97 protein-coding genes and 5 pseudogenes (2 of these 102 running past the window's edge) are annotated in these 112,368 nt (G+C 71.2%); 59 read left to right on the top strand and 43 right to left on the bottom strand.

Going from position 1 to position 112,368, the window contains the following annotated elements; translation table 11 throughout:
• The 3 genes from aceE to RKD20_RS32065 all read left to right on the top strand — a co-directional run.
• Positions 1 to 2,698 carry the 3' portion of a pyruvate dehydrogenase (acetyl-transferring), homodimeric type gene (aceE, locus tag RKD20_RS32075; RefSeq protein ID WP_424880750.1) on the top strand. It extends 5 nt beyond the left edge of the window, so only the last 2,698 of its 2,703 coding nucleotides appear in the window; the start codon falls outside the window, past its left edge; the stop codon is at positions 2,696 to 2,698.
• An 84-nt stretch (positions 2,699 to 2,782) separates the two neighbouring features.
• Positions 2,783 to 3,757, top strand: coding sequence for a helix-turn-helix transcriptional regulator (locus tag RKD20_RS32070; RefSeq protein ID WP_424880749.1), 975 nt, complete (start codon positions 2,783 to 2,785; stop codon positions 3,755 to 3,757).
• Between the two features lie 56 nt (positions 3,758 to 3,813).
• The gene (locus RKD20_RS32065; protein WP_424883373.1) at positions 3,814 to 4,332 is read left to right on the top strand and encodes a DUF4240 domain-containing protein; all 519 of its coding nucleotides are present in this window, start codon (positions 3,814 to 3,816) and stop codon (positions 4,330 to 4,332) included.
• Positions 4,333 to 4,356: 24 nt separating this feature from the next.
• Here the strand turns inward: RKD20_RS32065 and RKD20_RS32060 are convergent, their stop codons facing one another.
• Positions 4,357 to 4,590 (bottom strand): hypothetical protein, encoded by a 234-nt coding sequence (locus RKD20_RS32060; RefSeq protein ID WP_424880748.1) that lies wholly within the window; start codon positions 4,588 to 4,590, stop codon positions 4,357 to 4,359.
• A gap of 159 nt (positions 4,591 to 4,749) precedes the next feature.
• Between RKD20_RS32060 and RKD20_RS32055 the strand changes: the two are divergent.
• A pseudogene (locus RKD20_RS32055) lies at positions 4,750 to 5,876 on the top strand (lipid II:glycine glycyltransferase FemX).
• Between the two features lie 22 nt (positions 5,877 to 5,898).
• Here RKD20_RS32055 and RKD20_RS32050 read toward each other — a convergent pair.
• A complete protein-coding gene (locus tag RKD20_RS32050; RefSeq protein WP_424880747.1) occupies positions 5,899 to 6,825 on the bottom strand; it encodes a peptidoglycan recognition protein family protein in 927 nt (308 codons plus the stop codon).
• Between the two features lie 620 nt (positions 6,826 to 7,445).
• Here RKD20_RS32050 and RKD20_RS32045 point away from each other — a divergent pair.
• Positions 7,446 to 8,630 (top strand): MarP family serine protease, encoded by a 1,185-nt coding sequence (locus RKD20_RS32045; RefSeq protein ID WP_424880746.1) that lies wholly within the window; start codon positions 7,446 to 7,448, stop codon positions 8,628 to 8,630.
• Between the two features lie 181 nt (positions 8,631 to 8,811).
• Here RKD20_RS32045 and RKD20_RS32040 read toward each other — a convergent pair whose 3' ends face one another.
• Complete coding sequence (locus tag RKD20_RS32040) at positions 8,812 to 9,300, bottom strand: N-acetyltransferase family protein (protein ID WP_424880745.1); 489 nt, start codon at positions 9,298 to 9,300, stop codon at positions 8,812 to 8,814.
• 74 nt (positions 9,301 to 9,374) lie between these two features.
• Between RKD20_RS32040 and RKD20_RS32035 the strand changes: the two genes are divergently transcribed.
• A complete protein-coding gene (locus tag RKD20_RS32035; protein WP_424880744.1) occupies positions 9,375 to 10,268 on the top strand; it encodes a TIGR01777 family oxidoreductase in 894 nt (297 codons plus the stop codon).
• Positions 10,269 to 10,471: 203 nt separating this feature from the next.
• Positions 10,472 to 11,896 (top strand): NAD(P)/FAD-dependent oxidoreductase, encoded by a 1,425-nt coding sequence (locus tag RKD20_RS32030; RefSeq protein WP_424880743.1) that lies wholly within the window; start codon positions 10,472 to 10,474, stop codon positions 11,894 to 11,896.
• Positions 11,897 to 12,016: 120 nt separating this feature from the next.
• Here the strand turns inward: RKD20_RS32030 and RKD20_RS32025 are convergent, their stop codons facing one another.
• Positions 12,017 to 13,453 carry a regulator gene (locus tag RKD20_RS32025; RefSeq protein WP_424880742.1) on the bottom strand — a complete coding sequence of 479 codons (1,437 nt, stop codon included), beginning with the start codon at positions 13,451 to 13,453 and terminating at the stop codon, positions 12,017 to 12,019.
• A gap of 245 nt (positions 13,454 to 13,698) precedes the next feature.
• Here RKD20_RS32025 and lipB point away from each other — a divergent pair.
• The 4 genes and pseudogenes from lipB to RKD20_RS32005 all read left to right on the top strand — a co-directional run bounded on the left by lipB (position 13,699) and on the right by RKD20_RS32005 (position 16,779).
• Positions 13,699 to 14,500: pseudogene (lipB, locus tag RKD20_RS32020) on the top strand (lipoyl(octanoyl) transferase LipB).
• 74 nt (positions 14,501 to 14,574) lie between these two features.
• Positions 14,575 to 15,540: a lipoyl synthase gene (gene lipA / locus RKD20_RS32015; RefSeq protein ID WP_280851922.1), complete on the top strand. Its 966-nt coding sequence runs from the start codon at positions 14,575 to 14,577 to the stop codon at positions 15,538 to 15,540.
• 268 nt (positions 15,541 to 15,808) lie between these two features.
• Positions 15,809 to 16,009: a hypothetical protein gene (locus RKD20_RS32010; protein ID WP_424880741.1), complete on the top strand. Its 201-nt coding sequence runs from the start codon at positions 15,809 to 15,811 to the stop codon at positions 16,007 to 16,009.
• A 68-nt stretch (positions 16,010 to 16,077) separates the two neighbouring features.
• On the top strand, positions 16,078 to 16,779 hold the full coding sequence (locus tag RKD20_RS32005) for a DUF4191 domain-containing protein (RefSeq protein WP_020115884.1): 702 nt from the start codon (positions 16,078 to 16,080) through the stop codon (positions 16,777 to 16,779).
• 63 nt (positions 16,780 to 16,842) lie between these two features.
• Here RKD20_RS32005 and RKD20_RS32000 read toward each other — a convergent pair.
• Both RKD20_RS32000 and RKD20_RS31995 read right to left on the bottom strand, forming a co-directional pair.
• Positions 16,843 to 18,100 (bottom strand): annotated as a pseudogene (locus tag RKD20_RS32000) (lipase family protein).
• A 172-nt stretch (positions 18,101 to 18,272) separates the two neighbouring features.
• Positions 18,273 to 18,743, bottom strand: coding sequence for an RDD family protein (locus tag RKD20_RS31995; protein ID WP_424880740.1), 471 nt, complete (start codon positions 18,741 to 18,743; stop codon positions 18,273 to 18,275).
• A gap of 200 nt (positions 18,744 to 18,943) precedes the next feature.
• Here RKD20_RS31995 and glnA (RKD20_RS31990) point away from each other — a divergent pair, with 200 nt between their 5' ends.
• From glnA (RKD20_RS31990) to pspAB, 5 genes are all read left to right on the top strand, one after another.
• A complete protein-coding gene (glnA, locus tag RKD20_RS31990; RefSeq protein WP_020115886.1) occupies positions 18,944 to 20,353 on the top strand; it encodes a type I glutamate--ammonia ligase in 1,410 nt (469 codons plus the stop codon).
• A gap of 129 nt (positions 20,354 to 20,482) precedes the next feature.
• On the top strand, positions 20,483 to 20,740 hold the full coding sequence (locus tag RKD20_RS31985) for a hypothetical protein (RefSeq protein ID WP_424880739.1): 258 nt from the start codon (positions 20,483 to 20,485) through the stop codon (positions 20,738 to 20,740).
• Between the two features lie 92 nt (positions 20,741 to 20,832).
• Entirely contained in the window at positions 20,833 to 22,308 is a 1,476-nt protein-coding gene (locus RKD20_RS31980) for a hypothetical protein (RefSeq protein ID WP_424880738.1), read from the top strand.
• 121 nt (positions 22,309 to 22,429) lie between these two features.
• Positions 22,430 to 23,353: a zinc metalloprotease HtpX gene (htpX, locus tag RKD20_RS31975; RefSeq protein WP_424880737.1), complete on the top strand. Its 924-nt coding sequence runs from the start codon at positions 22,430 to 22,432 to the stop codon at positions 23,351 to 23,353.
• 2 nt (positions 23,354 to 23,355) lie between these two features.
• Positions 23,356 to 23,940, top strand: a complete 585-nt coding sequence (gene pspAB, locus RKD20_RS31970; protein WP_020115890.1) for a PspA-associated protein PspAB — start codon at positions 23,356 to 23,358, stop codon at positions 23,938 to 23,940.
• 13 nt (positions 23,941 to 23,953) lie between these two features.
• On the opposite strand, the gene RKD20_RS31965 is transcribed toward pspAB, so the two are convergent.
• Positions 23,954 to 24,253 (bottom strand): hypothetical protein, encoded by a 300-nt coding sequence (locus tag RKD20_RS31965; protein ID WP_424880736.1) that lies wholly within the window; start codon positions 24,251 to 24,253, stop codon positions 23,954 to 23,956.
• A gap of 234 nt (positions 24,254 to 24,487) precedes the next feature.
• Here RKD20_RS31965 and RKD20_RS31960 point away from each other — a divergent pair, with 234 nt between their 5' ends.
• Positions 24,488 to 26,104 (top strand): alpha/beta fold hydrolase, encoded by a 1,617-nt coding sequence (locus tag RKD20_RS31960; RefSeq protein WP_424880735.1) that lies wholly within the window; start codon positions 24,488 to 24,490, stop codon positions 26,102 to 26,104.
• Positions 26,105 to 26,185: 81 nt separating this feature from the next.
• Here the strand turns inward: RKD20_RS31960 and RKD20_RS31955 are convergent, their stop codons facing one another.
• On the bottom strand, positions 26,186 to 27,529 hold the full coding sequence (locus RKD20_RS31955; protein ID WP_424880734.1) for a DUF2252 domain-containing protein: 1,344 nt from the start codon (positions 27,527 to 27,529) through the stop codon (positions 26,186 to 26,188).
• Positions 27,530 to 27,720: 191 nt separating this feature from the next.
• Here RKD20_RS31955 and RKD20_RS31950 point away from each other — a divergent pair, with 191 nt between their 5' ends.
• The gene (locus RKD20_RS31950) at positions 27,721 to 28,914 is read left to right on the top strand and encodes a winged helix DNA-binding domain-containing protein (RefSeq protein WP_424880733.1); all 1,194 of its coding nucleotides are present in this window, start codon (positions 27,721 to 27,723) and stop codon (positions 28,912 to 28,914) included.
• 49 nt (positions 28,915 to 28,963) lie between these two features.
• Here the strand turns inward: RKD20_RS31950 and RKD20_RS31945 are convergent, their stop codons facing one another.
• Positions 28,964 to 29,278 carry a hypothetical protein gene (locus RKD20_RS31945; RefSeq protein WP_007381544.1) on the bottom strand — a complete coding sequence of 105 codons (315 nt, stop codon included), beginning with the start codon at positions 29,276 to 29,278 and terminating at the stop codon, positions 28,964 to 28,966.
• Positions 29,279 to 29,443: 165 nt separating this feature from the next.
• Here RKD20_RS31945 and RKD20_RS31940 point away from each other — a divergent pair, with 165 nt between their 5' ends.
• Together RKD20_RS31940 and RKD20_RS31935 are read left to right on the top strand one after the other, a co-directional pair.
• Entirely contained in the window at positions 29,444 to 29,806 is a 363-nt protein-coding gene (locus RKD20_RS31940) for an arsenate reductase family protein (RefSeq protein WP_424880732.1), read from the top strand.
• A 62-nt stretch (positions 29,807 to 29,868) separates the two neighbouring features.
• Positions 29,869 to 30,546 (top strand): hypothetical protein, encoded by a 678-nt coding sequence (locus RKD20_RS31935; RefSeq protein WP_424880731.1) that lies wholly within the window; start codon positions 29,869 to 29,871, stop codon positions 30,544 to 30,546.
• Positions 30,547 to 30,792: 246 nt separating this feature from the next.
• On the opposite strand, the gene RKD20_RS31930 is transcribed toward RKD20_RS31935, so the two are convergent.
• The 4 genes from RKD20_RS31930 to glnII all read right to left on the bottom strand — a co-directional run bounded on the left by RKD20_RS31930 (position 30,793) and on the right by glnII (position 33,787).
• The gene (locus tag RKD20_RS31930; RefSeq protein ID WP_424880730.1) at positions 30,793 to 31,800 is read right to left on the bottom strand and encodes an SDR family oxidoreductase; all 1,008 of its coding nucleotides are present in this window, start codon (positions 31,798 to 31,800) and stop codon (positions 30,793 to 30,795) included.
• 60 nt (positions 31,801 to 31,860) lie between these two features.
• On the bottom strand, positions 31,861 to 32,415 hold the full coding sequence (locus RKD20_RS31925) for a winged helix-turn-helix domain-containing protein (RefSeq protein WP_424880729.1): 555 nt from the start codon (positions 32,413 to 32,415) through the stop codon (positions 31,861 to 31,863).
• Between the two features lie 77 nt (positions 32,416 to 32,492).
• Positions 32,493 to 32,615, bottom strand: a complete 123-nt coding sequence (locus RKD20_RS31920) for a hypothetical protein (protein ID WP_020115901.1) — start codon at positions 32,613 to 32,615, stop codon at positions 32,493 to 32,495.
• 143 nt (positions 32,616 to 32,758) lie between these two features.
• Positions 32,759 to 33,787 (bottom strand): glutamine synthetase, encoded by a 1,029-nt coding sequence (gene glnII / locus RKD20_RS31915; RefSeq protein WP_359422128.1) that lies wholly within the window; start codon positions 33,785 to 33,787, stop codon positions 32,759 to 32,761.
• A gap of 278 nt (positions 33,788 to 34,065) precedes the next feature.
• Between glnII and RKD20_RS31910 the strand changes: the two genes are divergently transcribed.
• From RKD20_RS31910 to RKD20_RS31900, 3 genes are all read left to right on the top strand, one after another.
• The gene (locus RKD20_RS31910; protein WP_424880728.1) at positions 34,066 to 35,343 is read left to right on the top strand and encodes a sensor histidine kinase; all 1,278 of its coding nucleotides are present in this window, start codon (positions 34,066 to 34,068) and stop codon (positions 35,341 to 35,343) included.
• Positions 35,334 to 35,987, top strand: coding sequence for a response regulator (locus RKD20_RS31905; RefSeq protein ID WP_424880727.1), 654 nt, complete (start codon positions 35,334 to 35,336; stop codon positions 35,985 to 35,987). Before RKD20_RS31910 ends, RKD20_RS31905 begins: the two co-directional genes overlap by 10 nt.
• A gap of 182 nt (positions 35,988 to 36,169) precedes the next feature.
• Positions 36,170 to 37,753: a DUF1996 domain-containing protein gene (locus RKD20_RS31900; RefSeq protein ID WP_424880726.1), complete on the top strand. Its 1,584-nt coding sequence runs from the start codon at positions 36,170 to 36,172 to the stop codon at positions 37,751 to 37,753.
• Between the two features lie 59 nt (positions 37,754 to 37,812).
• On the opposite strand, the gene RKD20_RS31895 is transcribed toward RKD20_RS31900, so the two are convergent.
• Positions 37,813 to 38,250, bottom strand: a complete 438-nt coding sequence (locus RKD20_RS31895; RefSeq protein ID WP_007381552.1) for a hypothetical protein — start codon at positions 38,248 to 38,250, stop codon at positions 37,813 to 37,815.
• 93 nt (positions 38,251 to 38,343) lie between these two features.
• On the opposite strand from RKD20_RS31895, the gene RKD20_RS31890 reads away from it, so the two are divergent.
• From RKD20_RS31890 to RKD20_RS31880, 3 genes are all read left to right on the top strand, one after another.
• The gene (locus RKD20_RS31890; RefSeq protein ID WP_424880725.1) at positions 38,344 to 38,880 is read left to right on the top strand and encodes a tetratricopeptide repeat protein; all 537 of its coding nucleotides are present in this window, start codon (positions 38,344 to 38,346) and stop codon (positions 38,878 to 38,880) included.
• 196 nt (positions 38,881 to 39,076) lie between these two features.
• Entirely contained in the window at positions 39,077 to 41,002 is a 1,926-nt protein-coding gene (locus RKD20_RS31885) for a hypothetical protein (RefSeq protein ID WP_424880724.1), read from the top strand.
• 78 nt (positions 41,003 to 41,080) lie between these two features.
• Entirely contained in the window at positions 41,081 to 41,770 is a 690-nt protein-coding gene (locus tag RKD20_RS31880) for a TetR/AcrR family transcriptional regulator (protein ID WP_424880723.1), read from the top strand.
• Here the strand turns inward: RKD20_RS31880 and RKD20_RS31875 are convergent.
• From RKD20_RS31875 to pulA, 3 genes are all read right to left on the bottom strand, one after another.
• Complete coding sequence (locus RKD20_RS31875; protein ID WP_424880722.1) at positions 41,767 to 42,120, bottom strand: 5-carboxymethyl-2-hydroxymuconate Delta-isomerase; 354 nt, start codon at positions 42,118 to 42,120, stop codon at positions 41,767 to 41,769. The genes RKD20_RS31880 and RKD20_RS31875 overlap by 4 nt on opposite strands.
• Positions 42,121 to 42,148: 28 nt before the next feature.
• Entirely contained in the window at positions 42,149 to 43,768 is a 1,620-nt protein-coding gene (locus RKD20_RS31870) for a SpoIIE family protein phosphatase (RefSeq protein WP_424880721.1), read from the bottom strand.
• 73 nt (positions 43,769 to 43,841) lie between these two features.
• Entirely contained in the window at positions 43,842 to 49,241 is a 5,400-nt protein-coding gene (pulA, locus tag RKD20_RS31865) for a pullulanase-type alpha-1,6-glucosidase (RefSeq protein ID WP_424880720.1), read from the bottom strand.
• Positions 49,242 to 49,411: 170 nt separating this feature from the next.
• Between pulA and RKD20_RS31860 the strand changes: the two genes are divergently transcribed.
• Positions 49,412 to 49,780, top strand: coding sequence for a hypothetical protein (locus tag RKD20_RS31860; RefSeq protein ID WP_424880719.1), 369 nt, complete (start codon positions 49,412 to 49,414; stop codon positions 49,778 to 49,780).
• On the opposite strand, the gene RKD20_RS31855 is transcribed toward RKD20_RS31860, so the two are convergent.
• The 6 genes from RKD20_RS31855 to RKD20_RS31830 all read right to left on the bottom strand — a co-directional run bounded on the left by RKD20_RS31855 (position 49,756) and on the right by RKD20_RS31830 (position 57,180).
• Positions 49,756 to 51,144, bottom strand: a complete 1,389-nt coding sequence (locus tag RKD20_RS31855) for an alpha-amylase (RefSeq protein ID WP_424880718.1) — start codon at positions 51,142 to 51,144, stop codon at positions 49,756 to 49,758. The genes RKD20_RS31860 and RKD20_RS31855 overlap by 25 nt on opposite strands.
• A gap of 133 nt (positions 51,145 to 51,277) precedes the next feature.
• Positions 51,278 to 51,844, bottom strand: a complete 567-nt coding sequence (locus tag RKD20_RS31850) for a dihydrofolate reductase family protein (protein ID WP_424880717.1) — start codon at positions 51,842 to 51,844, stop codon at positions 51,278 to 51,280.
• A 130-nt stretch (positions 51,845 to 51,974) separates the two neighbouring features.
• On the bottom strand, positions 51,975 to 53,636 hold the full coding sequence (locus tag RKD20_RS31845; protein WP_424883372.1) for a glycoside hydrolase family 13 protein: 1,662 nt from the start codon (positions 53,634 to 53,636) through the stop codon (positions 51,975 to 51,977).
• 223 nt (positions 53,637 to 53,859) lie between these two features.
• Complete coding sequence (locus RKD20_RS31840; RefSeq protein ID WP_424880716.1) at positions 53,860 to 54,768, bottom strand: sugar ABC transporter permease; 909 nt, start codon at positions 54,766 to 54,768, stop codon at positions 53,860 to 53,862.
• 13 nt (positions 54,769 to 54,781) lie between these two features.
• The gene (locus RKD20_RS31835) at positions 54,782 to 55,786 is read right to left on the bottom strand and encodes a carbohydrate ABC transporter permease (protein WP_424880715.1); all 1,005 of its coding nucleotides are present in this window, start codon (positions 55,784 to 55,786) and stop codon (positions 54,782 to 54,784) included.
• A 125-nt stretch (positions 55,787 to 55,911) separates the two neighbouring features.
• On the bottom strand, positions 55,912 to 57,180 hold the full coding sequence (locus RKD20_RS31830; protein WP_424880714.1) for an extracellular solute-binding protein: 1,269 nt from the start codon (positions 57,178 to 57,180) through the stop codon (positions 55,912 to 55,914).
• Between the two features lie 362 nt (positions 57,181 to 57,542).
• Here RKD20_RS31830 and RKD20_RS31825 point away from each other — a divergent pair, with 362 nt between their 5' ends.
• Both RKD20_RS31825 and RKD20_RS31820 read left to right on the top strand, forming a co-directional pair.
• Positions 57,543 to 58,613: a LacI family DNA-binding transcriptional regulator gene (locus RKD20_RS31825; RefSeq protein WP_424880713.1), complete on the top strand. Its 1,071-nt coding sequence runs from the start codon at positions 57,543 to 57,545 to the stop codon at positions 58,611 to 58,613.
• Positions 58,614 to 58,708: 95 nt separating this feature from the next.
• Positions 58,709 to 59,587, top strand: coding sequence for a phosphatase PAP2 family protein (locus RKD20_RS31820; RefSeq protein WP_424880712.1), 879 nt, complete (start codon positions 58,709 to 58,711; stop codon positions 59,585 to 59,587).
• Between the two features lie 40 nt (positions 59,588 to 59,627).
• On the opposite strand, the gene RKD20_RS31815 is transcribed toward RKD20_RS31820, so the two are convergent.
• Positions 59,628 to 62,615 (bottom strand): bifunctional [glutamine synthetase] adenylyltransferase/[glutamine synthetase]-adenylyl-L-tyrosine phosphorylase, encoded by a 2,988-nt coding sequence (locus RKD20_RS31815; RefSeq protein ID WP_424880711.1) that lies wholly within the window; start codon positions 62,613 to 62,615, stop codon positions 59,628 to 59,630.
• A gap of 579 nt (positions 62,616 to 63,194) precedes the next feature.
• On the opposite strand from RKD20_RS31815, the gene RKD20_RS31810 reads away from it, so the two are divergent.
• Genes RKD20_RS31810 through RKD20_RS31800 form a run of 3 tightly spaced genes read left to right on the top strand, consistent with a single transcriptional unit; the run spans position 63,195 to position 64,778 of the window.
• Positions 63,195 to 63,704, top strand: a complete 510-nt coding sequence (locus RKD20_RS31810) for a pyridoxamine 5'-phosphate oxidase family protein (protein WP_424880710.1) — start codon at positions 63,195 to 63,197, stop codon at positions 63,702 to 63,704.
• Between the two features lie 50 nt (positions 63,705 to 63,754).
• A complete protein-coding gene (locus RKD20_RS31805; protein WP_424880709.1) occupies positions 63,755 to 64,189 on the top strand; it encodes a VOC family protein in 435 nt (144 codons plus the stop codon).
• A 22-nt stretch (positions 64,190 to 64,211) separates the two neighbouring features.
• Positions 64,212 to 64,778, top strand: a complete 567-nt coding sequence (locus tag RKD20_RS31800) for a dihydrofolate reductase family protein (RefSeq protein WP_424880708.1) — start codon at positions 64,212 to 64,214, stop codon at positions 64,776 to 64,778.
• Positions 64,779 to 64,873: 95 nt separating this feature from the next.
• On the opposite strand, the gene glnA (RKD20_RS31795) is transcribed toward RKD20_RS31800, so the two are convergent.
• Positions 64,874 to 66,235 (bottom strand): type I glutamate--ammonia ligase, encoded by a 1,362-nt coding sequence (gene glnA, locus RKD20_RS31795; RefSeq protein WP_007381571.1) that lies wholly within the window; start codon positions 66,233 to 66,235, stop codon positions 64,874 to 64,876.
• 339 nt (positions 66,236 to 66,574) lie between these two features.
• Between glnA (RKD20_RS31795) and RKD20_RS31790 the strand changes: the two genes are divergently transcribed.
• The 3 genes and pseudogenes from RKD20_RS31790 (at position 66,575) to RKD20_RS31780 (ending at position 69,939) form a co-directional block, all read left to right on the top strand.
• Positions 66,575 to 67,240 carry a DUF3105 domain-containing protein gene (locus tag RKD20_RS31790; protein ID WP_424880707.1) on the top strand — a complete coding sequence of 222 codons (666 nt, stop codon included), beginning with the start codon at positions 66,575 to 66,577 and terminating at the stop codon, positions 67,238 to 67,240.
• An 11-nt stretch (positions 67,241 to 67,251) separates the two neighbouring features.
• Positions 67,252 to 67,851 carry a DUF305 domain-containing protein gene (locus tag RKD20_RS31785; protein WP_424880706.1) on the top strand — a complete coding sequence of 200 codons (600 nt, stop codon included), beginning with the start codon at positions 67,252 to 67,254 and terminating at the stop codon, positions 67,849 to 67,851.
• A gap of 146 nt (positions 67,852 to 67,997) precedes the next feature.
• Positions 67,998 to 69,939, top strand: a pseudogene (locus RKD20_RS31780) (S53 family peptidase).
• A gap of 74 nt (positions 69,940 to 70,013) precedes the next feature.
• Here RKD20_RS31780 and RKD20_RS31775 read toward each other — a convergent pair.
• Complete coding sequence (locus RKD20_RS31775; RefSeq protein ID WP_424880705.1) at positions 70,014 to 70,415, bottom strand: hypothetical protein; 402 nt, start codon at positions 70,413 to 70,415, stop codon at positions 70,014 to 70,016.
• Positions 70,416 to 70,506: 91 nt separating this feature from the next.
• Between RKD20_RS31775 and RKD20_RS31770 the strand changes: the two genes are divergently transcribed.
• Positions 70,507 to 72,543 carry an NAD(+) synthase gene (locus RKD20_RS31770; protein WP_424880704.1) on the top strand — a complete coding sequence of 679 codons (2,037 nt, stop codon included), beginning with the start codon at positions 70,507 to 70,509 and terminating at the stop codon, positions 72,541 to 72,543.
• 83 nt (positions 72,544 to 72,626) lie between these two features.
• On the opposite strand, the gene panB is transcribed toward RKD20_RS31770, so the two are convergent.
• On the bottom strand, positions 72,627 to 73,493 hold the full coding sequence (gene panB, locus RKD20_RS31765) for a 3-methyl-2-oxobutanoate hydroxymethyltransferase (RefSeq protein WP_424880703.1): 867 nt from the start codon (positions 73,491 to 73,493) through the stop codon (positions 72,627 to 72,629).
• A 204-nt stretch (positions 73,494 to 73,697) separates the two neighbouring features.
• Between panB and RKD20_RS31760 the strand changes: the two genes are divergently transcribed.
• The 6 genes from RKD20_RS31760 (at position 73,698) to RKD20_RS31735 (ending at position 80,546) form a co-directional block, all read left to right on the top strand.
• Complete coding sequence (locus RKD20_RS31760) at positions 73,698 to 75,284, top strand: MFS transporter (protein WP_424880702.1); 1,587 nt, start codon at positions 73,698 to 73,700, stop codon at positions 75,282 to 75,284.
• A gap of 102 nt (positions 75,285 to 75,386) precedes the next feature.
• Positions 75,387 to 76,010 carry a TetR/AcrR family transcriptional regulator gene (locus RKD20_RS31755; protein ID WP_424880701.1) on the top strand — a complete coding sequence of 208 codons (624 nt, stop codon included), beginning with the start codon at positions 75,387 to 75,389 and terminating at the stop codon, positions 76,008 to 76,010.
• Positions 76,011 to 76,206: 196 nt separating this feature from the next.
• Positions 76,207 to 77,256, top strand: a complete 1,050-nt coding sequence (locus RKD20_RS31750; protein WP_424880700.1) for an endonuclease/exonuclease/phosphatase family protein — start codon at positions 76,207 to 76,209, stop codon at positions 77,254 to 77,256.
• A gap of 101 nt (positions 77,257 to 77,357) precedes the next feature.
• Positions 77,358 to 78,578, top strand: coding sequence for an MFS transporter (locus tag RKD20_RS31745; protein ID WP_424880699.1), 1,221 nt, complete (start codon positions 77,358 to 77,360; stop codon positions 78,576 to 78,578).
• Positions 78,579 to 78,708: 130 nt separating this feature from the next.
• Positions 78,709 to 79,734, top strand: a complete 1,026-nt coding sequence (locus RKD20_RS31740; protein WP_424880698.1) for an ATP-binding cassette domain-containing protein — start codon at positions 78,709 to 78,711, stop codon at positions 79,732 to 79,734.
• Complete coding sequence (locus RKD20_RS31735; protein WP_402260771.1) at positions 79,731 to 80,546, top strand: ABC transporter permease; 816 nt, start codon at positions 79,731 to 79,733, stop codon at positions 80,544 to 80,546. The genes RKD20_RS31740 and RKD20_RS31735 overlap by 4 nt, the downstream gene beginning before the upstream one ends.
• A 39-nt stretch (positions 80,547 to 80,585) precedes the next feature.
• On the opposite strand, the gene RKD20_RS31730 is transcribed toward RKD20_RS31735, so the two are convergent.
• Both RKD20_RS31730 and RKD20_RS31725 read right to left on the bottom strand, forming a co-directional pair.
• On the bottom strand, positions 80,586 to 83,951 hold the full coding sequence (locus RKD20_RS31730) for an AfsR/SARP family transcriptional regulator (RefSeq protein ID WP_424880697.1): 3,366 nt from the start codon (positions 83,949 to 83,951) through the stop codon (positions 80,586 to 80,588).
• A 623-nt stretch (positions 83,952 to 84,574) separates the two neighbouring features.
• Positions 84,575 to 85,075, bottom strand: a complete 501-nt coding sequence (locus RKD20_RS31725; protein ID WP_424880696.1) for a DUF6578 domain-containing protein — start codon at positions 85,073 to 85,075, stop codon at positions 84,575 to 84,577.
• 105 nt (positions 85,076 to 85,180) lie between these two features.
• Here RKD20_RS31725 and RKD20_RS31720 point away from each other — a divergent pair, with 105 nt between their 5' ends.
• Complete coding sequence (locus tag RKD20_RS31720) at positions 85,181 to 85,951, top strand: site-2 protease family protein (protein ID WP_424880695.1); 771 nt, start codon at positions 85,181 to 85,183, stop codon at positions 85,949 to 85,951.
• Here the strand turns inward: RKD20_RS31720 and RKD20_RS31715 are convergent.
• Positions 85,933 to 86,112: a hypothetical protein gene (locus tag RKD20_RS31715; protein ID WP_037899771.1), complete on the bottom strand. Its 180-nt coding sequence runs from the start codon at positions 86,110 to 86,112 to the stop codon at positions 85,933 to 85,935. The genes RKD20_RS31720 and RKD20_RS31715 overlap by 19 nt on opposite strands.
• Before the next feature lie 61 nt (positions 86,113 to 86,173).
• Positions 86,174 to 86,881, bottom strand: coding sequence for an NADPH-dependent F420 reductase (gene npdG / locus RKD20_RS31710; protein ID WP_424880694.1), 708 nt, complete (start codon positions 86,879 to 86,881; stop codon positions 86,174 to 86,176).
• 172 nt (positions 86,882 to 87,053) lie between these two features.
• On the opposite strand from npdG, the gene RKD20_RS31705 reads away from it, so the two are divergent.
• Entirely contained in the window at positions 87,054 to 87,656 is a 603-nt protein-coding gene (locus RKD20_RS31705) for a hypothetical protein (RefSeq protein WP_424880693.1), read from the top strand.
• Positions 87,657 to 87,708: 52 nt separating this feature from the next.
• Positions 87,709 to 89,022: an MFS transporter gene (locus tag RKD20_RS31700; protein WP_424880692.1), complete on the top strand. Its 1,314-nt coding sequence runs from the start codon at positions 87,709 to 87,711 to the stop codon at positions 89,020 to 89,022.
• On the opposite strand, the gene RKD20_RS31695 is transcribed toward RKD20_RS31700, so the two are convergent.
• Positions 89,023 to 89,250, bottom strand: a complete 228-nt coding sequence (locus RKD20_RS31695) for a hypothetical protein (RefSeq protein ID WP_424880691.1) — start codon at positions 89,248 to 89,250, stop codon at positions 89,023 to 89,025. It abuts the gene before it with no gap.
• Between the two features lie 58 nt (positions 89,251 to 89,308).
• Here RKD20_RS31695 and map point away from each other — a divergent pair, with 58 nt between their 5' ends.
• Complete coding sequence (map, locus tag RKD20_RS31690; RefSeq protein WP_020115949.1) at positions 89,309 to 90,166, top strand: type I methionyl aminopeptidase; 858 nt, start codon at positions 89,309 to 89,311, stop codon at positions 90,164 to 90,166.
• A gap of 13 nt (positions 90,167 to 90,179) precedes the next feature.
• On the opposite strand, the gene RKD20_RS31685 is transcribed toward map, so the two are convergent.
• Positions 90,180 to 90,824, bottom strand: coding sequence for a PhzF family phenazine biosynthesis protein (locus RKD20_RS31685; protein WP_424880690.1), 645 nt, complete (start codon positions 90,822 to 90,824; stop codon positions 90,180 to 90,182).
• Positions 90,825 to 91,911: 1,087 nt separating this feature from the next.
• On the opposite strand from RKD20_RS31685, the gene efeO reads away from it, so the two are divergent.
• The 4 genes from efeO to RKD20_RS31665 are packed head-to-tail and all read left to right on the top strand — an operon-like array spanning position 91,912 to position 96,164.
• A complete protein-coding gene (efeO, locus tag RKD20_RS31680; RefSeq protein WP_424880689.1) occupies positions 91,912 to 93,057 on the top strand; it encodes an iron uptake system protein EfeO in 1,146 nt (381 codons plus the stop codon).
• Positions 93,058 to 93,067: 10 nt separating this feature from the next.
• Positions 93,068 to 94,327: an iron uptake transporter deferrochelatase/peroxidase subunit gene (gene efeB, locus RKD20_RS31675; RefSeq protein ID WP_424880688.1), complete on the top strand. Its 1,260-nt coding sequence runs from the start codon at positions 93,068 to 93,070 to the stop codon at positions 94,325 to 94,327.
• 3 nt (positions 94,328 to 94,330) lie between these two features.
• On the top strand, positions 94,331 to 95,203 hold the full coding sequence (efeU, locus tag RKD20_RS31670; RefSeq protein WP_424880687.1) for an iron uptake transporter permease EfeU: 873 nt from the start codon (positions 94,331 to 94,333) through the stop codon (positions 95,201 to 95,203).
• Entirely contained in the window at positions 95,163 to 96,164 is a 1,002-nt protein-coding gene (locus RKD20_RS31665) for a hypothetical protein (RefSeq protein WP_424880686.1), read from the top strand. The genes efeU and RKD20_RS31665 overlap by 41 nt, the downstream gene beginning before the upstream one ends.
• 51 nt (positions 96,165 to 96,215) lie before the next feature.
• Here RKD20_RS31665 and RKD20_RS31660 read toward each other — a convergent pair whose 3' ends face one another.
• Both RKD20_RS31660 and RKD20_RS31655 read right to left on the bottom strand, forming a co-directional pair.
• Positions 96,216 to 96,953 carry a bifunctional DNA primase/polymerase gene (locus RKD20_RS31660; RefSeq protein ID WP_020115955.1) on the bottom strand — a complete coding sequence of 246 codons (738 nt, stop codon included), beginning with the start codon at positions 96,951 to 96,953 and terminating at the stop codon, positions 96,216 to 96,218.
• A gap of 122 nt (positions 96,954 to 97,075) precedes the next feature.
• Positions 97,076 to 97,705 (bottom strand): TetR/AcrR family transcriptional regulator, encoded by a 630-nt coding sequence (locus tag RKD20_RS31655; protein ID WP_424880685.1) that lies wholly within the window; start codon positions 97,703 to 97,705, stop codon positions 97,076 to 97,078.
• Between the two features lie 109 nt (positions 97,706 to 97,814).
• Here RKD20_RS31655 and RKD20_RS31650 point away from each other — a divergent pair, with 109 nt between their 5' ends.
• A complete protein-coding gene (locus RKD20_RS31650; protein ID WP_424880684.1) occupies positions 97,815 to 98,009 on the top strand; it encodes a DUF6243 family protein in 195 nt (64 codons plus the stop codon).
• Positions 98,010 to 98,043: 34 nt separating this feature from the next.
• On the opposite strand, the gene RKD20_RS31645 is transcribed toward RKD20_RS31650, so the two are convergent.
• The 3 genes from RKD20_RS31645 to RKD20_RS31635 all read right to left on the bottom strand — a co-directional run bounded on the left by RKD20_RS31645 (position 98,044) and on the right by RKD20_RS31635 (position 101,678).
• Positions 98,044 to 99,036 (bottom strand): small ribosomal subunit Rsm22 family protein, encoded by a 993-nt coding sequence (locus RKD20_RS31645; RefSeq protein WP_424880683.1) that lies wholly within the window; start codon positions 99,034 to 99,036, stop codon positions 98,044 to 98,046.
• A 216-nt stretch (positions 99,037 to 99,252) separates the two neighbouring features.
• The gene (locus RKD20_RS31640; protein ID WP_424880682.1) at positions 99,253 to 100,428 is read right to left on the bottom strand and encodes a serine hydrolase domain-containing protein; all 1,176 of its coding nucleotides are present in this window, start codon (positions 100,426 to 100,428) and stop codon (positions 99,253 to 99,255) included.
• Positions 100,380 to 101,678, bottom strand: a complete 1,299-nt coding sequence (locus tag RKD20_RS31635; RefSeq protein ID WP_424880681.1) for a multidrug effflux MFS transporter — start codon at positions 101,676 to 101,678, stop codon at positions 100,380 to 100,382. Before RKD20_RS31635 ends, RKD20_RS31640 begins: the two co-directional genes overlap by 49 nt.
• An 87-nt stretch (positions 101,679 to 101,765) precedes the next feature.
• Here RKD20_RS31635 and RKD20_RS31630 point away from each other — a divergent pair, with 87 nt between their 5' ends.
• From RKD20_RS31630 to RKD20_RS31615, 4 genes are all read left to right on the top strand, one after another.
• On the top strand, positions 101,766 to 102,776 hold the full coding sequence (locus RKD20_RS31630) for a Gfo/Idh/MocA family protein (protein ID WP_424880680.1): 1,011 nt from the start codon (positions 101,766 to 101,768) through the stop codon (positions 102,774 to 102,776).
• A 28-nt stretch (positions 102,777 to 102,804) separates the two neighbouring features.
• Positions 102,805 to 103,563 (top strand): SDR family oxidoreductase, encoded by a 759-nt coding sequence (locus RKD20_RS31625; protein WP_424880679.1) that lies wholly within the window; start codon positions 102,805 to 102,807, stop codon positions 103,561 to 103,563.
• Between the two features lie 344 nt (positions 103,564 to 103,907).
• A complete protein-coding gene (locus RKD20_RS31620) occupies positions 103,908 to 105,374 on the top strand; it encodes an ABC transporter permease (RefSeq protein WP_424880678.1) in 1,467 nt (488 codons plus the stop codon).
• A gap of 50 nt (positions 105,375 to 105,424) precedes the next feature.
• Positions 105,425 to 106,114, top strand: a complete 690-nt coding sequence (locus tag RKD20_RS31615) for an ABC transporter ATP-binding protein (protein WP_424880677.1) — start codon at positions 105,425 to 105,427, stop codon at positions 106,112 to 106,114.
• Between the two features lie 22 nt (positions 106,115 to 106,136).
• Here the strand turns inward: RKD20_RS31615 and RKD20_RS31610 are convergent, their stop codons facing one another.
• Both RKD20_RS31610 and RKD20_RS31605 read right to left on the bottom strand, forming a co-directional pair.
• On the bottom strand, positions 106,137 to 107,117 hold the full coding sequence (locus RKD20_RS31610) for an aldo/keto reductase (protein ID WP_424880676.1): 981 nt from the start codon (positions 107,115 to 107,117) through the stop codon (positions 106,137 to 106,139).
• Positions 107,118 to 107,185: 68 nt separating this feature from the next.
• Positions 107,186 to 107,512 carry a nuclear transport factor 2 family protein gene (locus RKD20_RS31605; protein WP_424880675.1) on the bottom strand — a complete coding sequence of 109 codons (327 nt, stop codon included), beginning with the start codon at positions 107,510 to 107,512 and terminating at the stop codon, positions 107,186 to 107,188.
• A gap of 131 nt (positions 107,513 to 107,643) precedes the next feature.
• Here RKD20_RS31605 and RKD20_RS31600 point away from each other — a divergent pair, with 131 nt between their 5' ends.
• The 3 genes from RKD20_RS31600 (at position 107,644) to RKD20_RS31590 (ending at position 109,825) form a co-directional block, all read left to right on the top strand.
• Complete coding sequence (locus RKD20_RS31600) at positions 107,644 to 108,219, top strand: DoxX family protein (RefSeq protein WP_424880674.1); 576 nt, start codon at positions 107,644 to 107,646, stop codon at positions 108,217 to 108,219.
• Positions 108,220 to 108,255: 36 nt separating this feature from the next.
• Positions 108,256 to 108,600, top strand: coding sequence for a MazG-like family protein (locus RKD20_RS31595; RefSeq protein ID WP_424880673.1), 345 nt, complete (start codon positions 108,256 to 108,258; stop codon positions 108,598 to 108,600).
• Between the two features lie 91 nt (positions 108,601 to 108,691).
• Entirely contained in the window at positions 108,692 to 109,825 is a 1,134-nt protein-coding gene (locus RKD20_RS31590; RefSeq protein ID WP_424880672.1) for a M24 family metallopeptidase, read from the top strand.
• A gap of 86 nt (positions 109,826 to 109,911) precedes the next feature.
• Here the strand turns inward: RKD20_RS31590 and RKD20_RS31585 are convergent, their stop codons facing one another.
• The 3 genes and pseudogenes from RKD20_RS31585 to RKD20_RS31575 form a co-directional block, all read right to left on the bottom strand.
• Positions 109,912 to 110,226: a hypothetical protein gene (locus RKD20_RS31585; protein WP_424880671.1), complete on the bottom strand. Its 315-nt coding sequence runs from the start codon at positions 110,224 to 110,226 to the stop codon at positions 109,912 to 109,914.
• Entirely contained in the window at positions 110,223 to 110,873 is a 651-nt protein-coding gene (locus RKD20_RS31580; protein ID WP_424883508.1) for a hypothetical protein, read from the bottom strand. Before RKD20_RS31580 ends, RKD20_RS31585 begins: the two co-directional genes overlap by 4 nt.
• Positions 110,874 to 110,979: 106 nt before the next feature.
• Positions 110,980 to 111,822: pseudogene (locus tag RKD20_RS31575) on the bottom strand (MFS transporter); the annotation flags it as partial.
• Between the two features lie 184 nt (positions 111,823 to 112,006).
• Between RKD20_RS31575 and RKD20_RS31570 the strand changes: the two are divergent.
• Positions 112,007 to 112,368 carry the 5' portion of a MarR family winged helix-turn-helix transcriptional regulator gene (locus RKD20_RS31570; RefSeq protein ID WP_424880670.1) on the top strand. 127 nt of this gene lie beyond the right edge of the window, so 362 of the gene's 489 nt are visible here — the first part of the coding sequence; the start codon lies at positions 112,007 to 112,009; its stop codon lies off the right edge, out of view.

The following is a 112,368-nucleotide window of genomic DNA, read 5'->3' as shown; positions in this document are numbered from 1 at the left end:
CGACCCCCACGCCATCCAGGCCAGCGAGCTCGACCAGCTCCCCGACCGGGACCCCGAGGAGACCGCCGAATGGCAGGCCTCCCTGGACGCGGTCGCCAAGGCGGCCGGCCCGCACCGTGCCGCGTACCTGATGCGCCGCACCCTGGAGAGGGCGGAGGGCAACGGCATCGCGCTGCCGAAGCTCCTCGAGACGGACTACGTCAACACCATCCCCACCGCCGCCGAGCCGTCCGCGCCCGGTGACGAGGAGATGGAGCGGAAGATCACCGCGTGGAACCGCTGGAACGCGGCCGCGATGGTCACCCGCGGCTCCAAATACGGCGTCGGCGGCCACATCGCCACCTTCGCCTCCGCGGCCTGGCTCTACGAGACCGGCTTCAACCACTTCTTCAAGGGCAAGGAGGCCGACGGGTCCGGCGACCAGCTCTACATCCAGGGCCACGCCTCCCCCGGCATCTACGCCCGCGCCTTCCTCGACGGCCGGCTCGACGAGTCCCAGCTGGACAACTTCCGCCGTGAGTCGGGCGGCAACGGCCTCCCGTCGTATCCGCACCCGCGCCGGCTGCCCTGGCTGTGGGAGTTCCCGACGGTGTCGATGGGCCTCGGCCCGCTCTCCGCGATCTACCAGGCGCGCTTCAACCGCTACCTGACCGCCCGCGGCATCAAGGACGTCTCGCAGTCCCACGTCTGGGCGTTCCTCGGCGACGGCGAGATGGACGAGCCGGAGTCCACGGCGGCACTCGCGCTCGCGAGCCGCGAGGGCCTCGACAACCTGACCTTCGTCATCAACTGCAACCTCCAGCGCCTCGACGGCCCGGTCCGCGCGAACTTCAAGATCGTGCAGGAGCTGGAGGCCCAGTTCCGCGGCGCCGGCTGGAACGTCGTCAAGTCGCTGTGGGGCAACGCCTGGGACGAGCTCTTCCAGCTCGACACCACGGGCGCGCTGGTACGACGGCTCCGCCAGGTACCGGACGCGCAGGTGCAGACGTACCAGACGCGCGACGCGGCCTACATCCGCCAGGACTTCTTCGGCAAGGACCCGGCGCTCGTCGAGATGGCGAAGCTGCTGTCCGACGACAAGATCCTCGAGTGCTTCCACCTCTCCCGCGGTGGCCACGAGGCGCGCAAGGTGTACGCCGCCTACAAGGCCGCCGTCGAGTTCAAGGGCGCGCCGACCGTGATCCTGGCCCAGACGGTCAAGGGCCACACCCTCGGCGAGGGCTTCGCGTCGAAGAACGCCAACCACCAGATGAAGAAGCTCTCGGTGGACGAGTTCAAGACGATGCGCGACCTGCTTGAACTGCCCATCAAGGACAGCGACTTCGTCGACGGCGTGGTGCCCTACGGCCACCCCGGCGCCGACTCCCCCGAGGTGCGCTACCTCCAGGAGCGCCGCGCGGCCCTCGGCGGCCCGGCCCCGGCCCGCCGGGTGCACCCGGTGGCCCCGCTGGCCGCGCCCGCCGAGAAGGCGTTCGCCTCCTTCGACAAGGGCTCCGGCACGCAGAACGTCGCGACGACGATGGCCTTCGTCCGCCTGATCAAGGACCTGGTCCGCGACAAGGAGACCGGCAGGCGCTGGGTGCCGATCGTCCCCGACGAGGCGCGCACCTTCGGCATGGAGTCGCTGTTCCCGTCGCTCGGGATCTACTCCCCCAAGGGCCAGACGTACGAGCCGGTCGACCGCGACCAGCTGATGTACTACAAGGAGGCCCAGAACGGCCAGATCCTCAACGAGGGGATCACCGAGGCCGGTTCGATGGCCGACTTCATCGCCGCTTCGACGTCGTACGCGACGCACGGCGAGGCGATGATCCCGTTCTACATCTTCTACTCGATGTTCGGCTGGCAGCGCACCGCCGACCAGATGTGGCAGCTCGGCGACCAGCTCGGCCGCGGCTTCCTCGTCGGCGCCACGGCGGGCCGTACGACGCTGACGGGCGAGGGCCTGCAGCACGCGGACGGTCACTCCCCGGTGATCGCTGCGACGAACCCGGCGGCGCTGACGTACGACCCGGCGTTCGCCTACGAGGTCGCCACGATCGTGCGCGACGGCATCCGCCGCATGTACGGCGAGGCGGCGCCCGGCGAGGACCCGAACGTCTTCTACTACCTGACGGTCTACAACGAGCCGCTCCCGCAGCCCGCCAAGCCGTCCGGCCCCGGCATCGACGAGGGCATCGTCAAGGGCCTGTACCGCTTCAACACGGCTGAGTCCGCGGGCCTTTCCCCGGCCGCGAACGCCCCCCGCGTCCAGCTGCTGGGCTCCGGCACGGCGATCCACTGGGTGCTGAAGGCACAGCGGATGCTGGCCGAGGAGTGGGGCGTGGCGTCCGACGTGTGGTCCGCGACGTCCTGGACGGAGCTGCGCCGTGACGCGCTGGAGGCCGACGCCGGCCTGCTGCGCGGCGAGGAGCGGGTCCCGTACGTCCGTCAGGCGCTGCACGGCGCCGAGGGCCCGGTGCTCGCGGTCTCCGACTACATGCGCCAGGTCCCCGACCAGATCGCGCAGTGGGTCGAGCAGGACTGGTCCTCGCTGGGCGCGGACGGCTTCGGCCTCTCCGACACCCGCGAGGGCGCCCGCCGCCACTTCGGCGTCGACGCCGAGTCGGTCGTGGTCGCGGCGCTCGCCCAGCTGGCCCGCCGCGGCGAGGTCAAGGCGACGGCGGTGAAGGAAGCGCGCGAGAAGTACGGGCTGTAAACGCCTGGGCTTCGAGGATTCGACGAAGGGGTACGGCTGCGGCCGTACCCCTTCGCTGTCAGTGGGCCCCGGCATCATGACCCCATGCGTGCTGCCCGGCTCATCAAGATGGTGCTGTTGCTCCAGTCCCGGCCCTCCATGACCGCCGCCGAGCTGGCGCGGGAGCTGGAGGTGTCGGAGCGGACGGTGACGCGGGACGCGCAGGCGCTGTCGGAGGCGGGGGTCCCGGTCTACGCCGACCGGGGGCGGGCCGGCGGGTACCGGCTGATCGGCGGGTACCGGACCCGGCTGACCGGACTGGCCCGGAGCGAGGCCGAGGCGCTGTTCCTGTCCGGGGTGCCGGGAGCGCTGCGCGAGATGGGGCTGGAGGACGCCGCCTCCGCCGCCCGGTTGAAGGTCTCGGCGGCCCTGCTGCCGTCCCTGCGGGACGCCTCCCGTACGTCGGCCCAGCGCTTCCACCTGGACGCGCCCAACTGGTTCACCGAGCCGAAGTCCCCCGAGCTGCTGCCGGCCGTCGCCGACGCGGTGTGGGACGACCGACGGGTCACCGCCCGCTACCGCGGCCGCGAGGGCGAGGTGGAGCGGGAGCTGGAGCCGTACGGGCTCGTGCTCAAGGCGGGCGTCTGGTACCTGTGCGCGCGTGTCCAGGACGGCGGTTCCTTCCGGGTGTACCGGATCGACCGCTTCACGGCGGTGACGGCCGGCGAGGTCCGCTTCGAGCGCGACGAGGAGTTCGACCTGCCCGGCTTCTGGGCGGAGCGCGCCGAACAGTTCGCACGCTCGATCCTGCGGGCCAAGGTCGTCGTACGGCTGTCCGGGGACGGGGTGCGACGGCTTCCGTACGTCGTCGATCCGGCCTCCGCGCGGGAGGCGCTGGCGGCCGTGGAAGCGGCTCACGAGGACGGATGGCTGACGGTGACGCTCCCCGTGGAGTCCGAGCAGGTCGCCCACGCGCAGCTGGCGGGGCTCGGTCCGGAGGTGGAAGTGCTGGCTCCGGAGAGTCTGCGGGCGCGCTTCGCCGAGGACGCGAGACGACTGGGCCGCCTGTACGGGACATAACAATCCGCCACACTCCACGTGCGCCCCACCCTTTCAGGCCCGATGCTGGACCCGTGATGGACGAGACGGAGTTCTGGGAGCTGGTGGACGCCACCCGCGAGGCCGCCGAGGGCGACCCCGAGGAGCAGGCCGACCTGCTGGTGGACCGGCTGCTCACGCTGGACCCGGAGATGGTCCTCGACTTCGCCCGTCACTTCGAGGCGCGCTTCAACCGCGCGTACACATGGGACCTGTGGGGCGCCGCGTCCATCCTGCTGGACGGGGCGAGCGACGACGCCTTCGACTTCTTCCGCTGCTGGCTGATCGGCCAGGGCCGCGAGGTGTACGAGGGCGGGGTGCACGACCCCGACTCGCTCGCCGACCTGCTGTCCGACTTCGACGAGGAGATCGACGGCGACGGCGAGGAACTGGGCTACGCGGCCGACGAGGCCTACGAGCAGCTCACCGGTACCGTCGCGCCCGACCTGGGCATCCCGCCCGCGGCCTCCGAGCCGCTGGGCGCGCCGGTCGACCTGGAGAGCGACCGGCTGCTGGCGGAGCGGTATCCCAAGTTGTGGGACCGCTTCAGGGGCTGAGTCCCCGTCACCGGCTGCCGTCTCTCAGGCCGCCGCGTTCCGGCGGCGGGTCGTGTCCGCCGGGAGGTACGCCTGCGTCTGGTCGGCCTTCACCGCGTGGTGCATCGGGGCCGCGTTGGCCTGGTCGAGCGCCGACGCGGTGCCTGCGGCCGGGCCGAGGACCACGGCGGCGACGGCGCAGACGACCGCCCAGGGGCCGCGGGCCGTCCAGGACCGTCCGCCGGGCTTCTCCGTGGTGCCCATGTGACTGCTGTTCATTTCTTCCCCACCTCCAGTCAGTGCGTGTGCATGACGATAGGGCGGCTGTTTCGGCGTGGTCCTTGAGTCGCCTACGAGGAACCTGTGAGGGCTCGGGCTCTTGACCCCCGCCGTCACTTCCGGCGTACCGTGGCCGCCCCGAACAGGAGCACCCCGCCCATGACCAGCCCGTATGTGCGCGAGATCACGCGCGAGGAACACCTCGCCCACCTGCGGCTGCATCCCGACGCGAGCCATCTCCAGATCCCCGAGTGGGCCGACGTGAAGCCCGACTGGCTGGCGGAGAGCCTCGGCTGGTTCGAGGACGGGACCAGGATCGCGACGGCCCTCGTCCTGTACCGGCCGCTGCCCGGCACCCGGCGCTGTCTCGCCTACCTCCCCGACGGACCGACGATCGACTGGCTGGGCCCGCGCCCGGAACGACTGCTGGATCCCCTGGTCGCCCACCTGGAGAAGCGCGGGGCGTTCTCGGTGCGGATCGGGCCGCCCGTGGTCGTCCGGCACTGGGACGCCGGGACGGTGACGGCGGGCCTCGCCGATCCCGACGTCCACCATGTGCGCGAGCTGCCCGCGGCCGGTGTCGACGGGTTCGCGCTGGACGCCGGGGAGCGGCTGCGCGGGCTCGGGTGGCGGCGGTGCGCGCAGGACGAGGACAGCGGCTTCGGCCTCGGGCAACCGCGGTACGGCTGTCACATCCCGTTGGCGGGCCGCTCGGTGGACGAGCTGCGCGCGGCCCTCGCGCCGCACTTCGAGCAGTCCCTGCGCACGGCCGAGTCGGCGGGCGTCCGGGTCTCCTGGGGTACGGCCGCCGATCTGCCCGACTTCTACCGCCTCTACTCCGCCACCGCGGCCCGCGACGGTTTCCGGGTCCGGCCCCCGGCCTACTTCCGGCGCATGTGGGAGGCACTGAACGCGGAGGACTCCGACCGGCTGCGGCTCTATCTCGCCGAGTACGACGGCGAGGTGCTCTCCGCCGCGCTGATGATCAACGTCGGCTCCCGGGTCTGGCACTCCTACGCCGGGTCGGGCCGCCGGGGGCGGGAACTTCGGCCCAGCAGCGCGCTGTTGTGGCGGATGCTGTGCGATGCGCGGGCGGCCGGCGCCGCGACGTACGACCTGCGTGCGGTCACCCCCTCCCTCGGCGAGGACCGGCTGCTGGGCCGGCTCCACTTCAAGACAGGGGCGGGGGCCGGGTCGTGGAGTACCTCGGCGAGTGGGAACGGCCGGTGGGGCTCCAGGGGCGGGTGCTGCAGCGGGCGTTGGGGGTGTATCTCGGGCGCAGGTGACGCGTCCGGGGTGCTCGTCGGGTCATGTCCTGCCCTGGAGGCGGGCCGCCTTCTGTCTGATCTGCGGCAGCAGGGCGCGCAGGGCGGCGCCGGGGCAGGTCGTCATGTAGGCGTCGCCGTGGGCCGCGAGGGCGGGCAGCGCCACGGTGGTGCCGTCGGCGTAGCGGCTGAGGCTGTTGCTGGAGGTGAGACGGACGGTGCTGCGCGGGTCGACGCCGGCGAGGCCGAGTTTCCAGGCCACCAGGGCGGCGATCGCGTCGGTCATCGCCCGCGGGACGCGGACGCCCGCGGTGAAGGTGCCGAGGGCGGCGATGCCCGCGGTGCGGTGGTTGAAGCCCAGGGTGTGGGCGCCGGTGACGGGGCGGTCGACGCCGCCCGCCCGGCCCTCGTAGATGGTGCCGCAGCGGTCGACGAGGAAGTTGTAGCCGATGTCGTCCCAGTTCCGGGCGCCTGTCTGGCCGGCGGCGAGGTAGCGGATGATGCGGGGGGCGTCGGCGCAGGCGTAGTCGTTGGGCGAGTCGGTGTGGTGCACGAAGACCGCGAGCACCTTGTCGTCGTAGCTGGGGGGCGGCGGGGTACGGGCGGTGGAGTTCTCCTCCCCGCCGACGGCCCACACCGACCTCGGCACGATGTGCGGCCTGACGGCCCCCCGCGAAACGACCCCGGGCCGTGCCGACGCGGCGCCCCCGGCACCCCCGGCGTCCACCGCCCGCTCGACCCCGCTGACACACAGCACCAGCCCGAGAACAACAGCGAGCCCGGGAACACAGGCCAGCGGAAGGGAAAGGGCGCGGGGGGTACGGCGTGGCGTCCTGGCGGGGTGTGGGGGTGCCTTGGGTGACCGAGCTTGGGTGTCCGGGGAGATGGGGGGTGGGGGCTCGATGGGTACGGGGGTCGCCGGGGTCGTTGGTTGGCGGGAAACCGGGGACCCGGAGGGGGACGCAGGCATGGTGGGGCCTGCGGGGGTGGGAGTCCCGGTGGGGGCCGCGGGCCCGGCGGAAGCTTCCTCCCCGGAGGGGCGGGACGGGGCCCCGGGCCCGGCAGTCGTCCCGGCCCCGACGGAAGCGGCCCCCCGGGCGGGAACCGGATCTCCGGCAGACGCCGTCGAGCTGACTGGAGCGGTACGTCCGGCGCAGTCCGTCGGCCCGCCAGGAGCCTCCGCTCCGGCAGAAACCGCAGCCCCCGTCGAACTGACCGTGTCCGCATCGGGCTCGCCGGTCGCGGGCACCGCCGGATCGGCCGTCGCAGGACGTGCAAGAGGTGGCCGCTCCCGGTGGCTGCGGGGGAGTCGGTTGTGCAGCGCGAGCCGGATTCGGCTCGCGGGGCGTATTCGGGCCGGCCGCTGCCTTCGCATCCCCCGGGCTCTTCGGACACGCATGGTCCCACTGTGGGACGGATCCGCTCCGCCCGCGATGTGTGCTGTGCCACCCGGTGGAACCATCGTCCTGGTCCGCGACGTTTTTCCAGGTGCACGCACGCGTGGCCGGTTCCCGGTGCCACGCGTGCGCGTAGCTGATCACTGGACGCCTCGCCTGCGTACTGAAGGTTCCGAGAGAGAAGGGCGGCTCCGTGGACGTGCTCGACATCCTGCTGTTGCTGGTGATCGCCGCCTATGCGGCCTCCGGCTACCGGCGCGGCCTGGTGGCCGGCTGCGTCTCGCTGGCCGGTTTCGTCGGCGGCGCGGTCGTGGGCGTGTGGGTGCTGCCGTGGATCATGGACCTGGTGACACCGGGGAGCACCGCCGCGACGGTGACCGCCGTGCTGACCGTACTGGCCCCGGCAGCCGTGGGACACGAGCTGGCGGGGCGGCTGGCGCTCAGGCTGCGCAGGGAACTGGACCAGGGGCCCCTGAGAGTCGCCGACGGCGTCGGCGGGGCCGCCGCCAACTCCGTGGCCGTGCTCATCGTGGCCTGGGTCGCCGCAAGCGTCCTCGGCGCGTCCTCGTCCCCGCTGGTCACCACCGCCATCCGGGACTCCGCCCTGCTCGGGACCGTCCAGGACGCCATGCCGGACACCACGCCCTCGTGGTTCTCCCGGGCCACCTCCGCGCTCACCGAGGCGGGCTTCCCGCAGGTCTTCAACCCGTTCGAGAACGAGTCGACGGCCGAGGTCGCGAAGCCCACCGGCGACAGCGTCACGGCCGCCGCCACCAACGCCGCCAAGCTCAGCACCGTCAAGATCGAGGGCGCCTCCGGCACCCAGGGCCGCGAGGGCAGCGGCTTCGTGTACGCGCCGCAGCACGTGATGACCAACGCCCACGTGGTGGCCGGCATCGACGAGCCCAACGTCCGGATCGGCGGGGTCGGGCAGGCGTACGAGGCGCGGGTGGTGCTGTTCGACCCGGACAAGGACGTGGCCGTGCTGTACGTCCCGGATCTCCGCGCCCCGGTGCTCCGCTTCGACGGCGGCGCCTCCCGGGGCGACTCCGCGGTGGTCGCGGGCTATCCGCAGGACGGCGACCTGAACCTCCAGGCGGCCACGGTGGCCAACCGGGTGAAGGCGACCGGGCAGAACATCTACAGCGACGCCACCGTCACCCGCGAGATCTACTCGATCCGCTCGACGGTCCGCCCCGGCAACTCCGGCGGCCCCCTGCTGACCACCTCCGGCAAGGTCTACGGCGTGGTCTTCGCCCGCTCCACCTCCGACGACGAGACGGGTTACGTCCTGACCGCCGACGAGGTCGCGGGAGACGCCGAGAAGGCGGCAGCCGCCACGTCACCGGTGGACACGGGCGAGCTGGTCACGTCGTGACGCGGCGTCCTCCCGGATGATGGGGCCACGGTCCCGCACGGCACCGGTCCCGTACCGGTTCCGCATGGCTTCCCGGAGGCTCCCGTGCCCGTCTTCTTCCTGATCTCACTGCTCGTGGCGGGGATCGCGCTCCACCTCGTGGTGCGCAGACGCCGTACGACCGCCGCGGCCGACCAGGTCCTCAGAGACGGCGCCCCATGAGCACGTCGTCGACGTACTCCCCCGCCAGCAGGAACTCCTCCGGCAGCACGCCCTCGACCGCGAAGCCCTCGGCCTCGTAGAGCCTGCGGGCCGGGGTGTTGTGGCCGAGGACGCGCAGGGTGAGGCGGCGGGCGCCCCGGCGGCGGGCCTCCTCGGTGATCGCGCGGACCAGGGCCCGGCCCACGCCGCGCCCACGGGCCTGGGCGCTGACGACGAAGCCCTGGATCTGGCGCACATGGGCGTTCGCGTCGAGCCCGGTGGGGAAACCGAGACGGACGTACCCCAGGATGCGGCGGTCCGCCTCGGCGACCAGGCAGTCGCCGGGGAGGTGACGCTCGTCGAAGAACGGCCGGTAGGGCGGCCGCTGTTCGGGCAGGACCTCGTGCAGGGGCGACCATGCGGCACGGTCGAGGCGGGCCAGCTCCTCTTCGTCGTCGGGGAGGGCGAGGCGTATGGACAGGTGGGACATGTCCGTCACCCTACGGGGGCGCGGGTACCGGAACCAGACATCGTTTTTACGCACCCACCAGGCAGGATGAGGTCATGCAACTTTCAAGAATCGCGGTGGCCGGGGCGTCCGGACTGATCGGCTCGGCCCTGGTGCGCTCTCTCACCGCGGACGGGCACGAGGTGGTGCGCCTGGTGCGCCGGGAGCCCCGGGACGACACCGAGGTCCGGTGGGACCCCGAGGCCGGGCGGGTCGACACGGCCGGCCTCGCCGGGTGCGACGCCGTGGTCAACCTCGCCGGGGCGGGCGTCGGTTCGCGCCGCTGGACGGAGGCGTACAAGACCCGGATCCACGACAGCCGGGTGAACGGCACGAGGGCCCTCGCCGAGGCGGTCGCCTCCCTGGACGAGCCGCCGCGGGTCTTCGTGAACGGCAGCGCGATGGGGTACTACGGCGAGACCGGCGACCAGGTCGTCGACGAGGACTCGCCGGCCGGCCAGGGCTTCCTGCCCGAGCTGTGCGTGGAGTGGGAGGGGGCGGCCGCGCCCGCGCAACAGGCCGGCGTGCGCACCGCGTTCACCCGCACCGGCCTGGTGGTGGGTCGCGGGGGCGGGGCCTGGGGCAAGCTGTTCCCGCTGTTCCAGGCGGGGCTCGGCGGGCGGATGGGCGACGGTGGGCAGTACTGGTCGTTCATCGCGCTGCACGACGAAGTGGCCGCGATCCGCCATCTCCTGGAGACCGACGGGCTGGCCGGACCGTTCAACCTCACCGCCCCGCAGCCCCTGACGAACCGTGAGATCACCGAGGCCATGGGCCGCGTGCTGCACCGGCCGACGCTCTTCAGCGTGCCCGCGCCGGTACTGCGGGCCGTGCTCGGCGAGATGGCCGGGGACGTGCTCGGCAGCGCCCGGGTGCGGCCGACGCGGTTGCTGGAGTCGGGGTTCACGTTCGCGTTCCCGGACATCGAGGGGGCGATCCGGGCGGCGTGAGGAAACGCGCCGGGCACGCCTGTGCCGTACGACGTCCTCGGCGACCGTCTGTGACGAGATGCGACCGGTGTGCGACCGTGCCCTGCCGATGCGCGACTGTTCCTGACCGGTCGCAGCCCTACCCTCGACCCGAACTCGGGTATCCCCGGAGCCTGTTGGGGGCATGACGTCCCCACCGGCCGCGCAACCTCGAGGAGGGGCACGTGCTTGAGCCCGCGTACCAGGCGGACGTCGTGATCGTGGGAGCCGGGGTCGCCGGACTCTCCGCGGCACATCGACTGACCAGCCAAGGAGTGACCGTCGCGGTGTTGGAGGCCGCCCCCTGCGTGGGCGGCCGCATGTCGACCGAGAAGATCGACGGCTTCCGGCTCGACCGGATCGGACAGCTGCTGTCCACGGCGTATCCCGAACTGCGGCTGACACCGGGACTCGACGGGCTCGTACTGCGCCCGTTCGCGCCGGGGGTCCTGCTGCACCGCGACGGGCGCCACCACCGGGTGGACGCTCCGGCGGGCGCCCGGAGCGCGAGGGGCGCACTGCGCGCGGTGCGCGCCCTGGCGAGCGCCCCTCGGGGGGTGCCGGGACCGGGGCTGGTGGCGGCGTCGCGGAGGGCCGCGTTCCGGGTGCTGCCCGGTGCCGGTCAGGGAACCGCGTCCCGGGTCGCCCGCGGGGCCGCGCCGCTCGGCGGTGCCGTCGATCAGGCCCGGCTCGGTGCCGCGCTCACCCGGCTCGCCCACGTGCCCGTCGAACGCCTCCTCGCCCGTCCCGAACTGCCCGCCGGGCAGGCGCTCGCGGCCCGGGGGCTGCCCGCGCGCACGATCGACGGGTTCCTGCGTCCGCTGCTCGCCGCGCTGCTGTGCGACCCCGCGCTGACGACGTCCAGCCGGTGCGCCGACCTCGCGCTGCGGGCCTTCGCGGGCGGGCGGCTGTGTGTCCCGGAAGGAGGCGCGGAGGCGCTTCCGGAGCTGCTCGCGCAGACGCTGCCGGCCGGGACCGTGCACACGGGGGTGCGGGTCACGTCCGTCGCGACCACGTCGGTGACCACCGCCGAGCACGGCGAGATCCGGTGCCGGGCGGTGCTGCTGGCGACGGACGCGGTGGCCGCGGCTCAGTTGCTGCCAGGACTGCGGGTACCGGACTTCCACCCGGTGACGGTCGTCCACCACACGACGGACGACCCGCCCCGCACGGGCTCCGCGCTGCTGCTCGACGCCGACCGGGGCGGCCCGGTGGCCCACACGGCGGTGATCAGCGAGGTCGACCCGAGCCGGGCCCCTTCGGGCCGGGCCCTGATCTCCTCGACGGTCCTCGGCACCCCTCCCCCGGACCTGGAGACGGCCGTACGCACCCACCTGGCCCGCCTTTACTGCACGCCGACGCACCGCTGGGAGACCCTCGCGGTCCACCACACCCGGGAGGCGGTCCCGGCCATGCCCGCCCCCCACGACCTGCGCCGCCCGGTGCGCCTCCTGGCCGGCCTCTACGTCTGCGGCGACCACCGCGACACCAGCACGGTCCAGGGCGCCCTGCACTCGGCCCACCGGGCAACAGCGGCCATCCTGAAGGACCTGGGCGCGTCGGGCTCGATGCACAGGGCAGACCCGGCCCCAACAGCACAGGCAGCCTGACGGTCACCCGCGCCCCGTCAGGGGCGCGGGGCTGTACCCATATGCGGCTCCGCCGCGTGGGCGCGATCAGCCACGACGGCGCGGCACTTGGCAACGGACTGCCGGGATACGGCGAGACTCCTACCCCAGCGCAGCAACCTTGTCCCGATAACTCCGAACCGGCGCCGCATCCTTATAGGGCTCCAACCGCCGCTCGAAGTCCCGCACATACTCCACCGCCCGCACCGACCGCATCTCGGCGGCCTGTCCGGCGGCCTCCGCGGCCAGCGAGCAGGCCTGGTCCAGCTCACCCAGCCCGAGCCGCGCGGAGGCGAGCACGACCCGGCAGAACAACCGACTGCGGGCGTACGCGGGCGCACGCAACTGAAGCGAGCGCTCGGCGTGTTGCGCCGCCGCCCGGAACTGCTGCAGGTCCCGGTGGCAGTGCCCGAACTCGTCCGCCAGCTGTGCCTCGTCGAAGAACCGTGCCCAGTTCGGGACCTCGTCGCCGGGACGCGCCGCCTCCAGGGCCCGCTCCGCGCGGACCAGGGACGCCGTGCACGCCCGCACCTCCCCCAGCACGCCGTGCCCCCGCGCCTCGGCGGAGTGCAGCAGCGCCTGGACGACCGGTGGGGCCGTCGTGCCGACACCCTGCTGGGCCACCCGCGCGAGCTGGATCGCCTCCCGGCCGTGCCCCAGGTACACGGCCTGCCGGCTCATCGTGACCAGCACATACGCCCCGTACGCCCGGTCCCCCGCGGCCTGCGCGAGCCGCAGCGCCTGCACGAAGTACCGCTGCGCGAGCCCGTGCGCCGCGATGTCGTACGACGTCCAGCCGGCGAGCCGGGTCAGGTCCGCGGCCGCGGCGAACAGCCTGCGCCCGGTGGTCTCCCCGTACGTGCCGCGCAGCATCGGCTCGCACTCGTGCTCCAGGTACCGGACCAGGGCCTGCCGGGCGTGGCCGCCGCCGTACTGGTCGTCGAGGGTGCGGAAGAGGTCGCCGACCGAGCCGAGGGCGGCGATGTCGCCCCCGGTGACCTTCTGACCGGGCCCGCGTTCGGCATGGCCGCGCTGCCGGGGCACCACCGGGCGCCCCTGGGCAGGGACCCGGAGGGGAGGCTCACCGCGGGCGACCCTGTCGTCGGGGCGGCCGATCAGCCAGTCGCGGCTGGGCACGACCAGTCCGGCCGGGGTGAAGGCGATCTTGCGGAGTTCGGCGTGGCTGCCGGAGTCCTTGCGCCACAGCCCGCTGACGATATCGACGGCCTCCTCGGGTCCGGCGGCGAACTCCAGCCCGGCGTAGACGGGCGCGCAGGCGTCGAGGCCGAGGTCCTGCGCGGAGAGCCGGCGTCCGAGCCGGCGGGTGAAGACCTCGGCGATGAGGGCGGGCGTGGTGCCCCGGGGCTGCTGCCCGCGCAGCCACCGGGTCACGGAGGTCTTGTCGTATCTGAGATCCAGCCCGTGTTCGAGACCGAGCTGGTCCACACGTCGGGCGAGACCCGCGTTGGAGAACCCCGCTTCTGCGATGAGCGCGGCGAGCTGTCGATTGGGAGTGCGCTGCGCGGGTCGTTCCGTCATCTGCGGTGCGGTCTCCTGCCTTTCGGGCCGTCACGTGGTCACGTGGTGCCCGGATTGCCTGTGAGCAGCCCTTATGGCCTCTACGAACGGCGCGAATGTAGCGGAGAGTGAGCAGGCGATCGCACACTTCGACGCTCGTTCATCCGATCGTGTGAGGATTGCCCCCAGGGCTGACGCCCGCGGCCCGGACGTACAGTGGCGTAGGCACCCTTCGTGCCTTACGACCTTCTAGGGAGGCGCTTGCCGTGAGTGGGTTGCGGTTCGTCCGCATGGGGTTCGGTGCGGACGCGGTCGAGTACCGGGAAGCCTGGGACGAGCAGCGCCGGGTGCACGCGGCGCGGTTCGAGGACGAGATCCCCGACACCGTCCTGCTGCTCGAACACCCCCCTGTGTATACGGCGGGCCGGCGCACCGCGGACAACGAACGCCCCCTGGACGGCACCCCGGTCGTCGACGTGGACCGCGGCGGCAAGATCACCTGGCACGGCCCGGGCCAGCTGGTGGGCTACCCGATCCAGAAGCTCCCGCGGCCGGTGGACGTGGTGGCGCACGTACGGCGTCTGGAGGAGGCCCTGATCCGCACCTGCGCGGAGTTCGGCGTGGAGACCACCCGGGTCGAGGGCCGCAGCGGCGTGTGGGTGCTCGGCGACCCGGTCGAGACGCGTCCGGCGATCGGCGGGCTCTCCCTGGACTTCGATCCCCGGCTGACGGACGAGGAGTTCGACCCGCGCATGAACGGCCCGGAGTACGCCCCGTCCAACGCGGGCCAGCGGCGCGAGGACCGCAAGATCGCGGCGATCGGCATCCGCGTCGCCAAGGGCGTGACGATGCACGGTTTCGCGCTGAACGTGAACCCGGACAACAAGTGGTTCGACCGGATCATCCCCTGCGGCATCCGCGACGCCGGTGTCGCCTCCCTCGCCGGCGAGCTCGGCCGGGACGTGACGATCGACGAGGTGCTGCCCCGTCGCCGAACGGCACCTGCGGGACGTACTGGAGAACGCGGAACTCAAGCCGAGGGTGATCGAGAAGACACCGGCAGCCTGAACACCGCCGCAGACTTTCAAATCAACGGGCGTACCCTGAACAACGCCGAAGAATCAAACGCTAGGGAGCCGGTCGTGTCCGCAGTCGCCCCCGACGGACGCAAGATGCTGCGCCTGGAGGTCCGCAACGCCCAGACCCCCATCGAGCGCAAGCCCGAGTGGATCAAGACCCGGGCGAAAATGGGTCCCGAGTACACCGCCATGCAGAAACTCGTGAAGAGCGAGGGCCTGCACACGGTCTGCCAGGAAGCCGGCTGCCCCAACATCTACGAGTGCTGGGAGGACCGCGAGGCGACCTTCCTCATCGGCGGCGACCAGTGCACCCGGCGGTGCGACTTCTGCCAGATCGACACCGGCAAGCCCGAGGCCCTCGACCGGGACGAGCCGCGCCGCGTCGGCGAGTCCGTGGTCACCATGGACCTGAACTACGCCACCATCACCGGCGTCGCCCGCGACGACCTGGAGGACGGCGGCGCCTGGCTGTACGCCGAGACGGTCCGCCAGATCCACGAGCAGACGTCTTCTCGTGAGGCGGGCCGCACCAAGGTCGAACTCCTCGCTCCCGACTTCAACGCCGTGCCGGAGCTGCTCCAGCAGGTCTTCGAGTCCCGCCCCGAGGTCTTCGCGCACAACGTCGAGACGGTCCCGCGGATCTTCAAGCGCATCCGCCCCGGCTTCCGCTACGAGCGCTCGCTGAAGGTCATCACCGACGCCCGTGACTTCGGCCTGGTGACCAAGTCCAACCTGATCCTCGGCATGGGCGAGACCCGCGAGGAGGTCAGCGAGGCGCTCCAGCAGCTGCACGACGCGGGCTGCGAGCTCGTCACCATCACGCAGTACCTGCGCCCGTCGGTGCGCCACCACCCCGTGGAGCGCTGGGTCAAGCCGCAGGAGTTCGTGGAGCTGAAGGAGGAGGCCGAGCAGATCGGCTTCTCCGGTGTGATGTCCGGGCCCCTCGTCAGGTCCTCCTACCGGGCGGGCCGGCTCTACCAGATGGCCGTGGAGAAGCGGGGCGCGTACGTCGCCTCGCAGGCCGTCTGAGCATCCCCCGAATGGCACGGAGTGCCACGCCAAACGTGTGAATCCGAGCACAAGCAACTACCGCTCGGTAGTGGCCGATTGACGCGGTCCCGGACATCCCCGCAGATAGGGGGGTCATCGGGGCCGCGTCCGTGTTTTCGGGCGGAGCATCGAGGCTTCATGGGCGTTTGACCGGTCGGTCACGCCCTGGTAACACCAATCAGTGACCCTGCTTGTACACCCCGTGCATCACTCACCAGAGCCGCCATCCCGAGGGGGGACCTCCATCATGCAGGCCGCGCCGGTTCGCGCCACCGCCATCCCGTCCTTCTCCACTGCACTGCGTGCCGTCGAGTCGCTGCTCATGAGCAGCGGTCAGCGCACCGCCCGCCGCAACGCCTGGACCTCCGTCCTGGAGGACCGCCGCCACGCCAAGGACCGGGTCGAGGTGCAGCGCGTGCTGGACCAGACCTTCACCGTCAGCTCCTGAAACCCTCCCCTTCCGAGGGGCGGACACTGCCGTCGTCGGCGTCTGCGGAGCCACGTAGACTTCGGGGCATGGCGAGAAGTGACAGTGCGGCGGATGCCGCGAACAGCGGGCGACTGAAGCAGATCGCCCTGACGTACAAGATGACCCGCAAGGCCGACAAGAAGATCGGCCTGGTACTCGCGGGTGTCTTCCTCCTCATCCTCGGCGTCTTTCTCGCCATCGGTTTCCTGATCGGCCACCCGGTCTACCTCGGCATCCTGGGCTTCCTGCTCGCCTTCCTCGGGACGGCGATCATCTTCGGGCGCCGGGCCGAGCGGGCCGCGTTCGGGCAGATGGAGGGCCAGCCGGGTGCCGCCGCGGCCGTACTGGACAACATCGGCCGGGGCTGGACGACCACCCCCGCGGTGGCGATGAACCGCAGCCAGGACGTGGTGCACCGGGCCGTCGGCAAGGCCGGCATCGTCCTGGTCGCCGAGGGCAACCCGAACCGGGTCAAGGGCCTGCTGGCCGCCGAGAAGCGGAAGATGAACCGCATCGTCGCGGACGTACCGGTGCACGACATCCTCGTCGGCACGGGCGAGGGCCAGGTCCCGCTCAAGAAGGTGCGGACCACGATGCTCAAGCTACCGCGCGTGCTGACCGGCCCCCAGGTGACCGCCACCAACGACCGGCTGCGGGCGATGGGCGACCTGATGAGCAACATGCCGCTCCCGAAGGGCCCGATGCCGAAGGGCATGAAGCTGCCGAAGGGCGGCGGCAAGGCCCGCTGAGTTTTCTCGTACGACGATGGGGGCGCCCGGTGTGACACCGGGCGCCCCCATCGTCGTAGCGGATCAGCAGTCGCTCTGGGCGGACCTGCCCGCGAACCGGTCGCCGAGCCAGGAGACGACGTCGCCGACGGCCTGGTTGTCGGTGAGCAGATGGTCGCCGGCGTAGATCTTCCAGCCGGTCCTCACGCCTGCCGCGCAGTAGGCGGTGCGGACGGCGTCCTCGGTGGTGGTGGGGATGACCTCGTCGAGGGCGCCGCGGTACTGGAGGACGGGGAAGGCGATCTTGTGGGTCCCGAGGTTCACACCGAGTTTCTGGGCGTCCAGGACCTGGCCCCAGGTGCGGCCGTCGCTGCCGCGCTGCCGGTAGAGCTGGTCGAGGGTGAGGCCGGCCGTGGTGAAGTCCTTGATGCTCTTGCCCGCGAGGGCGGTGACGGTGCCGGCCAGGCACACGGACTTGGCGGTCCTCACGGCCTCCTTGCCCTGGTCGTTGAGGAGCGAGTCGAGGGGCAGCGTGGGATAGGCGGCCTGGACGCCGACGGCCGCGTCGGCGAGGAACCCGGCGAAGGCGCTGCCGTCGAGCCCGCCCGCCACCTGCTTCAGATCACCGGGGACGCCGCCGGACGCGTCCCCGACCACGTTCAGGTCGGGTGCGTAGGACGCCGCCAGCTGGGCCGCCCACAGGCTGGCCGCGCCGCCCTCGGAGTAGCCCCACAGACCGACGCGGGCCTGCCGGGACAGGCCGCTGCCCGGTACGGCGGGGGCGGCGCGGGCGATGTCGAGCAGGGCGTGGCCGGAGTCGGTGCCGGCGACGTAGCGGTGGGTCTGGCCGTCGAGGTAGCCGGGGCCGTCGGTGGTGGCGACGGCGTAACCGGCCTTGAGCAGGGCCGCGATGTTGTCGCCCTCGTACTCGTCCTGGTAGGCCCCGGCGAGCTGCTTGGAGAACGCGCACTGGGGGCCGAGGCCGAGGGTGCCGGGGTGGAAGGCCACGACGGGGCGGGTGCCGGAGCCGGTCCAGGGCGCCGTGGGGACGGCGAGGGTGCCGGAGACGGCGACGGGCCGGCCCTGGTTGTCGGTGGAGCTGTAGCGGACCTTCCACGCGGACATGGCGACGGTGCCCGGCACCTGGCTCAGCGCCACGGAAACGGCAGGCCAGCACGGTGCCCGGGGTGGCGGGGACGGTGGCGGGGGGTGCGTAGACGTCCGCGTCGGCGGCGGTGCAGGCGGCCGCGGCGGACGCCTGCGGTGCTGCGGAGACGAGGCCGCCGCCCAGCAGAGCGGCGGTGAGGGCGGCGAGGGCCGTGACAAGGGCGGATCTCTTCATCGGTCCGGAGGGTCCCTTCGCAACGGGGGAGGGTTGCTTGGGTGCCAGACGCTAGGAGCCCGAACCTACTGACCAATAGTCAGTAGCCGCGCATGTTCGTCGCCGGGACTGTCAGCATGCGACAAGGACGCGACGGGGACGCGCCCAGGGACGCAGAAGACGCAGGACGTCGTCAGATCCGCACTTCCACGGTCTTCGCGAGCCGGTCGTGCAGGCCCCTGCCGTCGCGGTCCCAGATCAGGGCCGGGAGGGCGAGGCAGAGCAGGACCGTGCGCAGGAGGGCGCGCGCCGGGTTCACGCGGCCGGTGTCGAGGGCGACCACGCGCAGGCCGAAGAGGCGCTTGCCCGGGGTGAAGCCGATGGTGCCGACCGTGAGGACGCCCATCACGAAGAAGACGAGCAGCGACCAGTTCGAGGTCGAGGGGTCGCCGTAGCTCTGGGTGATCAACCGGGATGCAATCAGGACGCTCATCGCCCAGTCCACGGCGAGGGCGCCCAGCCGTCGCCCGGGGCGGGCGATCGACCCCGGCCCCTCCTCCGGCAGGCCGAGCTGCTGTCCGCGGTATCCGAAGTCGACACCGGCATCCTCGGCGGCCGCGCGGGGGCCGGAGAGCCACGATCCGATTGCATCCCTCTTGTCCACGCGTCCACGGTACTGCCAGCGTTTCGGGATACGGACAGGTGGGGCCGGGCCGACGATGTCCGGTTAACTTGTGCGAAACAAATGGGTCACGCCCGAGAAACCACCCGTCCCTAGGGTCGTGGACAGCGTGTGCCACCGCACTGGCCGCACGAACGAACTACCACCCCGGTCCAGGAACGGTCGGGAGTAGGAGGAGCTGGATGTTCCAGAACGCCGACGAGGCCAAGAAGTTCATCGCGGACGAGGACGTCAAGTTCGTCGACGTCCGATTCTGCGACCTGCCGGGCGTCATGCAGCACTTCACGCTGCCCGTCGAGGCGTTCGACCCGGACGAGGAGCTCGCGTTCGACGGCTCGTCGATCCGTGGCTTCCAGGCCATCCACGAGTCCGACATGGCGCTGCGCGCGGACCTGTCGACCGCCCGGGTCGACTCCTTCCGCCGCGACAAGACGCTGAACATCAACTTCTTCATCCACGACCCGATCACCGGCGAGCAGTACAGCCGTGACCCGCGGAACGTGGCGAAGAAGGCCGAGGCCTACCTCGCCTCCACCGGGATCGCCGACACCGCGTACTTCGGCCCCGAGGCCGAGTTCTACGTGTTCGACAGCGTGCGCTTCGCCACCGGCGCGAACGAGTCCTTCTACCACATCGACTCCGAGGCGGGCGCCTGGAACACCGGTGCGCTGGAGGACAACCGCGGTTACAAGGTCCGCTACAAGGGCGGCTACTTCCCGGTCCCGCCGGTCGACCACTTCGCCGACCTGCGTGCCGAGATCTCCCTGGAGCTGGCCAAGTCCGGCCTCCAGGTCGAGCGCCAGCACCACGAGGTGGGCACCGCCGGCCAGGCCGAGATCAACTACAAGTTCAACACGCTGCTCGCCGCGGCCGACGACCTCCAGCTCTTCAAGTACATCGTGAAGAACGTCGCCTGGCGCAACGGCAAGACCGCGACCTTCATGCCGAAGCCGATCTTCGGTGACAACGGCTCGGGCATGCACGTCCACCAGTCCCTGTGGACCGGTGGCCAGCCGCTCTTCTACGACGAGGCCGGTTACGCGGGCCTGTCGGACACCGCCCGCTACTACATCGGCGGCATCCTCAAGCACGCCCCGTCGCTGCTGGCCTTCACCAACCCGACGGTGAACTCGTACCACCGCCTGGTCCCGGGCTTCGAGGCCCCGATCAACCTCGTCTACTCGCAGCGCAACCGCTCCGCGGCCATGCGTATCCCGATCACGGGCTCCAACCCGAAGGCCAAGCGCGTCGAGTTCCGCGCGCCCGACTCCTCCGGCAACCCGTACCTGGCCTTCTCGGCCCTGCTCCTCGCGGGCCTGGACGGCATCAAGAACAAGATCGAGCCGGCCGAGCCGATCGACAAGGACCTGTACGAGCTGGCTCCCGAGGAGCACGCGGGCGTCGCGCAGGTCCCGACCTCCCTCCCGGCCGTCCTCGACCGCCTCGAGGCCGACCACGAGTTCCTCCTCCAGGGCGACGTCTTCACGCCGGACCTGATCGAGACGTGGATCGACTTCAAGCGCACGAACGAGATCGCCCCGCTCCAGCTGCGTCCGCACCCGCACGAGTTCGAGCTGTACTTCGACGTGTGATCGACGCGTAGGCCGTCCCACGGCGGTCTCACGGCTGTTCCACGGCGCCCCCGTCCCGGTTTCTCGGGACGGGGGCGCCGCCGTATGGTTTCTGGCACGACTGTTCGAGAAGTGACGGGGGTAGGGGCGATGCCCGAACGGGACGACACGGAGCGGGAGTTCGACCTCAGGTGGGCCGACGGGGCCGAGTTCAAGGAGCCCTCGGCACGGGCCCGGATGCTCGCCGCCCGCTGGAAGGAGAACCCGCCGAGGCCCCAGCCGTTCCGCGCCGATCCTGGGCCGCGGACACCTCGCCGTTCGTCCTGGCGCTCGACGGCGATCGTGCTCGGGAGTGTGGCGGCGGTCATCCTGCTGCTGGGGTACGCGAACTTCCGGGCGTCGTACTAGCCGCACCCCACAGCGGGAGAGCGGGTAAATCGCGGGGCCTTTCGCGCGTGCGCCGCCTACGATCTCCGGACACATCGAGGCCGGGAGCGGGCATGGGCGGGGACAGCGGGAACGGGGCAGCGGTGGCGGTGCGCCTCGCTGAGGGGGCAGCGCTGCGGGAGGCGGTCGACACGGCCGACCCGGCCGCCTGGACCGCGCTGGACACCGGGGTACGGGAGATCACTCCGGGTCCGGACTGGCTGCCGGCCTGGGAGCGGACCGAGGCCGGACGGACACTGACGGGGGCCCTCACCGGCGGCTCCGACGTCCGGCCGCTCACTGCGGGGTGGCTCGCGCTCGGGCTGTGCCACCGGCAGGGCAGGATCCGGGCGGCGGCTCTGGAGCGCGCCACCACACTCCCTCAACTGCTTCCGCTCATGGTCGTGCGGTGCTCCGACTGGGCACCGCCGGTGCGTGCGGACGCCCGGCGGCTGCTGGCGGAGGTACTCGACGCCGAGTCCTCGGTACGGCTGATGCCACTGATCCTGCGGATCGGGCGTCGGGGCCGGGGCGACTTCGTCACCGACCTCGCCACCCGACTGCTGCGCGCCGCACCCCGGGAGACGCTCGCGCCGCTGTACACCGACGCCGACCGGACCGCGCGGCGATACGCCTACCGCCTCGCCGTCGAGGAGGGGTACCTCTCCCCCGCCGAGCTCGCCCGCGCCGCCGCCCGGGACACCGACCTGGTCATCCAGTCCCGGTGCGCGGACGCGGCCCTGGCGGGACTCGCGCAGAGGGGGGCAAGCGGGCAGGCCGGCGCCGTAGCGGATCGCGACGCCTACGACGACGTACTCGAACCGCTGCTCGGTGCCCGTGGGGCGCAGGCCCGGGCGGCCGGGGTCACCGCGTTGCGGCGGGCCGGGCGGAGCCGTCGGGCCGAGGGGTTTCTCGGGGACCGGGCCGGGGTGGTGCGGGCCTGTGCCCGGTACGTCCTTCGGCAGGCGGGAGACGATCCGCTCGCCTGGTACCGGGAGCGATGCGGGGCGGGCGGCCCCGCGCTGCCGGCCGGGGCCGTGAGCGGGCTCGCGGAGTGCGGGGAACGGGCCGACGCCGAGCTGTTGTGGGCGCTCACCTCGCACGCGGTGGCAGCGGTGCGGGCCCGGGCCGTGGCCGGGCTGCGGGCGCTGGACGTGACGGACGTGGCGCGGATGCGGGAGCTGCTGGACGACCCCGCGCCCGGGGTCGTACGCGAGGCGGCCCTCGCGCTGGTGCCCTCCGCCCCAGTGCTGGACGAGCGGTGGCTGATGCCACGGCTGGCGCCGGAGCGGCCTCGGCAGGTGCGGGTCTCCGCGTTCCGGCTGCTCGACGCGCACGAGGCGCTCGTACGGCTGCGGGCGGCCGTCGCGCTGATCGACGACCCGGACGACCGGCTGCGGTACCGGGCCCGGCAGTCCGTGCGGCGTTGGCGTCCCACGGCCGATGTGCCGCACGGGTCGGCGGAGGTGGGCGAGCTGCTGGACCGGGCTCGCCTCCTCGACACGTACACCGTGCACAGGCTCAAGTGGGAGGCGGGGGTCAGGGCCTGAGGGGAGGCCGGGATCACGGCCTGAGCCTTTGCTGGTCCTAGGGCTGATCGGCACTACTTCATGGGCAGGGACGGGTGCACACTGAGTGGTGGGACGAGTGCCTGACTGCGGGGTGGTTCAGATGCGGAGTCGTTTCCGGAGCGACCGGCGGCTGACCGTGCGGATGACGGTCACGATGTTCCTGCTCGGGCTGCTGTACGTGGCCTTCTTCGCCGCGTTGATCGTGTTGCTGAAGTCCTGGTTGCTGGTCGTGGGGCTGATCGCCGTGATGTTCGTGGCGCAGTTCTGGTTCTCCGACAAGATCGCGATGTTCGCGATGCGCGGGCGGGTCGTGGGACGGGAGGAGTATCCCGAACTGCACGCCGTGGTCGACCGGCTGTGCGCCATCGCGGACATGCCCAAGCCCGTCGTCGCGGTGTCCACGATGGACATGCCCAACGCGTTCGCCACCGGGCGCAACCCGGACAACGCCGTGGTGTGCGTGACCACCGGGCTGCTGCGGCGGCTGGACCCCGCCGAGCTGGAGGGTGTGCTCGCGCACGAGCTGTCGCACGTGGCGCACAAGGACGTCGCCGTGATCACCATCGCCTCGTTCCTCGGGGTGATCGCCGGGCTGATCGTGCGGTTCGCCTTCTACAGCCAGCTCTTCGGCGGGCGCAAGGACCAGAACACCGCCGTGATCTTCGCCGCCGTGATGGGTGTCTCGGCGGCCGTGTACGCGCTCAGCTTCCTGCTGATCAGGGCATTGTCCCGGTACCGGGAGCTGGCGGCGGACCGGGCGGCGGCCCTCCTCACCGGCCGGCCCTCGGCCCTCGCCTCCGCGCTCACCAAGGTCTCCGGGGAGATCGCCCGCATCCCCACCAAGGACCTGCGTACCGCCCAGGCCTTCAACGCCTTCTACTTCACCCCGGCCACCGGCAAGGAGCCCGGCATCGAGCGGATCTTCTCGACCCACCCGTCCCTGGAACAGCGGCTGGAGCAACTGGGGCGGATCTCCACGGAGCTGGGTGAGGCGGCGACGCCCGGGAACAGCAAGGCGGAGTGAGGATGGGGCTGCTGGACATCCTGCTCGGGCGCACGAAGCCCGTCGCGCCCGATCTCGACCAGCTCTTCGCGCTGCCGTCGGCGGCCGTCACACTGGAGGCGGCCGCCTCCTTCACGCCGACCGGGCGCGGGGCGGTGTGCTTCGCCACGGTCGAGGGAGCGGCCTTCGAGCAGACGCACCGGGAGGTCCAGGCGCTGCTGGACGCGGACGCCGACCGGGACGGCCCGCCGGTGCGGCTCACCAGGGACGAGTTCGGCTACTCCTGGCTGGTCTCCGAGCGCACCCCGGACCAGCTGCCGCAGCTGGTCAACGACCTGCACGCGGTGAACAGTTCGATGGAGGTCAACGGCTTCGGGCCGCAACTGCTGTGCTCGCTGGCCGGGTTCCAGGACACCGAGGGCCGTTCCCTCGCGCTGGTCTACCTCTACAAACGCGGCACCTTCTACCCCTTCGCGCCGCTCCCCGGCGAGGGACAGCGGCGCGACAACCCCCTGGAGCTGCGGGTGAAGGCCGCGCTCACGAACGATCTACGGATCGAGCAGGACCTGAACCGCTGGTTCCCCCTGTGGGGCGCCCCCGGCCTCTGAGCCGACGGCCCTACTACTCGCGCGTCTGCCGACGGGACTCCAGCGGACGTTCGCGGCGGTACCGGCGGTCCCACTTGGCCTGCTTGTCCCGGCGGTCGCGGTAGGCCCGGTAGCTGCCGGGCGCGGCCCCCGAACCACCGCCGGACGAACCGCCGGACGGGCCTGACGAGCCGCCCGACGAGGACGCCGAGGCACCGCCCCGGCCGTACTGCATGTACACGAAGAGCAGGGCTACGGCGGCGAGCCACCAGGTGTGGTTCCCGAAGCCCAGGATGACCAGGACGACGGTCCCGGAAAGGACGATGGTGCCCATGACGGGCCTCCGTGTGCGTGGGTGTGGTGTAGAAGACTAGCCCCCGATGCACGGGGTGATGCCTGCCCTGCGCGAAGAGGTGGCGGGAGGCTCCGTAACGCGTATCCAGCGTAGGGAATCGCTCACTCGGCGTGCATCTCCTTTTCCCGCGGCCCGGCGCGGAGGGCTCAAGTGCCGTGAGTGAATGGGACGATGAGCGGACTCTCTCCTGTCACACCCGAGCCTGTCCCACCCATGCCTTTCGTCCAGGCACACGACGGTGAACGCCTCAGCGGGGTGTACGGCGGCGGTCCGGCCGCGACCACCGCCGTGCTGCTGCACGGCGCGGGCAACGGCAGCAAGGAGCGGTTGCTGCCGCTGCTCGACATGTTCCTGGCACACGGCATCCGCGCACTCGCCTTCGACTTCTCCGGGCACGGCGAAAGCTCCGGCGACCTGCGGGAGTCGAGTCTGCGCCGCCGGTTCGAGCAGGCGGTCGCCGTGATCGACGCGCACGCACCGGCGGACGGGCCGCTGGTGCTGGTCGGGTTCAGCATGAGCGGGCAGACGGTGGCGGACCTCGCCCGGCACTACGGCGAGCGGGTGGCGGCGCTGGGGCTGTGCGCGCCCGCCGTGTACGCGGGTGAGGCCTGGGAGGTGCCGTTCGGGCGCGGCGACGGGGAGTTCAGCGAGATCATCCGTCGGCCGGACAGCTGGCGGCGGTCCCCTGCGCTCGACGTGCTGCGGGCGTACGAGGGGCGGGCGGTGCTCGCGGTACCGGGCACGGACGCGGTGATCCCGCCGGAGGTGACCGAGGCCGTGCAGGAGGCGCTGACCTCCCGGTCCCAGTTCACGCGCCTCGAACTGCCGGATGCCGACCACAAATTGGGCCTATGGCTGTGTGATCACTCGGGCGGGCGGCGGGAGTTGGTGTCCGCGCTGCTGACCGGACTCGGCGACCGCGGGTGGACGGCGACGCGGGGCTGGGTGGCCAAGCAGCTCCCCGCGGGCCGTACGGTCGTCGACTCGGGCTTCCTGTCGGGAGGTTGGAGCTCCCAGATGCGCCGGCTGACCCTCGACGACGGCACCGAGCTGGTCCTGCGGTCGTTCGTGAAGCCGTTCTTCCGGCGGCACGCCCCCGGTCTGCTGAACCGCGAGGCCGCGGTCCTGGCACTGCTCGCCGACGCCGGAGGTGTTCCGGCCCCCGCGCCGGTCGCCGTGGACGCGACGGCCGAACACTGCGACCATCCCTCGCTGTTGATGTCCCGGCTGCCGGGGCGGGTCCGGGTCGACGAGGAGGATCTCGAACGGCGGCTGGACCTGCTGGCGGCCCAACTCGTGCGGGTCCACCGGGTCGTTCCCGGGGAGCGGCCGCGCAGCTATCAGGCGTGGACCTGGCCGGAGAAGGTGCGGGGCGTGCGGGGCCAGCTGTGGGAACGGGCCGTGGACGTCATCCGCCGCGACCCGCCACCGTACGAGGGCCGCTTCCTGCACCGGGACTTCCACCCCGGGAACGTGCTGTTCACCGGGGCGGGCGCCGAGCTGCGGATCAGCGGGGTGGTCGACTGGGTGGAGACCTCCTGGGGACCCGCCGACCTCGACGTCGCCCACTGTTCGACGGCCCTGGCCCTGCTCCACGGCCCCGAGCACGGCCTCGCCTTCCGGCAGCGGTACGAGGCGCACGGTGGACACCGACTCGCCGACGGACGGGACCACTTGTACTGGCGGCTCCTCGACGCCCTCGCCTACTGCCCCGACGCGGCGAAGCTCGCCGGGCCGTGGCGCGAACTCGGACGCACCGATCTGACACCGGAGGTGCTGGGCGGGCGGCTTGAGGCCTATGTGCGGGAGTTGGTGGAGCGGTACGGGTGAGGTGAGCCGACGGGGCGGACACGGCCGGGCGCGCGGGTCGGTGCCGCCGGGGAGGCCGGGGTCGCCGCCGCTCGCGGGCCGTCACTCGCCCGGGGCCGCCCTGACGACGCCTGCCGCGATGGCGGCGCACAGGGCCGCGTGGTCGGACGTGGTGCGGGCCGCGTAGGCGAGGGCGAAGTCGGCGACCGCCTGGTCGAAGGTGTCGGCGCCGCCCAGGTACGCGGCGATGGCGATGCGGTCTCCGGAGCGGGCGTGGGCGCGGGCCAGGGTGGTGCCGCACAGGCGGGCGTAGGCCCTGAGGTCGGCCGGGGGCATGCCGGCGACCTCCGCGGACCCCTTCGTGTCACGCAGTTGGCGCCAGTAGAAGGCCCGTCCCTGCGGTCCGCTCATCCAGCCCAGGAAGATGTCGCTCCTCGCCTGGAGCAGGCGCTGGCCCACGACCACACGGCGGCCGGGATGGACGTAGGGGCCGCTCGGCAGATGTTCCTCCAGTACGGACGTCCGCGCCTCCTTGAGCTGCAGGAACAGCGGGTCGTCGAGGTCCCGTCCGGCCAGCAGCACGATGAAGCAGCGCATGCCGACGCTTCCGACGCCGACGACCTTGCGGGCCGCGTCGACGAAGCGGTAGCGGTCCAGGAGCAGCCGGCGTTCGTCGGAGAGGGTGGAGCGGTAGTCGCTGAAGATCTTGCGCAGGCCGGCCATGTCGGGGCCGCCGGCCGGTTCGAGGAGCGGCGGGTCGTGGATGATGCGGCGGCGGCCGTCGACGACCTCCGTGAGCTTGCCGAGGGCCTGGAGGCTGGTGCGGCGGCGGGCACGGGCGAGGCTGGACTCCAAGCGCCGGCCACGGCGGCCGGAGCGGACGAGGGGCAGCAGGCTGTCGGCGTCGTCGACGCTCGCGTACCAGACCTCCAGCTCGCCCATGCGGGCCAGCCGTTGCATGGCCGTGCGGTACGCGGTGACCGCCTCCCCCGCCGCCCGGTGGGCCTTGTCCTCGCTGTGCCCGTTCTCGCGTGCGGCCACGGCGACGCTCGCGGCGAGCCGTTTGACGTCCCACTCGAAGGGGCCGGGGAAGGTCTCGTCGAAGTCGTTGAGGTCGAAGAGGAGGGTGCGCTCCGGGGAGGCGTACAGGCCGAAGTTGAGCAGATGGGCGTCTCCGCAGAGCTGCACGGTGAGGCCGGTGTGGGGCTGGGCGGCGAGGTCGGCGGCCATCACGGCGGCCGCGCCGCGCAGGAAGGCGAAGGGGGAGGACGACATCCTGCCGTACCGGATCGGCAGCAGTTCCGTGAGGCGGTCGCGGCCCTGGCGTTCCAGCACGGCGACGGGGTCGGGGCGGTCGGCGGAGGGGATCCAGCCGGCGTGGGCGGAGCGGGGGACGCGTTTGCGGGCCGCGCGACCGCGGTCCTGTGGAGTGCCGGGGATGCTCATGTGCCGTGTCTCTGCGTCACGCTCGCCTCCTGGTCGCCGGTGTCCTTCACCTCCTCCTCGCAGTGAAGGGCCGGAGGGGGATGGTGCGCATGCCGGATACGGCAATCGGGTGACCTGCGCTTTGTGGGAACCGGTACAGCCCCCGTGCCCCTGTCGGGCGCGTTGTCAGTGGCCTGCGTCAAGATGGGCCCATGGGTGCTGGGGAGCGGTACATCGGGGTGGACGAGCGGCGGTCTCGGCTGGCGCTGCGGCATCAGCTGGCGGGCGGCGCCCGCGTGGGGAGTCCCGAGGAGGTGGCCGACGCGCTGGTCGCGCTGCACGGGTCCGACCCGGCGACCGTGTACCTGGCGGTCGGCGCGCGGCTCGTGGACCCGGCGCGGACCGTCGCCGAGACCGAGCGGGCGTTGTACGAGGACCGGTCCCTGGTGCGGATGCACGGGATGCGGCACACCGTGTTCGCGTTCCCGACCGAGCTCACCGCGGTCGTGCACGCCTCGACCGGTCTCACGGTCGCCGCGCGGGAACGGGCCGCGCTCATCAAGGACATGGCGAAGGCGGGTGCCCCGGACGCGGTCTGGCTGAAGGAGGTCGAGGAGTCGGCGCTGGCCGCGCTCGCCCGGCGCGGTCAGGCGACGGCGTCGGAGCTCACCGAGGACGAGCCGCGGCTGCGGGAGCAGTTCGTGTACGCGGCAGGGAAGAGCTACGAGGGCGTCCACACCGTCGTGAGCCGTCTGTTGAGGGTGCTCGGTGTGGAGGGCAAGGTGGTGCGCGGGCGGCCGCTCGGCACCTGGATGTCCTCGCAGTTCCGCTGGGCGGTGGCGCCGCCGCATCCCGAGCTCGATGCGGCCGGGGCCCAGGCGGAGTTGCTGCGGCGCTGGCTCGCGGTGTGCGGCCCGGCCACGGAGGCGGACCTGAAGTGGTGGACGGGCTGGAAGGTGACGGAGGTGCGCCGCGCTCTCACGGCGATCCGTGCGGTGCCCGTGACCGTCGACGAGGGCCCGGCCCACGTCGTGGACGGTGACGACGGTCCGGTCGCGGAGCCCGTGGAGCCCTGGGCCGCGCTGCTTCCGGGACTCGATCCGACGGCGATGGGCTGGCAGCAGCGGGACTGGTATCTGGCGCCCGCCCTGCGGCCCGCCCTGTTCGACCGCAGCGGCAACGTGGGACCGACGGTGTGGTGGAACGGCCGGGTGGTGGGCGGTTGGGGGCAGCGGCCCGACGGGGAGATCGTCTGGCGGTTGCTGGACACCGAGGGTGTGGGGCGCGAGGCGGAGGCGGCCGTCGCGGTGGAGGCCGCCCGGTTGCGGGAGTGGGTGGGGGCGACCCGGGTGCGGCCCCGGTTCCGGACCCCATTGGAGAAGGAACTGGCCGAACCCGCGGGCTGACCGGAACGCCGGGCGCCCCATGGAACAGGAGGGCACCCGGCGCCACGGCCTACCGCGAGTAGCGCATCAGCGCCCGCACCATGTGGCACGTCGTGTCCGACGGTGGGTGGACGCCGATCATCTCCGCCGCGTCCCGGATCGTCTCGTTGCGGGCCTGGTTCGGCACGTAGACGCCGGAGTCGAGCAGGGCGATCGCGAGCCGCATCGCCTTGAGGCGGCGGTTGTGGGTGACATACCACTCGCGGGGACGGCCCGGCGGCAACGGGCGCTTCTCCACGGGGGTGTACGGCAGGTCGAGCAGCACGGGGTGCTTCGCGGTGGACTGGGTCGGGAACGGCTTCGGCTTCAGTGCGGCAGCGGGCACAGGCATCCTCCTGTCGCGGTAAGGACGACGGCCGGGGACTCCGGCGACGCCCTCGAACACTGGTTTTATTCTACCGCCCGCCACTGACAAAAGCCCCTGGCCACAAGGGCTTTCGGGGGTGCTGTGACGCAGGTGGACAACGGGTTTTCGCGTACCGTGGGCGCCATGGAGATCTGGATCAATCCGGCCTGTTCGAAGTGCCGCAGCGCGATCAGCCTGCTCGACGCGGAGGGGGCCGAGTACACCGTCCGTCGCTATCTGGAGGACGTGCCGAGCGAGGACGAGATCCGCGGGGTGCTCGACCGGCTCGGCCTCGAACCGTGGGACATCACCCGCACCCAGGAGGCCGCCGCCAAGGAGCTCGGCCTCAAGGACTGGGCTCGGGACGACAGTTCGCGCGACCGCTGGATCGCCGCGCTCGCCGCGCACCCCAAGCTCATCCAGCGTCCGATCATCACGGCGGACGACGGCTCGGCCGTGGTCGCCCGCACGGAAGACGCCGTACGTGATGCCTTGAAGAAGAGCTGAGCAAATCCGTTCGGTATCTCGTACATAGCGACGTACGCTTCCCTACTTCTCAGGAGGCGCGAATGTCGCGCAGGAGAACGCTCGGTACGAAGAAGAAGGTCGCGCTGCTGGTGAGCGCGGCGGCGGTGGCGGGTGGTGGGGCCTTCGCGATGGCCAGCACCTCGAACGCCGCGACTCCGCAGACGGCGGCGGAGTCGACGGTCTGCCAGGGTCTCGCCACCGCGCTCGGCAACAACCAGCGCTTCATCGAGGGGCAACGGGCCACGCCCGACGCGCAGTCGGCGGCCCGGATCGCCAACCGTGAAGCGGTGATCGCGCAGATCAAGGTGCAGCAGAAGGCGTCCGGTTGTGCGGTCGGGGAGTCGGCTCAGGGCTCCCAGGCCGCCGCGGGACAGCCCTCGCAGGCCGCGCCCCCGTCAGCGCCCGCCGCCTCCCAGGCCCCCTCGACCGGGAACGCCGCCCCCGGGAACGCCGCAGGGAACGCCACCTCCGGGCAGCAGGTGTGCAAGGGCTCGACCGTCACGCTGTCCGGCGAGGCCGGTGCGCCCGCCGCGTCCAGCAACCAGTTCCCGGCCGGTACCACGCTGAAGGTCACCAACCTGGACAACAACAAGTCCACGACGGTGAAGGTGACTTCGGTCTCCGGCAGCTGCGTGCTGCTCAACAACGCGGCCTTCGAACAGGTACGGGAGCCCGGCAAGTTCCTCATCCGCCGGGCCGTGATCGAGAAGGTGGGGTGAGGCCGTTCGGGACATCACCTCGTACGTGTCACAGGTCCTGCTGCCCGCGGCCACGGGCGGCAGGACCGGCGGATACGCCGCCTTGAACCCGGCGAAGCACGGGGCCGGGTCCAGGAGGAACAGGCGGCGCATCCGGCGGGGGGGCAGGTCGCCGACCGTAGGGGGGCACGGTCGGCGGCACGTTCCCGGTGGGAACAGGCGAGGCGGTCGCCGGGCCGGCCCGACCTCGCCCGACCCGAATCGCGCTCAGCAGTGCGCCCCGGCCGCCAGGACCTTCGCCTCGGTCTCCGGGTCGATGCCCAGCACCGGGCGGTCCGGGCGTTGCGGGGCCACCCCGCCGGTCTCCCGCAGCCAGTGCCAGGTGTCGGCCACCGTCTCGGTGACGGGACGGCAGCGCAGGCCCGCGGCGGCGGCCCGGGAGGTGTCCGCGCCGTGGAGGGTGGTGTGCAGGTCGGTGTCCGGCGGGACCCACACCGGCAGGCCGGTCCACGGGGCGATGCCCGCGGCGAGGACGGTGTCCGGGTCGGTCCAGCACAGCTCGGCCTTCGAGCCGGTCACCGTCACGCAGGCGTCGAGGAGTTCGCCCATGGTGGTGTGGCCGCACGGACTGAACAGGTTGTAGGGGCCGTCGAGTCCCGCGTCGGCAGCGCCCAGCGTCCACTGGGCCAGGTCGCGGACGTCGACATACTGGAGGGGAAGGTCCCGTGGTCCCGGGGCGAGGACCCGGCCGCCGCGGGCGATACGGCCCAGCCACCACGGCAGACGGCCGATGTTCTCGTACGGGCCGAGGATCAGTCCGGCCCGGACGAGGAGGGAACGGTCCGCGCCGAAGGCGTCCAGGACGGCCAGTTCACCGCCCCGTTTGTCCCGGGCGTAGTCGGTCTGGTCCGCGTCGGCCGAGGCGCCCTCGACGACAGGCGCGTCCTCCGTGTATCCGGCCGGCTGCGGCCAGGTGTACACCGAGCAGCTCGACACGTACGCGTACCGGTCGGCGCGGTCCCGCAGCAGCCGTGCCGTGTCCCGGACCGCGCGGGGCGCCGCCGACCAGGTGTCCACGACCAGGTCCCAGGGGCCCTCGTCGGCCAGGGCGGTGAGGCCGTCGGGCGCGGTGCGGTCGCCGTGCAGCGACCGCACCCCGGCCACGGGCGCGTGCCGTCCCCGGTGGAACACGGTCACGTCCCAGCCGCGCGCCAGGGCCGCCTCGGCGACGGCCCGCCCGACGAACTCCGTACCACCCAGCAGAAGAAGTCTCATGCCGGTGACTGTGCCCGCCCGGGCGGCGCGGGGGAACCCGGATCTGCCGTGGGCAGAGGGTCAGTCGCCGGTCGGCGGAGTGTACTTGTAGCCGACCCGCCGCACGGTCTGGATCGCGCCCCGGAAGTCCGCGCCCAGCTTGCGGCGCAGCCGGGCGATGTGGACGTCGACGGTACGGCCGTCGCCCACGTGGCCGTAGCCCCAGACCGTGGTGACCAGCTGGTCGCGGGTGTGCACCCGGTGGGGGTGCTGCACGAGGTGGGCGAGGAGCTCGAACTCCAGGTAGGTGAGGTCGAGTTCCCTGCCGTTCACCTCGGCGGTGCGCTGCACGGTGTCGATCCGCACGAGGGCGTCGCCGGCGTCCGTCGCCTTCGGCTCCTGAGGGAAGGGCGGGTGCTGGTCGGCCGGGACGAGCACCAGATAGCCGATCATCGGGGGCTGGCCAGGCAGGGTGGGAAGGGTGTGCTGGGGAGCGGGCAGCCAGGTGGCGCCCGGCGGAAGGAACTCCGCCACGTGCGGGACCTCGTCCGGGCCGACGGCTCGCAGCCGGTGCCGTGCGCCGTTCTCGGCCGGGGTGGGGAGGGTGGCGGTGGAGAGGGAACGAGTGGTCGCCATGAGGTCAGCTCTTTCGCGCGAGAGGATCGTCGGAGGACGTACGTCTGCGCGCTGGCCGAAGGCCGGGGTGTACGGCTTTAGAGGGCCGGCGCGTTCGTCGCGCGGCAACACACCCGGTCGAAGTCGTGGTGCTGACGGGAGGGCCAGAAGGGCTCGAGGTCGTGGCGACCCGTCGCGGTGATCTTCTGGAAGCTGGCCATGAGCCCATTGAAGCAGACACCGGCCCGCGGCAGGAGTCTCCTCTCACTGCTCGGACACTTCCCTGACGTGAAATCGGTGTGGCACAGCCCCGAGGGGCGCCCACCGTGGCCGGTGGACGCCCCTCGGGGAGCAGCGGTGGAGATCAGACCTGGCCGGCCTTCTCCAGCGCGGAGCAGCAGGTGTCGACGATCAGGCGCGTGACGACGTACGGGTCGACGTTGGCGTTGGGACGGCGGTCCTCGATGTAGCCCTTGCCGTCCTTCTCGACCTGCCACGGGATACGGACCGAGGCGCCGCGGTTGGAGACGCCGTAGGAGTACTCGTTCCACGGGGCGGTCTCGTGCAGGCCGGTCAGGCGGTCGTCGATGCCGGCACCGTAGTTCTTGACGTGGTCGAGCGGCTTGGAGCCCTCGCCCAGCGACTCGGCGGCGGTGATGATCGCGTCGTAGCCCTCGCGCATCGCCTTGGTGGAGAAGTTGGTGTGCGCGCCCGCGCCGTTCCAGTCGCCCTTCACCGGCTTCGGGTCCAGGGTCGCGGCGACGCCGAAGTCCTCGGCGGTGCGGTAGAGCAGCCAGCGGGCCACCCACAGGTGGTCGGAGACCTCCAGCGGGGAGACCGGGCCGACCTGGAACTCCCACTGGCCGGGCATGACCTCGGCGTTGATGCCGGAGATCGCGAGGCCCGCCGTGAGGCAGTTGTCGAGGTGCGCCTCGACGACGTCACGGCCGAAGATCTCGTCCGCGCCCACACCGCAGTAGTAGCCGCCCTGCGGGGCCGGGAAGCCGCCCTTGGGAAAGCCGAGGGGGTAGCCGTCCTTGAAGAACGTGTACTCCTGCTCGATGCCGAAGATCGGCTCCTGGGCGGCGAACTTCTCGGCGACCTCGACCAGCGCGGCACGGGTGTTGGACTCGTGCGGCGTCATGTCGATGTTGAGGACCTCGCACATGACGAGGATGTCGTCGCCGCCGCGGATCGGGTCGGGGCAGGAGAAGACCGGCTTGAGGACACGGTCCGAGGAGTGGCCCTCGGCCTGGTTCGTGGAGGACCCGTCGAACCCCCAGATCGGCAGCTCCGCGCCCTTGGCGTCGTCCGCAAGGATCTTCGTCTTGGAACGGAGCTTGGCCGTCGGCTGGGTGCCGTCGATCCAGATGTACTCAGCCTTGAAGGTCACGGGCCACTTCCTTCGGGGATGTGTCTACGCACTGCGGGTGCTGCGGCGCTGCGGCACTGAAACGCCGCCACTTGGTGCCCGCGAGCCTGTCAACAGGCGATTTCCCGGTCATTGCTCGAATGTGAACCCCGTGTTACCTGGTGATGTTGTGGCGCGATTCACGGTGTGAGCGCGCCGAAAGGGGTACGCGCGCGGGGCAGGGGGTGTACCTGGCACCACTTCCCAACCGGGCGGCCAGGCCCAGTGACCCGCTTCGCCGGCTCGACCAGACTGGCCGTATGACCATGGAGACGCGGAACGGCAGCTGGGGTACGAGGGCGCGGGGCATCGGGCTCGCGGCCGTGCGGGGGCTCGCACTGGCGCTGGTGACGCTGCCGGGGGCGCTGCTCGGATTCACGCTCAGCCTGGTGTCCATCTGCCTCGTCCCGGTCGGGATCGGGGCCTTCACGACCCCCTGGGTGCTGACGGGCGTGCGTGCCTTCGCGGACTGGCGGCGGGTGCTCGCGGCCGAGTGGTACGGGGTGCGGATCCCGTCGGCGTACCGGCCGATACCGGAGAACGCCCACGCCTGGGCCCGCACCTACGCGATGCTGCGCGACCCGGCGACCTGGCGGGATCTGCGGTGGCTCCAGGTGGACATGACGGCGGGGTTCGTGACGGCGCTGCTGTCGGCGGCGCTCGTCTTCTACCCGCTGGAGGGACTCGCGGTCGCGGCCGGGCTGTGGCGGCCGCTCGCGGAAACGGGTGGCTACTGGTACGGCTTCGTGCGCGTGAGCGACCAGGCCTCCGCACTCGCCGCCGGTGCCCTGGCCGTCGCCCTGCTGGGCCTCGCCCCGCTCGCCCCGCGGCTGCTGACCGCCCACTTCCGGCTCACCCGCGCCGTACTCGGCGCCGGACAGGGCGAGTTGGCCGAGCGGGTCCGTGTCCTCACCGAGACCCGGCGGGACGCGGTGGACACCTCCGCGGCCGAACTGCGGCGCATCGAGCGGGACCTGCACGACGGGGCGCAGGCCCGTCTGGTCGCCATGGGCATGGATCTCGGCACCATCGAGATGCTCCTCGACAAGGACCCCGCGCAGGCCAAGCGGCTCCTCGCGCAGGCCCGCCAGTCCTCCGCGGACGCGCTCACCGAGCTGCGCGACCTGGTGCGCGGCATCCATCCGCCGGTCCTGGCCGAGCGCGGACTGGGCGACGCGGTCAGGGCGTTGGTGCTCAGGATGCCGGTCCCGACCGAGGTGATCGTGGATCTGCCGGGCCGGGCGGACGCTCCCGTGGAGTCCGCCGCCTACTTCGCCGTCAGCGAGGCGCTCACCAACGCGGTCAAGCACTCGGGCGCCGACCGGATCTGGATCGACCTGCATCACGTGAAGGAGAAGGAAGGGGAGGGGATGCTGCGGATCACCGTCACCGACAACGGCCGGGGCGGCGCGGTGATCGGGGCCGGTTCGGGCCTGGCCGGAGTCGAGCGGCGGCTGGGTACATTCGACGGCGTCCTGGCCGTCAGCTCACCCGCGGGCGGCCCCACCATGGTCACCATGGAGATCCCTTGCGTGTAGTCCTGGCCGAAGACCTCTTCCTGCTGCGCGACGGTCTCGTACGACTTCTGGAGGCACACGGCTTCGAGATCGCCGCGGCCGTCGAGAGCGGGCCCGAGCTGGCCCGCGCGCTGGCCGAGCTGGAACCGGACGTCGCGGTGGTCGACGTACGGCTGCCGCCGACGCACACCGACGAGGGGCTGCAGTGCGCGCTGAACGCCCGGCGGGACAGACCCGGGCTGCCGGTGCTGGTGCTCTCGCAGCACGTGGAGCAGCTGTACGCGCGCGAGCTGCTGGCCGACGGCAGCGGCGGGGTGGGGTATCTGCTCAAGGACCGGGTGTTCGACGCCGAGCAGTTCGTGGACGCCGTACGGCGGGTCGCGGCGGGCGGTACGGCGATGGACCCGCAGGTGATCCAGCAGCTGCTGGCCCGGCGGGCGGCCGACGACCAGCCGCTCGCCCGGATCACGCCCCGCGAGCGGGAGGTGCTGGAGCTGATGGCGCAGGGGCGGTCGAACGCGGCGATCGCCGGCAAGCTCGTCGTGACAGAACGGGCCATCGCCAAGCACACCGCCAACATCTTCACCAAACTGGGTCTTGAGGTGTCGGACGACGACAATCGCCGCGTTCTGGCGGTGCTCGCGTTTCTGGACCGGGGCCGGTGAGCGGACCCTCATTCTCTGTAACTCCTGCTGCTCAGGCGGCTGTTGCCGCCCCGGGTCCCGGCAAACCTCTGATTTGTTTGTGGGACGGCTGAACACCCATGGGGCGCCCTGCGTATGGGAGGGCGCCGCTTCACTCCTGTCGGGCGCCTCGATGGCCCGGAAAAGGAAGTCAGAGGAGTTCCATGGGACGCAATACACGTAAACGCCGCTCGTCGATGGCCACGAAGGCCATAGCCGCGTCGGCGGCCCTAGCGCTCGGTGGGGGCGGGCTGATCTGGGCGAACTTCTACGCTTCGGCGCACGAGTCGAACAACAACGGCTGGTCCCAGAACCAGACCAAGGCCGCCGCCGCGCAGGTCGCGACCATCTCCTGCCCCGACGTCGGTCAGAAGCTGACGAACGTGCCTCAGAACGCGCGTCAGGGGGTGGCCACGGAGCTGGCCAACCTGGACAAGCAGATCACCGAGGCCTACGCCAGGCTCGCCTCGACGCGGCAGGCCCAGGCGGGTGACTCGGGCTTCGTCCAGAACGCCATCGTCGGTCCCCTGAAGGAGAAGCGGGCGGCCACGATCGACCGGATCCGCATCGACATCCAGCGGGTCGGGGGTCAGTTCAACACCTCGCTCAGCCAGCTGGCGGCCTGCACGACGCAGGCCGCGGCCCCGCAGACCAACGCCGGCGGTGGCCAGCAGCAGAACGGCGGCCAGCAGCAAAATGGCGGCCAGCAGCAGAACGGTGGCCAGCAGAACAACGGCGGCCAGCAGAACGGTGGTCAGCAGCAGGGCGGCCAGCAGAACGGTGGTCAGCAGCAGGGCAACGGCGGACAGGGCGGCAACGGCCCGGTCGCGGCCGACTTCGTGGACATCACCAAGGTCCAGGGCAACGCCCAGCTCGGCGTGGGCGCCAACGGCCTCCCGGCCAACGGCAACTCGGGCTCGCGGGGCAGCTTCACCACCAAGTGCGGCACCAACGCGAACAAGAACCACAACACGGACAACGTGATCGTGGCTCCCGGTGTCGCCAACGGCGCCCACCACCTGCACGACTACGTCGGCAACCAGAGCAACGACGCCTTCGCGAGCGACCAGGAGCTGGCGGCGGCACAGTCCACCTGCCAGAACCAGGGCGACAAGTCCTCGTACTTCTGGCCGGTGCTGCGTCTGCAGAACGGCACGAAGGACTTCGACCAGAACAACGACGGCGGTGGCAAGGAAGGCAACGTCGGCAAGATCCTGCAGGCCTCCCAGGCGCAGATCAAGTTCGTCGGCAACAAGAAGGGCAACGTCGTCGCGATGCCGACCGCCCTGCGCATCATCACCGGTGACGCCAAGGCCTTCGTCAACGGCAACGCCAACGCCAACGTGAACTGGTCCTGCACCGGCTTCGAGAACAAGGTGCAGCTGCACGACAAGTACCCGATCTGCCCGCAGGGCAGTCAGGTGGTGCGCACGACCAACTTCCAGAGCTGCTGGGACGGTCAGAACATCGACAGCGCCAACCACCGCACGCACGTGGCCTTCGCCGCGGCGGACGGCTCCTGCGCCAACGGCTTCAAGGCGATCCCCCAGCTCCAGGTCCGGCTCGTGTACAACGTCCCGGCCCCGAAGCTGCAGAACGGCACGGTGGTCAACCCCTACGCGGTGGACACCTTCCCGGAGAACCTGCACAAGCCGATCACCGACCACAACGACTTCATCAACTTCTTCTCGCAGAACACGATGAACCAGATGGTCAACTGCATCAACACCGGCAAGAAGTGCCAGTGACGCACTGAGAAAGCCGGCGGTGAGGATCTCTCACCGCCGGCTTTCTCGTGTTCGCGTCCTCAGTGGGCCGAGTGCGTGGCACCCATCTTCGAGTGGTCCGTGCCCTCCTCGATGTCCCCGCCCAGCGTCTTGCGCAGCACCGTCACCGTCTTGGTGGTGTCACCGACGGCGACCCACTTGCGGCCGACCAGAAAGTGACCGCCGTAGTCCTTGGCGCCGTTGATCCACTCGCGCTGGCCGCGGTCGGTGGCGAACGTGGCGAGGATGAACTTGCCGTCGGCGTCCTTGGACTTCTTGCACACGGCCTGGCGCAGCTCGTCGGCGTCGATCTGGATGTTGGGCGTGCACTTCACCTCGGCGGCCAGGTGCTCCAGACTCCCGGTGGCCGCGGACGGCACCGCGGCGACGGCCTTCGCGTCACCGCCGGATCCGCAGCCCGCGAGCGCCAGCACCGCGGCCGCGCCGGTCAGCGCGAGCATCGGTCGGGTCAACCTCATCTGTTCCTCCGGTCACGGGGTCACGTCGGACGGGCCCCGGCGGGGGTCCGTCTCCTCCCATACGGCTGCGGAGCGCGGGACGCTCAAATCCTGATGTCGTCACGGGTACGGCTGTGCGAAAGTGGGCCGGTGAACGATGACTGGGAGAAGCGGGTCGACGCCGCCTGGGCGACCTTCGACGAGTATCCGGAAGAGCGGGCGGCCGAGTTCCGGGCCGTGATCGACGCGCTCGTGGCCGAGCTTCCGGACGGCAGTCCGCTCGGTCCGTTCGAGCGGGCCTGCGCGTGGGACTCGACGGGGCACTCCGACAAGGCGGCCCCACTGTACCGGGAGGCCCTTGCGAGCGGGCTGTCCGAATACAAGGGGCGGCGCGCCAAGATCCAGCTGTCGAGCTCCCTGCGGAACATCGGGCAGGCGGAGGAGGGCGTCAAGCTGCTCACCCCCGAACTGGACGGCCCGTCCGACGAGTTGGACGACGCGGTGCGCGCCACGCTCGCCCTGTGCCTGTCCAGCCTCGGCCGCGACCGCGAGGGTCTTTCGCTGGTCCTGGGCGCGCTCGCGCCCCATCTCCCGCGCTACCAGCGGTCGATGGCCAACTACGCGCGCGCCCTGGTCGAACCGGCCGACTGAACTCGCCCGAGCGGCGATGATCGCGTGCCGTGATGTGCCGCAGAGCTGCGGAGCCATCGCCACGCAGGTCACTCGGGGTTGCCGTGCATGCTCCGCGTCGCACCGGTCACCAGGACCGGACGCCCCCGCTCCCGCACCACCCCGCGGGACGCGACGGCGGCGGTGACCAACCAACGATTCGCTCGTTCTGCTGAACGTGCAGTCACAGGATGTCGCCCCGCGCCCCGCACCCGCCTCCGGCTCCGCCGCCGACCCCGTCGTCGATGTCGAGCAGGCCGAGGCCGCGCTCGTCGAGCACTACCCCCGGCTGGTCAGGATCGCCTATCTGGTACTGCCGCCGGGCCTCGGCCGGGGCCGGCGGGTCCTGACCGCGCACGCCCTCACCCAGCGCGCCCTGCCGCGGGGCCGCACGGCGGCGCCCGTGATCCCGGCCCAGCCGGCCGGCCGCGAGGGCGACCCCGGCTACGCCTTCGTCCGCCTCCAGGTGGTGCGTACAGCGCTGGAGGCGGGCCTTCCGCTCAGGCGCCGGGCGTGGCCCAAGCGCTCCCAGCTCCCGCCGCTGCTCCCCCACGTGTGGGGCCTCAGGCTCTTCCCGCGCTCCGGCGGCGCCGACGAACTCGCCCTGGACCAGCGGCTGTCGGCCATGTCAGGGCCGGCCCGCGCCGCCTGTGTCCTGCGCGGTCTGGAGAAGCTTCCCGACGGTGACGTACGGGAGCTGCTGACGGCGGCGGGCGTGGCAGGCGTGGCCGCGGCGCTCGACGAGGCGGCCGGTGCCGAGGACGCGTACGCCCTCCTCGACTCCCCCGAGTTCGACCCCTGTTCGCTACAGGCCCGCCCCACCGACCTGATGCGGCGCAGGCAGCACATGAAGGCCGCGCTCGCCGCCGCTGCGGCCGTCGCCGTGTGCGGGGCGCTGCTCGGCCTGCCCGGAGACGGCTGGGGCCCCGACGGCGCCGCCGCGCCCCCCTACGCGCAGAACCCCGCCGCCCAGGCCGCCCTGAACCCGGCCCTGCTGCTCAAGGTCCCGGCCGCCGCGTGGGAGTCCTCGGCGCGCACCGACTTCTCCGTATGGCCCGCGCGCGGCGACCTCACCGGCGACCGCGCCCTGCTGCGCCGCGCGCTCGCCGTCTGGGCCCGTCCCGGCGAGAGCGTCCAGGTCTCCGCGACCCCCGGCACCCCCTCGGGCGGCCCCTCCGGCCCGCCGCAGCTCCTGTACGCCGGGACCGTCGACAACGCACGCGTGGTGCTCCTCTACGACGGTCTGCGCATCGTCCGCTACGCCGAGCCGCGGGACGGCACCAAGGGCGCCGCCCTCGACTTCGCCCGCGTCGACGGCGCGGACCGGGCCGGGGCGGGCGCGGTCGTGCTGGGCCGGGCCGACGGCAACATCCGTTATCTGACGGCTCCTTGGGTGACGAAGGCCGCCGAGCGGGACCTGCTGAAGCCGAGTTCCGGCGCCATGGACCTCACGCTCACCGGCGGCACCACGGCGCCGATGGCCGGCCCGGCACAGAGCGGCGCGTGCACTTCCTGGAACGTGCTCCAGCTGACGGACGCCTCCGCCACCCGGCTGCTGACCGACCTGGGCGAACTGGTGCCGGCCCGCCTCACCACAGGGCGTCCCGGCTCCGTGAAGGACGCCTCCGGAGCGGGGGCGCTGCGCGCCTGGGCGCCGTACGCCTGCTCGCTCGGTGCGATGCGCTCCTCGGGCGTGCGCAGTGTGAACGCCTGGGCGTACGCGTCGCAGCCGCTGCCCGACACGGGCGGGGCGGCCGACTGGGTGTGCACCCGTGCCGAGACCTGGCAGGGCGGCGGGGAGCGGGTGCTGGCCCAGTTCCACTCGCCCGGCTCGACGTACGGGGCGGTCGCGGCGAAGGCCGAGAACGTGCCGGCGTGCGGGGCGAAGGATCCGCAGGTGCTGGCCGGGGTGCTGTGGAAGTCGGGGACCGGCTCCTGGTACCTGCTGGCGGCGGGGAGCCGGGGGACGTCGTCGATCAGTGCGACGGGCGGGGTGAAGGGTTCCGCCCGGGGCAACCTGCTGGCGGTGAAGGCCGAGCAGGGGGGCCGGGCCGAGCTGAAGGGGACCCTGGAGGACGGGCGGGCGGTCAGCGGGCTCCGGTAGAGGACCGGTGCCGGACATGTGAACACCGCCGGCCGGACCGGACCGTTCCGGGCCGGATTCGATCGGTAAGGTGTTCGTATGACAACCGGGGTCCGTCGAAGAATGGGAGTCGAGGAACGGCGTCAGCAGTTGATCGGCGTCGCCCTCGAACTGTTCGCCCGCCGCTCGCCCGACGAGGTCTCCATCGACGAGATAGCGTCGGCGGCCGGTATCTCGCGACCGCTGGTCTACCACTACTTCCCCGGCAAACTCAGCCTCTACGAGGCCGCGTTGAAACGGGCGGCCCAGGATCTCGCGAGCCGCTTCGAGGAACCGCACCAGGGCTCGCTGGGCGGCCGGCTGCTGCGGGTGATGCGCCGGTTCTTCGACTTCGTGGACGAACACGGGCCGGGTTTCTCGGCTTTGATGCGGGGCGGGCCCGCCGTGGGCTCGTCGGCGACGAACGCGCTCATCGACTCCGTACGGCAGGTCGCCTACGAGCAGATCCTGTCGCATCTGAGGGTGACGGACCCGCCCGCGCGCCTGGAACTGCTCATCCGCTCCTGGATCTCGCTCGTCGAGTCGACGGCCCTGATCTGGCTGGACGGCCGCCGTATCCCACGTGCCGAGCTGGAGATCCAGCTCGTGCACGACTTCGCCGCGCTGGCCGCGGTGAGCGCGGCCTACGACGAGGAGATGACCGCGCTGCTGCGCCGGATGCTCAGGGACGAGCCGCACGACGGCCCGTTCACGGACCTGGCGGCCCGGCTGATCACGCTGGCGTCCTAGAGCACGGCCTTGGTGTAGGAGGCGTCCAGGTCGCGCACCTCGGCGGAGAGGTGCACGGTGAGGCCGTCCTCGGGCCCGATGTGCTTGCGCAGCAGTTCCACGACGGCCTCGGTGAGCTTCGCCTTGGTCTCCTCGGACCGTCCGGCGAGCAGGGCGATCGTGACGTTCACGATCGCGTGGTTCTCCTTCTCGCCGCCGACCGCCTCGTCCTCGCTGCGCAGCACCCGGGTCTTGCACGCCTCGAGCTTCGCGGCCGCCGTCTCGACGACGACCGGGTGCAGCGCCAGGGCGAGCTCCTCCCAGTGGACATGGTCGAGATACGGGGAGCGTTCGATGGTGATCTGCGGCATGGGCACTCCTGTTCTACGGCGGCACAGGTCACCCTAGCCGCAGTGCCAGCATGGCGATGTCGTCCTCCCGGTCGTGGCCGAAGGTGTCCAGGAGGGTGTCGCACAGCGCGTCCAGTCCGGGCAGGGCGCCCGCGGAGGCCGCGCGCAGGTGTTCCAGGGAGGCCGTGAGGTCGGTGCCCCGGGTCTCGATGAGGCCGTCGGTGACCATGAGGAGCCGGTCGGTGGGTTCGAGGAACAGCTCGGTGGCCGGCGGATGCGGCAGGCCGATCCCGAGCAGCGGACCGGCCGCCTCGGCGTAGTCGGCGGTGCCGTCGTCGCGGACGATCAGCGGCGGGATGTGACCGGCGTTGGCGATCCGGGTGCGCCCGGTGTCCGGGTCGATCAGGGCCAGACAGACGGTGGCCGTGGTGTCGGGGTGGTAGCGCCGCAGGGTCCGGTCCAGGCGCTCGGCGAGCACGGCAGGATCGCTCTCGTCGACCGCGTAGGCGCGCAGCGCGTGCCGGAGCTCGACCATGACGGTCGCCGCGTCCAGCGAGTGCCCGACGACGTCGCCGACCGCGGTCAGCACGCCCTCGTCCACGCGCAGCGCGGCGTAGAAGTCGCCGCCGATCTCGGTCTGCCGGGAGGCGGGGACGTAGCGGACCACGACATCGATGCCCGGCAGCTCGGGCAGCCGGTGCGGCTGGGGCAGGAAGCTGTGCTGGAGGGTGAGGGCGACATGCCGCTCGACCTTGTACATGAGCAGCGGTTCGGCGGCGAGCGCGGTGGCCTGCGCCAGCTGCGCCAGCAGGGCCTCGCCCTCAAGACCCACCCTGCGCATCCCGCGCGCGGGCGCTGCCAGGCACACCGGGGCCCGGCCGTCCTGGCTGACGACCAGCGCGAGGCGGGCGTCGTGCTGGACACCGGGCCGGAAGAACCCGGCGGGCCACAGCGGCGCCGGCACGGTGGTGAGCTGCACTCCGGCCTGTCCCCGGGTGAGCCGGCGCAGCAGAGTGCTGACGGCCCGGTCGGCGGCCTCGTCGGGCAGGGCGACGGGAATGCGGTCGCGGGACAGGCCTCGGTAGAGCTGGTCGTCCTGGTCGAGGACGAAGACCGCGGCCGGGGTTCCGGTGAGCCGCGAGACACCCTCGGCGGCCGCGTCGGACAGCTCCTGGAGGGTCCGTGCCGACTGGATGGTGACGATCGTCTCGGACAGCAGGGTGAGCCGCCGTACGAGCGCCCGGTCGCCGGCCCGCAGTTGCGCGTTGCGTACGGCGGCCCGGACCACCGCCTCGATCTCCAGGGGCTCGGCGGGCACCTTCAGATAGGCCTCGACGCCCCCGTCCAGGCCCTGGCAGAGGTCGGCAGGGGGCGAAGCCGCGGCCGAGAAGTGCACGACGGGCATCCCGGCCGTGTGCGGGCGTTCCTTGAACAGCCGGCACAGGTCGAAGCCGCTCATGTCGGGCAGCCCCACGTCGACCAGCGCCACGTCCGGCAGGGTGCCCTTGAGCAGCCGGTTGTCGAGTTCGGCCAGAGCCTCGCCGCCGGTGGCGACCGGTACGACCCGGTGCCCCGCGCGGCTCAGCACGGTGCCCATGGCGTACCGGCTGGCCTCCATGTCGTCCACGACCATCACGGTCGTGCCTGTCAGCTTGCCTTTTGCATCCATCTGTCAGCCCTCGGGCAACACCGGTGGAGCAGACCGGGGTTCGGGGTCTGCTCCACCAAGGTAATGCGTTCAGCTAGAGATGGCGGATGAAAACAGCCACGGTCCGTGCCGGAACGGCGAACGTACCGGATTCCTTCGTGTAGGACGCCTCCTTGACGGTAAGGTCCGCCCCTGCCCGCTGCACGGGGTGCAGCCGGTAGGCGCTTCCGGCCAGGGCGTCGACCCGCTGGCTCTGTGCCTTCGGTGTCGCGTTGAAGACGACGACGAGATCGCCGAGTTCCATCGTGATCACACCGGGCGTCTCGTCCTTGCCGGACAGCGGGAAGGACAGCCGCGACTGCACCTGGTCCGCCGTGCCGAGCGAGAACGCCTTCTCCGTCGTACGGATCCTCAGCAGGTCCCGGTACGCGGCCGACGCCCCCTCGATCTGCGCGCAGCCGACCTTCACCGAGCCCAACAGCGGCTTGGCGTAAGGCCACTTGGAGGCGTTGTCGGCCGCCATGGGCAGTCCGCGGCCGAAGCCGTTGCCGTCCTGGCAGTTCCAGTGGACCGCGTTGAACCAGTCGCCGCTGTCGAAGGAGTTGCGGTCCAGGGACTTGGAGCGCAGCAGGTCGGTGCCCGCCTGGGAGAGCGCCGGGCCCTGCGAGAGGGCGGCCGTGGCCAGGGCGAGGACCTGCATCCGGGCCCGGTCGGAGGCGCTGGTGCCGGCGGGCAGTTTGTACGTCAGCGCGTCGAACAGGGACTCGTTGTCGTGCGCGTCGGCGTAGGCGAGGGCGTCACCGGGCGCGTCCGCGTATCCGGCGGGCTGCCCGTTGTAGTCGACCTGGGCGCCGGTGACCTCCTTGCCGTCGGTGTCGGTGAAGGTGAACTGCTTGAGGTTGCCGGACAGGCCCACCTTGATGAGGTCCTGGTAGTGGAGGAGGCGGGCCTTCTGCTGCGCCTCGGTCCCGTTCGCCGTGGACGTGTTGGGGTCCGTGTACAGACCGGACGCGAAGCCCTGGACGCCGGGGTCCTCGTCGAAGGGGCCGCCGCCGCGTACGGCGTCACGGGCGCGGTCGGAGAAGGTCGCGATCCCGGTGCCGGCCATGTTCTTCTGCGTGGCCTGCACGAAGCGGGCGTCGTCGGCGACCTCGCCGAAGTTCCAGCCCTCGCCGTAGAGGATGATCTTCTTGCCGTCGACGCCGTCCTTCTTGAGGGTGAGCGCGTCGAGGGCCTTGCGCACGGCCAGGATGTTGGCCTTGGGGTGGTGGCCCATGAGGTCGAAGCGGAAGCCGTCGACCTTGTACTCCCTGGCCCAGGTGACGAGGGAGTCGACGACCAGTTTGCCCATCATGGCGTTCTCGGTCGCGGTGTTGGCGCAGCAGGTGCTGTTGGCGACCGAGCCGTCGGCGAGGAGGCGCTGGTAGTAGCCGGGCACGATCCGGTCGAGCACGCTCGTGGCGGCCTGCCCGCTCGCCGCGGTGTGGTTGTAGACGACGTCCATGACGACCCTCAGGCCGTCGTCGTTGAGGGACCTGACCATCTTCCGGAACTCGACCGTACGGCCGGTGCCGTCCGGGTCGGTCGCGTACGAGCCCTCCGGGACGGTGTAGTGGTACGGGTCGTAGCCCCAGTTGTAGGCGTCCTTCGCGGCGGTCTTCGCGACGCACTCCTGCTGCCGGTCGGAGTCGGCCGGGTAGGAGGCGAGGTCGCAGTCGGGGGTCGCCCGGTCACTCCTCTTCTCGGGGATGGTGGCGATGTCGAAGGCGGGCAGGAGATGGACGTACGAAGTGCCCGACTTCGCGAGCTGCTTCAGGTGCTTGGAGCCGTCGCTGCCCTTGTCGGTGAAGGCGAGGTAGGTGCCCTTGTCCTTCGCGGGCACCGTCCCGTCCGCCACCGAGAAGTCCCGGATGTGCAGCTCCTGGATCTCGGCGTCCTTCATCGGTACGGCTGTGGGCTTCCTGTACGTCGACCAGCCGCCCGGCGCCAGGGACTTGTCGTCGAGGTCGACGACGAGGCTGCGCTCCGAGTCGGTGGTCAGGGCGACCGAGTAGGGGTCGGTGACCTTGTTGGTGACCAGCTTCCCGACGCTGGGCGCCCAGACCTTCACGACGTACCGATACGGCTTGCCCTTCCAGGACTTGGGGCCGGTGACGGACCAGACACCGGTCGTGGCGTCCCGCTTCATCCTCACGGTGGACCCGCCGAGTTCCAGCGACACGCTCCGCGCGGTCGGCGCCCAGACCGAGAGGGTGGGACGTCCCTTGCTGAACGTCGGCCCGAGAGCGGCCTTCGTCGCCTTCGGGTACAGGTCGTCGAGCACGCCGGCGATCTGCACGCCCGTCGCCGCCAGCACGGCACCGTTCGCGGCCCGTTGGGAGACGACGAGCTGACCGCTGAGGGCCTGGCGTACGCGGTCGCGGTCACGTGGGTCCACGGACCAGGCCGTGTAGTCCTTCAGATGCGGGAACCTGGCCTTCTGGGCCTCGCTGAGCGCGGTCTTGGTGAGCCGCAGCCATCGCTCGTCGTCGCTGGTCAGCGCGCCGCCCTGGACGGCGATCGAGCCGTCGTGGGAGTACAGCAGCTGGGTGGAGGCGGCCGCCTCGGAGCCGTTCCAGGCGACCGTGTCCCGGTCGATCCAGACCGCCTTGGAGGTGGTGAGGTCGAGCGCGGCGGCGGACCCGGCGGGCTGCGGGAGGAGGTACTTCTCCTGGCCGTCCAGCAGCCACACCTCGTGGCCGTTCGCCGTGAGGTCCAGGGACCGGTCGGTGGGCAGGTCCTTCGCGTCGCCCTTGTGGATGATGTAACTGAGGCTCGTGGCACCGCCGTTGAGGGGTACCTCGTAGACCGCGCCGTAGGCGTCGGTCCGCACCGGCTCCAGCGGCTTCGACCAGTCGGTGGGGTTCGCGGCGCCCGTCCAGACGTGCAGACCCCAGCCGTCGTAGTTCCCGTCGGCGCGGTGGTAGTGGATGACCGCCTTGGACGTGTCCTGCGCCGGGTAGTCGGGGCGTTCCGTCCGTACGGCGTCCTTGCCCTGCTCGATCCACACCTCACCGGTCCTGGTGACGTCGATCGTGCGGTCGGTGGAGACGTCCTTGTTGCCGTCCTTGTCGATGACGAGGAAGCCGACGCCGGAGGCACCGGGCTTCAGCTTGACGTAGGCGAAGGCGCCGTACGCGTCCCGGCCGACGAAGGGATGACTGTTCGGCCAGGTGGTGGACTCACCGTCGGCGAGGTCGCCCCAGGCGTACAGGCCCCAGTCGGCGTAGTCGCCGTCGGCACGCTTGTAGTGGACGACCGCGTAGTCGCGGGAGGAGGCGGTGGGGGTCTCCTCGGCGGGCGGGGTACCGGTCACGGAATCGGCTGCCGCTGACGCGGTGCGTCCCGCCGAGTCGACGACAACCGCTTTGTAGCGCAGGGCTGTTCCGGCCGGGGTGTCCTTGCCGATGGTCTGGGTGACCTTGTAGGGAGCGTGGTCGGCGGAGCCCAGCGTCTGCCACCTGCCGTTGCCGGTCTGCGCCGCGAAGACGACCCGGTCGAGCCGTCCGCCCTGCACGTCGGCGGTGAGCTCGACCGTGCCGGTGGCGCCGGCGGCCGGGGCCTTGAGGGTGAGCGTCGGCTTCGTGGCGGACTCGGTGGGCTTGCCGGCCGCCTTGAGGACGATCGCGGACCCGGCGGGGACGGTGACGGTGATCTTCTTGTCGGCGTCGGAGGTGACGTTTGAGGCGCCCCCGTAGATCCCCTTGAACGCCATGCTCGCCGATCCGGTCGCGAACGTCGCCGACTTGGCCTCGCCCGCGTTGTTGAAGGCGACGACGTACTCCTGGCCGGTCTTCGCGTCGGTGCGGGAGAAGGCGTAGACGCCGGACCCGCCGGCCGCGTACCGCTCCTGCTGGACTCCGTCGGTCAGCGCCGGGTTGGCCTTGCGGAGCCCCGCCAGTTCCGCGATCTGCCGGTAGAGCGGGGCGCCGGTGTCGTACGCGTCGCTCGCGTGCGTGCGGTCGGTGCCGATCTCGTCGTCGTCCAGGTAGTCCGCGGTCCTGGACGCGAACATCGTCTGGCGGGCGTCCTTGTCGCCGCCGGCGCCGGTGAAGCCCTGTTCGTCGCCGTAGTAGACGACGGGGTTGCCACGGCTGAGGAACATCAGCTCGTTGGCGAGCTTGTCCTTGGCGAGCAGTTCGGCGTCGCCGGCCTTGGGGTTGTCCTGGTTCAGGAAGTACCCGATGCGGCCCATGTCGTGGTTGCCGAGGAAGGTGACCTGCTCGTAGGCGTTGGCCTTGTCGGTCGTGTACTTGTAGTCGTCGCCGAAGACGCCGGCGAGCTTCTGCGCGCTGCCGCCCTGGGAGGCGTACTGCCGTGCCGCCTCCTGGAAGGGGAAGTCCAGCGTGGCGTCGAGGCGGCCCTGGGTGACATACGGCGAGGTGATCGACGTGTCGGCGGAGTAGACCTCGCCGAACATGAAGAAGTTCTTCCGGCCCTGCTTGGCCGCGTAGGCGTCGAGGGCCGTGGCCCACTGGGTCCAGAACTCCATGTTCACGTGCTTCACGGTGTCGATCCGGAAGCCGTCGATGTCGAAGTCCCTGACCCAGCGCTGGTAGATCTTCTCCATGCCGGAGACGACCTCGGGACGCTCGGTCCACAGGTCGTCGAGGCCGGAGAAGTCGCCGTAGGTCGTGGACTCACCGGCGTAGGTGGAGTCGCCGCGGTTGTGGTACATCGTCGGGTCGTTGAGCCAGGAGGGGACCTTGTTGTTCTTGGTGACCTTCGGGGTGCGCGGGAAGGAGTCGGCGTCGACCCTCGGGAAGTCACCCGTTCCTGCGTAGCCCGCGTCGTCGAACGGCTCGCCGTCTTTCGTCAGATACGGGAACGCGCCCTTGGAGAGGTAGCCGTAGGACTTCTCTTCATAGTCGACGATGTCGGCGGTGTGGTTGGTGATGACGTCGAAGAAGACCTTCATGCCCTTGGAATGGGCCTTGGAGATGAGGGTTTCGAGGTCCTTGTTGGTGCCGAAGTGCGGGTCGACCTGGGTGAAGTCCGTGATCCAGTACCCGTGATAGCCGGCGGAGGCGTTGCTCCCCGTCCCCTGCACGGGCCGGTTCTTGAAGATCGGCGCCATCCAGATGGCGGTGGTGCCGAGCCCCTTGATGTAGTCGAGCTTCTTGGTCAGGCCCTTGAGGTCGCCGCCCTGGTAGAAGCCCTTGTCGGTGGGGTCGTAGCCGGTGCTGAGGCGCGTGCCCGTCAGGCCGCCCTTGTCGTTGCCGGTGTCGCCGTTGGCGAAACGGTCCGGCAGGACGAAGTAGAACTGCTCGCGCGTGGAGTCGTGCCGGGCGGGCTCGGCTGCGAGCTTGGTGTCGGACGGTGGCGGAGGCGGTGTGTCCGCCTGCGCCGCGAGTGGTTGGACGAGCGCTGCGGCCAGCGCGGTCACGGTGACCGCGGCGACCCGTCCGACGTGGGCGGTACGGCGCCTCGACGGCGTCGGCCATCTCGGTATCACAGATGGACTCCTTGCGATTACGGCTCTAGGTGGGTCCGACCCCGCGTGACCGTATCGCCGCCGCAAGGCTTACAGCAAGAGTCGTGAAACGGCCGGAAAGAACTTTCACGACCGGTGTGCCGCTCATAATCGGTGGCCCCCACGGGCGGCGCACGACTACCGTCCCGCGCATGGAGCAGGAACCTCCCCTGGTGCGCGAGGTCCACCCGGAACTGATCGACGAACTGGTCGCCCTCCTGGAAGCGGAGGGGGAACGCGAGTTGGCCATCTGCGCACGGGACGTCCGGCTGGTCGGGGCGTGCGGCTGCCGCGACGACTTCTGCCAGAGCATCCGGACGGCGGACCATGCGCCGGGCCGGCCGTACGGTCCGGGGCATCGCTGTGTGCCGCTCCTGCCCTCGTCGGGCGATCTGATCCTCGACGTGGTGAACGGCCGGATCATGTACATCGAGATACTCGGACGACCGCCCCTGCGTCGACGCGGAGAGCCGGAACAGGGGCGGCCCGGGGCGGGTCAGCAGCTGGACTTGCCCGCGTAGATCGCGAGCGCCGTGTTGGCGCCGAGGGTGGCGGTGAACTGGCCGTTGGAGCCGACCGTCACGCTCGTGTTGTTCTGGACGTTGCAGTACGTCCCGGCGGGCAGCGAGGTCTGGTAGGTGCGGCTCAGGCTGCTCGACTCGTGGTTGATGGCGACGTACCCCTTGGCGCCGCGCCCGAAGGCGATCGCGTCGCCGCCGTTGTCCCACCAGTTGGTCACCGACTCACCGCGGACGGCGTTGCGGAAGCCGACCATGCGGAGGATCTCCGGCCAGGCGTGCTGGCACTTCCAGCCGTCCTGCCAACAGGCGGTCACGGAGCCGTTGTTAGGTGGCCCCGCGTCCTTGTCGGACCACTCGTAACCGGAGTTGATGTCCGGGGCGCCGTAGGGGTAGGCGAGCATGAAGACGTTGGCGAGCGTGTAGTTGGCGCCGTCCTTGTAGTTCAGGGTGCTGCCGTTGCGCTCGGTGTCGTGGTTGTCGACGAAGACGCCGGCCACCGAGCTGCTCATGTAGCCCCAGCCCTCGCCGTAGTTCTTCAGGTAGGCGAGGTTCTCGTTGTTGAAGACCCGCTTGAGGTCGTAGGCGTAACGGAACTCCTGGACGTCCCCGTTGCCGGTGTACTCGGTGGGCTGGACGGCCTCTCCGCTGCCGTAGATGACCTCCTGCTTCCAGTACACCGACGGGTTGCTCAGCCGGGACTTGATGTTGGCGAGGTCGGTGGCCGGGATGTGCTTGGCCGCGTCGATGCGGAAGCCGTCGACGCCGTAGCCGAGCAGGGAGTTCAGGTAGCCGGCGATGGTGGCGCGGACGTACTCCTCGCCGGTGTCCAGGTCGGCCAGGCCGACGAGTTCGCAGTTCTGGACGTTGGCGCGGTTGGTGTAGTCGCTGATGGCCGAGGTGCAGTCGTCCATGTCGTAGGAGGAGTACAGGCCGGGGTAGTTGTACTTGGTGTACGACGAGCCGCCGGTACCGGTGCCGCTGCCCGCGGACATGTGGTTGACGACGCTGTCGACGACGACCTTCACACCGGCCGCGTGGCAGGTGCTGACCATGTTCTTGAAGGCGGTGGCGTCGCCGAGCCGCCCCGCGATCCTGTAGCTGACCGGCTGGTACGAGGTCCACCACTGCGAGCCCTGGATGTGCTCGGCGGGCGGGGAGACCTGGACGTAGCCGTAGCCTGCGGGGCCGAGGGTGTTGGTGCACTCCTTGGCGACGGAGGCGAAGTTCCACTCGAAGAGGACTGCGGTGACGTCCTTGCTGCCCGGTGGGGAGGCCTGGGCGGCGGTGGGGGTGAGGACGGCCACCGCGGTGGCGAGCACGGTGGCCGCGGCGGCGGTGACCCTTGCGGAGCTTCTCGGTATCACGTGGGGGTTCTCCTTAGGCGACGGCCGGGCGTCTTTGCCCGGCGCCGGCGAGAACGTACCGCTGTTGAAATGTTTACAGCAAGAGTCGAGAAAGTAACGGCAAGAACTTTCACACGCTGTCCCGTGCGGCGGCTCAGCGCTGGCTGGCCGGCTTGTCCGGAAGGTCCCCCCGGCTCGCCCCGCAGGAGTAGACGATCTCCACCGACCCGCCGGGCAGGGCCCGTTGGCTCTGGAAGGTCAGTCCGGTGTCGGGGCCGAGCGCCGGGGTGAGCTGGGTGCCGCCGCCGAACAGCATAGGCAGCACGACCAGTTCGAGGCGGTCCAGTGCGCCGAGCGCGTGGAAGGTCGCGATGGTCCGCGGGCCGCCGATGAGGTGGACGTCGCCGCCCCGGTTGGCGGCGCGGATCCTCTCAAGGAGGCGGGCCGGGTCGCTGTCGGTGGTGACGTGGTCGGGGGTGCCCTCGGGACGGTGCGAGCCGAGGACGAACACGTCCAGGTCGGGCCACGGCCAGCGGCTGTTGGTCAGGGCGGGCTCGAAGGTCGTACGGCCCATGAGCGCGGCCTCGCAGTCGGCCAGGAACTCCCGGATGCCGTGGCTCTGACCGGAGACGAACGCCGGGTCGGCGGTCAGCGCGGGCCAGCCGCTCGGGGTGGTCACATAGCCGTCGGCGCTCATGCTCAGGCGGGCGCGGATCTGCATGATGTCTCCTCGGGTCGGGGGCGCTGTTGCGCCCTTCCACCCAAGCGTCGAACGCGGCTCCCGCCGATCGACACGCCCGGCAAAAAGAAATCACCGGGCCCTCCCGGGGCCCGGTGATCCCTGTCCGTCCTCAGGCCGTCGTCCACCACACGGTCGTGTCGGCCGGCACCTTCGCGTCCCCGTCGACCTCGGCGACCTCCCCGCTGGCGAGCAGCACACGGCCGTACGCCGGAGTCGTCACCGACTCGCCACCGGTGTTGGCGACGCAGACGAACTCGCCGCGGCGGAAGGCGAGAACGCCCTCGGGCGCGCGCAGCCACTCGACCGCGTCGCCGGCACCCAGGCCGGGCTGGGCGCGGCGGACGGCGAGGGCCGTGCGGTACAGCTCCAGGGTGGAGTCGGGGTCGCCGGTCTGCGCCTCCACGCTCAGCTCCGCCCACTCCGACGGCTGGGGCAGCCAGCTGCCGCCCGCGCCGAAGCCGTACGACGATCCCTCGCGCGTCCACGGGATCGGCACCCGGCAGCCGTCGCGGAAGCCGTCCTGGCCCGCGCCGCGGAAGTACGCCGGGTCCTGGCGGTCCTCGTCGGCGAGGTCGACGACATCCGGGAGGCCGAGCTCCTCGCCCTGGTAGATGTACGCCGATCCGGGCAGCGCCAGCATGAGCAGCGTGGCGGCGCGGGCGCGGCGCAGCCCCAGTTCCCGGTCCCCCGCGGTGCGGATCTGGGTGCCGAGGCCGGGCGGGTTGGCGAAGCGGGTGGCGTGGCGGGTGACGTCGTGGTTGGAGAGCACCCAGGTGGCCGGGGCGCCGACCGGGCGCATCGCCTCCAGCGTGCGGTCGATGACCCCGCGCAGCTCCTCGGCGTCCCAGGCGGTGCTCAGGTACTGGAAGTTGAACGCCTGGTGGAGCTCGTCGGGCCGGACGTAGTGCGCGGTGCGCTCGACGGTCGGGGTCCATGCCTCGGCGACGAAGATGCGCTCGCCCGAGTACTCGTCGAGGATCAGCCGCCATTGGCGGTAGATCTCGTGGACACCGTCCTGGTCGAAGAACGGCATGACATCGTTGCCCAGGAGCTTGACCTGGTTGTGGGATCCAAGGTCGGGAAGCCCCTCCGCCTTCACCAGGCCGTGGGCCACGTCGATGCGGAAGCCGTCCACGCCCATGTCCAGCCAGAAGCGCAGGATGGAGCGGAACTCGTCGCCGACGGCCGGGTGGTCCCAGTTGAAGTCGGGCTGCTCGGGGGCGAAGAGGTGGAGGTACCACTCCCCGTCCTCGACGCGCGTCCAGGCGGGACCGCCGAAGATGGACTCCCAGTCGTTGGGCGGGAGTGCGCCGTTCTCGCCCTTGCCGGGGCGGAAGTGGTAGCGGTCCCTCAGGGGCGACCCCGGGCCCTCGGCGACCGCCCGCTTGAACCACTCGTGCTGGTCGGAGGAGTGGTTGGGCACCAGGTCGACGATGATCCTGAGCCCCAGTCCGCGGGCGTCGCGGATCAGTGCGTCGGCGTCCAGGAGGTTGCCGAACATGGGGTCCACGGCCCGGTAGTCGGCCACGTCGTAGCCGGCGTCGGCCTGCGGGGAGGCGTAGAAGGGGCTGAGCCACACGGCGTCCACGCCGAGGTCGCGCAGGTACGGCAGTCGGGTGCGGATGCCCTCCAGGTCGCCCATGCCGTCGCCGTTGCTGTCGGCGAAGCTGCGCGGATAGACCTGGTAGATCACCGCGTCCCGCCACCAGTCGCTGCGCTGGGCTTTGGCGGAGGTCGATGCCGGGGCGGTGGCGTAGTGCTGCTGGCTCATGGCGTCCTTGAAACGTAAGGGGGTCATGGGGGTTGTCAAGTGGCGAGGCGGCCGCAGTGACAGCGGGGTCGGATGGACACTGCGGCCGCCTCGGGTATGGGGTTGTGGGGGCTTGCCCCCACAGGGGCGCGGGGCTGTGCTGATGTGCGGCTACCGCCGCGTGGGCGCGACCAGCCACGACGGCGCCGCAGACAAGCGACGGCCTTCGCGGCACAACCGGCGGTCAGCCCTTCGTGCCGCCCGCGGTGAGCCCGGTCACCAGGTTCTTCTGCACCAGGTAGAAGAACACCGACACCGGTATCGCGATCAGCACCGCCGTCGCCGCCATCAGGTTCCGCTGGGCGTCGTGCTCGCTCACGAAGCTCTGGAGTCCGACCGCGAAGGTGTACTTAGTGTCGGACAGCATGAACGTCGAGGCGAACGCGACCTCACCGAAAGCCGTGAGGAAGCTGTAGAACGCGGCGACCGCGAGCCCCGGCTTGGCGAGCGGCAGGATCAGCCGCGCGAACGTGCCGAAGGGGGTCAGCCCGTCGACGCGTCCGGCCTCGTCGATCTCGAACGGGATGGTGTCGAAGTACCCCTTGAGCAGCCAGGCGCAGTACGGCACCGCCGTCGAGCAGTACACGAGGACGAGCCCAAGATAGCTGTCGATGAGCTGGAGGTCCGACAGCATCTGGTACATCGGCACCATGAGTACGGCCACCGGGAACATCTGGGTGACCAGGAGCACCCACATGAACTTCCGGTAACCCGGAAAGCGCATCCGGGACACGGCGTACCCGGTGGTCGCGGCGATCAGCACACCGATCACCGTGGTGCCGAGCGAGACGATCAGCGAGCTCTTGAGCCAGCTGAAGAACTCGGTGTGCTGGAGGACGAACGAGTAGTTGTCGAGCGTCATCTTCTTCCAGATGCCGCCCGGGTGGAGGTAGTCGTCGGTGTCCGGGCCGAGGGACAGGAAGACCAGCCAGACGATCGGGAACAGCGCGATCAGGCTCGCGAGGATCAGCAGGCCGTGCGAGGCGAGGGAGCCGGCGAGGCTCTGGTCACCGCGGCGGCGGATCCGGCCGGGTGCCGGTGCGGGGCCGGCCTCGGACACCGCGGCGGAGGTCTCGACAGTGGTCGTACTCATGGGAACTCCTGCCTCAGATCGCGAGCTGCTGGTCATTGCGGTTCAGCCAGCGGCGGTAGAAGGAGGTGAAGACGATCAGGATGGCCAGCAGCAGGATGCCGTACGCGGCCGACTGGGCGAAGTCACGCGGCTGCTGTCCGAAGCCCAGGTAGTAGGCCCAGGTGACGAGGATCTGCGCGTCCGGCGCGGTGTTGCCGAACAGCAGGAAGATCACCGCGAACTGGTTGAACGTCCAGATGATGCCGAGCAGGACGACGGTGGAGCTGACGCTTCTGAGGCCCGGGAGGGTGACGTACCGGAACCGCTGCCAGGCGCTCGCGCCGTCCATCTCGGCGGCCTCGTACAGCGAGGCGTCGATGGACTGGAGTCCGCCGAGCAGCGAGACCATCATGAACGGCACTCCGCACCAGGTGTTGACCATGATCGCGGCGAACCGCTGCCAGAAGGTGTCCTCCAGCCATGACGGACTCGGCAGGTGCAGCGCGTCCAGGGCCATGTTGATGACGCCGCCGTCGGCGAGCATGAAGCGCCAGCCGAAGACGGTGACGAAGGTCGGTACGGCCCAGGGGAGCACCAGGATCAGGCGGTACAGCGTGCGGCCGCGCAGCTTCTGGTTGAGCAGCAGCGCGAGGCCGAGCCCGATGCAGTAGTGCAGGGCGACGCACAGGGCCGTCCAGACGACGGTCCAGATGAAGTGCGACCAGAAGCGGTCGTAGGCCGTGTCGCCCCACAGGATGTCGGCGTAGTTGTGCAGGCCGATGAACTTGTAGGTGGCGTCGATGTGGTTGACGCCGATCGTGCGGGCCGTGTTGAGGCTGTTGGCGTCGGTGAGCGTGAGGTAGACGCCGTAGACCAGGGGGTAGAGCACGAGGACCCCGAGGACGACCGCCACCGGGGCGATCATCGCGTAGGCGTACCAGTGTTTCTGGTAGCCGTGCCTCAGGCGTTGGCCCAGCCCGGGCCGCGGCGCGCGGTCACCGTGGCGTTTGCCGGTGGCGCGGTCGATGGCGACTGTCATGTTCGACACCTTCTGGAAGTTCTGCGGCTCTGAGAAGTGGCTGGGCGACGCGGCCCGCCGGGCGCAGGCCGGTGGCCGCCGGATCCCTCCCCCCGATGTCCGGGAGATCCGGCGGCCACGCGGGCTCACTTGCTGAAGTCCGGCACCAGCTTGGCGATGGCGGTCTCGGCGTTGCCCAGGCCCTTGTCCAGGGACTCCTTGCCACCGGCGATCTTGAGCAGCTCGGTGTCCAGCGGCGTCAGCAGGGAGCTGTACTCCGGCAGGGCCACGCGCGGCTGGGCGGAGGCGAGGACCGTCTGGTAGCCGGCGATGCCCGGGTCGGCCTTGACCTCGGCGGTGTAGGCGTCGTCGCGGGTGGGCAGCGTGGAGTTCTTCAGCGCGATCTGCGTCTGCGACTTCGCGGAGGTCATGAAGCCCACGAACTTCTCGGCCGCCTTCTGGTGGGCGGAGTCCGAGCCGGCGTAGACCGAGAGGTTGTGGCCGCCGGTCGGGGCGCCCGCCTTGCCGGTGGAGCCGGCCGGGACGGTGGTGATGCCGAGGTTGGACTTGTCCGAGAACGCGGAGCCCTTGTAGAAGTTGGTGATCTCCCACGGGCCCTGGACGATCGCGGCGACCTTGCCGTTGACGAACGCGTCCTGGATGTGGGCGTAGGCGTCGGCGGTGGTGTCGGCCTTGTGCAGGCCCTTGCCGGAGAAGAGGCTCAGCCAGGTGCCGTAGCCCTTCTTGGCGGCGGCCGAGTTCACGGTGATCTTCTTGGCGGAGGCGTCGACGGTGTCGGTGCCCTCGCCGAAGAGGAACGGCTGGGCGTAGTAGGCCGCGGTGGAGCCCCAGTAGCCGTCGACGCCGGTCTTCGCCTTGATGGTGGCGGCGGCGGTCTTCAGGTCGTCCCAGGTCTTGGGGGCCTCGACGCCGGCCTTCTCGAAGAGCTGCTTGTTGTAGACCAGGGCGAGGGTGTCGGTGACGAAGGGGACGCCGTAGGTCTTGCCGTCGTACTTGGCCTGCTCGATCAGGTTCGGCTTGAACTTGGCCTGGTCGGCGAGGGCCTCGGTGCCGTCGAGCGGCAGGAAGTAGCCCTTCTTGGCGAAGGCGGGGGTCCAGCCGACGTCGGAGCGCAGCACGTCCGGGGCGCCGCTCGCGCCGGCCGCGGTGTCGAACTTGTTCTGCGCCTGGTCGAACGGGACGTTGACGTACTTGACCTTGACGTCCTTGTTGGCGGCCTCGAAGTCCTTGATCAGGGCCTTGTACGTCGGCGCCTCATTGGTGGCGTTGGAGGTGTCCCACCAGGTGATGGTGACCGGACCGTCGGCCTTGTCGCCGCTGTCGCTTCCGCCGCAGGCCGTCGCCGCGAGGGCGAAAGACGCCACCAGCGCGGTGGCTGCTATGCCACGCCGCATGAGTTCTCCTTGAGGGTGAAAGCCCGTGAGATGCAGGGAACAGGCCCCGTCTGCCGTCCCTGTCTGCCGACTGCGCCGTTGCGGCCGCCGGGCGAGTGGGAACGTAACAGCGATGCAAGACTTGCGAAAGACCTTGCAGAAAAAAAGTGCAAGAGGCTGCGGAAGTTACCCCGTCGTGACCCCTTGTCGACCGTCAGGAGACCCTTGTTTTACGGGGCTGAGCGGGGCGGCTACGGGTTGTGCAAGACTCTGCAAGCTCTTGCCATCCTCCTCCCGGACGGGAATCATCCCCTTACGGGACAAGGGGCACCGACGAGAACAGAGGGACCGCGATGACGATACGGCCGGTACAGTCCGGTGCCGTGACCACACGGCTAGCCGACATCGCTGCTCAGGCGGGGGTGAGCGAAGCGACCGTCAGCCGCGTCCTCAACGGGAAGCCGGGTGTCGCCGCCACCACCCGCCAGTCCGTGCTGGCCGCACTCGACGTGCTGGGCTACGAACGGCCGGTGCGACTGCGGCAGCGCAGCGAGGGTCTGGTGGGCCTGATCACCCCGGAGCTGGAGAACCCGATCTTCCCGGCCCTGGCCCAGGTGATCGGCCAGGCGCTGACCCGGCAGGGCTACACGCCGGTCCTCGCCACCCAGACCCCGGGCGGCTCCACGGAGGACGAGCTCACCGAGATGCTCGTCGACCGGGGCGTGGCGGGCATCATCTTCGTCTCCGGGCTGCACGCGGACACCTCGGCGGACATGCAGCGCTACGAGCAGTTGCGGGCGCAGGGCGTGCCGTACGTGCTCGTGGACGGTTTCTCGCCGAAGGTGCAGGCGCCGTTCATCTCCCCCGACGACCGCGCGGCGATGGCGCTGGCGGTGACCCATCTGGTGTCGCTGGGGCACACGCGGATCGGCCTCGCGCTCGGCCCGAAGCGTTTCGTGCCGGTCCAGCGCAAGATCGAGGGCTTCGTGCGCACCATGCAGGACCTGCTCGGTCTGCCGGCGGCGACCGTCGAGGCGGACCTCGTCCAGCACTCGCTCTACACCCTGGAGGGCGGTCAGGCGGCCGCGACGGCCCTCATCGACCGTGACTGCACGGCGGTGGTGTGCGCGAGCGACATGATGGCGCTGGGTGCGATACGGGCGGCCCGGCAGCGGGGGCTGGAAGTCCCCCGGGACGTGTCGGTCGTGGGCTTCGACGACTCCCCGCTGATCGCCTTCACCGACCCGCCGCTGACGACGGTCCGCAAGCCGGTGCCGGCCATGGGACAGGCGGCGGTGCGGACCCTGCTGGAGGAGATCGGCGGAACGCCCGCCCCGCACAGCGAGTTCGTGTTCATGCCCGAGCTGGTGGTACGGGGTTCGACGGCTTCGGCCCCTGGTGAGCGCAGTCGTCCTCAGGGCGGAGACAGCGGGCTTTCCGCAGTGCGCCGGTAGGAGAACGGGACAGTCTTCCCGTCGTAGGACATGCAACCCGAACCCGACCGGAGGATGATCGGTGGGGTAAGGCGTTTCTGGCAGACTTTGTCTCTATGGGTGACTCGACCGTGACCAGTCTGGACGACCGCGGGAATGCGGCCGCTCCTGACTCCCTCACGGCCGCGGACCGGCCGGGTCTCCTGCGCCGGCTGCGGACCCCGCGCCGGCCTCGCCTGTGGTTCGAGATCCTGCTGATCGCGGTGAGTTACTGGACGTACTCGCAGATCCGCAACGCGGTGCCGGAGCAGAAGGCGGAGGCGCTGCGCAACGCCGACTGGATCTGGCGGATGGAGCACCACCTCGGCATCGCGGTCGAGGAGTCCGTCAACCACGCGGTGAACTCGGTGACTTGGCTCGTCGTCGGGATGAACTACTACTACGCGACGCTGCACTTCATCGTGACACTGGGCGTCCTGGTCTGGCTCTACCGCAGCCATCCCGGCCGCTACGCGGCGACCCGGCTGGTGCTGTTCGCGACCACGGGTGTGGCACTGGTCGGTTACTACCTGTATCCGCTCGCGCCCCCGCGGTTGATGATCGGCGGCGACTTCGTCGACACGGTCATGGTCCACCAGACGTGGGGCTCGATGGCCTCCGGCGACCTGAAGCACATGTCCAACCAGTACGCCGCGATGCCGTCCATGCACATCGGCTGGTCCCTGTGGTGCGGCCTGACGATCTTCGCGCTGGCGTCGGTGCCGTGGGTGCGCGTCCTGGGCCTCGTCTACCCGGCGGCGACGCTCCTGGTCATCGTGGCCACGGCCAACCACTTCTGGCTCGACGCGGTCGGCGGCGTCCTGTGCCTGATGTTCGGCTACACGGTGGCGTGGCTCTGGTACGGGGCGCTGCCGTACGCGCTGCCGAGGGTGCCGTACGCACGGCCGGGGAAGGCCGGGCCGGACGAGCGCGAGCCGCTGCGCACGAGGGGCTAGGCCGACAGGGCCCAGGTGTATTGATCACGAGCGCACGGCCCTACCCCCCGTAGAACAACTCCTCCACCACGCCCCGGGCCCGCCGGGCCGTCCGCCGGTAGTCCTCCAGCATGTCCCCCGCGTGCCCCGGCCCGTACCCCAGGTAACGGCCCACGGCGGAGAGTTCGCGCGCCTCGGTCGGAAACGTGTCCCCGGCCCGCCCCCGCACCAGCATCACCGCGTTGCGCACCCGGGTCGCCAGCACCCACGCCTCGTCGAGGACCTGGGCGTCGTCCGCGGTGATGAACCCGGCGTCCAGTGCGGCGGCGAGGGCCGCGCGGGTACGGGTCGTGCGCAGCGCCGGCACCTGGGCCCCGTGGCGCATCTGGAGCAGCTGGACGGTCCACTCGACGTCCGACAGGCCTCCGGGCCCGAGCTTGGTGTGCAGTTTCGGGTCGGCGCCGCGGGGCATCCGCTCGGACTCCATACGTGCCTTCAGCCGCCGGATCTCGCGTACGGCGTCCTCACCGAGGCCGGCCTCCGGACAGCGCAGGGGGTCGATGAGCTCGATGAAGCGGTGTCCCAGCTCCTCGTCCCCCGCGACCGGTTCGGCCCGCAGCAGCGCCTGCGCCTCCCAGACGAGCGACCAGCGGCGGTAGTAGGCCGCGTACGAGGTCAGGGTGCGCACCAGCGGTCCTGACTTGCCCTCGGGGCGCAGGTCGGCGTCGATGAGCAGCGGGGGGTCGGCGCTCGGGATCTGGAGCAGGCGGCGCATCTCGGAGACAACCTTGTTGGCGGCCTGGGAGGCCTCCCGCTCGTCCACCCCCTCGCGTGGTTCGTGCACGAACAGGACGTCCGCGTCGGAGCCGTAGCCGAGTTCGTGGCCGCCGAAGCGGCCCATGCCGATGACGGCGAACCGGGTGGGCAGGGTGTCGCCCCAGCCCTCCCGCACGACCGCGCGCAGGGTGCCGGCGAGGGTCGCGGCGGTCAGGTCGGACACGGCGGCGCCGACGCGCTCCACGAGGGCGCCCTGGTCCGGTTCGGCGGGCTGGGTCTCGGTGCCGTAGGAGCCGACGATGTCCGCGGCGGCCGTACGGAAGAGTTCGCGGCGCCGGACTCCACGGGCCGCCGTGACGCCCTGGACGGCACCCTCGGCGCGGCCGACCGCGGCGAGTATCTCCTGCTCCAGACTGGCCCGCTCGCGGCGAGCGAGGCCGCCGCCGTCGCCGTCCCCGAGGAGCGCCACGGCTTCGGGTGCGCGCATCAGCAGGTCCGGGGCGAGGCGCCCGGCGGACAGGACGCGCGCGAGGTTCTCGGCGGCGGCGCCCTCGTCTCTCAGCAGCCGCAGATACCAGGGGGTCTTGCCCAACGCGTCCGACACCTTGCGGAAGTTGAGCAGTCCGGCGTCCGGGTCGGCCGACTCGGCGAACCAACCCAGCAGGACCGGAAGGAGAGTTCGCTGGATGGCGGCCTTGCGGGTGATGCCGGAGGCGAGCGCCTCCAGGTGCCTGAGCGCGGAGGCGGGGTCGGCGTACCCGAGCGCGACCAGCCGTTCCCGCGCCGCCCCGGGGCTCAACCTGATGTCGCCGGGACCGAGTTGGGCCACCGCGTCCAGCAGCGGCCGGTAGAACAGCTTCTCGTGCAGTCGCCGTACGACGGAGGCGTGCCGCTTCCACTCACGGTTCAGCTCGGTCACCGGGTCGGCGCGCAGACCGAGGGAGCGGCCGAGGCGCCGCAGGTCGGCCTCGTCCTCGGGGACGAGGTGGGTGCGGCGCAGCCGGTAGAGCTGGATGCGGTGCTCCATGGAGCGCAGGAAGCGGTAGGCGTCGTCGAGCTGGGCGGCGTCGGCCCGGCCGACATAGCCGCCGGCGGCGAGGGCCTGCAGGGCGTTGAGGGTGGTGCCGCTGCGCAGCGAGCCGTCCTCACGGCCGTGCACCAACTGGAGGAGCTGTACGGCGAATTCGACGTCCCGGAGCCCGCCGGGGCCGAGCTTGAGCTGCCGGTCGAGCTCGGCGACGGGGATGTTCTCCACGACCCGGCGGCGCATCTTCTGCACGTCGGCGACGAAGTTCTCGCGCTCGGCGGCCTTCCAGACGAGGGGTTCGAGGGCGGCGACGTACTCCTCGCCCAGCTCCAGGTCGCCGGCGACCGGACGGGCCTTGAGGAGCGCCTGAAACTCCCAGGTCTTGGCCCAGCGCTGGTAGTAGGCGAGGTGGCTGGAGAGGGTGCGCACCAGCGGACCGTTTCTGCCCTCGGGGCGCAGATTGGCGTCGACGGGCCAGATGGACCCCTCGACGGTCGTCTCCGAGCACACCCGCATCATGTGCGAGGCGAGCTTGGTCGCGGCGCGCAGGGCCTTGCCCTCGTCGGCCCCGTCGACTGCTTCACCGACAAAGATCACGTCCACGTCGGAGACGTAGTTCAGCTCGTGGCCCCCGCACTTTCCCATCGCGATCACCGCGAGCCGGCACAGCGCGGCGTCCTCGGGTGCGGCCGCCCGCGCTATGGCGAGCGCGGCGCGCAGGGTGGCGGTGGCGAGGTCGGCCAGCTCGGCGGCGGTTTCGGCGAGGTCGGTGGTTCCGCACACGTCACGGGCGGCGATCGACAGCAGACAGCGCCGGTAGGCGACGCGCAGGGCGACGGGGTCGGTGGCCTCGGCGAGCCCGCGTTCGAACTCCTCGACGCCGGGGTGCAGGTCGCGGGGCTCGTAGGTGACGAGGGCCTGCCAGTCGGCGGGGTGCCGGGCGAGATGCTCCGCGAGCGCGGCGGACGCGCCGAGCACCCCGAGCAGCCGGTCGCGGAAGGGCTTCGCCGCTATCACCGTGTCGAGCAGTTCCCGGTCGGGCTGCGCCTCCAGGAGCCGTACCAGACCGAGCAGCGCGAGATCGGGATCGGCGGTCGCGCCGAGCGCCTCCAGCAGCACCGGGTCATCGCGTACGGCGCTCAGCTCCGCGCTCTCCAGCAGTCGCTCGGCGCCCGACGGATCGGTGAAACCGTGCCGCAGCAGCCGCGTGAAGGTACTGCTCCTGCGCCCCGGCGCCGCCGTCATCCCGGCCTCCTGTCCGATCCAGGTCGTGTCGATCGAGCCTATCCGGAGAGCGGGGGATCAGCGCCGGGGAGCGGGTGGGGGGATTTCGGGGCGGGCCCCGGTCCCGGGGCGGGAGCGGGGGGGCTCGGGGGTGGGGGCGGCTGACTCGGGGTGGGGCCGGGGTTGGGGGCGGGGGTCTGGAGTGAGGGCGGGGCCGCGGGCAGTCACGGGGCTGGGCCCGGGGGTGAGGCGCGGGCGGGGGGCGTAGGCGGGATGGAGCGCAGGGCGCACGCGGGGCTGGGCCCCGGAGGTGAGGCGCGGGCGAGGGCCTGGACGGGAGCAGGACGCACACGGGCGGAGGCCGGGTGAGGCGCGGTGCAGGACGCACGCGAGGCCGGGGTCGGGTGTGGGCAAGGTACGAGGGGGCGGGTTCCGTCCGGGCCGTGGCCCGTCCCCGTCCCCGTCCCCGTCCCCGTCCCCGTCCCCGTCCCCGAGCGGATCGTCTTCTCCTCCCGCATTCGGGGTACGCCTTGGGCAGACTGGGAGTGTCGAGCCGGACCGCCGCGGTGGGCCGGGTGTTCCCCGAGCCGGAGGCGATTGATGACCGAGAAGGAACCCGAGACCCACCTCGACGCGCGCTACAGCGACCCGGACGCGACGGCGCACGCCTGGGCCGACGCGGAGTCGCTGATGGCCTCCGCCGAGCTGTTCTGGATCTCGACGGTACGGCCGGACGGGCGCCCGCACGTCACGCCGTTGCCGGCCGTGTGGGCTCATGGGGCGCTGCACTTCTGCACCGGACCCGAGGAGCGCAAGGCGAAGAACCTCGCGCACAACCCGCACGTGACGCTGACGACCGGCACCAACATCTGGGACAAGGGCTACGACCTGGTGGTGGAGGGCGAGGCGGTGCGGGTCTCCGACGACACGAGGCTGCGCGAGCTGGCCGCCGCGTGGGAGGCGAAGTACGGCGACTTCTGGCGCTTCGAAGTGCGGGACGGCTACTTCCATCACGGCCCGGGACACGCCGTCGTATATGCGGTGGCGCCGCGCACGGTTTTCGGCTTCGGTAAGGGACAGCCGTTCAGCCAGACGCGGTGGCGCTTCTGAGAACGGCCCGGAACGGCCCTCTGTACTGACGTCGCCAAGGGAGTCACGCCATGGACATGAGTCTCGAAGTCATCCTGCTGCCGGTCACGGACGTCGACCGCGCCAAGGAGTTCTACCGCGACAAGGTCGGTTTCCACGTGGATCTGGACGGCGAGGTGATGGAGGGCGTCCGCATCTGCCAGCTGACCCCGCCGGGCTCCGGCTGTTCCATCGCCCTGGTGGACGGCCTCCAGGTCCCGACCGGAGCCCCCCAGCCCGGGACGTACCACGGCATGCAACTGTGCGTGACGGACGCGAAGGCGGCGTACGAGGAACTCACCGCCCGCGGCCTGGACGTCAGCGAACCGGTCCAGTTCGCCCCGCAGGACGGCGCCACCTTCATGTACTTCAAGGACCCGGACGGCAACGGCTGGGCGATCCAGGAGTACAAGCGCAGGGAGACGGAACCGCTGCACGCGGTTCTGTCGAAGCTGGCAGAACAGTAGTCGCCCTTGAGGGGGCGATGACATGCGGAAACTGATCTACGGCATGAACCTCACCCTGGACGGCTACATCGCCGCGGCCGGCGACGACATCGGCTGGAGCGGACCGCCGAGCCACGAGCTGTTCCAGTGGTGGCTCGACCACGAGCAGGCGAGTGCCCTGTCGCTGTACGGGCGCAAGCTGTGGGAGGCGATGAGCTCCTACTGGCCGACCGGCGACCAGCAGCCGGGCGCCACCCCGGCGCAGATCGCGTTCGCGCGGAACTGGCGGGACACGCCGAAGGTGGTGTTCTCCTCGACGATCGACAAGGTCGACTGGAACGCCCGCCTGGTCACCGGCGACGCGATCGCCGAGATCACCCGGCTCAAGGCCGAGGACGGCGGCCCGATGACCATCGGCGGCGCAACCCTCGCCGGGGCGGCCCTGCGCGCCGGCCTGATCGACGAGTACGTGATCGCCACCCATCCGGTCCTGGTGGGCGGCGGCACGCCGTTCTTCACCGCGCTGGACAGCTGGGTGAACCTGAACCTGGTGGAGACGCGGACGTGTCCCGGCGGAGTGGTCCTGACCAGGTACGAGACGAGGCGCTGAGCGGCTTCCCTCGTCGGCAGGACGCAGTGAGGCCGACGGTCCGTGACCGTCGGCCTCACGTGGTCGAACAGCGGGAAACCCGCTCCGACCTGCCCTTACAGCACCGGCAGGTTCTTCCGCAGCTCGAAGGCCGTGACCTCGCTGCGGTACTCCTCCCACTCGCTCTTCTTGTTGCGCAGGAAGAAGTCGAAGACGTGCTCGCCCAGCGTCTCCGCGACCAGGTCGCTGCGCTCCATCAGGGTGAGGGCCTCGCCCAGGTTCTGGGGCAGGGGCTCGATGCCCATGGCGCGGCGCTCGGAGTTGGACAGGGCCCAGACGTCGTCCTCGGCGCCCGGCGGGAGCTCGTAGCCCTCCTCGATGCCCTTGAGGCCGGCGGCCAGGAGGAGGGCGTAGGCGAGGTAGGGGTTGGCGCCGGAGTCGAGGGAGCGGACCTCGATGCGGGCCGAGCCGGTCTTGCCGGGCTTGTACATCGGGACGCGGACCAGGGCGGAGCGGTTGTTGTGGCCCCAGCAGATGTAGGAGGGGGCCTCGCCGCCGGCGCCGGCGGTGCGCTCGGTGCCGCCCCAGATGCGCTTGTAGGAGTTGACCCACTGGTTGGTGACCGCGGAGATCTCCGCCGCGTGCTTCAGCAGGCCCGCGATGAAGGAGCGGCCGACCTTGGAGAGCTGGTACTCCGAGCCGGACTCGTAGAACGCGTTGCGGTCGCCCTCGAAGAGCGAGAGGTGGGTGTGCATGCCCGAGCCCGGGTGCTCAGAGAACGGCTTCGGCATGAACGTCGCCTGGACGCCCTGCTCCAGCGCCACCTGCTTCATGACCAGGCGGAACGTCATGATGTTGTCGGCGGTGGAGAGCGCGTCGGCGTAGCGGAGGTCGATCTCCTGCTGGCCGGGGGCGCCCTCGTGGTGGGAGAACTCGACCGAGATGCCCATCGACTCCAGCATGGTGATCGCCTGGCGGCGGAAGTCCATGCCGATGTTCTGCGGGGTGTGGTCGAAGTAGCCGGAGTTGTCGGCCGGGGTCGGGCGTGAGCCGTCCAGCGGGCGGTCCTTCAGGAGGAAGAACTCGATCTCCGGGTGGGTGTAGAAGGTGAAGCCCAGGTCGGAGGTGCGGGCCAGGGCGCGCTTCAGCACATACCTGGGGTCCGCGAAGGACGGGGAGCCGTCCGGCATGAGGATGTCGCAGAACATCCGGGCCGTGCCGGGGGCCTCGGCGCGCCAGGGCAGGACCTGGAAGGTCGACGGGTCCGGCTTGGCGATCATGTCGGACTCGTATACACGAGCGAAGCCCTCGATCGCGGAGCCGTCGAACCCGATGCCCTCATCGAAGGCCTGTTCGAGCTCTGCCGGGGCCACCGCGACGGACTTGAGGAAGCCCAGCACGTCCGTGAACCACAGGCGTACGAACCGGATGTCGCGCTCCTCCAAGGTCCGGAGCACGAACTCCTGCTGCTTGTCCATCTTCCGCTTCCCCATCCTTGCTGGTCAGGCCGCCTGTCTCCGTGTCCCGCAGGAGGCGGTCGGGCACCTGAGCATCACACCACAACAGCGTTTCGTGCGCGTTGCCGACCTTGATCGTCCCGGCGACCCGGGAGTGAACGCCTCACGTCCGCTGGATGTACTGCTCTGCCGCCCATCTTGCCTGCTCGGACTGACATACGTAATGCCCGGCCCACCCCGTCTCACCGCACGCCCCGGTTTCCTGTGGGCGCCCTACGAGCAACCACCCCCGCCCCACTACGATCAGCGGACCGATCGTCACCATCCGTCCCGCCCCTTTCCCCCAGAAGGACACACCTCATGGGTTCCGCCAAGAAGAGCACCGCCACGGCACGCAAGGCGCGCATAGAGGAGATGCGGCGCGCCGAGCAGTCCCGGGAGCGCCGCAACCGGATCCTCACCATCGCCGCCAGCGCGGTCGTCGTCGCCGGTCTGGTCGCCGGCGCCATCGTGCTGGTGCAGTCGCAGTCCGACGACGGCACGGCGGCCGACGGCAAGGGCAGCGGCAAGGGGCACTTCGTCACGGGCTCGGACGGTGTGCGGACCTGGAAGGGCACGCTGGGCCGCAACCACGTCGTCAAGACCGTGAGCTACCCGATGGAGCCCCCGGTCGGCGGCGACCACAACCAGGTCTGGATGAACTGCAACGGCGACGTCTACACCAAGGCGCTCAACAACATGAACGCCGTGCACTCGCTGGAGCACGGCGCCGTCTGGGTGACGTACACCGGCAAGGCCCAGAAGGCCGACATCGACGCGCTCGCGGCGAAGGTGAAGAAGACGCCGTACACGCTGATGAGCCCGGACGACACGCAGAAGGACCCGATCATGCTGTCGGCGTGGGGCCACCAGCGGACCGTGACCGGGGCGAAGGACCCGAACGTCGACAAGTTCTTCGAGAAGTTCGTGCAGGGCGAGCAGACGCCCGAGCCGGGCGCGGCGTGCACGGGTGGTCTGGGGCAGTGAGGTTCGCGGGAGTGGCCGTGGCCGTGGCGGGCGTGCTCGTCGCGGCCGGCGCGATCACCTACGCCGTGGCCGAGGACGACGGATCGGGCGGCACCCCGGCCGCCGGATCCGCGGACGCCGGTTTCGCGCGCGACATGGCCGTGCACCACCAGCAGGCCGTCGAGATGTCGTACATCGTGCGCGACCGCACCAAGGACGTCGAGGTGCGGCGGCTCGCCTACGACATCGCGCAGACGCAGGCCAACCAGCGCGGCATGCTGCTGGGCTGGCTGGATCTGTGGCAGCTGCCGAAGGTGTCGGCGGATCCGCCGATGACGTGGATGGGCATGGGTGACATGCCGTCGGCCGGTGAGGGCTCGCTGATGCCGGGCATGGCGACCGACAGCGAGATGAAGAAGCTGGGCACGCTGAACGGCAAGCAGGCCGAGATCTTCTATCTCCAGTTGATGACGGACCATCACCAGGGCGGCATCCACATGGCGAAGGGCTGTGTGGACAAGTGCACGGTCGGTGTGGAGAAGCGGCTCGCGCAGGGCATGGTCGCCGCGCAGAAGTCGGAGATCGACCTGATGTCATCGATGCTGAAGGAGCGGGGCGCGAAGGCGCGATGATAGAGGGTTAACCCTCGAATTAGCCTTTTCCGTTAGGTTAATTGGGTTTTTCTTGGCATGCGCATTCCCCTCGCATGAACGGTTCGTCGCAAGAGTGGCCACACCGTCGAGTGATCACTCGCGACGAACCGCATCCAGGGGGTTCCATGAGATCCAACCGCGCCAAACTCCGCGCCGGGGTGAGCATGGCGGCGACACTGCCGATGCTCGCGGGCGCGCTGGCGCTCGGTATACCCGCGGCCCACGCCGCGGACAGCCCGAACCGTGACACGCTGGCCGGGACCAAGCCCGCGTGGGCCACGGCCAAGGCCGACAAGGGCGCCACCTCGGACAGTTCCCAGGTCTCCGCCCGGGTCTACCTCGCCGGCAAGAACGCCGCCGGCCTCGCCGCCTACGCGAAGTCGGTGTCCGACCCGACCTCGGCGGCGTACGGCAAGTACCTCAGCGCGAAGCAGGCACAGGCCCGCTTCGGCGCGACCAAGGCGCAGGTCGCCGCGGTGAAGTCCTGGCTGGAGTCGGCGGGCCTGAAGGTCACCGGCGTCTCGGAGCACTACGTCTCCGTCACCGGTGGACGTGGCCGCCGCCGAGAAGGCCTTCGGTACCCAGCTGCACAACTACGTCAAGGGCTCGAAGACGTACCGCGCCCCGGCCAAGGCCGCCTCCGCGCCGGCCGGCCTCGACGGTGCCGTCCTGACCGTCACCGGCCTGGACAACGCGCCGCACAAGGCGAGCAGCAAGGAACAACTGCCGCCGCCGGACGCCGTGTTCAAGAACTCCGGGCCGTTCTCCTCGTACTACGGCTCGAAGACCGCGAGCACGCTGCCCGAGGCCTACGGTTCGAAGATCCCGTACGCGATCAAGGGCTACACGGGCAAGCAGCTGCGCGCCGCCTACGGCGCGGGCAAGTACACCGGCAAGGGAGTCCGCGTCGCCATCACCGACGCCTACGCCTCCCCGACCATCGCCTTCGACGCTGCCACCTACGCGAAGAAGAACGGCGACGCCGCCTACAACAGCGGCCAGCTCAAGCAGGTCCTGCCGAAGAACTACACGAAGACCGAGGAGTGCGGGGCGGCCGGCTGGTACGGCGAGGAGACCCTCGACGTCGAGGCCGTGCACGCGGTGGCGCCGGACGCGAACATCACGTACGTGGGTGCCGCGTCCTGCTACGACGACGATCTGCTCGACTCGCTCAGCAAGGTCGTCGACAACCACCTGGCCGACATCGTCTCCAACTCCTGGGGCGACATCGAGGCCAACCAGACGCCGGACCTCGCGGCCGCCTACGACCAGGTCTTCCAGTTCGGCGCGGTCGAGGGCATCGGCTTCTACTTCTCCTCCGGCGACAACGGCGACGAGGTCGCCAACACCGGTACGAAGCAGGTCGACACCCCGGCCAACTCGGCGTGGGTGACGGCGGTCGGCGGTACCTCCCTCGCCGTCGGCAAGGGCGACAAGTACCTGTGGGAGACCGGCTGGGGCACCGAGAAGGCCGCGCTGTCCGCGGACGGCAAGAGCTGGACCAACTTCCCCGGCGCGTTCACCTCGGGCGCGGGCGGCGGCACCAGCAAGACGGTCGCCGAGCCCTTCTACCAGAAGGGTGTCGTTCCGGACGCGCTCGCCACGGCCAACAACGCCGCCGGCAACCGTGTCGTCCCGGACATCTCCGCGATCGCCGACCCGAACACCGGTTTCCTGGTGGGTCAGACGCAGACCTTCCCCGACGGCTCGCAGCAGTACAGCGAGTACCGCATCGGCGGCACCTCGCTGGCCTCGCCGGTGATCGCGGCCGTGCAGGCGCTGGCGCAGCAGGCGAGCGGCGGCAAGGCGCTCGGGTTCGCCAACCCGTCGATCTACTCGAAGTTCGGGTCCCGGGTGTACCACGACGTCACGGACAACCCGACGGGCTCCGGACTCGCGGTGGCGCGCATCGACTTCGTCAACGGCTCTGACGCCAGTGGTGGGTTGAGCACCTCGGTCCGCAGCCTCGGCAAGGACAGCTCGCTGTCCGCGGTCAAGGGCTACGACGACGTGACGGGCGTGGGTACGCCCGCGAACGGTTACGTGCAGTCGTTCGGCCGGCACTGACCGGACGTACGTCCCACAGGGGCCCGGTCCCGAAGGCGAGAACCTTCGGGACCGGGCCCCCGCGCGTGTCCCGCCTACCTTCGCGCCATGCGGTCCGTGCTCCCGTGGCGGCCGGCCATCGCGTGCAGCACGAGCCCCACGGCCAGCAGGAGAGCCCCGGCGACGAGGAACGGCACCGGCGTGTACTCCTCGGTGCAGCTCTGTCCGCCGGTCACCGCGTGGCACACCTCGCCCGGACCGCCCCGGTTCAGGTAGGCGAGGTAGAACAGCGGCAGAGCCAGCCCCGAGACGGCGCCCACGACAGCGCGCCGAGGCCCGGTGCGGAGCAGCAGCACCGCGGCCACCACGGCGAGTACGACGAAGGCCGCGCCCACCGTCAGGAGCGCCGCGAGGCCGATGCCGCCGCACGCTCCCACGAGGAGCCAGGCCAGGAACCAGCCCCATCCCGCCGTACGGTCCGGGCCGTCATCGCTCATGCCGCTCATCTCATGCCTCTCGTCCAGGGCAAGGCTAGGGTCCCACGCCCCCCAACCCCTATAGCGTCGCTCTGACGATTACACTGATCCTGTGACTGCCTCGAACTTCTGGTCCATCTATCAGCACGGGTTCGCACGCGTCGCGGCGTGTACGGGTCACACCGTCATCGCGGACCCGCCCGCCAACGCCGAAGCGGTACTGCGTCACGCGCGCCGGTGCTCCGAGGAGGGGGTCGCGCTCGCCGTCTTCCCGGAACTGGGGCTGTGCGGCTACTCCATCGAGGACCTGCTCCTCCAGGACGCGCTGCTCGACGAGGTCGAGACAGCCCTCGGGGAGGTGGTCGCCGGGTCGGCCGACCTGCTCCCGGTACTGGTCGTAGGTGCCCCGCTGCGCCACCGCAACCGGGTCTACAACTGCGCGGTGATCGTGCACCGCGGCCGGGTCCTCGGTGTCGTACCGAAGTCGTACCCGCCCAACTACCGCGAGTTCTACGAGCGTCGGCAGATCGGCGACGGCGCAGACGAGCGCGGAGGGTCGATCCGGGTCGGCGGTGCGAGCGTGCCGTTCGGCGTGGACCTGCTGTTCGAGGCCGCCGACGTCCCCGGTCTCGTGCTGCACGCGGAGATCTGCGAGGACATGTGGGTGCCGGTGCCGCCCAGCGCGGAGGCCGCCCTCGCCGGCGCGACCGTGCTGGTCAACCTCTCCGGCAGCCCGATCACGGTCGGCCGGGCCGAGGACCGCAAGCTGCTGTGCCGCTCGGCGTCGTCCCGCTGCCTCGCCGCGTACGTCTACGCGGCGGCCGGACTCGGCGAGTCGACCACCGACCTGTCCTGGGACGGCCAGGCCATGGTCTACGAGAACGGCGTGCTGCTGGCCGAGACCGAGCGGTTCCCGCTGGGCGACGAGTACGCGGTGGCCGACGTGGACCTGGACCTGCTGCGGCAGGAGCGGATGCGGATGGGCACGTTCGACGAGAACCGGCGGACCCATCGCACGCGCACCGGTGACTTCCGGACGGTGTCCTTCGAACTCGACCCGCCCGCAGGCGACTTGGGCCTCAAGCGCCGTCTGGAGCGCTTCCCGTTCGTGCCGGCCGACGCCGAGCGGCTCGCCCAGGACTGCTACGAGGCCTACAACATCCAGGTCGCCGGGCTCCAGCAGCGCCTCGCGGCGATCGGCGGCCCGAAGGTGGTCATCGGTGTCTCCGGCGGTCTGGACTCCACCCACGCGCTGATCGTCGCCGCCCGCGCGATGGACCGCGCGGGCCGCCCGCGCAGCGACATCCTGGCCTGGACGCTGCCCGGCTTCGCCACCAGCGACCACACCAAGGGCAACGCCCACAGGCTGATGCGGGCCCTCGGCGTCACCGCGGCCGAGCTGGACATCACGCCGACCGCACGGCTGATGCTCCAGGAGATGGGCCACCCCTTCGCCTCCGGCGAGCCGGTCTACGACGTCACCTTCGAGAACGTCCAGGCGGGCCTTCGCACCGACTACCTGTTCCGGCTGGCCAACCAGCGCGGCGGCATCGTGCTCGGCACCGGCGACCTCTCCGAGCTGGCGCTCGGCTGGTCCACGTACGGCGTGGGCGACCAGATGAGCCACTACAACGTCAACTCGGGGGTGCCGAAGACGCTGATGCAGCATCTGATCCGCTGGGTCATCAGCAGCGAGCAGTTCGACGAGGAGACCGGTGACATCCTCGCCGCGATCCTCGACACCGAGATCAGCCCGGAGCTGGTGCCGGGTGAGGAGATGCAGTCCACCGAGTCCAAGATCGGCCCGTACGCGCTGCACGACTTCACGCTCTTCCACGTCCTGCGCTACGGCTTCCGGCCGTCGAAGATCGCCTTCCTGGCGTGGCACGCCTGGCACGACGAGAAGACCGGTGACTGGCCGCCGAACTTCCCGGAGGCCAAGCGCGTGACGTACGAGCTGCCGGAGATCCGGCGGTGGCTGGAGGTGTTCTGCAAGCGCTTCTTCGCCTTCGCGCAGTTCAAGCGCTCGGCCATGCCGAACGGGCCGAAGGTGTCGGCGGGCGGTTCGCTGTCGCCGCGCGGTGACTGGCGGGCACCGTCGGACAGTTCGGCGCGGGCCTGGCTGCGGGATCTGGAGCGGTTCGACTGATTCGACTAAGGAGAGCGCCCCGCCGACGGGGGAAGATCGGCGGGGCGCTGTGGTGCCGCTGTGGCTCTGACGGGCCGTCGGCCCTAGTGGACGGAGTGCTCCTCCAGCGGGAACGTTCCGCCGACGACGTCCTCCGCGAAGGCCTTGACCGCGCCGGACATCACCTCGCGCAGGTTGGCGTACTGCTTGACGAACTTCGGGACCCGCCCGCCGGTGAGGCCGAGCATGTCGGTCCAGACGAGGACCTGCGCGTCGGTCTCGGGGCCCGCGCCGATGCCGACCGTCGGGATGTGCAGGACCCGGGTGACCTCGGCCGCGAGCTCCGCCGGGACCAGCTCCAGGACGACGGCGAACGCGCCCGCGTCCTGGACGGCCTTCGCGTCGCGCAGCAGCTGCTGGGCCGCCTCCTCGCCGCGGCCCTGGACGCGGTAGCCCATGGCGTTGACGGACTGGGGGGTCAGGCCGATGTGGGCCATGACCGGGATGCCGGACTCGACGAGCAGGCGGATCTGCTCGTGGGAGCGCTCGCCGCCCTCCAGCTTCACGGCGCCGACGCCCGCCTCCTTGACCAGCCGGGTCGCCGAGCGCAGCGCCTGCACCGGGCCCTCCTGGTAGGAACCGAAGGGCAGGTCACCGACGATCAGGGCGCGCGAGGTGCCCCGCACGACGGCCGCCGACAGCATGGTCATCTGGTCCATCGTGACGGGCACGGTGGTCTCGTAGCCGAGATGGCAGTTGCCCGCCGAGTCGCCGACGAGCATGACCGGGATGCCGGCCTCGTCGAAGACGGACGCTGTCATCGCGTCGTAGGCGGTGAGCATGGGCCACTTCTCGCCGCGTTCCTTGGCGAGGGCGATGTCCCGGACGGTGATGCGGCGGGTGCCCTTCCCCCCGTACAGCGCCTTGCTGCCGTCGGAAGGCTTGCTGTGGACAGCCGAAAGCTGCGTCATTGCAACGGCTCCTTACGTCATCTCGAGGCGCCCTCACGGCGTCCCCGGATCACCTCCATGGTGGCACCTCGTGCCAGTCAGGGCCAGAGGTGGTCGGTGTGACCGTTCAGGCACGGCTCGGACGGGCACCCGGGTGGGTAAGAGCTGGGTAAATAATTAACGATACGAGACGGTGCCGTATCGTAATGGGGCTATTCTCGACGCATGACTACCGCAGCCCCTGACTCCCGGGTACCGGAGGCGGTGCACCGGCGCCGCTGGGCGATCCTCGGCGTACTGATGCTGAGCCTGCTGATCGTGGTGCTCGACAACTCGATCCTGAACGTCGCGATCAAGACGATCTCGACCCCCGCGCCGACCGGCCTGGGCGCCACCCAGAGCGAGCTGGAGTGGGCGATCAACGCCTACACCCTGGTCTTCGCCGGGCTCCTGTTCACCGCGGGCCTGCTCGGCGACCGGCTCGGCCGCAAGAAGGTGCTGCTGGGCGGCCTGGTCGTGTTCGGCGCAGGTTCCGCCCTCGCCGCGTTCTCCGGCTCGCCGGACCAGCTGATCGCCTTCCGCGCACTGATGGGCCTCGGCGCGGCGTTCGTCATGCCGGCCACGCTCGCCGTCCTGATGAACGTCTTCGAGCGCGAGGAACAGCCCAAGGCCATCGGCATCTGGGCGGGCGGCGTCGGACTCGCCATCGCCATCGGGCCGATCACCGGCGGAGTGCTCCTGGACCACTTCTGGTGGGGCTCGGTCTTCCTCATCAACGTGCCGATCGTGGCGCTCGCCCTCGGGCTGATGCTGTGGCTGGTGCCCGACTCCCGCGACCCGAACCCGGGCCGGATCGACCCCGTCGGCGTCGTGCTGTCCGTCATCGGACTGGTCCTGCTCGTCTACGGCATCATCAAGGGCGGCCAGCTCGCCGACTTCACGGACGCGACCGTACTGGCCACCATCGGTGCCGGTCTCGCCGTGCTCGTCGCCTTCGTGGTCTTCGAGAAGCGCAGCGACCACCCGTCGATCGACGTCACCTACTTCAAGAACAAGGTGTTCTCGGCCGCGATCGGCGCCATAGGGCTGGTGTTCTTCGCGCTGATGGGCGTGACCTTCTTCTCGGTCTTCTACACCCAGAGCGTGCGGGGCTACTCGCCGCTGCAGACCGGTCTGCTGATGCTGCCGCTGGCCGCCGCGCAGCTGATCTTCGCGCCGCGTGCCCGGCTGGTCGTCGACCGCTTCGGCAACCGGGCGACGACCACCGGGGGCATGCTGCTGATCGCCGCGATGCTGTGCGCGTTCGCCGCGCTGGAGGCGGACACGCCGATCTGGCTCCTTGAGGTGATCTTCTTCCTCATGGGCACCGGCATGGCGCACATCATGACGCCGACCAGTGTCGTCATCATGCAGGCCCTGCCGCGCGAGAAGGCCGGCTCCGCGTCCGCGCTCAGCAACACCTTCCGGCAGGTCGGCGGCGCGCTCGGCATCGCCGTCCTCGGCTCGGTGCTCTCCACGGCCTACCGCAGCGGCATCGAGTCCCACCTCGGGGCGGTTCCGCCGGGCGTACGGCACACCGCGGGCGAGTCCATCGAGGCCACGCTCGGCGTCGCCGCGAAGCTCGGCCCCCGGGGCGACGCCCTGGTCGGCCCGGCCAACGACGCCTTCCTGCACGCGATGCACGTCACCGCGCTGTGGGGAGCGGGCGTGGCCCTGGTCGGCGCCCTCGTGGTGGCGCTGTACCTGCCGGGGCGCCCGGCGGAACGTCAGCCGGGCCAGGAGGAACAGGAGTTGGTTCCCGCGGGCGAGTGAACCGGCGCGGCGGTGCCCGGCCTGCGACGGCCGGACACCGCTCCCCCGCACCGCCGTAGAGCAGGGATAATCACTTCATACGCACAGAGAGGACCCAGCGACGTGAGCGGCCTCGCCGAGAGTCAGTCCAGGCAGACGGGGGCCGTACGGGGCCGGCCCCGCAGCGAGGCCGTGGAGCGGTCCATCATCGAGGCCGTCATCACGCTGCTGGAGGACGGCGTGCCGCTCGCCGAGCTGTCCATCGAGCGCATCGCCCGGACCGCGGGCGTCGGCAAGGCCACCATCTACCGCCGCTGGAACGGCAAGGAGGCACTCTTCGTCGACGTCGTGCGCACCGCCGAGCCACCGGACGCGGAGCTGCCCGGCACCTCGATGCGCGACGATCTCGTGGCCCTGCTGGAGCAGTTGCGGCAGCGCGGGCTGATGACCCGGTCCTCGGCGCTGCTGCACAGTGTCTTCGCCCAGATGAAGAGCAGCCCGAAGGTCTGGGACGCGTACCACGCGATCGTCGTCGCGCCCCGGCGCCGCAAGCAGGTCGACATCCTGCGCCGCGGACAGGCCAACGGCGAGCTGCGCACGGACATCGACGTCGAGCTGCTCAACGACCTGATCATCGGGCCCATGCTGTTCCGCACCATCATGCAGCCCAACGCCGCCCTGCCGCAGGGCCTGTCCGAACAGATCGTCGACACCGTCCTCGAAGGCCTACGCCCCGTCAGTTCCTAGTGTGCGCGTTTCGTCACAGAGGGCGCTTTCACCTCCTGGACGGGGAACTCCGGAAGGCGACTTGTACGTCATCGCCCCCGTACGGTCGTCATGGGACGACGAGGTGGAAGCCGATCATCCCCTAGGGTCGTACGGGGTTCTGACACCCCGCGGCAACGGGGCGAACGGTGTGCACGGCAGGTAGTGAGGCGACGGTATGGCGCAGCAGGCATACGTGACGGAGACGGCGGACGGCGGCTCGGGACCCGAGCGCCGCAGAGACCGGTTCCGGCGCCTGCTCGGCCGCCCGCTCTCCGGCTGGCGCGGTGACCGCCGCGTCTGGCGCCGCGGTGCCGTGCTGGCCGCCCTCGCGGTGCTCGTCGCCCTGGTGATGCTGCTGCACGCGCAGATCCCGAACGCGATCGGCAACCTCGGCAGTCTCACGGAGACCTTCCTGCCCTGGCTCGGCCTGTTCGTGCCGGTGCTGCTCCTGCTCGGTTTCCTCCGCAGGTCCGCGACCGCGCTGATCGCGGTGCTGCTTCCGGCGGCCGTGTGGCTGAACCTCTTCGGCGGGCTGCTCTCCGACAAGTCCGCCACCGGCGGCGACCTCACGGTGGCCACCCACAACGTCAACGCCGACAACGCCGACCCGTCGGGCACCGCCCGGGACGTGGCCGCCTCCGGCGCGGACGTGGTGGCACTGGAGGAGCTGACCGCCTCGGCGGTGCCGGTGTACGAGAAGGCGCTGGCGTCGACGTACAGGTACCACGCGGTCGAGGGCACCGTTGGGCTGTGGAGCAAGGACCCGCTGACCGGCGTGAAGGCCGTCGACATCAAGCTGGGCTGGACCCGTGCCATGCGGGCCACGGTGACCGCCCCGGACGGGAAGGTCGCGATCTACGTCGCCCACCTGCCGTCCGTCCGGGTGAAGATGGAGGCCGGGTTCACCGCCCGGCAGCGCGACAAGAGCGCCGACGCGCTGGGCGAGGCCATCGCCGACGACAGGCTTCCCCGCAAGATCCTGCTCGGCGACCTCAACGGCACGATGAACGACCGCGCGCTCAACGCCGTCACCTCCCAGATGCGCTCCACGCAGGGCGCGGCGGGCAGCGGCTTCGGGTTCAGCTGGCCGGCGTCGTTCCCGATGGCGCGGATCGACCAGATCATGGTGCAGGGCGTGAAGCCGGTGAGTTCGTGGACCCTGCCCGAGACCGGCAGCGACCATCTGCCGGTGGCGGCCCGAGTGAGCCTCACCACCTCTTCGTAACCCGCGGAGGCCTTTGGAATAGCGGGCCCAGGCGTGTTTGTTCCGCACTTGAACATACACTCGTACGGAACTCCGCTCTCCCCTGAAAGGCTCGGCTCTTCATGCCCTTGGCCCTGCTCGCTCTGGCCGTCGGCGCTTTTGGTCTCGGCACCACCGAATTCGTGATGATGGGGCTGCTGCCCGATGTCGCGGACGACCTGGGCATCTCCATCCCCACCGCGGGTCACCTGGTCTCGGCGTACGCGCTGGGCGTGGTGATCGGCGCCCCGCTGCTCGCCGCGGTCACCGCCCGGATGTCCCGTCGCAAGGTCCTCATCGGCCTGATGGGGCTGTTCGTGGCCGGCAACGCGCTCTCCGCCCTCGCCCCCGGCGAGCACTGGCTGCTCGCGGCCCGCTTCCTGAGCGGGCTCCCGCACGGTGCCTTCTTCGGGGTGGGCGCGGTCGTCGCCACCGGCATGGTGGCGCCGGAACGCAAGGCCCGCTCGGTGTCCCTGATGTTCCTCGGCCTGACCCTCGCCAACATCGCGGGCGTGCCCGTCGCCACCCTCATGGGCCAGCACCTGGGCTGGCGGGCGACCTTCCTCGGCGTCAGCGCGATCGGCCTGGCGGCGATAGCCTCCCTGGCGCTCCTCATCCCGCACGACCACGCGCACGCCCCGGCGGTGGGCCTGCGCCGCGAACTGGTCGCCCTGAAGTCGGTGCCCGTCTGGCTGGCGCTCGGCACCACGGTCGCGGGCTTCGGCGCGCTGTTCTCCGCGTACAGCTACATCACGCCGATGCTCACGGACGCGGCCGGCTACGCCGACTCCAGCGTGACGCTGCTGCTCGCCCTGTTCGGCGTGGGCGCGACGGCCGGCAACCTGATCGGCGGACGCCTCGCCGACCACTCGCTGCGCGGCACCCTGTTCGGCGGCCTGACCTCGCTGGTCGTGGTCCTGGCCCTGTTCCCGGTCCTGATGTCGACGCAGTGGACCGCGGCGACGGCGGTCGTCCTCCTGGGCACGGCGGCCTTCGTCACCGGCTCCCCGCTCCAGCTGATGGTCATGGAGAAGGCCTCGGCCGCCCCCGCCCTGGCCTCCTCCGCCAACCAGGCCGCCTTCAACCTGGCCAACGCCGGCGGCGCCTGGATCGGCGGCCTCGCCCTGGCCGCGGGCCTCGGCGCGACGTCCCCGGCCCTGACGGGCGCCGCCCTGGCCGTCCTCGGCCTCGGCGTCGCGGCGGTGGCGGCGGTCGTGGACCGGCGGCGCGTGGGCGTGCCGGCCGGCCGGGAGCGCGTGGTCGCCTCGCATGTGCCGGAGCAGGCGGAAGCCGTGCGGTACTGAGCGGTCGTACGACGAGAAGGGGCGTCCGGTGAACACCGGGCGCCCCTTCCTTTCGGTCTGTCGGCGGCCTGTAGTCCCCTGTAGGCGACCTGTCGGTGGTTTGTCGGTGGGGGCTGGCACTGTCCTCGGTATGACGCGAATCGACAAGAACCCCAAGAGCGGGGACTCCGCCGTTTCCGTGCGGGGGCTGGTCAAGCACTACGGCGAGACCAAGGCGCTGGACGGCGTCGACCTGGATGTGCGCGAGGGCACCGTGATGGGTGTGCTCGGGCCGAACGGCGCCGGTAAGACCACCCTCGTACGCATTCTGTCCACCCTCATCACCCCCGACGCCGGACAGGCCACCGTCGCCGGTTACGACGCCGTGCGCCAGCCCCGCCAGCTGCGGCGGGTGATCGGGCTCACCGGGCAGTACGCCTCGGTGGACGAGAAGCTGCCGGGCTGGGAGAACCTTTACATGATCGGGCGGCTGCTCGACCTGCCCCGCAAGGAGGCCCGCACCCGGGCCGACGAGCTGCTTGAGCGGTTCTCGCTGACGGATGCCGCGAAGCGGCCGGCGAGCACCTACTCGGGCGGTATGCGGCGGCGGCTCGACCTCGCCGCCTCGATGATCGGGCGGCCCCAGGTGCTCTTCCTGGACGAGCCCACCACCGGTCTCGACCCCCGCACCCGCAACGAGGTGTGGGACGAGGTCAAGCGGATGGTCGGGGACGGGGTCACCGTCCTGCTCACCACCCAGTACATGGAGGAGGCCGAGCAGCTCGCCACCGAGCTGACCGTCGTGGACCACGGCAAGGTCATCGCCGCCGGCGCCATCGAGGAGCTCAAGGCGAAGGTCGGTGGACGCTCACTGCGGGTACGGCCCCTGGATCCGCTGCAGCTCCAGCCGCTCGCCGGATGGATCGACGAGCTCGGCATCACCGGCCTCGCCACCTCCACCGTGGACACCGAGAGCGGCACTCTCATCGTCCCGATCCTCAGCGACGAGCAGCTGACCGCCGTGGTCGGCGCGGTCACCGCGCGCGGCATCACGCTCTCCTCCATCACCACCGAACTGCCCAGCCTGGACGAGGTGTTCCTGTCCCTCACCGGCCACCGCGCCAGTGCCCCGCAGGACACCGTCCCCACCGACACCCGCGAGGAGGTCGCCGTATGAGCGCCGCAACCGCCACCACGATCGACGCCGACGCCCGGATCCCCCTGCGCGGACATCTCCGGCACACCGGCGCCCTGATCCGCCGCAACCTGCTCTGGATCCGCCAGGACCCGGAGTCGATGTTCGACGCCATCCTGATGCCGGTCGTCTTCACCCTGCTGTTCGTCTTCGTCTTCGGCGGCTCGATCGGCCAGGCCCTGGGCGGCGGGCAGGACGGATACGTCCAGTACGTCATCCCGGGCATGATCGCGATGATGAGCATGACCCTGTCCCAGGGTGTCGGCACCGGCTTCAGCCAGGACTTCAACTCCGGTGTCATGGACCGCTTCCGGTCCCTGCCCATTGGGCGCGGCTCGGTGCTGTTCGCGAAGATCTCGGTGGAACTGCTGCGGATGCTGTTCGCGACCACCGTGCTGATGATCGTCGCCGTCCTGGTGGGCTTCGACATCCACCACTGGGGCGGTCTGTTCGCGGCGGTCGGCCTGTCCGCCGTGTTCGCCTCCTCGATCATGTGGGTGTTCCTCACCCTGGGCGTGATCCTGAAGAACGCGCAGTCCGTGCAGGCGATGGGCTTCCTGGTGCTGTTCCCGCTCCAGTTCGGCTCGTCGATCTTCGCGCCGACGAACTCGATGCCGGGCTGGCTCCAGCACTTCACCGACTACAACCCGCTGTCCACGCTCGCCGACGCGGCCCGCGGACTGATGGTGGGCGGCCCGGTCGCGCACGACCTGTGGGTCACGCTCGGCTGGTCGGCGGCGATCACCGCGGTGGCGGCCCCGTACGCCATCCACAAGTTCCGCACGAAGAACTGACCGGCCCGACCGGCCTGGACGCCCAGGCGTCGGTGCGCGTCACACCAGGGCGGCGGCCTCCTGCGGGGAGAGGCCGTCGCCCTCCGCGTACGCCGACTCGAAGGCCGCGTCGCCGAGCACCGCGCGCAGCGCCCGTTCGGCACCGGCCCGCACCTCGCGCTCGACACTGGTCGGGGCATGGCCGGCCGGCAGCAGCGCGTCCCCGGCGGCGAGACAGCGAACGCCGTCCCGGGCCCGGGCCCCGCCGTCGAACCCGGCGAGGGCGAGCCCGGCGGTGCGCAGGTACATGGTGCGCATATGGGGGGCGATGGTCAGGGCCAGCGGATCCTCGGACTTCTCCAGCGCCCTGCGGGTCAGCCTCAGGCACTCCTCGTAGCAGCCGTCCATCGCCTCCAGCCAGGCCTCCGAGCCGAGGATGAAGGCGTCGAAGATGACGAAGTGGGCGATGCCGAACTGCTGGCGCAGCAGCCGCAGTTGCTCACGTGCCTCGGGGATGCGGCCGGTCATGCCGAGCCGGCCGGCGAGGAACATCCGGGAGGCGGGCATCGCCTCGTTGCGGGCGCCGTCCTGGTCGGCGATCACCGAGCGCAGCAGGAGTTCGCCGCGCTCGGCCTCCCCGGTCTCCAGCAGCACGCTGCCGAGGCGGGCGTTGAGCACGGACTTCTGGGCGCGGGCACCGAGCTGTTCGGCCCGCTCGATCGCCCGCTCGTAGTCGTCGGCGGCCGCCCGCCACTCGCCCTTGCGCTCATGGGCCTCGGCGCGCGCGGAGAGCGCCTCGGCGGTCCCCCACACATCACCGAGCCGCTCGTAGATCGCCAGCGCCTCCTCGGCGTCCTGGATGGCGTCGCCGGCCCAGTCGGAGCGGTTGGCGAGCAGGTTGGCCCGCCACTGGAGGGCGGCGGCCAGCTCCCAGTCGTAGCCCGGGGTGGCCCGGCAGGTGTCGACGGTCGCCCTGATGACGTCCCGCAGCCGGTTCATGTCCCCGGTGAGCATGATGGCGAAGAACCACAGGGAGCCCGGCATGCGGCAGGTCTGCGCCATACCGGGCTCGTAGGTGGCGGCGATGGAGCGCAGCTTCGTCTGCGCGTGCTGGTTCTGCCAGGCGTCCAACTCGGTGTCCATGCAGGCGAGATGGACGAGATGGGCGCCTCGCCTGGCCTCCTCCAGGACCTCGCCGGTCCACGGCGGCGGGGTGTCCGTGCAGCGCTCCCACACCGGCGCGGCGGGGCGGACCGGCTCGGTGAAGGGGTCGGGGCCGAGGCCCTGGACCTCGCGCGACCAGTTGCGGGCCTCGATGCGCAGGTCGCGCATCTGCCAGTACCAGGCCAGCGACAGGACCAGGCACAGCCCTTCCTGCTCGTCGCGGTCGGCCACGGCCCGGCGCAGCGCGGTGCGCAGGTTCTCGTACTCGCGCTCCAGGCGCTCGATGGCGGCGAGTTGGCCGGAGCGGCGCAGCAACGGGTCGGTGACGCGGGCGAGTTCGCGGTAGTACGTCAGATGCGCGCGCTCGGCGTCGGCACGGGCCCCGTCCGCCTCGTCGAGGCGCTCGCCGGCGTACTCGGCGACGGTCTCCAGGAGCCGGTAGCGCATCTCGCCGTCCCCCGAAGGGGCCGCCACCACCAGGGACTTGTCGACGAGCGAACCGAGCGCGTCCAGCGCGCCGGGGCCGCAGACCGCTTCGGCGGCGGCCAGGTCGCAGCCGCCGGCGAACACCGAAAGCCGCCGCAGGACGTCCCGTTCCTCCTCGTCGAGCAGGTCCCAGGACCAGTCGACGACAGCCCTGAGGGTCTGCTGGCGGGGCAGGACGGTACGGCTGCCGGAGGTGAGCAGCCGGAACCGGTCGTCGAGCCGGTCGGCGATCTGGCGAGGGGTCAGCATCCGCAACCGGGCGGCGGCGAGCTCGATTCCCAGGGGCAGCCCGTCGAGGCGCCGGCAGATCTCTGCGCAGGCCGCCGCGGTCTCCTCGTCGGCGTCCACCCGGAACCCGGGCCGGGCCGCGGCGCCCCGATCGGCGAGCAGCCGCAGCGCGACGGGCTCGGGCAGGGGCTCCACGGGACGCAGCAACTCCCCCGGTACGCCGAGGGGTTCACGACTGGTGGCCAGGATGGTCAGCCCCGGGCAGCGCTCCAGGAGCCGTTCCGCCAGCCGGGCGGCCGCGTCGACCACGTGCTCGCAGTTGTCCAGGATCAGCAGCATGCTGCGCCGGCCGCAGTGCTCGGCGAGCCGCTCGACGGGCTCGTCGAGCCGCTCGCTGCCCGCGGCACGCATCGCCTCGGCGGCACCGGCGCCGTACAGCACGGTCTCGCGGGCCCCGACGGCGGTGAGCACGGCCTCGGGCACCGCGTCCGGATCGTCGACCGGCGCGAGCTCCGCCAGCCACACCCCGTCCCGCACCACGTCCCCCACGGCCTCGGCGGCCTCCTGCGAGAGCCGCGTCTTCCCGGCCCCGCCCGGCCCGAGCAGTGTGACGAGCCGCGCGGTCGCGAGGTCACCCCGGATGGCATCGATGTCGGCTTCCCGGCCGACGAAGGAGGTGAGCCGGGCACGGAGGTTGCCGGCGGGCGAGGGTGCGGCCGTGTGAGCCGGGGTCCCCTCCGCCGAGGGGGCCTGCGCGGCCGGGGCCTGCTCGCGGGCGCCACCAACGGGCCCACCCGTACCCCGGCCCCGGCGGGACGGCTCGGGCCGCAGCAACTCCCCGTGCAGCGCCCGCAGTTCGGCCCCCGGGTCGGCTCCAAGCCGGTCCGCGAGCAGTTGTCGTACGGACTCGTAGGCGGCCAGCGCCTCCGCTGTGCGGCCCGTGTCGCGCAGGGCGCGCAGGCGGAGGCACTGGAGGGGTTCGTCGAGGGGGTGGGTGTCGCAGAGGGCGGTCAGTTCGGGGAGGGCCTGGTCGGCCTGGCCCAGGGCGAGGGCGGCGGTGTGGCGGGCGCGCAGGGCGTCGAGCCGGCGGGCCTCGGCGCGGGCCGCCTCGGCCGTGCGGTCGGGCAGATCGGCCAGCGCCGGACCCCGCCACAGGACGAGGGCGTCGTCCAGGACCACGGCCGCCTTCGCGGGGTCGCCGTCGGCCAGCGCCCGCATGCCGTCACCGGCGAGCCGCTCGAAACGGTGCAGGTCGATGTCGTCCGACGCGGCCGTCAGCCGGTAACCGCCGTCCACGGACGCCACGGCGTCCGCGCCGAGCGCCCGCCGCAGCCGCCCCACCAGCGCCTGCACCGCGCCCGTCGCGTCGGCGGGCGGGTCGCCGTCCCACACCTCGTCCACCAGGAGGCTCACCGGGACGGTCCGGCCGGGCCGCAGAGCGAGCACGGTCAGCAACGCACGCAGGCGCGTCCCGCCGACCGGGACGGTCGTACCGTCGGAGCGGAGTGCTTGCGTGGTGCCGAGGATGCGATAGCGCACGGGGTCCATTGTCTCTGCCGGGGGCGGGACGGGTCACGGGGTTCCGGGAGCGGGGTGTCGGGTGGCCGGCTGGGGTGCCGGGGGTGGCCGGGGTACCGGTTGACCTGCCGGGTTGCGGGGGGCTGGCCGGGGTGCCGGTTGACCTGCCGGGTTGCGGGGGGCTGGCCGGGGTACCGGTTGACCTGCCGGGTTGCGGGGGGCTGGCCGGGGTACCGGTTGACCTGCCGGGTTGCGGGGCGGGTCGGCCGGCAGGGACGCCGGGGGCTGCCGAGGCCGGTCGGAGGGCCGGGGGCGGGACGGGTCACGCGGCTCCGAGAGTGGGATGTCGGGTGGCCGGCAGGGACGCCGGGGCCGGCTGGGGTGCTGGTTGGCCAACCGGGTTGCCGGGGCGGGTCGGCCAACCGGAGTGCCGGGGCTGGTCGGAGGGCCGGGGCCAGCCGGACCGGCGAGGTCGGTCGGAGTGTGTCGGGGCTGGTCGGCCGCTCGGACTGCCGAGGCCGACCGCGCTGCCGAAGCCCGTCGGACTGCCGAGGCACGCCCGCGCTGCCGAAGCCCGTCGGACTGCCGAGGCACGCCCGCCGCGGCCAGGCGTCCGTGTCGAGGTCCTCCCAACAGGCCGACCGCCGGAGGGCTCATGCCCCGCCCAAGACCTCCAGCGTGACCAGCACCCCCGCCTCGGACCGCACACCCCCACCACCCGCGAACCACTTCGGGCACGCGTCCACCGACCGCAGTGACCGTCGCCCCGGCACCGGCTCCCAGGTCCGAGAACCCGGCTCCGTCCTGCCGTACTCCTGTGTCACGACCTGCACCTTCCGCACCCGTCCCCGCACCTCGGGCAAGCGCCCGCCGTGCGTCTCGACGGTGAGCAGCCCGACGAACCCCTGAGAGTCCTTTGGCACCAGCGCATCTTCCGCCACCCCCACGACCAGGCCGCTCACGTCCCGCAGCACCCGCACGGCACCCTGTTCCACCGGTCCGGTGAGCTCGGTGAGGTGGTGGTCCCAGCCGCCGCCGAGCACGTCGGCCGGGGCACGGAACAGCAGCGGCCAGCCCACCTCCTCCCCCACCGAGAAGGGCGTACCGCAACACTCCATCTGCCAGTCCGCGTAGAACACGTGCCAGAGCCCCATGTCCCCACCCTTCCATGGAACCCCCGCCCCACCCCAAGACGTTTTCCCCTGTGCCCGGTACCGTCGGGCAGTCCCACCGCGCGCGTGTCCAGTCCAGGGAGCCCCATGACCACCGCCACCACCCGCCACAGCGACCGGCGGATCAGCCCCGTCTTCCTCGGGATCTGCGCCGTGACGGCGGTGACGGGCTGGGCCACCTGGACCGGCTTCGCCGAGAAGCCCGGCGTCGCCGTGTTCCTGTTCGTGACCGGCGCCTGGATCGTCTCCCTCTGTCTGCACGAGTACGCGCACGCCCGCACCGCCCTGCACAGCGGCGACATCACGATCGGCGCCAAGGGCTACCTCACGCTGAATCCTCTGAAGTACACCCATGCCCTGCTCAGCATCGTGCTCCCCGTCATCTTCGTGATCATGGGCGGCATCGGCCTGCCCGGCGGCGCGGTCTTCATCGAGCGCGACCGGATCCGCGGCCGCTGGCGGCACAGCCTGATCTCGGCGGCGGGCCCCCTTACGAACGTCCTGTTCGCGATCGCCTGCACGGCCCCGTTCTGGCTGGACGCCCTCGCCGGGGTCCCGCTGGAGTTCCGCTTCGCGCTGGCCTTCCTCGCCCTGCTGCAGGTCTCGGCCGCGATCCTGAACTTCCTGCCGGTCCCGGGCCTGGACGGCTACGGCGTGATCGAGCCCTGGCTCTCCCCCGGCATCAAGCGCCAGATCGAGCCGTTCGCGCCCTTCGGCCTGCTGTTCGTGTTCGCGCTGCTGTGGGTGCCGCAGGTCAACAGCGTGTTCTTCGACCTGGTCGACGCGGTCCTGCGCGGACTCCAGGTCGACCCCGGGGAAGCCTCGTTCGGCTGGAGCCTCTACCGCTTCTGGACCTGAGCGGCCCGCCCCCGCTTGAGGTAGTACCAGCACATGTTGGAGGAGAGTCCGGCCAGCAGCACCCACACGACCCCGAGCCAGCTGCCCTGCGCGAAGGAGACGACCGCCGCGGCCACGGCGAGGAGGCAGACGGCGAGGGCGTAGAGGGCTAGGCGGGGCATTTCCACGGGCTCCTGTCAGGGGGACACTGCTGCGCTACGGCGTCCAGTGTCCCCCATCGCCTCACACGTCCGTGACCCGCAGCCCCGCGTGCGCCTTGTACCGCCGGTTCACCGAGATCAGGTTGGCGACCAGCGACTCCACCTGGTGGGCGTTGCGCAGGCGGCCCGCGAAGATGCCGCGCATGCCGGGGATACGGCCGGCCAGCGCCTGCACGATCTCCACGTCGGCCCGCTCCTCGCCGAGCACCATGACGTCGGTGTCGATCTCCTCGACCTCCGGGTCCTGGAGCAGCACGGCCGACAGATGGTGGAAGGCGGCGGTGACCCGCGAGTCCGGCAACAGGGACGCGGCCTGCTCGGCGGCGCTTCCCTCCTCCGGCTTCAGCGCGTAGGCGCCCTTCTTGTCGAAGCCGAGCGGGTTGACGCAGTCGACGACGAGCTTGCCGACGAGTTCCTCGCGCAGCGACTCCAGGGTCTTGCCGTGGCCGTCCCACGGCACGGCGACGATCACGATGTCACTGCGGCGCGCGGTCTCGGCGTTGTCGGCGCCCTCGACCCCGTGGCCGAGTTCCTCGGCGGCGGCCTGCGCGCGGTCGGCGGCGCGGGAGCCGATGATCACCTTCTGCCCGGCGCGGGCGAGCCGGTAGGCGAGGCCCTTGCCCTGCGGCCCGGTCCCGCCGAGCACGCCGACGACGAGCCCGGAGACGTCGGGAAGGTCCCAGGGGTCCTTGGCGGGAGCCTTCTGTGCAGCACTGTCGCTAGAGGTCATGGCGCCGACTTTACGTGCGCCCCGCCCGCCTGGGCCGGTCGGGTGAGCGGGTTCACGGACCGGCGGCGACCCGGTGGCGAACGCCGGCGGCATGCCCGTGCCCTGCCCGGTTCGGGCGAATCCGGGGTGAACCGCGGGTCACGCCCGCCCGGGTGCGGCAGGATGCGGCCCCATGGACGCCGTACGGGTCGCGCTGCTGCGCGAAGTGCTCGCCGGGACCGAGTGGTTGGGAGCCACGCGACGCTTCGCGGGCGTGCTGCGCGGCTCGGTGGTCTCGCACGGCGGCGGACTGCTCCTGGTCGGCACGCCGGAGTACGAACCGTGGCATCTGGCGGCCCACCTGGTCGACGAGGCCGCCTGGTCGGGCACACCGGAGCTGGCCCCCACTCTCGTACGCCACGACGCGCGCCCCTCCGACCCCGCGCATCTGTCGGTCGGGCCGGGCCGGCTCGCGGCGGCCCGGCGCGGCGAGACCCTGCTGGTGGTGTCCCCGGACCGGCCGGGCGCCCCGCTTCTGGAGCAGGTCCATGACGCCCGGCGGGCCGGCGCGACGGTCCTCTCGCTCGGCCCCGGTGAGGACGGACTCGCCGCGATGTCCCACGAGTCGCTGGCCGTGCCGGAGGGCACGGACCTCGATCTGGACACCGTCCAGCACCTGGTGAGCGCGGCGGCCGGGGAGAACGCCGTCCCCACGCCCCGGGGCCGGCGGCGCTTCCGGGACCGGCTGTCGAGACTGGCCGACCAGCTGACGGCACCGCCTCCGGCCCGCTGGTAGCCGCGGAAAAGCAGTTGCCGGACCGGGAGGCCTCCCCCGACCATGACGGCTCGTGACCGACGACGCCCCCGCACCCGCTTCCGGCCTGCGCGCGATGCTCCCCGACCTCGCCCCCTGGCGGGCCTCCCGGGACTTCCGGCGGCTGTGGTACTCGGGGCTGATCTCGAACTTCGGCAGCTTCCTGACCTTCGTGGCCCTGCCGGTCCAGCTGAAGGACCTGACGGGCTCGGCGGCGGCGGTGGGCGCGATCGGGGCCGTGGAGCTGATCCCGCTCCTCGTCTTCGGCCTGTACGGCGGCGCGCTCGCGGATGCCTGGGACAAGCGGAAGCTGATCGTGTGGACCGAGGTGGGGCAGGCTCTGCTGAGCGCGGCCCTGCTGCTCAACGCGCTGTTCCCGCACCCCGCCGTCTGGCCGCTGTACGTCGTCGCGGCCCTGTCCTCCGCCCTGGTCTCGGTGCAGCGTCCCGCGCTCGACTCCCTGTGGCCCCGGATCGTGGCCCACGACCACCTCCCGGCGGCGGCCGCGCTGAACTCCTTCCGCTGGACGGTGGGCGGGGTCGCGGGCCCGGCCCTGGCGGGCGTGGTGGTGGCCTACGCGGGCCTGGGCTGGGCGTACGGTGCGGACCTGCTGACCTTCGCCGTCTCCGTCGTCCTCGTGGCCCGGATCGCGTCCTCGCCGGCCTCCCACGAGGCCGCCAAGCCGTCGCTGAAGGCCATCGCGGAGGGCGCCCGGTACGCCTGGAGCCGCAAGGAACTCCTCGGCACCTACGCCGTGGACCTCGCCGCGATGTTCCTGGCGATGCCGCTGGCCCTGCTGCCGTTCCTCGCCGACGAACTGGACGCGCGGTGGTCGCTGGGTCTGATGTACGCGAGCATCCCGCTCGGCGCCCTGCTGGTGAGCCTCATGAGCGGCTGGACGTCACGGATCCACCGGCACGGCCGGATGGTGGTGCTGTCGGCGGCCCTGTGGGGCGTGGCGATCGCGGCGGCCGGGGTCATGGACGACGTATGGCTGGTGCTGCTGTTCCTGACCGTGGCCGGCGGCTGCGACATGGTCAGCGGGATCTTCCGCGGGGCCATGTGGAACCAGACGATCCCGGACGAGTTGCGCGGGCGGCTCGCCGGGATCGAGCTGCTGTCGTACTCGGTGGGCCCGACCGTCGGTCAGGTCAGGGCCGGCGGTTTCGCCGCGTGGTGGGGCGTGCGGACGTCGGTCTGGTCCGGTGGCCTGCTGTGTGCGGGCGCCGTGGGCCTGCTGGCCCTGTGCCTGCCGGGGCTGATGTCGTACGACGTGCGCACGAACGAGCACGCGACGCGGCTGCGCACGCAACGCGAGGCAGCCGCGCCGACCCCCATGGAGGCGTGATCAGCTGTCTTCGCTGCTCGCGGGGGCGTCGTGCCACTTGGGGTCGTTCTCCCACTCGAGGTTGCGCTCGCGGGCCCTTTCCATCGCCTGCTCCGCTTCCTTCCGGGTCGCGTAGGGCCCGAAGCGGTCCTTGGCCGGGCACTCGGGCCCTTCCTCGACCGTCTTGTGCTCCAGGCAGTAGTACCACTCGCCCGGCTTGCCGACCGCACGCTTCTTGAACAAGGGCATGACCTGCTCCTCTCGCCAACGTCATGTTCCCCCATAGCCGCTGGATAGACTCGTCCGCATGTCTGGCCAGTCGCTGCTCGTGCCCGGGGAGCTGTCCCCCATCCGTTCCGTGCCCGGAAACATCCGGCGCCCCGAGTACGTCGGCAAGCCCGCGCCGACGCCGTACACGGGTCCGGAGGTGCAGACCCCGGAGACGATCGAGGCGATGCGGATCGCCGGCCGTATCGCGGCGCGGGCGATGGCGGAGGCCGCGAAGCTGATCGCTCCCGGGGTGACCACCGACGAACTGGACAAGGTGGCGCACGAGTACATGTGCGACCACGGCGCCTACCCGTCGACGCTCGGCTACCGGGGTTTCCCGAAGTCGCTGTGCACGAGCCTCAACGAGGTGATCTGCCACGGCATCCCGGACTCCACCGTGCTCCGGGACGGCGACATCATCAACCTCGACGTGACGGCGTACATCGGCGGGGTGCACGGCGACAACAACGCGACGTACCTGGTGGGTGACGTCGACGAGGAGAGCCGTCTGCTGGTCGAGCGGACCCGGGAGTCCCTGGACCGTGCGATCAAGGCCGTCAAGCCGGGCCGGCAGATCAACATCATCGGCCGGGTGATCGAGTCGTACGCCAAGCGCTTCGGCTACGGAGTCGTCCGGGACTTCACGGGCCACGGCATCAACTCCTCGTTCCACAGCGGCCTGATCATCCCGCACTACGACAGCCCGCACGCGACGACGGTCATCCAGCCCGGCATGACGTTCACGATCGAGCCGATGCTGACGCTCGGGACACACGAGTACGACATGTGGGACGACGGCTGGACGGTCGTCACGAAGGACCGCAGGCGGACGGCGCAGTTCGAGCACACGCTGGTGGTGACGGAGACGGGGGCGGAGATCCTGACGCTGCCGTAGATCCCTGACGAGGTCAGCGCTCCAGGAAGACCCGTCCTCCCACCTCGACCCATCCGCCGGGCTGCGGGGCGGTGAGGATCTGGGAGCCGGCGCCCTGGACGATGTTCAGGGCTCGCCCCAGTTCGTCGGTGAGCTGGAGAGCGGCGGCGCCGGTGGCCTCGTCCTCCTCGACACCGTCACCCCGGCCGGGAAAGCCACGGGCCCGGATCCGTCCGGCGGCCTCGTCCTCCCAGGCCCAGGCGTAGATCCACGCCCCCGGCGCCGGGACGGCCAGATCGTCCACCTCGGCGGCGCCGGCGTACTGCCGGAAGGTCCGGGGCGCCGCCCACTCTGCCCGCGCCTCGATCCAGCTGAACTCCCCGTCCAGCCGGGTACCGACGACCCCGGCGGGCGTGACGAGCTCGGGCACGTCGAGCAGCCAGGCGGCCCCGACACACGGGTATCCGGCGAAGGCCAGCCGTACGGAGGGCGTGTAGATGTCGATGACGCCCCGCTCGGGATCGTCGACGAACACGGTCTCGCTGAACCCGAGTTTCGCGGCGAACGCCTGTCGCTCGTCCCGGTCCGGCATCACGGACCCCTCACGGACGACCCCCAGCTCATTGCCGTAGCCACCGTTCGGCGCACAGAAGACGCGCAGCACGTCGTAGTCAGTCACGGGGGAATTCAAGCATCCGGGGAGCAGCGCCACGGGACGGGTTGTACGGGGCCGGGCGAGGGAGCGGTTGCACGTGCTCCGCTGCGGGCCACCGGGAAGGGCACACACCGGAGACGCAGCGGCCGGGACGCAGCACCGTCGGCGAGCCCGGCGGGGCAGGACATGCCCTCCTCCGACGCGGACCGCCAGGGAGGGACGCACGCCGAAGACGCGGTGGTCGGGGCGCGACACGGTCGGGCGAGCCCCCCCCCCCGGGGGGCAGGCACACCCCCCACTGCGGACCACCGGGAAGGGCGCACACCGGAGACGCAGCGGCCGGGACGCAGCACCGTCGGCGAGCCCGACGGGGCAGGACATGCCCTCCTCCGACGCGGACCGCCAGGGAGGGACGCACGCCGAAGACGCGGTGGTCGGGGCGCCCCATGCCCCCCTCTACTGCGGGCCACCGGGAAAGGCGCGCACCGGCGCCCCGGCGGCCGGAGACACGGGGGCCTGGGCGCGACCCCAGGTACACCCCCTACTCGGAGTAGGCGGGGCAGGTACCTCCCCCTACTCCGGGCCACCAGGAAGGGCGCACCCGAGACGCGGCAGCCGGGGCGCAGTACGGCCGGTGAACACGGCGGGGCAGGCATGCCCCCTACTCCGATCCACGGGAAATGGCGCGCGGCACCGTCGGTGAGCCCCACGGGGCGGGGCAGGTCCTCTGCTGCGGGCCGGCAGGGAAGGGCGCACGCCGGTGACGCGGTGGTCGTGGTGCGGCACGGGCCTGGGGTTGTCGCCGCCTTCGCGCGCCGGGGCGTGATCCTTTGCGCCGGCTGTGTCGGGGGCGACGGGCCGGCGCGTGGACCTTCTTCGGCGGCCGCTCCCGCAGGTTCGTGACCAGCGGAGCGAGGTGCTTTCGCGTCCGCGCACGGCGCCCCGACCGTGACCTCCGAGCAGAATCTTTGACCGTCCCTTGACCCTCCCTTGGTGTCTGTTTTGAGCCATCCCGCGATATCACTCAGGTAAGCCTCAGATAAGTTAGGTCAGCCTCACCAAACATGTGACACCCGTCACGTGATGTTCAACGTCAGCACCAGGAGCCCGCATGCGAGCCGCCAGACTGTCCGTCGTCACCGCCACCGCCGTGGCGGCACTGACCGCCGTCACGGGGTGCACGGAGAAGGGAAGCTCCGGCGACAGCAACCGCGTGATCGACGTGACCGCGACGGACAGCAAGTGCGAGGTCTCCAAGAAGGAGTTCCCGGCCGGCCACCTGGAGCTGGCGATCGAGAACAAGGGCTCCAAGGTCACCGAGGTCTACGTCCTCTTCCCGGACGACCGGATCGTCACCGAGCGGGAGAACATCGGCCCGGGCACCAAGCAGAAGGTCACGGCCGAGGTGAAGGCCGGCACCTACACGATCGCCTGCAAGCCCGGCATGAAGGGCGACGGCATCCGCCAGGAGGTCAAGGTCACCGGCGGGACGGCGGCCAAGCGCGACCCGCGCCTCGACGCCGCCGTCGCCTCGTACCGCCAGTACGCGCAGGAGCAGGCCGACGCGACCCTGCCGCTGGCGAAGACCTTCGCCGCCGCGGTCAAGGCCGGTGACCTGGAGGCGGCCAAGAAGGCCTACGCCCCCTCCCGGATCGGCTGGGAGCGCACCGAGCCGGTCGCGGAGTCCTTCGGGGACATCGACCCCAAGGTCGACGTCCGCGAGGACGGCCTGGAGGACGGCCAGAAGTGGACCGGCTGGCACCGCCTGGAGAAGTCCCTCTGGCAGGACAAGAAGATCACCGCCGAGGACAAGACCCTCGCCGACCAGCTGATCACCGACCTCACCGACTGGCAGAAGCGGGTCGGCAAGGCGGACATCACCCCGACCTCCATGGCCAACGGCGCCAAGGAGCTCCTCGACGAGGTCGCCACCGGCAAGGTCACCGGCGAGGAGGAGCGCTACTCCCACACCGACCTCGTCGACTTCAAGGCCAACGTCGAGGGCGCCGAGAAGTCGTACGAGCTGCTGAAGCCGGTCGCCGAGGAGAACAACGCGGCCCTGGTCGCCGAGCTCGACAAGCAGTTCGCGGCGATCGACACGCTGCTGGACAAGTACCGCGCGGACAAGTCGTCGTACGACTTCACCTCGTACGACAAGGTCGGCGACGCCGATCGCAAGCAGCTGTCGGACGGTGTGAACGCGCTCGCGGAACCGCTGTCCAAGCTCGCCGCCGCCGTCGTCACCAAGTCCGCCTGAGGCCGGGGCCATGACGGACACGACCCAGGAGTCGACTCCCTCGCGCCGCGCGCTCATCGGCTGGGGCGGGGCCGGGCTCGCGCTCGGTGCCGCCGCGGCCGGTGGCGCGGTCGCGATGACCCGCACCGGGGACGACCTCACCCCGACCGCTGCCGAGGCCGGTGCCGCCGTGGAGTTCCACGGCGCCCACCAGGCCGGTATCGCCACGCCCGTGCAGGACCGGCTGCACTTCGCCGCGTTCGACGTGACGACCGAGGACCGCGCCGAGTTCGTGCAGATGCTCAAGGACTGGACGGCCGCGGCCCGCCGGATGACCGCGGGCAAGGCGGTCGGGGAAGGGGCGTACGGCGGTCTCGCCGAGGCGCCGCCGGACGACACCGGGGAGGCGCTCGGTCTCAAGCCGTCGCGGCTGACGCTGACGATCGGCTTCGGCCCTTCCCTCTTCGAGAAGTTCGACCTGGCGGACCAGCGGCCCGAGGCACTCGTCGACCTCCCCCAGTTCGCCGGGGACAACCTCGACAAGAACCGCAGCGGCGGCGACCTGTGCGTCCAGGCCTGCGCGGACGACCCGCAGGTCGCCGTGCACGCGATCCGCAACCTCGCCCGGATCGGCTTCGGCAAGGTCGTCATCAGGTGGTCGCAGCTCGGCTTCGGCAAGACGTCCTCGACCACGCCCGACGCGCAGACCCCGCGCAACCTGATGGGCTTCAAGGACGGCACCCGCAACATCGCGGGCACGGAGACCGACCGCCTGGAGAAGTTCGTGTGGGCGGACTCCGCCAAGGACGCCAAGGACGCCCCGTGGATGCACGGCGGCTCCTACCTCGTCGCCCGCCGTATCCGTATGCACATCGAGACCTGGGACCGCACCTCGCTGCAGGAGCAGGAGGACGTCTTCGGCCGCGACAAGGGCGAGGGCGCCCCGGTCGGCAAGGCCAAGGAGCGCGACAAGCCGTTCCTGCCGGCGATGAAGCCCGACGCGCACGTCCGGCTCGCGCACCCCGACTCCAACGGCGGGGCGACGATCCTGCGCCGCGGCTACTCCTTCACCGACGGCACGGACGGTCTCGGCCGGCTGGACGCGGGGCTGTTCTTCCTGGCGTACATGAAGGACGTCCGGGAGGGCTTCATCCGTATCCAGCGTCATCTGGCCACCGACGCGCTCAACGAGTACATCCAGCACGTGGGTTCAGCGGTCTTCGCCGTCCCGCCCGGCGTCCGCGACAAAGACGACTGGTGGGGCAGCACGCTGTTCTCCAAGGAGGCCTGACCCGTGTTCTCCAACTACCTGATCGGTCTGCGCGAGGGCCTGGAGGCCTCTCTCGTCGTCTGCATCCTCATCGCCTACCTGGTGAAGACGGGGCGCCGGGACGCCCTGAGGCCCATCTGGATCGGCATCGGCGTCGCGGTCGCGCTCGCACTCGGCTTCGGCTGCGCACTCGAATTCGGCTCGCAGGAGCTGACGTTCGAGGCACAGGAGGCGCTCGGCGGCTCCCTGTCGGTCATCGCGGTCGGCCTGGTGACGTGGATGGTCTTCTGGATGCGGCGCACCGCCCGGCACCTGAAGTCCGAGCTGCACGGCAAGCTGGACGCCGCCCTCCAGATGGGCACGGGCGCCCTGGTCGCCACCGCGTTCCTCGCTGTCGGCCGCGAGGGCCTGGAGACCTCCCTGTTCGTGTGGACCTCGGTGCACGCGGCCGGCGACGGCACCCCGCGCCCGCTGATCGGGGCGACCCTGGGCATCCTGACGGCGGTCGTCCTGGGCTGGCTGTTCTACCGCGGCGCCCTGCGCATCAACCTCTCCAAGTTCTTCACCTGGACCGGCGGGATGCTGGTCGTCGTGGCCGCGGGTGTGCTGGCGTACGGCTTTCACGACCTCCAGGAGGCGAACTGGCTGCCCGGCCTGAGGGACGGGGCCTTCGACATCAGCGACACCATCCCGCCGGACAGCTGGTACGGCACCCTCCTCAAGGGCGTGTTCAACTTCCAGCCGGACCCGACCGTCCTTCAGGTCACGGTGTGGCTGCTGTACTTGATCCCGACGCTCGCGCTGTTCCTCGCCCCGGTAGGGTTCGCCTCCGGGAAGGGGAAGGTGAAGGCACCTGATGAGCAGGGATCGCGGCCCTCTAAGGCTCCGCAGGCTTGACCGGAGCGCACTGATAGCAGCCTCTGTGACCGTTTTGTCGTTGACGGCGAGCGGATGCATGGTGGTGCACGGCGAGCGGGAGGTGCTGCCCGCGACCACCAAGGCGGAGGCCGCCAAGGCGCTCCAGCAGTTCACGAACGCGTACAACGCGGCCGACAAGGCGTACGACAGCTCGCTGGACGCCGCCCATGTCACCGGCGCGCTCGGTGCCATCGACGCGGCACGGTTGAAGGCCGGCAAGGCCAACAGCCCGAGCGGCAACGCCTCGCACACCCCGCTGAAGCTGTCGGACGTGACGTACACGATCCCGAAGAAGGCGGGCTGGCCACGCTGGTTCGTCGCCGACGCGGCCGGCAACAAGGGCGGCACCGCGCGCTGGCTGTTCGTGTTCACCCGCGACGGCATGAACGAGCCGTTCCAGGTGGCGTATCTGACGCTGGTGGCCGAGGGCAAGGTGCCGCGGTTCAAGAAGGACGCGGACGGCTGGGCCGAGGCGGTCCCCGCGGACTCGACCGGTCTGGCCACCGAGCCCGGGAACCTGAGCAAGGACTACACGAACTATCTGAAGAGCGGCGGGGACGTCTTCGCGGACGGCTCGCACACCAGCGTGTGGCGGGCGGACCGGGCGAAGGACGCCATCCGGCCGGGGCTGGCCACCCAGTACATCGACGAGCCGCTGGCCAACGACGCCTACGCGCCGCTGGCGTTGCGCACGACGGACGGCGGGGCGCTGGTGTTCTTCGCCACGCACCACTACGTGAAGGAGACGGCCGCCTCCGGTACGTCGGTGCCGGACCCCGGTGCCGCCGTGCTCGCGCTGACGACCGGCGAGATCAAGCAGTCGCTGATGATGGAGTTCGTCTCCAACGAGGTGGCGCTCGACCCGCCGAAGGGCGCGGGCGACCAACGGGTCGACGTGATCGGGCGGATCCAGGGACTGACGTCCGCGAAGGGCTCGTAGGCAGCTCGTAGGCACCGGCGCGGCCCGTGTGCCAACGGCTCCTACCGGCTGTTACCGGCGCAGGGGCCAGGCCGCGCTCGTGTGGTCCGGCTCCTCGCCGACGTGGCGGGAGCAGACGTCGGTGAGGACTTCCAGGAGGCTGAGCGGGTCGGGCAGCGGGTGTTCGAGGCCGCGGACCCAGTGCACGGCCTGGTCGCCGGGCAGCCGGGCGGGCGGTACGAGGACGTAGGAGCCGCGGCAGTGCCACCGCAGGCCGGGGTGTTCGTCCGCCGTCTCGGGGTGGCAGTCCAGTTCGCACGGCCACCACTCGTCCTCGTCCTCGGGGGTGCCGCGGGTGAGGGTGAAGAAGAGGAGCCGCCCGTCGTCGCTCTCGGCGACCGGGCCCACCTCGATACCGGAGTCCAGGAGCCGCTCCAGGGCCTCCCGGCCGGCCTCCAGGGGGACGTCGAGGACGTCGTGGACCATGCCGGTCGCGGTGATGAAGTTGGCCTGCGGCTGGTGCCGGGCCCAGCGCTCGATCTGGGCGCGGTCGGTGGTCGACTGGGTCTGCCAGGCGAAGGACACGGGGTGCCGGGCGGGTGTGGGACAGCCGACCCGGTCGCAGGAACAGCGGTATCCGGGGGCGGGATGCGCGGCGGGCGCGAGCGGGAGTCCCGCTGAGGCGGCGGCCAGCAGCAGGGCCTCACGGCCGCCGTCGTCCCCGGCGGCGGCCTCCTTCGGCCGGCGTCCGCGCAGCCACTGGGAGAGTTTGCCCTGCAGGCCGGTCAGGCCCCCCGACTCCGCGCTCATCTACCACCCTCGCCTCGCTGTCGTGCCAAACAGCATGCCTCATGGTCCCACCTTCCTCTGCTCCGGGGGGCCCTGAGCGGATATGGGGGGTTCGGAAGCAATGCCCGTTGACCGTGTACGGGTCAGCGGGGTGCGATGCCGTGGAGGGCGTAGTCGACGAGGGTGTCGGTGTAGTCGTAGCTGATCGGGCCGGTGTGCTGGAGCCAGCGCTGGGCGAGGGGGGAGACCCAGAGTTCGAGGGCGATGCGCGGGTCGATCTCGGGGCGCACCTGGCCGGCCTCCTGGGCCGCGCGCACCCGGTCGACGTACAGCTGGAGCGAGGGTTCGAGGAGCTTGGCCACGAAGGTCCGGCCGACCTTCTCGTCGACGACGCCCTCTGCCGCCAGTGCCCGGGACGGGGCTTCGAAGCGGGGGTCCTTGAGCTGGTCCACGGTGAGCCGCAGTACGCCCTTGAGGTCGGCGGCGAGATCGCCGGTGTCCGGAATGGCGTATGTCTCCTCGGGGGCGGCCTCCCGTGCCGCCTGCGCGCTGAGGTCGAGGAACGCCTCCATCAGCACCTCCGCCTTCGAGGACCACCAGCGGTAGATCGTCTGCTTGCCGACCCCCGCGCGGGCGGCGATGCCCTCGATCGTGGTCTTCGGGTAGCCGGCCTCCACGACGAGGTCGAGAGCGGCGTCGTAGATGGCGCGACGGGACCTCTCACTGCGCCGGGTGGTGTCGGGGGCGGACTGCTTGGGGTTCTGGGTGGCCATGGGGCGAACCTATCAGGTTGACAAGACGGTGCGTCTCGCCGGAGAGTGAGGAGGTGTTGAGTGAGACGATACGTCTCGTCACGCGTTGGGTGAGTGAAAGGGGCAGGTCATGGCGCGAGGTGAAAAGGGCGGCATGCTCGGAGTGGGCGGCACCCGCAGCAACATCGGCCGCAAGGCGCTGCGCGGAGGCAACCGCGACGGCCGGATCGGCGGCGCGCGGGACCCGCAGGCACGCAAGCGCGAGCTGCTGCGGAAACTCCAGGAGAAGCGGGAGGCGGACGGGGCGGGGGAAGCGTCGACGTGACCGCGGCCCCCGGTGGATCGGGCCCAGGACTGGCCTAGGACCTGTCCGCCGGGGGCCAGCCGTCGCCCCAGGCCGCGTCCCTCGCCGCCTTGTACAGGTCGCCGTGGCGCTTGGTGACCGTGCGCCGGGCCAGCTGCTCGTCGGGCTCGCAGAGGTCGAGGAGGACTTGGCCCTTGCGGATCTGGGGGCGGCGGATCACCCGGGCGGGCACCGGGGTGGCGGGGAGCCGGGTGGCCGCGACATAGCTGAACTTCTCGTCCTCGTACGGCAGTGAGCCGCCCTTGACCTGACGGTGGAGGGAGGAGCGGCTGACCCGCGCGGAGAAGTGGCACCAGTCCTCGCCGGGGACGATCGGGCAGGCGGCGCTGTGCGGGCAGGGCGCGGCGACCCGGAAACCGGCGGCGATCAGGCGCTCGCGGGCCTCGATGACACGGGCGTACCCGGCGGGGGTCCCGGCCTCGACGATCACGACCGCCTGCGCCGACGCCGCCGCGGTGTCCACGAGGGCGGTTCGGTCGGCCGGGGTGAGTTCGTTGAGGACGTACGAGACGGTGACCAGGTCGGTCGCCGGCAGGACGAGGTCCTGGCCGATCCTGGCGCGCTGCCAGCGGGCGTCCTTCAGGGCCGGGTGGGCGGCGGCGATCTCGCGGCCGAGGGTGAGCGCGGGGTCGGACCAGTCGAGGACGGTGACCGCCCGGTCGCCCGGCCAGGTGGCGGTGACCGCCCAGGTCGCGGCGCCGGTGCCGCCGCCGATGTCGGTGTGGTCGGCGGGGGTCCAGCCGGGGACGGCCTCGGCGAGTGCCTCCAGGGCCGCGTGGACCGCCTCGAAGGTGGCGGGCATGCGGTAGGCGGCATAGGCGGCCACGTCCGCGCGGTCGCGCAGGATCGGGGTGTCGGTGGGGATGGCTCCGCGATACGTGGCGATCAGGCGGTCCACCGCCTGAGCGGCCCGCTTCGGAGGGAGGCCGTCAAGGAGGGTGGCGAGGGCGCTGCGGAGGGTCTCGGCCGGGGGCACGGGGGCGGTCACCCGGTGATTCTAGGGGCGGCCGACGTGGGGGCGGCCCTCACGGGTTCCCTGCGGGGCTTGCGGGGCTGGGATCGCGGGTGGTCGGGGGGACACCTACGGATGCGGCGGAAGCCCACGCCTCCACACCCCGCGCGGGTACGCCTCACAGGCCCCCGCAAGGAGCACTCGCAAACGGACCCGAAACCCACACCCCCGCACCCCCAGACGGACCGGAGGTCACGCCCCCCGCACTGCCCGCGCCACCCGTGTCGCCGCCTCCGCTCGTGGTCGGTTTTCCGGGGGGCGTCTCCTCGGGTGCACCGTGTTCGCCAGGAGCACCACGAACGTGTCCGTCGCCGGGTCCAGGACCAGCGACGTGCCCGTGAAGCCCGTGTGGCCCGCCGCTCCGCGCCCCGCCAGCTCCCCCATGAACCACTTCTGGTCGATGGCGAAGCCCAGCCCGGGCGGGGTCAGCAGCAGCTCCACGAAGTCCGGGCCGAGGATGCGGGCGGGGCCGTACGCGCCTCCCGCCAGCAGGGCCCGGCAGAAGATCGCGAGGTCGCGGGCGGTCGAGAAGAGGCCCGCGTGACCCGCCACCCCGCCCAGCGCCCACGCGTTCTCGTCGTGGACCACGCCCCGCAGCATCCCCCGGTCCGCCTTGGCCCACGGCCGGCGCTGATCCTCCGTGGCCGCCGCCCCCGGACAGGGGCCGAAGCGAGTGGACGTCATCCCGAGGGGGCGGGTGATGCCGTCGTGGACGAGGACGTCGAGGGGGCGGCCGGTGATGCGTTCGAGGACGTGCTGGAGGAGAAGCGGGTTGAGGTCGGAGTAGGTGTAGGTGCCGGGGACCCCGACGGGCGGCTCGGCGCGCAGCAGGTCCAGACGGTCCTCGTCGGTGTCGCAGTCGTGGAGCGGGAGTTCGGGGCGCAGTCCCGAGGTGTGGGTGAGCAGCTCGCGGACGGTGATCCCGTGGGTCACGGCCGCCGTGAAGTCGGGCAGGTAGGCGCCCACCCGCGCGTCGATGCCCAGCGTGCCGCGCTCGATCTGCTGCACCGCCGCCACGGCCGTGAACAGTTTGGTGAGGGACGCCAGGTCGAAGGGGGTGTCCGTCCGGACGGGGACGCGCGCTCCGGGGGGCAGTGCCACGCCCGCGTCGGCTTCGGGGTCGTAGGAGGCGTAGCGGACGGCCCAGCCCGAGGCCTCCTCCACGGCGATCACCGGGCCGCGCCCCGCGACGAGGACGGCGCCGGGAGCCCAGGGTCGGTCGCCGGTGGTGAGGGTGCGGAAGTCACGGACGAGATGCCGGAGTTCGCCGGGGTCGAGCCCGGCCCGTTCCGGTGTGTCCGTGCGCAGTCTCGGTGCGCTCAGCTCTCCGCCCCCTCCGTAGTCGCACGCTTGTTCCAGGGACGGCACATTGCCATGAAACACAGGAGCGCTACCAGTGCTGCCGCCAACTGGACGACCGCCATCGGGACCGCCGTGTCCTCTCCCGCCATCCCCACCAGCGGGGAGGCGACCGCGCCGATCAGAAAGGAGGACGTGCCGAGGAGGGCGGACGCGGACCCGGCGGAGTGCTTGGTGCGCAGCAGGGCCAGGGACTGGGCGTTGGGCAGGGTGACACCCATCGCGGACATCAGGACGAAGAGGCCGGCGGCGACGGGGAGCAGGCCCACCTCGCCGAAGACCCCGGTCGTCATCAGCAGCAGAGCCGCGGCGGCCGCCGTCACGGTCAGCAGGCCCACGCCCAGGACCCGGTCCAGGCCGACCCTGCCCACCAGCACCTTGCCGTTGATCTGGCCGACCACGACCAGGCCGACCGAGTTCACGCCGAACAGCAGGCTGAACGTCTGCGGGGAGGCGCCGTAGATCTCCTGGACCACGAACGGGGACGCCGAGATGTAGGCGAACAGCGCGGCGAAGGCGAAGCCTCCGGTGAGCATGTAGCCGGTGAACGGCAGATCGGCGAGGAGCCGTCGCATGGAGTGCAGGGCGTCGACGACGCCGCCGGTGTGCCGCTCGGCGGCGGGCAGGGTCTCGGGGAGCCTCGCCCACACCAGGACGGCGAGCAGCGCCCCGATGGCCGTCAGGACCACGAACACGCCCCGCCAGTCCGTCACCCGCAGGATCTGCCCGCCGATCAGCGGCGCCACGACGGGCGCGACCCCGCCGATCAGCATGAGGGTGGAGAAGAAACGGGCCATCGCCACGCCGTCGTACAGGTCCCGGACCACCGCCCGGGCGATCACTATGCCCGCGGCGCCCGCGAGACCCTGCACCAGCCGGAAGCCGACCAGGAACTCCACGTTCGGCGCGACGGCACACAGCGCGGTCGCGAGGACGTACACGACAAGACCGGCCAGCAGCGGGCGCCGGCGGCCCCAGCGGTCGCTCATCGGGCCGACCACCAGCTGACCGAGCGCCATGCCGAGCAGACAGGCGGTGAGGGTGAGCTGGACGGTCGCGGCGGGCGCGTGCAGGGAGTCGGTGACCTCCGGCAGCGACGGCAGGTACATGTCCATCGCCAGCGGGGGCGTGGCGGTGAGGCCGCCGAGGAGCAGAGTGACGAGCAGGCCGGTACGGCGCACGGCGACCGCGGGCGGTTCCGTGCCGGCCGCGGCCGTCTGCTGCTCCAGGCCCGGTGTCGGTGCCCCCTGCTCGGGCATGTGCCCCTCCCTCTCCGATTGGTCCGCCACCTATGCTCTCAGCTCGTACAGGGTGGCGACGGTCAGGTGAGCGAGGGTGGAGCCGGAATGACGGAGCAGAGCGTGCGCTGGGGGATTCTGGCGACGGGCGGGATCGCGGCGGCGTTCACCGCGGACCTGGTGGATCTGCCGGACGCGGAGGTGGTCGCGGTGGCCTCCCGGTCCGAGGCCTCGGCGAAGGCGTTCGCGGAACGGTTCGGGATCGAGCGCGCGTACGGCGAGTGGGGCGCCCTCGCCGAGGCCTCGGACATCGATGTCGTGTACGTCGCCACCCCGCACGCGGCGCATCGCGCGGCCGCCGGGCTGTGTCTGACCGCCGGACGCAATGTGCTGTGCGAGAAGGCGTTCACGCTGAACACGCGCGAGGCCGAGGAACTGGTCGGGCTCGCGAAGGACCACGGGCGCTTCCTCATGGAGGCCATGTGGATGTACTGCAACCCGCTGGTCAGGCGGCTCAAGGCCCTCGTCGACGACGGCGCGATCGGCGAGGTGCGTACCGTGCAGGCCGACTTCGGGCTCGCCGGGCCCTTCCCGCCCTCGCACCGGCTGCGGGACCCGGCCCAGGGCGGGGGCGCGCTGCTCGACCTCGGGGTGTACCCGGTGTCGTTCGCGCATCTGCTGCTCGGGGAGCCCTCGGACGTCACGGCGAAGGCGGTGCTCTCCGAGGAGGGCGTCGACCTCCAGACGGGCGCGCTGCTGTCCTGGGACAGCGGGGCGCTCGCCTCCCTGCACTGCTCGCTGACCGGCGGCACTGCCACGATCGCGGCTGTCACCGGCTCACTGGGCCGGATCGACATCCCGAACGGCTTCTTCCACCCGGACCGTTTCGTCCTGCACCGCGACGGGCGCGACCCCGAGGAGTTCGTCGCCGACCCGGCGGACGGGCCCCGCAACAGCCTCAAGCACGAGGCCCGAGAGGTGATGCGCGCGCTGCGGGCCGGTGAGACGGAGTCCCCGCTGGTGCCGCTGGAGGGCACCCTCGCGGTGATGCGGACCCTGGACGCGGTACGGGACCGGATCGGCGTGCGCTACCCGGGAGAGCTCCTCACCCCTGCGTGAACCCCTGCCTCACCTACGCTGCGGGTTCATGGACACCAAGAACGTGAAGACCGCCGTGGTGACCGGCGCGGGCTCCGGGATCGGCCGCGCGGTCGCCGTGGAACTGCTGCGGACGGGCTGGTCGGTGGCGCTGGCCGGGCGGCGGACCGAGACGCTGGAGGAGACGGCGGCGCTCGTGCCCGAGGGTGCCGCTCTCGCCGTACGGACGGACGTCTCGCTCCCCGAGGACGTGGCCGCGCTGTTCGCCGCCACCGTGGAGCGGTTCGGGCGGGTGGATCTGCTGTTCAACAACGCGGGGACCTTCGGGCCCGGCGGGGTGCCGGTGGAGGAGTTGCCGTACGAGGCGTGGCGGCACGTGGTGGACACCAACCTCAACGGGGCGTTCCTGTGCGCGCAGGCGGCGTACCGGCAGATGAAGGAGCAGGACCCGCGGGGCGGGCGGATCATCAACAACGGCTCGATCTCGGCGCACACCCCCCGGCCGCACTCCGTCGCCTACACCGCGACCAAGCACGCCCTCACCGGCCTCACCAAGTCGCTGTCGCTGGACGGGCGGCCGTACGGCATCGCGGTCGGGCAGATCGACATCGGGAACGCGGCGACCGACATGACCGCGGGCATGCGGGCCGGAGTCCTCCAGGCCAACGGGGAGGTCGCGCCGGAACCGGTGATGGACGTGGCCGACGTGGCGCGCACGGTGCGGCACATGGCGGAGCTGCCGCTGGAGGCGAACGTGCAGTTCGCGACCGTACTGGCGACGGCGATGCCGTACGTGGGACGTGGCTGAGCGACCTATTTGCACAAACGGAATATGTGATTCCACCCCCCTCGCGGCCGGTCGGCGGCTTATGCTCATCACGCGTCCTCCACAAGAGCTTCACACTTGGGGAGTGACGTTCCGTCGACCTCATCCGAGGGGGGAGCGCGGCGGCCGTCCATGGACCGGGTGGGGGTGGATCTCGCGTGGGACCGCGAGGTACGCACCGGTCCGTGGACGGCCGCCGCGCACATTCTCAGCTCGCGCACATCCCTTCCCAGCCTGCGCACATCCCTTCCTCACGGCCCCGCAATCCTTCGTCCCTACCTTGAGGGCGCGCCCACAGCGGGCGCCAAGAACCTTCGAGGAACGGGATGTTTGGCATCTATCTCAAGCGCGAGCTGGGCCGGCGCAAGAAGGCGGCCCTGGTCATCGCTCTGGGTCTGGCGCTCGGTATCGCGCTGGTCATCACCGTCAACTCGGTGTCGGCCGGCATGACTCAGGCTCAGGACAAGGTCCTGAAGTCGCTGTACGGCCTCGGCACCGACATGACCGTCACCAAGGCCAGGTCGGCCCCCACGTCCGGAAGTTCGGGCAGACCGAACTTCCGGTTCGACGCCAACTCCGACGACAGCGACGACACACAGAGCTCCGACCGCGTGATGACCCAGGGCGGCCAGGCCCTGGCGTCCAGTGTGGTCACGAAGGTCGCCCAGCAGAAGGGCGTGGCGAGCGCGGTGGGCGCGCTGACCCTGAACGTCACCAAGGTCGACGGCTCCTTCACCCAGGGCAAGGCGCAGAGTTCGGGTGGAAACACCGGGAGCAGCGGCCAGGGCGGTCCGGGCGGCAACGGCGGTAACAGCACCGCCGCTCCCCAGGTCCAGGGCGGCGGCGCCAACTTCGACGTGAACTCCTACTCCGTCGCCGGCGTGGACGTCACCGACCAGACCCTCGGCCCGCTGGCCGGCTCGAAGATCAGCACCGGCAAGACCTTCACCGCCGCGCAGACCGACGCGAAGGTCGCGGTCGTCAGCAAGTCGTACGCCAAGGAGAACTCGCTCAAGGTCGGCAAGACCCTCAAGATCTCCGGCACCAAGTACACGGTCATCGGCATCGCGACGCCCGACAGCAGCGAGTCCACCACCGACGTCTACCTGCCGCTGAAGCAGGCCCAGACACTGGCCGACGCCAAGAACCAGGTCACCACGATCTACGTCAAGGCCACCGACTCGCAGCAGATCGACTCTGTCAAGGCGGCGATCCAGAAGAACATCTCGGGTACGACCGTCACGACCTCCGCCGACCTCGCGGAGACGGTGTCCGGCTCGCTGTCCACCGCCTCCGACCTCGCGGCCGGCGTCGGCAAGTGGCTCTCCGTCGCCGTGCTCGTCGCCGCCTTCCTGGTGGCCGCGCTGCTGACCTCCTCGGCGGTCTCGCGCCGGGTACGGGAGTTCGGCACCCTGAAGGCGCTCGGCTGGCCGAGCCGCCGGGTCACCCGGCAGGTCGTCGGCGAGTCGATCGTGAACGGCCTGCTCGGCGGCGCCCTCGGTATCGGACTCGGCCTCGCGGCCGCGTACACCGTGACCGCGATCAGCCCCAAGCTGACCGCGCAGCTCGGCAGCACCGGCGGTGGCGGCATGGGCGGCGGTCCGGGCGGTGGCGGCCCCGGACAGCAGTCCGCGCAGAACACCATGGAGATCGCGCTGTCCGCGCCGGTCTCGATGACCACCATCGCGCTCGCCGTGGGCCTCGCGGTGACCGGCGGCCTGATCGCCGGGGCGATGGGCGGCTGGCGGGCGTCCCGGATGCGGCCGGCGGACGCGCTGCGCAGCGTGTCGTAACAGCGCCCGCGCTGTCGTATCACCCCACTCTTCTTCTCCACGGAGTTCACATGTACAGACTCACGGGCGTCACCAAGCGCTACACGCGCGGCAAGGAGACGGTCGAGGCGCTGCGCGGCGTCGACCTGACCATCGAGGACGGAGACCAGCTGGTCATCCAGGGCCCGACCGGCGGCGGCAAGTCCACGCTGCTCCAGATGATCGGCGGACTGGACCGCCCCACCGAGGGCAGCGTCGAGCTGGACGGTGTCGACCTCGCGAAGATCAGCGAGGCCAGGCTGACCCGGCTGCGGGCGGAGAAGATCGGCATCATCTTCCAGTCCTTCAACCTCATCCCGACGCTGACGGCGCAGGAGAACGTGGAGACGGCGCTGGTCCCGCTCGGCGTCAAGCCCGCCGAACGCCGCGAACGGGCGGCGGAGGCGCTGCGCTCGGTCGGTCTCGGCGAGCGGCTCACCCACGCGCCGGCCGAGCTGTCCGGTGGGCAGCAGCAGCGGGTGGCCATCGCGCGGGCGCTGGTCAAGAAGCCGAAGGTGCTGCTCGCCGACGAGCCGACCGGCAACCTCGACGAGTCGATGCGGGACGAGATCATGGCGTTGCTGGAAGGGCTGTGGCACGAGTACGGGTTGACGTTCGTCTTGGTCACCCATGACTCGTCGATCGCCCGGCGGGCGCCGCGGCTGGCGACGATCAGGGCGGGGCAGATCGCGTTGACCGAGCAGTCGCCGGCTCAGAGGTAGTCGCCGCGCGAGGCGGGGCCGTTCACCGTGCGAGAAGCCTGTTGATCTCGGTCAACTGGTCGGCGGTGAGCGGCCCCTTCTCCATCGCGCCCGCGTTCTGCTCGGCCTGGGCCACCGACCGGAAGCCCGGGATCGGCACCGTGCGCGGGCTGCGGGCCCAGATCCAGCCCAGGGCGCCCTGGGCGAGCGTACGGCCGCCGCTCGTGAGGATCTCCTTCAGCGCGTCGATGCGGGCCAGCCACTCGGGGTCGGCGGACGCACCGTCACCGAAGCCCCGCAGCCAGGCCGGGGGCCTGCTGCGGATGTCGCCGGCGTCCTTGGGCCCTTGACGCTTGCCGGCCAGCAACCCCATGGCGAGCGGGCTGCGGTTGATGCTCGCGAGCCCCGACTCCTCGCACAGGGCCAGCATTTCGGGCGCGTCCTGCATCACGTTGAGCGCGTGCTGTACGGCGGCGCAGTGCTCCCCCTCGGCGAACACCGCGGCACGGGTCGGGTCGTCGGTGCTCCAGGCGTAGGCGCGGATGAGCCCCTCGCTGACGAACTCCTCGCACAGGTCCCTCAGTTCGGCCGCGAGCGCCGGGTCGAGGTCGGAGAGGTGGAGCTGGTAGAGGTCGATGCGGTCGGTGTCCAGGCGTTGCAGGGACGCGGTCAGGGCACGGCGGGCGTACTCGGGGGTGTGGTCGGAGCCGGTGAGGGTGCGGGTGTGCTCGTCGAAGACGTTGCCCCACTTGGTGGCGAGGACGACGTCGTCCCGGCGCTTGCCGAGGGCACGGCCCAGGACGCGTTCGCTGTGCCCGGCACCGTAGGTGTCCGCGGTGTCGAAGAAGGTGATGCCCAGATCGAGGGCGCGCCGGACCGCCCGTACGGACTCCTCGTCGTCGACCTTGCCCCAGCCGAGCGGCTGCCCGTCGGCGGCCTGCCATTCACCGCCGATCGCCCAGCAGCCGAAGCCGAGCGCGCTGATGTCGATGCCGGAGCGGCCGAGAGTGCGTGTGATCTCCATGCCCAGGAACGTTAGGAGTTGGAGTGCGCTTCAGGGCAAGGGCTTTCCGCGCCCCGGTTTTCCGGGGTTCAGGCCTGGCCGGTCTCGAAGCGGGAGATCCTGCCGTCGTCGCCGACCGTGAAGTCCCAGCGGGTGCGCATCTCGCCCCACGCGTCGTTGCGGTAGTGCGCGAGGAGGGAACGGCCGCCGTTGGACTCGTTGTCGACGTCGAGATGACCGTGGGAGGAGAAGATCTCCCGGTCGACCCACTCCTCGAGGTCACGGTCGCTGCCGTCGTCCGCCATGGTCGCACCGGGCGCGAGCAGGGCCAGGAGGGCCTCGCGGTCGTGGGCGTTGACGGCGGAGACGAAGGCGCGGACGGCCGGGTCGCTGAGTCGGGTGGTCTGAATCGTCATGCCCGTCAGACTCACACCGCTCCCCCGGGCCCGCCACCCGAACGGCCGCGCGAGTGTCCCGGGCAGGTGTGAGCGGTGCGACGGTGGAAACGCGAGGGGGGTCTCGTCCACTTCTTGTGCTGGGAGTCACCGTGACCGCTTACGACCGACGTGATCTGGGCCTGCTGCTGCTCCGGCTGGGAACCGGGGGTGTGCTGGCCGCCCACGGCGCGCAGAAACTGTTCGGCTGGTTCGGCGGCGGCGGCCTGGAGGGAACCGGCCAGTTCATGGAATCCGTCGGCTACGCGCCGGGCAAGGCGAGCGCCACCGCGGCGGGCCTTGCCGAGGCGGGCGGCGGCACTCTGCTGGCCCTGGGCCTCGCGACCCCGGCCGCGGGTGCGGCGGCGGCCGGCGCGATGGCCGGCGCGTCCGCGGTGCACGCGCCCAACGGCTTCTTCAACGCGGGCGGCGGCTACGAGTACGCGGCCACGCTGGGCCTCACGGCGGCGGGTCTCGCGGTGACGGGCCCGGGACGCCTCTCCCTGGACCACGCCCTCGGTCACACGGTGAACCGGGGCTGGATGGTGCCGCTGGCCCTCGGCGCTACGGCGCTGGTGACGACGCTGGTCGTGGGGGCGCGCAATCGGCGGCTGCGGGAGAAGGAGGGCGGGGACGACGACGGGCAGGCGTCGCTGTTCGCGGAGGAAGAGGCGTTGTTCGGGGAGTAGGCGAGCGGGACCGCACGCCGTGGCAAGCTCCTCCACATGAGTGATCACGGCACGCCCTCCCCCGACCTCTGGAAGTCGGTCGACGCCCTGTGGACCTGGCTGGAGACCGATCAGCCGGTGAGCGGCCGTGAGGGCCTCCTCCTGCGCATGCTGAAGCTCTCCGAGGAGGTCGGCGAGGTCTCCGAGGCCGTCATCGGGGCGATCGGCCAGAACCCGCGCAAGGGCGTCAGTCACACCTGGGAGGACGTGCAGGGCGAGCTGTGCGACGTGGTGATCACGGCGCTGGTGGCCCTGCGCACGCTGACGCCGGACACGCGGGAGGTCTTCCACCGCCATCTGAGCCGAGTGACGGAACGTTCGCTGGGGCACGGACCCGGCTGACTCCGTCACCCGGTCGGCCTACGCCCCCGGGCCCCCCGCACCCCGCTCCTCCGAGTATGAACCGGACGACGGCAGCGGCCGGAGGAGCCTCATGAACGACACCCCCGCCCCTTTTCCCGCCCCTTTCACGGAACAGGACTACGCGGCTCGTATGGCCAGGGCGGTCAGGGAGGCGTCCGGAGCCGGTCTGGCGGGACTGCTCATCACCCCCGGCCCCGACCTGATCCGGCTGTGCGGCCACCGGCCCACCGCGACGACGGAACGCCTCACCCTCCTCGTCCTCGCCCCGGGATCGGAACCCCGTCTGCTGGTCCCGTCCCTGGAACGCCCCGACGCGGAGGCGACTCCGGGCGCGGACGCCGTCCGGATATCCGACTGGCGCGACGGCCAGGACCCGTACGCGGCGGCCACCGGCCTCCTCCTGCCCAGCGGCCGCTACGGCGTCTCCGACACCACCTGGGCGGTACACCTCCTCGGCCTCCAGGAGGCCCTGCCGCTCACCACCTACCGCCCTCTGTCCGTCGTACTCCCGCTCCTGCACGCGGTGAAGGACGACCACGAGGTGGCCCGCCTCGCGGCGGCGGGAGCGGCGGCGGACGCGGCGTACGAGGAGATCCTGTCCGTCCGCTTCACCGGCCGGCGTGAGACGGACGTGGCCGCCGACCTGGCCCGGCTGCTGCGCGCACACGGCCACAGCGAGGTCTTCACGGCGTTGGCGTCCGGCCGCGACAGCGCGGACCCGCACCACAGGACGGGTGAACGGACGCTCAGGAAGGGCGACGTGGTGGTCCTGGCCTTCGGCGGCCTGAGGAGCGGCTACAGCTCGCACACCACCCGCACGCTCCACGTGGGCGAACCGACGGCGGAGGAACAAGCGGTCCACGACACCGTCCGTACCGCCCAGCGGACGGCCTTCGAGGCGGTGGCTCCCGGTGCGACCTGCCAGGAGATCGACCGCAGGGCACGCCGGGTGATCGAGGACGCGGGCTACGGCGAGTACGCCACCGAGGGCACCGGCCACGGCGTCGGCGTCCTCCCGCACGAGCCGCCGTACCTCACCGAGACCGACGCGACCTGCCTCGTGCCCGGCATGTGCTTCTCGATCGGGCCGGGGGTGCGGCTGCCGGGGCGGTTCGGGGTGCGGGTCGCGGATGTCGTGACGTGCACGGAGGACGGGGGCAGGTGGCTCAACGAGGCGGACCGGGCGCTGGCGGTCGTGGAGTGAGCGTTCCGTGCCGTGCCGGGTCAGGACGTGGCCGGGCCCCGGATCCGTCGGGGGTGGTCGGATCCGGGGCCCTGGTGCGGTGGCGGTCAGGCGATCTGCTGGAGCTTCGGGACGATGACGTGGCGGACGTGCTCCTGGACGGTCTGCATCGGGACGCGCCGCGCCTCCAGCACCACGGTGCCGTGCGGAGCGGCGTGCTCGCGCACCGGCGGACGGGACTCCCACTCGACGCCGCTGCCGACCAGGACGGCGATGAACCGGCCCGTGTCCAGCAGGGAGAGCGCCTCCTCGTCACGGGTCACGCCGACCGCGCTGAAGCCGCCGGCCTCGATGATGTCGGTGGAGGCGTCGACCAGGTGCTGCTCACGGCCGAGGACCAGGACGTTCTTCTCGTTGCTCATGCTGTCACCTCGGCGGACTCGGGGGTCTCGGCGGCCGCGTCGGCGGGCCGCGAGTGCTTGGGCAGGGTCAGGAAGCCGGCGGCGGCGATCACCAGGATGCCGGCGTCCAGCAGCAGGACGGTACGGAACGCGGAGGAGTAACTGACCGAGTCCGCGCGGGCGATGGCCCCGCCGAAGGCGGCGGCGACCTTCGGGTCGTTCTTACGGCAGTCGGCCGGGACCTCGCTCGGGTCGACCGAGTCGGCGCGCTGCCGCACGCAGCTGCGGAAGTCGGCGAGCAGCTGGTCCTGGGAGGTGGCGCCGGCACTGCTGAGGGCGGACTTCAACGTCGGGGCGGCCTCGTCGGCCGCGTCGCCGGACGCGCCCGCGACCTGGGCGAAGAAGATGACGCCGGTCAGTGCGACACCGAGCGCCATTCCGAGCTGCTGGACGGTGTTCAGCAGGCCGGAGGCGTTGCCCGCCTGTTCGCCGGGGACCTGGCCGAGCAGCAGGTCCAGGGTCGGCGCGACGATCAGGCCGAAGCCGACGCCGGAGACGATGTGCACGGGGATGATCTGCCAGGACGCGAGGCTGTGGCCGTAGTGGGCGACCAGGACGGAGAAGGCGACGAAGCCGATCGCGTTGACGATGCCACCGGCCACCAGCACGTTGCGGCCGAACTTGGGGACCAGCTTGTCGGGGGCGTTGCCCGCGCCCGATGCCCACGCCGATGGCGAAGGTGGCGGCGGTCAGCCCTGCGTGCATCGGCGTCCAGCCGAGGCCCTGCTGGAGGAAGAGCGTCCAGACGAAGAAGAATCCGCCGACCGCGATCCAGAACAGGAACCACACCGCCATGCCGATGGAGAACGAGCGGGAGCGGAACACCCCGAACTCGACCAGCGCGGAGCCGACCTTGGCGAAGCGGCGCTTCTCGTAGGCGAGGAAGACCGCGAGCAGCACCAGGGCGCCGGCGATCATGCCGTAGGTCCAGGCCGGCCAGCCCAGGCGGCGGCCCTCGGTGAGCGGGTAGACGAGCAGCGCCACGGCGGCGAGGGCCAGTGGCATGCCGAGCAGGTCGAGCTTGGGGCGCTGCGGGGCGCGGGACTCGCGGATCACCAGGGCGCCGGCGATCAGCGCCGCGATCCCGACGGGGACGTTGACCAGGAAGATCGGGCGCCATTCCCAGCCGAAGAGGTTCCACTGCACGACCACGCCGCCGAGGGCGAGGCCGAAGACCGCGGAGGAGCCGGTGACCGCGCCGAACACGGCGACCGCCTTGCCCCGCTCGCTCGGCGGGAAGATCACGTGCAGGATCGCCAGGATCTGGGTGACCATCAGGCCGGCCGCGGCGCCCTGGACGAACCGGGACACGATCAGCATTTCCGGGTTGACCGCGACACCGCACAGCAGCGAGGCGACGGTGAAGGCGGCCATGCCGGTCAGGAAGACACGCTTGCGTCCGAAGATGTCACCGAGCCTGCCGCTGAGGATCAGCAGGGCGGCGAAGGAGAGCACGTACGCCGCGATGACCCACTCGATCTGGGCGTAGTCGGCGTGCAGGTCGCGCTGGATGCTCGGGACGGTGACGTTGACGATCGTCGTGTCGACCAGGTCCATGAATCCGGCGATCAGGACGACGGCGAAGGCCAGGCGGCGCTTCGGGTCGGGTGCGGTGCCACCCGCGGCTTCCTGCGGCGGGGCGGCGGGAGCAGATGCGGAGATGTCTTGGGTCACGAAGCAAGTATGCACTTCTAGTGACTATCCCTCAAGGTGATAATTCCTCGGAGGTATTATGGCGGGCGTGAGTACCCCATCGATGTTCGACCACCCCGCCTGCGTGATGACCCACCTCAGCGCCCATGTGCAGGAGCAGCTCGTCGACGTGCTCGCCCCCCTGGGCATCCACCCCCGCCAGTTCGGCCTGCTCGACCTGCTGATCGACAAGGACGGCCTCAGTCAGCACCAGCTCGCCGGACCGCTGAACGTGCACCGCAACGTGATGGTCGGCCTGGTCGACGAGCTGGAGCGGCGCGGCCTGGTGGAGCGCCGCCGCCATCCCACCGACCGCCGTGCCCACGCCGTCCATGTGCTCCCGGCCGGCCGCGAGCTGCACACCGAGGCCGAGTCCCTCATCAGCGGCTTCGAGACCCGGCTGCTCGGCGG

This window comes from Streptomyces sp. SLBN-8D4, assembly GCF_049739545.1.
Classification (GTDB): domain Bacteria; phylum Actinomycetota; class Actinomycetes; order Streptomycetales; family Streptomycetaceae; genus Streptomyces; species Streptomyces canus_C.
This window is presented reverse-complemented; position numbering and strand designations above follow the sequence as displayed.

Excerpts from the sequence above, each read along its gene's own strand:
- RKD20_RS32025 (WP_424880742.1), bottom strand. The coding sequence starts at position 13,453 with ATGACGGAACGACCCGCGCAGCGCACTCCCAATCGACAGCTCGCCGCG.
- RKD20_RS31880 (WP_424880723.1), top strand. The coding sequence starts at position 41,081 with ATGACAACCGGGGTCCGTCGAAGAATGGGAGTCGAGGAACGGCGTCAG.
- RKD20_RS32010 (WP_424880741.1), top strand. The coding sequence starts at position 15,809 with ATGCAGGCCGCGCCGGTTCGCGCCACCGCCATCCCGTCCTTCTCCACT.
- RKD20_RS31595 (WP_424880673.1), top strand. The coding sequence starts at position 108,256 with ATGAGTGATCACGGCACGCCCTCCCCCGACCTCTGGAAGTCGGTCGAC.
- RKD20_RS31740 (WP_424880698.1), top strand. The coding sequence starts at position 78,709 with ATGACGCGAATCGACAAGAACCCCAAGAGCGGGGACTCCGCCGTTTCC.
- RKD20_RS31850 (WP_424880717.1), bottom strand. The coding sequence starts at position 51,844 with ATGCAGATCCGCGCCCGCCTGAGCATGAGCGCCGACGGCTATGTGACC.
- RKD20_RS31890 (WP_424880725.1), top strand. The coding sequence starts at position 38,344 with ATGTCGTCACGGGTACGGCTGTGCGAAAGTGGGCCGGTGAACGATGAC.
- RKD20_RS31845 (WP_424883372.1), bottom strand. The coding sequence starts at position 53,636 with ATGAGCCAGCAGCACTACGCCACCGCCCCGGCATCGACCTCCGCCAAA.
- RKD20_RS31840 (WP_424880716.1), bottom strand. The coding sequence starts at position 54,768 with ATGAGTACGACCACTGTCGAGACCTCCGCCGCGGTGTCCGAGGCCGGC.
- RKD20_RS31720 (WP_424880695.1), top strand. The coding sequence starts at position 85,181 with ATGACCACCGCCACCACCCGCCACAGCGACCGGCGGATCAGCCCCGTC.
- RKD20_RS31875 (WP_424880722.1), bottom strand. The coding sequence starts at position 42,120 with ATGCCGCAGATCACCATCGAACGCTCCCCGTATCTCGACCATGTCCAC.
- RKD20_RS31695 (WP_424880691.1), bottom strand. The coding sequence starts at position 89,250 with ATGCCCTTGTTCAAGAAGCGTGCGGTCGGCAAGCCGGGCGAGTGGTAC.
- RKD20_RS31590 (WP_424880672.1), top strand. The coding sequence starts at position 108,692 with ATGAACGACACCCCCGCCCCTTTTCCCGCCCCTTTCACGGAACAGGAC.
- RKD20_RS31750 (WP_424880700.1), top strand. The coding sequence starts at position 76,207 with ATGGCGCAGCAGGCATACGTGACGGAGACGGCGGACGGCGGCTCGGGA.
- panB (WP_424880703.1), bottom strand. The coding sequence starts at position 73,493 with ATGACGCAGCTTTCGGCTGTCCACAGCAAGCCTTCCGACGGCAGCAAG.
- RKD20_RS31620 (WP_424880678.1), top strand. The coding sequence starts at position 103,908 with ATGTTTGGCATCTATCTCAAGCGCGAGCTGGGCCGGCGCAAGAAGGCG.
- RKD20_RS31960 (WP_424880735.1), top strand. The coding sequence starts at position 24,488 with ATGCCTTTCGTCCAGGCACACGACGGTGAACGCCTCAGCGGGGTGTAC.
- htpX (WP_424880737.1), top strand. The coding sequence starts at position 22,430 with ATGCGGAGTCGTTTCCGGAGCGACCGGCGGCTGACCGTGCGGATGACG.
- RKD20_RS31790 (WP_424880707.1), top strand. The coding sequence starts at position 66,575 with ATGGGTTCCGCCAAGAAGAGCACCGCCACGGCACGCAAGGCGCGCATA.
- RKD20_RS31760 (WP_424880702.1), top strand. The coding sequence starts at position 73,698 with ATGACTACCGCAGCCCCTGACTCCCGGGTACCGGAGGCGGTGCACCGG.
- map (WP_020115949.1), top strand. The coding sequence starts at position 89,309 with ATGTCTGGCCAGTCGCTGCTCGTGCCCGGGGAGCTGTCCCCCATCCGT.
- RKD20_RS31800 (WP_424880708.1), top strand. The coding sequence starts at position 64,212 with ATGCGGAAACTGATCTACGGCATGAACCTCACCCTGGACGGCTACATC.
- RKD20_RS31615 (WP_424880677.1), top strand. The coding sequence starts at position 105,425 with ATGTACAGACTCACGGGCGTCACCAAGCGCTACACGCGCGGCAAGGAG.
- RKD20_RS32065 (WP_424883373.1), top strand. The coding sequence starts at position 3,814 with ATGGACGAGACGGAGTTCTGGGAGCTGGTGGACGCCACCCGCGAGGCC.
- RKD20_RS31830 (WP_424880714.1), bottom strand. The coding sequence starts at position 57,180 with ATGCGGCGTGGCATAGCAGCCACCGCGCTGGTGGCGTCTTTCGCCCTC.
- RKD20_RS31745 (WP_424880699.1), top strand. The coding sequence starts at position 77,358 with ATGCCCTTGGCCCTGCTCGCTCTGGCCGTCGGCGCTTTTGGTCTCGGC.
- glnA (WP_007381571.1), bottom strand. The coding sequence starts at position 66,235 with ATGGACAAGCAGCAGGAGTTCGTGCTCCGGACCTTGGAGGAGCGCGAC.
- RKD20_RS31585 (WP_424880671.1), bottom strand. The coding sequence starts at position 110,226 with ATGAGCAACGAGAAGAACGTCCTGGTCCTCGGCCGTGAGCAGCACCTG.
- RKD20_RS31950 (WP_424880733.1), top strand. The coding sequence starts at position 27,721 with ATGGGTGCTGGGGAGCGGTACATCGGGGTGGACGAGCGGCGGTCTCGG.
- npdG (WP_424880694.1), bottom strand. The coding sequence starts at position 86,881 with ATGACCTCTAGCGACAGTGCTGCACAGAAGGCTCCCGCCAAGGACCCC.
- glnA (WP_020115886.1), top strand. The coding sequence starts at position 18,944 with ATGTTCCAGAACGCCGACGAGGCCAAGAAGTTCATCGCGGACGAGGAC.
- RKD20_RS32060 (WP_424880748.1), bottom strand. The coding sequence starts at position 4,590 with ATGAACAGCAGTCACATGGGCACCACGGAGAAGCCCGGCGGACGGTCC.
- RKD20_RS31985 (WP_424880739.1), top strand. The coding sequence starts at position 20,483 with ATGCCCGAACGGGACGACACGGAGCGGGAGTTCGACCTCAGGTGGGCC.
- RKD20_RS31955 (WP_424880734.1), bottom strand. The coding sequence starts at position 27,529 with ATGAGCATCCCCGGCACTCCACAGGACCGCGGTCGCGCGGCCCGCAAA.
- RKD20_RS31920 (WP_020115901.1), bottom strand. The coding sequence starts at position 32,615 with ATGGCCAGCTTCCAGAAGATCACCGCGACGGGTCGCCACGACCTCGAG.
- RKD20_RS31605 (WP_424880675.1), bottom strand. The coding sequence starts at position 107,512 with ATGACGATTCAGACCACCCGACTCAGCGACCCGGCCGTCCGCGCCTTC.
- RKD20_RS31665 (WP_424880686.1), top strand. The coding sequence starts at position 95,163 with ATGAGCAGGGATCGCGGCCCTCTAAGGCTCCGCAGGCTTGACCGGAGC.
- RKD20_RS31730 (WP_424880697.1), bottom strand. The coding sequence starts at position 83,951 with ATGGACCCCGTGCGCTATCGCATCCTCGGCACCACGCAAGCACTCCGC.
- RKD20_RS31835 (WP_424880715.1), bottom strand. The coding sequence starts at position 55,786 with ATGACAGTCGCCATCGACCGCGCCACCGGCAAACGCCACGGTGACCGC.
- RKD20_RS31900 (WP_424880726.1), top strand. The coding sequence starts at position 36,170 with ATGGGACGCAATACACGTAAACGCCGCTCGTCGATGGCCACGAAGGCC.
- RKD20_RS31815 (WP_424880711.1), bottom strand. The coding sequence starts at position 62,615 with ATGACGGCGGCGCCGGGGCGCAGGAGCAGTACCTTCACGCGGCTGCTG.
- RKD20_RS32005 (WP_020115884.1), top strand. The coding sequence starts at position 16,078 with ATGGCGAGAAGTGACAGTGCGGCGGATGCCGCGAACAGCGGGCGACTG.
- RKD20_RS31860 (WP_424880719.1), top strand. The coding sequence starts at position 49,412 with ATGGAGCAGGAACCTCCCCTGGTGCGCGAGGTCCACCCGGAACTGATC.
- RKD20_RS31895 (WP_007381552.1), bottom strand. The coding sequence starts at position 38,250 with ATGAGGTTGACCCGACCGATGCTCGCGCTGACCGGCGCGGCCGCGGTG.
- RKD20_RS31870 (WP_424880721.1), bottom strand. The coding sequence starts at position 43,768 with ATGGATGCAAAAGGCAAGCTGACAGGCACGACCGTGATGGTCGTGGAC.
- RKD20_RS31630 (WP_424880680.1), top strand. The coding sequence starts at position 101,766 with ATGACGGAGCAGAGCGTGCGCTGGGGGATTCTGGCGACGGGCGGGATC.
- efeB (WP_424880688.1), top strand. The coding sequence starts at position 93,068 with ATGACGGACACGACCCAGGAGTCGACTCCCTCGCGCCGCGCGCTCATC.
- RKD20_RS31715 (WP_037899771.1), bottom strand. The coding sequence starts at position 86,112 with ATGCCCCGCCTAGCCCTCTACGCCCTCGCCGTCTGCCTCCTCGCCGTG.
- RKD20_RS31650 (WP_424880684.1), top strand. The coding sequence starts at position 97,815 with ATGGCGCGAGGTGAAAAGGGCGGCATGCTCGGAGTGGGCGGCACCCGC.
- RKD20_RS31805 (WP_424880709.1), top strand. The coding sequence starts at position 63,755 with ATGGACATGAGTCTCGAAGTCATCCTGCTGCCGGTCACGGACGTCGAC.
- RKD20_RS31980 (WP_424880738.1), top strand. The coding sequence starts at position 20,833 with ATGGGCGGGGACAGCGGGAACGGGGCAGCGGTGGCGGTGCGCCTCGCT.
- RKD20_RS31705 (WP_424880693.1), top strand. The coding sequence starts at position 87,054 with ATGGACGCCGTACGGGTCGCGCTGCTGCGCGAAGTGCTCGCCGGGACC.
- RKD20_RS31735 (WP_402260771.1), top strand. The coding sequence starts at position 79,731 with ATGAGCGCCGCAACCGCCACCACGATCGACGCCGACGCCCGGATCCCC.
- RKD20_RS31655 (WP_424880685.1), bottom strand. The coding sequence starts at position 97,705 with ATGGCCACCCAGAACCCCAAGCAGTCCGCCCCCGACACCACCCGGCGC.
- RKD20_RS31935 (WP_424880731.1), top strand. The coding sequence starts at position 29,869 with ATGTCGCGCAGGAGAACGCTCGGTACGAAGAAGAAGGTCGCGCTGCTG.
- efeO (WP_424880689.1), top strand. The coding sequence starts at position 91,912 with ATGCGAGCCGCCAGACTGTCCGTCGTCACCGCCACCGCCGTGGCGGCA.
- RKD20_RS32035 (WP_424880744.1), top strand. The coding sequence starts at position 9,375 with ATGCAACTTTCAAGAATCGCGGTGGCCGGGGCGTCCGGACTGATCGGC.
- RKD20_RS31820 (WP_424880712.1), top strand. The coding sequence starts at position 58,709 with ATGGGTGACTCGACCGTGACCAGTCTGGACGACCGCGGGAATGCGGCC.
- RKD20_RS31965 (WP_424880736.1), bottom strand. The coding sequence starts at position 24,253 with ATGGGCACCATCGTCCTTTCCGGGACCGTCGTCCTGGTCATCCTGGGC.
- RKD20_RS31940 (WP_424880732.1), top strand. The coding sequence starts at position 29,444 with ATGGAGATCTGGATCAATCCGGCCTGTTCGAAGTGCCGCAGCGCGATC.
- RKD20_RS31925 (WP_424880729.1), bottom strand. The coding sequence starts at position 32,415 with ATGGCGACCACTCGTTCCCTCTCCACCGCCACCCTCCCCACCCCGGCC.
- RKD20_RS31910 (WP_424880728.1), top strand. The coding sequence starts at position 34,066 with ATGACCATGGAGACGCGGAACGGCAGCTGGGGTACGAGGGCGCGGGGC.
- RKD20_RS32040 (WP_424880745.1), bottom strand. The coding sequence starts at position 9,300 with ATGTCCCACCTGTCCATACGCCTCGCCCTCCCCGACGACGAAGAGGAG.
- RKD20_RS31610 (WP_424880676.1), bottom strand. The coding sequence starts at position 107,117 with ATGGAGATCACACGCACTCTCGGCCGCTCCGGCATCGACATCAGCGCG.
- RKD20_RS31810 (WP_424880710.1), top strand. The coding sequence starts at position 63,195 with ATGACCGAGAAGGAACCCGAGACCCACCTCGACGCGCGCTACAGCGAC.
- RKD20_RS31930 (WP_424880730.1), bottom strand. The coding sequence starts at position 31,800 with ATGAGACTTCTTCTGCTGGGTGGTACGGAGTTCGTCGGGCGGGCCGTC.
- RKD20_RS31635 (WP_424880681.1), bottom strand. The coding sequence starts at position 101,678 with ATGCCCGAGCAGGGGGCACCGACACCGGGCCTGGAGCAGCAGACGGCC.
- RKD20_RS31660 (WP_020115955.1), bottom strand. The coding sequence starts at position 96,953 with ATGAGCGCGGAGTCGGGGGGCCTGACCGGCCTGCAGGGCAAACTCTCC.
- RKD20_RS31625 (WP_424880679.1), top strand. The coding sequence starts at position 102,805 with ATGGACACCAAGAACGTGAAGACCGCCGTGGTGACCGGCGCGGGCTCC.
- RKD20_RS32070 (WP_424880749.1), top strand. The coding sequence starts at position 2,783 with ATGCGTGCTGCCCGGCTCATCAAGATGGTGCTGTTGCTCCAGTCCCGG.
- RKD20_RS31725 (WP_424880696.1), bottom strand. The coding sequence starts at position 85,075 with ATGGGGCTCTGGCACGTGTTCTACGCGGACTGGCAGATGGAGTGTTGC.
- pspAB (WP_020115890.1), top strand. The coding sequence starts at position 23,356 with ATGGGGCTGCTGGACATCCTGCTCGGGCGCACGAAGCCCGTCGCGCCC.
- RKD20_RS31775 (WP_424880705.1), bottom strand. The coding sequence starts at position 70,415 with ATGAGCGATGACGGCCCGGACCGTACGGCGGGATGGGGCTGGTTCCTG.
- RKD20_RS32050 (WP_424880747.1), bottom strand. The coding sequence starts at position 6,825 with ATGCCTGCGTCCCCCTCCGGGTCCCCGGTTTCCCGCCAACCAACGACC.